This is a genomic window from Halomonas shantousis, assembly GCF_054654615.1.
The window spans coordinates 2,450,057-2,564,252 of sequence record NZ_BAAIER010000002.1; the positions used below are offsets into that span (position 1 = coordinate 2,450,057).

110 protein-coding genes, 4 tRNA genes and 1 other RNA gene (2 of these 115 cut by a window edge) are annotated in these 114,196 nt (G+C 62.0%); 52 read left to right on the forward strand and 63 right to left on the reverse strand.

Annotation, left to right across the window (positions count from 1 at the left end; genetic code table 11):
* Together ACYQ12_RS11780 and grxD are read right to left on the reverse strand one after the other, a co-directional pair.
* Positions 1-406, reverse strand: partial view of an HPF/RaiA family ribosome-associated protein gene (locus ACYQ12_RS11780; RefSeq protein ID WP_459871842.1) — the 5' portion only. It extends 218 nt beyond the left edge of the window; the window shows 406 of its 624 coding nt (coding positions 1-406); its start codon is at positions 404-406; its stop codon lies off the left edge, out of view.
* 198 nt (positions 407-604) lie between these two features.
* Positions 605-946 carry a Grx4 family monothiol glutaredoxin gene (grxD, locus tag ACYQ12_RS11785; RefSeq protein ID WP_459871845.1) on the reverse strand — a complete coding sequence of 114 codons (342 nt, stop codon included), beginning with the start codon at positions 944-946 and terminating at the stop codon, positions 605-607.
* A gap of 387 nt (positions 947-1,333) precedes the next feature.
* On the opposite strand from grxD, the gene argF reads away from it, so the two are divergent.
* A complete protein-coding gene (gene argF / locus ACYQ12_RS11790) occupies positions 1,334-2,251 on the forward strand; it encodes an ornithine carbamoyltransferase (protein WP_459871848.1) in 918 nt (305 codons plus the stop codon).
* A gap of 35 nt (positions 2,252-2,286) precedes the next feature.
* Positions 2,287-3,324 carry an ABC transporter ATP-binding protein gene (locus tag ACYQ12_RS11795; RefSeq protein WP_459871850.1) on the forward strand — a complete coding sequence of 346 codons (1,038 nt, stop codon included), beginning with the start codon at positions 2,287-2,289 and terminating at the stop codon, positions 3,322-3,324.
* Positions 3,325-3,584: 260 nt separating this feature from the next.
* On the opposite strand, the gene ACYQ12_RS11800 is transcribed toward ACYQ12_RS11795, so the two are convergent.
* Positions 3,585-3,660, reverse strand: a tRNA-Ala gene (locus ACYQ12_RS11800).
* Between the two features lie 243 nt (positions 3,661-3,903).
* Here ACYQ12_RS11800 and ACYQ12_RS11805 point away from each other — a divergent pair.
* From ACYQ12_RS11805 to nadB, 9 genes are all read left to right on the forward strand, one after another.
* Entirely contained in the window at positions 3,904-4,536 is a 633-nt protein-coding gene (locus tag ACYQ12_RS11805) for a LuxR C-terminal-related transcriptional regulator (protein ID WP_459871853.1), read from the forward strand.
* 70 nt (positions 4,537-4,606) lie between these two features.
* Complete coding sequence (uvrC, locus tag ACYQ12_RS11810) at positions 4,607-6,445, forward strand: excinuclease ABC subunit UvrC (protein ID WP_459874509.1); 1,839 nt, start codon at positions 4,607-4,609, stop codon at positions 6,443-6,445.
* A 67-nt stretch (positions 6,446-6,512) separates the two neighbouring features.
* Positions 6,513-7,061 (forward strand): CDP-diacylglycerol--glycerol-3-phosphate 3-phosphatidyltransferase, encoded by a 549-nt coding sequence (pgsA, locus tag ACYQ12_RS11815; protein ID WP_459871856.1) that lies wholly within the window; start codon positions 6,513-6,515, stop codon positions 7,059-7,061.
* A gap of 66 nt (positions 7,062-7,127) precedes the next feature.
* Positions 7,128-7,202: transfer RNA gene (locus ACYQ12_RS11820), tRNA-Gly, on the forward strand.
* 3 nt (positions 7,203-7,205) lie between these two features.
* A tRNA-Cys gene (locus tag ACYQ12_RS11825) sits at positions 7,206-7,279 on the forward strand.
* A gap of 36 nt (positions 7,280-7,315) precedes the next feature.
* Positions 7,316-7,403: transfer RNA gene (locus tag ACYQ12_RS11830), tRNA-Leu, on the forward strand.
* A gap of 833 nt (positions 7,404-8,236) precedes the next feature.
* Positions 8,237-8,623 carry a hypothetical protein gene (locus ACYQ12_RS11835; RefSeq protein WP_459871859.1) on the forward strand — a complete coding sequence of 129 codons (387 nt, stop codon included), beginning with the start codon at positions 8,237-8,239 and terminating at the stop codon, positions 8,621-8,623.
* Between the two features lie 350 nt (positions 8,624-8,973).
* Positions 8,974-10,131, forward strand: a complete 1,158-nt coding sequence (locus ACYQ12_RS11840; protein ID WP_459871861.1) for an FUSC family protein — start codon at positions 8,974-8,976, stop codon at positions 10,129-10,131.
* Positions 10,121-11,704, forward strand: coding sequence for an L-aspartate oxidase (gene nadB, locus ACYQ12_RS11845; protein WP_459871864.1), 1,584 nt, complete (start codon positions 10,121-10,123; stop codon positions 11,702-11,704). The genes ACYQ12_RS11840 and nadB overlap by 11 nt, the downstream gene beginning before the upstream one ends.
* On the opposite strand, the gene ACYQ12_RS11850 is transcribed toward nadB, so the two are convergent.
* Both ACYQ12_RS11850 and ACYQ12_RS11855 read right to left on the reverse strand, forming a co-directional pair.
* Positions 11,672-12,088 carry a hypothetical protein gene (locus tag ACYQ12_RS11850; protein ID WP_459871867.1) on the reverse strand — a complete coding sequence of 139 codons (417 nt, stop codon included), beginning with the start codon at positions 12,086-12,088 and terminating at the stop codon, positions 11,672-11,674. The two genes, nadB and ACYQ12_RS11850, sit on opposite strands and share 33 nt — an antisense overlap.
* On the reverse strand, positions 12,048-12,347 hold the full coding sequence (locus ACYQ12_RS11855; protein ID WP_459874510.1) for an FAD assembly factor SdhE: 300 nt from the start codon (positions 12,345-12,347) through the stop codon (positions 12,048-12,050). Before ACYQ12_RS11855 ends, ACYQ12_RS11850 begins: the two co-directional genes overlap by 41 nt.
* A gap of 197 nt (positions 12,348-12,544) precedes the next feature.
* On the opposite strand from ACYQ12_RS11855, the gene ACYQ12_RS11860 reads away from it, so the two are divergent.
* From ACYQ12_RS11860 to lapB, 3 genes are all read left to right on the forward strand, one after another.
* Positions 12,545-12,841, forward strand: coding sequence for an integration host factor subunit beta (locus ACYQ12_RS11860; RefSeq protein WP_459871870.1), 297 nt, complete (start codon positions 12,545-12,547; stop codon positions 12,839-12,841).
* Between the two features lie 243 nt (positions 12,842-13,084).
* A complete protein-coding gene (locus ACYQ12_RS11865; protein WP_459871873.1) occupies positions 13,085-13,390 on the forward strand; it encodes a LapA family protein in 306 nt (101 codons plus the stop codon).
* Positions 13,391-14,572 carry a lipopolysaccharide assembly protein LapB gene (gene lapB, locus ACYQ12_RS11870; RefSeq protein ID WP_459871876.1) on the forward strand — a complete coding sequence of 394 codons (1,182 nt, stop codon included), beginning with the start codon at positions 13,391-13,393 and terminating at the stop codon, positions 14,570-14,572.
* 29 nt (positions 14,573-14,601) lie between these two features.
* Here the strand turns inward: lapB and pyrF are convergent, their stop codons facing one another.
* Entirely contained in the window at positions 14,602-15,309 is a 708-nt protein-coding gene (pyrF, locus tag ACYQ12_RS11875) for an orotidine-5'-phosphate decarboxylase (RefSeq protein WP_459871878.1), read from the reverse strand.
* 228 nt (positions 15,310-15,537) lie between these two features.
* Between pyrF and ACYQ12_RS11880 the strand changes: the two genes are divergently transcribed.
* The 5 genes from ACYQ12_RS11880 to ACYQ12_RS11900 all read left to right on the forward strand — a co-directional run bounded on the left by ACYQ12_RS11880 (position 15,538) and on the right by ACYQ12_RS11900 (position 19,726).
* Positions 15,538-15,804, forward strand: coding sequence for a ComEA family DNA-binding protein (locus ACYQ12_RS11880; RefSeq protein ID WP_459871880.1), 267 nt, complete (start codon positions 15,538-15,540; stop codon positions 15,802-15,804).
* Positions 15,805-16,142: 338 nt separating this feature from the next.
* A complete protein-coding gene (locus ACYQ12_RS11885) occupies positions 16,143-16,661 on the forward strand; it encodes an FxsA family protein (protein ID WP_459871882.1) in 519 nt (172 codons plus the stop codon).
* 178 nt (positions 16,662-16,839) lie between these two features.
* A complete protein-coding gene (locus ACYQ12_RS11890) occupies positions 16,840-17,133 on the forward strand; it encodes a co-chaperone GroES (RefSeq protein ID WP_459871885.1) in 294 nt (97 codons plus the stop codon).
* A gap of 64 nt (positions 17,134-17,197) precedes the next feature.
* Positions 17,198-18,838, forward strand: a complete 1,641-nt coding sequence (gene groL / locus ACYQ12_RS11895; protein WP_459871888.1) for a chaperonin GroEL — start codon at positions 17,198-17,200, stop codon at positions 18,836-18,838.
* A gap of 150 nt (positions 18,839-18,988) precedes the next feature.
* A complete protein-coding gene (locus tag ACYQ12_RS11900) occupies positions 18,989-19,726 on the forward strand; it encodes an RNA methyltransferase (protein WP_459871890.1) in 738 nt (245 codons plus the stop codon).
* A 158-nt stretch (positions 19,727-19,884) separates the two neighbouring features.
* Here the strand turns inward: ACYQ12_RS11900 and rpsA are convergent, their stop codons facing one another.
* The 7 genes from rpsA to ACYQ12_RS11935 form a co-directional block, all read right to left on the reverse strand.
* On the reverse strand, positions 19,885-21,561 hold the full coding sequence (rpsA, locus tag ACYQ12_RS11905) for a 30S ribosomal protein S1 (protein ID WP_459871892.1): 1,677 nt from the start codon (positions 21,559-21,561) through the stop codon (positions 19,885-19,887).
* Positions 21,562-21,755: 194 nt separating this feature from the next.
* The gene (gene cmk, locus ACYQ12_RS11910; protein ID WP_459871894.1) at positions 21,756-22,460 is read right to left on the reverse strand and encodes a (d)CMP kinase; all 705 of its coding nucleotides are present in this window, start codon (positions 22,458-22,460) and stop codon (positions 21,756-21,758) included.
* Complete coding sequence (locus ACYQ12_RS11915; protein ID WP_459871897.1) at positions 22,457-24,703, reverse strand: bifunctional prephenate dehydrogenase/3-phosphoshikimate 1-carboxyvinyltransferase; 2,247 nt, start codon at positions 24,701-24,703, stop codon at positions 22,457-22,459. The genes cmk and ACYQ12_RS11915 overlap by 4 nt, the downstream gene beginning before the upstream one ends.
* 1 nt (position 24,704) lies before the next feature.
* On the reverse strand, positions 24,705-25,796 hold the full coding sequence (pheA, locus tag ACYQ12_RS11920; protein ID WP_459871900.1) for a prephenate dehydratase: 1,092 nt from the start codon (positions 25,794-25,796) through the stop codon (positions 24,705-24,707).
* Between the two features lie 15 nt (positions 25,797-25,811).
* Positions 25,812-26,894, reverse strand: coding sequence for a 3-phosphoserine/phosphohydroxythreonine transaminase (gene serC / locus ACYQ12_RS11925; protein ID WP_459871903.1), 1,083 nt, complete (start codon positions 26,892-26,894; stop codon positions 25,812-25,814).
* Between the two features lie 52 nt (positions 26,895-26,946).
* On the reverse strand, positions 26,947-29,712 hold the full coding sequence (gene gyrA / locus ACYQ12_RS11930) for a DNA gyrase subunit A (protein WP_459871906.1): 2,766 nt from the start codon (positions 29,710-29,712) through the stop codon (positions 26,947-26,949).
* A 157-nt stretch (positions 29,713-29,869) separates the two neighbouring features.
* Positions 29,870-30,319: an acyl-CoA thioesterase gene (locus ACYQ12_RS11935; protein ID WP_459871909.1), complete on the reverse strand. Its 450-nt coding sequence runs from the start codon at positions 30,317-30,319 to the stop codon at positions 29,870-29,872.
* Between the two features lie 214 nt (positions 30,320-30,533).
* Between ACYQ12_RS11935 and ACYQ12_RS11940 the strand changes: the two genes are divergently transcribed.
* From ACYQ12_RS11940 to ACYQ12_RS11955, 4 genes are all read left to right on the forward strand, one after another.
* Positions 30,534-31,463, forward strand: a complete 930-nt coding sequence (locus ACYQ12_RS11940) for a recombination-associated protein RdgC (RefSeq protein WP_459871911.1) — start codon at positions 30,534-30,536, stop codon at positions 31,461-31,463.
* Entirely contained in the window at positions 31,460-32,632 is a 1,173-nt protein-coding gene (locus tag ACYQ12_RS11945; protein ID WP_459871914.1) for a 1-acyl-sn-glycerol-3-phosphate acyltransferase, read from the forward strand. The genes ACYQ12_RS11940 and ACYQ12_RS11945 overlap by 4 nt, the downstream gene beginning before the upstream one ends.
* A 157-nt stretch (positions 32,633-32,789) precedes the next feature.
* Positions 32,790-34,010 (forward strand): cation diffusion facilitator family transporter, encoded by a 1,221-nt coding sequence (locus tag ACYQ12_RS11950; protein WP_459871917.1) that lies wholly within the window; start codon positions 32,790-32,792, stop codon positions 34,008-34,010.
* Positions 34,011-34,152: 142 nt separating this feature from the next.
* Positions 34,153-34,458, forward strand: coding sequence for a hypothetical protein (locus ACYQ12_RS11955; RefSeq protein WP_459871920.1), 306 nt, complete (start codon positions 34,153-34,155; stop codon positions 34,456-34,458).
* 42 nt (positions 34,459-34,500) lie between these two features.
* On the opposite strand, the gene ACYQ12_RS11960 is transcribed toward ACYQ12_RS11955, so the two are convergent.
* Positions 34,501-34,971, reverse strand: a complete 471-nt coding sequence (locus tag ACYQ12_RS11960; protein WP_459871923.1) for a pilin — start codon at positions 34,969-34,971, stop codon at positions 34,501-34,503.
* Positions 34,972-35,483: 512 nt separating this feature from the next.
* On the opposite strand from ACYQ12_RS11960, the gene pilB reads away from it, so the two are divergent.
* The 5 genes from pilB to yacG all read left to right on the forward strand — a co-directional run bounded on the left by pilB (position 35,484) and on the right by yacG (position 40,402).
* Entirely contained in the window at positions 35,484-37,247 is a 1,764-nt protein-coding gene (gene pilB, locus ACYQ12_RS11965; RefSeq protein ID WP_459871926.1) for a type IV-A pilus assembly ATPase PilB, read from the forward strand.
* 32 nt (positions 37,248-37,279) lie between these two features.
* Entirely contained in the window at positions 37,280-38,515 is a 1,236-nt protein-coding gene (locus ACYQ12_RS11970; protein WP_459871929.1) for a type II secretion system F family protein, read from the forward strand.
* A 142-nt stretch (positions 38,516-38,657) separates the two neighbouring features.
* Complete coding sequence (locus ACYQ12_RS11975; protein WP_488193313.1) at positions 38,658-39,533, forward strand: prepilin peptidase; 876 nt, start codon at positions 38,658-38,660, stop codon at positions 39,531-39,533.
* A complete protein-coding gene (coaE, locus tag ACYQ12_RS11980; RefSeq protein ID WP_459871932.1) occupies positions 39,530-40,156 on the forward strand; it encodes a dephospho-CoA kinase in 627 nt (208 codons plus the stop codon). The genes ACYQ12_RS11975 and coaE overlap by 4 nt, the downstream gene beginning before the upstream one ends.
* Positions 40,157-40,165: 9 nt before the next feature.
* On the forward strand, positions 40,166-40,402 hold the full coding sequence (yacG, locus tag ACYQ12_RS11985) for a DNA gyrase inhibitor YacG (protein WP_459871934.1): 237 nt from the start codon (positions 40,166-40,168) through the stop codon (positions 40,400-40,402).
* A 166-nt stretch (positions 40,403-40,568) separates the two neighbouring features.
* Here yacG and ACYQ12_RS11990 read toward each other — a convergent pair whose 3' ends face one another.
* Complete coding sequence (locus ACYQ12_RS11990) at positions 40,569-41,369, reverse strand: undecaprenyl-diphosphate phosphatase (RefSeq protein WP_459871937.1); 801 nt, start codon at positions 41,367-41,369, stop codon at positions 40,569-40,571.
* 439 nt (positions 41,370-41,808) lie between these two features.
* On the opposite strand from ACYQ12_RS11990, the gene ACYQ12_RS11995 reads away from it, so the two are divergent.
* A protein-coding gene (locus tag ACYQ12_RS11995; protein ID WP_459871939.1) for an IS3 family transposase occupies positions 41,809-43,169 on the forward strand; the annotation gives its coding sequence in 2 pieces (ribosomal slippage) (positions 41,809-42,265 and positions 42,265-43,169; 1,362 coding nt in all).
* Positions 43,170-43,237: 68 nt separating this feature from the next.
* On the opposite strand, the gene ACYQ12_RS12000 is transcribed toward ACYQ12_RS11995, so the two are convergent.
* From ACYQ12_RS12000 to ACYQ12_RS12015, 4 genes are all read right to left on the reverse strand, one after another.
* Entirely contained in the window at positions 43,238-44,182 is a 945-nt protein-coding gene (locus ACYQ12_RS12000) for a Nudix family hydrolase (RefSeq protein ID WP_459871941.1), read from the reverse strand.
* Between the two features lie 67 nt (positions 44,183-44,249).
* Positions 44,250-45,458, reverse strand: coding sequence for a bifunctional glutamate N-acetyltransferase/amino-acid acetyltransferase ArgJ (gene argJ, locus ACYQ12_RS12005; RefSeq protein ID WP_459871944.1), 1,209 nt, complete (start codon positions 45,456-45,458; stop codon positions 44,250-44,252).
* A 217-nt stretch (positions 45,459-45,675) separates the two neighbouring features.
* Positions 45,676-48,408 (reverse strand): preprotein translocase subunit SecA, encoded by a 2,733-nt coding sequence (gene secA / locus ACYQ12_RS12010; protein ID WP_459871947.1) that lies wholly within the window; start codon positions 48,406-48,408, stop codon positions 45,676-45,678.
* Positions 48,409-48,476: 68 nt separating this feature from the next.
* Positions 48,477-48,830 carry a hypothetical protein gene (locus ACYQ12_RS12015; protein WP_459871949.1) on the reverse strand — a complete coding sequence of 118 codons (354 nt, stop codon included), beginning with the start codon at positions 48,828-48,830 and terminating at the stop codon, positions 48,477-48,479.
* Between the two features lie 58 nt (positions 48,831-48,888).
* On the opposite strand from ACYQ12_RS12015, the gene ACYQ12_RS12020 reads away from it, so the two are divergent.
* Positions 48,889-49,359 carry a DUF721 domain-containing protein gene (locus ACYQ12_RS12020; RefSeq protein WP_459871951.1) on the forward strand — a complete coding sequence of 157 codons (471 nt, stop codon included), beginning with the start codon at positions 48,889-48,891 and terminating at the stop codon, positions 49,357-49,359.
* 135 nt (positions 49,360-49,494) lie between these two features.
* Here the strand turns inward: ACYQ12_RS12020 and lpxC are convergent, their stop codons facing one another.
* The 17 genes from lpxC to rsmI form a co-directional block, all read right to left on the reverse strand.
* A complete protein-coding gene (gene lpxC, locus ACYQ12_RS12025; protein WP_459871953.1) occupies positions 49,495-50,406 on the reverse strand; it encodes a UDP-3-O-acyl-N-acetylglucosamine deacetylase in 912 nt (303 codons plus the stop codon).
* Between the two features lie 128 nt (positions 50,407-50,534).
* A complete protein-coding gene (gene ftsZ / locus ACYQ12_RS12030) occupies positions 50,535-51,698 on the reverse strand; it encodes a cell division protein FtsZ (protein WP_459871955.1) in 1,164 nt (387 codons plus the stop codon).
* 39 nt (positions 51,699-51,737) lie between these two features.
* Entirely contained in the window at positions 51,738-53,015 is a 1,278-nt protein-coding gene (ftsA, locus tag ACYQ12_RS12035; protein ID WP_459871958.1) for a cell division protein FtsA, read from the reverse strand.
* A gap of 201 nt (positions 53,016-53,216) precedes the next feature.
* On the reverse strand, positions 53,217-53,942 hold the full coding sequence (locus ACYQ12_RS12040; protein ID WP_459871961.1) for a cell division protein FtsQ/DivIB: 726 nt from the start codon (positions 53,940-53,942) through the stop codon (positions 53,217-53,219).
* A gap of 7 nt (positions 53,943-53,949) precedes the next feature.
* Entirely contained in the window at positions 53,950-54,957 is a 1,008-nt protein-coding gene (locus tag ACYQ12_RS12045; RefSeq protein ID WP_459871964.1) for a D-alanine--D-alanine ligase, read from the reverse strand.
* Complete coding sequence (gene murC, locus ACYQ12_RS12050; protein WP_459874512.1) at positions 54,954-56,396, reverse strand: UDP-N-acetylmuramate--L-alanine ligase; 1,443 nt, start codon at positions 56,394-56,396, stop codon at positions 54,954-54,956. Before murC ends, ACYQ12_RS12045 begins: the two co-directional genes overlap by 4 nt.
* 4 nt (positions 56,397-56,400) lie before the next feature.
* Positions 56,401-57,459, reverse strand: coding sequence for an undecaprenyldiphospho-muramoylpentapeptide beta-N-acetylglucosaminyltransferase (gene murG, locus ACYQ12_RS12055; RefSeq protein WP_459874513.1), 1,059 nt, complete (start codon positions 57,457-57,459; stop codon positions 56,401-56,403).
* Positions 57,460-57,488: 29 nt separating this feature from the next.
* Positions 57,489-58,670, reverse strand: coding sequence for a putative lipid II flippase FtsW (ftsW, locus tag ACYQ12_RS12060; RefSeq protein ID WP_459871967.1), 1,182 nt, complete (start codon positions 58,668-58,670; stop codon positions 57,489-57,491).
* The gene (gene murD, locus ACYQ12_RS12065) at positions 58,664-60,049 is read right to left on the reverse strand and encodes a UDP-N-acetylmuramoyl-L-alanine--D-glutamate ligase (RefSeq protein ID WP_459871969.1); all 1,386 of its coding nucleotides are present in this window, start codon (positions 60,047-60,049) and stop codon (positions 58,664-58,666) included. Before murD ends, ftsW begins: the two co-directional genes overlap by 7 nt.
* 70 nt (positions 60,050-60,119) lie before the next feature.
* Complete coding sequence (gene mraY, locus ACYQ12_RS12070) at positions 60,120-61,202, reverse strand: phospho-N-acetylmuramoyl-pentapeptide-transferase (protein WP_459871972.1); 1,083 nt, start codon at positions 61,200-61,202, stop codon at positions 60,120-60,122.
* Positions 61,203-61,211: 9 nt separating this feature from the next.
* Positions 61,212-62,573: a UDP-N-acetylmuramoyl-tripeptide--D-alanyl-D-alanine ligase gene (locus ACYQ12_RS12075; protein WP_459871975.1), complete on the reverse strand. Its 1,362-nt coding sequence runs from the start codon at positions 62,571-62,573 to the stop codon at positions 61,212-61,214.
* Entirely contained in the window at positions 62,570-64,078 is a 1,509-nt protein-coding gene (locus tag ACYQ12_RS12080; RefSeq protein WP_459871978.1) for a UDP-N-acetylmuramoyl-L-alanyl-D-glutamate--2,6-diaminopimelate ligase, read from the reverse strand. Before ACYQ12_RS12080 ends, ACYQ12_RS12075 begins: the two co-directional genes overlap by 4 nt.
* Complete coding sequence (locus ACYQ12_RS12085; RefSeq protein WP_459871981.1) at positions 64,068-65,789, reverse strand: peptidoglycan D,D-transpeptidase FtsI family protein; 1,722 nt, start codon at positions 65,787-65,789, stop codon at positions 64,068-64,070. The genes ACYQ12_RS12080 and ACYQ12_RS12085 overlap by 11 nt, the downstream gene beginning before the upstream one ends.
* The gene (gene ftsL, locus ACYQ12_RS12090) at positions 65,786-66,115 is read right to left on the reverse strand and encodes a cell division protein FtsL (protein ID WP_459871984.1); all 330 of its coding nucleotides are present in this window, start codon (positions 66,113-66,115) and stop codon (positions 65,786-65,788) included. The genes ACYQ12_RS12085 and ftsL overlap by 4 nt, the downstream gene beginning before the upstream one ends.
* An 8-nt stretch (positions 66,116-66,123) precedes the next feature.
* Positions 66,124-67,080 carry a 16S rRNA (cytosine(1402)-N(4))-methyltransferase RsmH gene (gene rsmH / locus ACYQ12_RS12095; RefSeq protein WP_459871986.1) on the reverse strand — a complete coding sequence of 319 codons (957 nt, stop codon included), beginning with the start codon at positions 67,078-67,080 and terminating at the stop codon, positions 66,124-66,126.
* Positions 67,081-67,108: 28 nt separating this feature from the next.
* An RNA gene (rnpB, locus tag ACYQ12_RS12100) (RNase P RNA component class A) lies at positions 67,109-67,459 on the reverse strand.
* Positions 67,460-67,494: 35 nt separating this feature from the next.
* Complete coding sequence (gene rsmI / locus ACYQ12_RS12105; protein ID WP_459871989.1) at positions 67,495-68,352, reverse strand: 16S rRNA (cytidine(1402)-2'-O)-methyltransferase; 858 nt, start codon at positions 68,350-68,352, stop codon at positions 67,495-67,497.
* A gap of 163 nt (positions 68,353-68,515) precedes the next feature.
* On the opposite strand from rsmI, the gene ACYQ12_RS12110 reads away from it, so the two are divergent.
* Genes ACYQ12_RS12110 through ACYQ12_RS12125 form a run of 4 tightly spaced genes read left to right on the forward strand, consistent with a single transcriptional unit; the run spans position 68,516 to position 71,841 of the window.
* Positions 68,516-70,309, forward strand: a complete 1,794-nt coding sequence (locus ACYQ12_RS12110; protein WP_459871991.1) for a penicillin-binding protein activator — start codon at positions 68,516-68,518, stop codon at positions 70,307-70,309.
* Positions 70,293-70,664 carry a YraN family protein gene (locus ACYQ12_RS12115; protein WP_459871994.1) on the forward strand — a complete coding sequence of 124 codons (372 nt, stop codon included), beginning with the start codon at positions 70,293-70,295 and terminating at the stop codon, positions 70,662-70,664. The genes ACYQ12_RS12110 and ACYQ12_RS12115 overlap by 17 nt, the downstream gene beginning before the upstream one ends.
* Before the next feature lie 23 nt (positions 70,665-70,687).
* On the forward strand, positions 70,688-71,281 hold the full coding sequence (locus ACYQ12_RS12120) for a phosphoheptose isomerase (RefSeq protein WP_459871997.1): 594 nt from the start codon (positions 70,688-70,690) through the stop codon (positions 71,279-71,281).
* Between the two features lie 5 nt (positions 71,282-71,286).
* Positions 71,287-71,841, forward strand: a complete 555-nt coding sequence (locus ACYQ12_RS12125; RefSeq protein WP_459871999.1) for a BON domain-containing protein — start codon at positions 71,287-71,289, stop codon at positions 71,839-71,841.
* Here ACYQ12_RS12125 and ACYQ12_RS12130 read toward each other — a convergent pair whose 3' ends face one another.
* From ACYQ12_RS12130 to zapE, 8 genes are all read right to left on the reverse strand, one after another.
* Positions 71,842-72,336 (reverse strand): ClpXP protease specificity-enhancing factor, encoded by a 495-nt coding sequence (locus ACYQ12_RS12130; protein ID WP_459872002.1) that lies wholly within the window; start codon positions 72,334-72,336, stop codon positions 71,842-71,844.
* A gap of 47 nt (positions 72,337-72,383) precedes the next feature.
* Complete coding sequence (gene sspA, locus ACYQ12_RS12135) at positions 72,384-73,010, reverse strand: stringent starvation protein SspA (RefSeq protein ID WP_459872005.1); 627 nt, start codon at positions 73,008-73,010, stop codon at positions 72,384-72,386.
* A 173-nt stretch (positions 73,011-73,183) separates the two neighbouring features.
* Positions 73,184-73,954, reverse strand: a complete 771-nt coding sequence (locus ACYQ12_RS12140; RefSeq protein ID WP_459872008.1) for a cytochrome c1 — start codon at positions 73,952-73,954, stop codon at positions 73,184-73,186.
* Positions 73,954-75,213: a cytochrome b gene (locus ACYQ12_RS12145; RefSeq protein ID WP_459872011.1), complete on the reverse strand. Its 1,260-nt coding sequence runs from the start codon at positions 75,211-75,213 to the stop codon at positions 73,954-73,956. Before ACYQ12_RS12145 ends, ACYQ12_RS12140 begins: the two co-directional genes overlap by 1 nt.
* Entirely contained in the window at positions 75,213-75,809 is a 597-nt protein-coding gene (petA, locus tag ACYQ12_RS12150) for a ubiquinol-cytochrome c reductase iron-sulfur subunit (protein ID WP_459872013.1), read from the reverse strand. Before petA ends, ACYQ12_RS12145 begins: the two co-directional genes overlap by 1 nt.
* A gap of 212 nt (positions 75,810-76,021) precedes the next feature.
* Positions 76,022-76,411: a 30S ribosomal protein S9 gene (rpsI, locus tag ACYQ12_RS12155; protein WP_459872016.1), complete on the reverse strand. Its 390-nt coding sequence runs from the start codon at positions 76,409-76,411 to the stop codon at positions 76,022-76,024.
* A 13-nt stretch (positions 76,412-76,424) separates the two neighbouring features.
* A complete protein-coding gene (rplM, locus tag ACYQ12_RS12160; protein WP_459872019.1) occupies positions 76,425-76,853 on the reverse strand; it encodes a 50S ribosomal protein L13 in 429 nt (142 codons plus the stop codon).
* Between the two features lie 181 nt (positions 76,854-77,034).
* Positions 77,035-78,207, reverse strand: coding sequence for a cell division protein ZapE (gene zapE / locus ACYQ12_RS12165; RefSeq protein WP_459872022.1), 1,173 nt, complete (start codon positions 78,205-78,207; stop codon positions 77,035-77,037).
* A 205-nt stretch (positions 78,208-78,412) separates the two neighbouring features.
* Here zapE and ACYQ12_RS12170 point away from each other — a divergent pair, with 205 nt between their 5' ends.
* Positions 78,413-78,862, forward strand: a complete 450-nt coding sequence (locus ACYQ12_RS12170; RefSeq protein WP_459872025.1) for a Z-ring associated ZapG family protein — start codon at positions 78,413-78,415, stop codon at positions 78,860-78,862.
* Between the two features lie 76 nt (positions 78,863-78,938).
* Here the strand turns inward: ACYQ12_RS12170 and ACYQ12_RS12175 are convergent, their stop codons facing one another.
* Positions 78,939-79,697, reverse strand: coding sequence for a Nif3-like dinuclear metal center hexameric protein (locus ACYQ12_RS12175; protein ID WP_459872029.1), 759 nt, complete (start codon positions 79,695-79,697; stop codon positions 78,939-78,941).
* Positions 79,698-79,802: 105 nt separating this feature from the next.
* Between ACYQ12_RS12175 and ACYQ12_RS12180 the strand changes: the two genes are divergently transcribed.
* The gene (locus tag ACYQ12_RS12180) at positions 79,803-81,005 is read left to right on the forward strand and encodes a Do family serine endopeptidase (protein ID WP_459872032.1); all 1,203 of its coding nucleotides are present in this window, start codon (positions 79,803-79,805) and stop codon (positions 81,003-81,005) included.
* 105 nt (positions 81,006-81,110) lie between these two features.
* Here the strand turns inward: ACYQ12_RS12180 and hisD are convergent, their stop codons facing one another.
* The 9 genes from hisD to ACYQ12_RS12225 all read right to left on the reverse strand — a co-directional run bounded on the left by hisD (position 81,111) and on the right by ACYQ12_RS12225 (position 87,975).
* Entirely contained in the window at positions 81,111-82,430 is a 1,320-nt protein-coding gene (gene hisD, locus ACYQ12_RS12185) for a histidinol dehydrogenase (protein ID WP_459872035.1), read from the reverse strand.
* A gap of 25 nt (positions 82,431-82,455) precedes the next feature.
* Positions 82,456-83,112 (reverse strand): ATP phosphoribosyltransferase, encoded by a 657-nt coding sequence (gene hisG, locus ACYQ12_RS12190; protein ID WP_459872038.1) that lies wholly within the window; start codon positions 83,110-83,112, stop codon positions 82,456-82,458.
* 108 nt (positions 83,113-83,220) lie between these two features.
* Positions 83,221-84,483, reverse strand: a complete 1,263-nt coding sequence (gene murA, locus ACYQ12_RS12195) for a UDP-N-acetylglucosamine 1-carboxyvinyltransferase (RefSeq protein WP_459872041.1) — start codon at positions 84,481-84,483, stop codon at positions 83,221-83,223.
* 11 nt (positions 84,484-84,494) lie between these two features.
* The gene (locus ACYQ12_RS12200; protein ID WP_459872043.1) at positions 84,495-84,749 is read right to left on the reverse strand and encodes a BolA family protein; all 255 of its coding nucleotides are present in this window, start codon (positions 84,747-84,749) and stop codon (positions 84,495-84,497) included.
* A gap of 132 nt (positions 84,750-84,881) precedes the next feature.
* Positions 84,882-85,235 (reverse strand): STAS domain-containing protein, encoded by a 354-nt coding sequence (locus ACYQ12_RS12205; RefSeq protein ID WP_459872046.1) that lies wholly within the window; start codon positions 85,233-85,235, stop codon positions 84,882-84,884.
* On the reverse strand, positions 85,232-85,897 hold the full coding sequence (locus ACYQ12_RS12210) for an MlaC/ttg2D family ABC transporter substrate-binding protein (protein WP_459872049.1): 666 nt from the start codon (positions 85,895-85,897) through the stop codon (positions 85,232-85,234). The genes ACYQ12_RS12205 and ACYQ12_RS12210 overlap by 4 nt, the downstream gene beginning before the upstream one ends.
* Positions 85,898-85,919: 22 nt before the next feature.
* Entirely contained in the window at positions 85,920-86,384 is a 465-nt protein-coding gene (gene mlaD / locus ACYQ12_RS12215) for an outer membrane lipid asymmetry maintenance protein MlaD (protein ID WP_459872051.1), read from the reverse strand.
* The gene (mlaE, locus tag ACYQ12_RS12220; protein ID WP_459872053.1) at positions 86,381-87,163 is read right to left on the reverse strand and encodes a lipid asymmetry maintenance ABC transporter permease subunit MlaE; all 783 of its coding nucleotides are present in this window, start codon (positions 87,161-87,163) and stop codon (positions 86,381-86,383) included. The genes mlaD and mlaE overlap by 4 nt, the downstream gene beginning before the upstream one ends.
* Positions 87,160-87,975: an ABC transporter ATP-binding protein gene (locus ACYQ12_RS12225; protein ID WP_459872056.1), complete on the reverse strand. Its 816-nt coding sequence runs from the start codon at positions 87,973-87,975 to the stop codon at positions 87,160-87,162. Before ACYQ12_RS12225 ends, mlaE begins: the two co-directional genes overlap by 4 nt.
* Positions 87,976-88,108: 133 nt before the next feature.
* Here ACYQ12_RS12225 and ACYQ12_RS12230 point away from each other — a divergent pair, with 133 nt between their 5' ends.
* The 12 genes from ACYQ12_RS12230 to mgtE all read left to right on the forward strand — a co-directional run bounded on the left by ACYQ12_RS12230 (position 88,109) and on the right by mgtE (position 97,659).
* Positions 88,109-89,062, forward strand: coding sequence for a calcium/sodium antiporter (locus ACYQ12_RS12230; RefSeq protein WP_459872059.1), 954 nt, complete (start codon positions 88,109-88,111; stop codon positions 89,060-89,062).
* A gap of 31 nt (positions 89,063-89,093) precedes the next feature.
* Positions 89,094-90,074, forward strand: coding sequence for a KpsF/GutQ family sugar-phosphate isomerase (locus ACYQ12_RS12235; RefSeq protein WP_459872062.1), 981 nt, complete (start codon positions 89,094-89,096; stop codon positions 90,072-90,074).
* Positions 90,075-90,085: 11 nt separating this feature from the next.
* Positions 90,086-90,634 (forward strand): KdsC family phosphatase, encoded by a 549-nt coding sequence (locus ACYQ12_RS12240; protein ID WP_459872064.1) that lies wholly within the window; start codon positions 90,086-90,088, stop codon positions 90,632-90,634.
* Between the two features lie 2 nt (positions 90,635-90,636).
* The gene (gene lptC, locus ACYQ12_RS12245; RefSeq protein WP_459872066.1) at positions 90,637-91,224 is read left to right on the forward strand and encodes an LPS export ABC transporter periplasmic protein LptC; all 588 of its coding nucleotides are present in this window, start codon (positions 90,637-90,639) and stop codon (positions 91,222-91,224) included.
* Positions 91,221-91,736 (forward strand): lipopolysaccharide transport periplasmic protein LptA, encoded by a 516-nt coding sequence (gene lptA, locus ACYQ12_RS12250; protein ID WP_459872068.1) that lies wholly within the window; start codon positions 91,221-91,223, stop codon positions 91,734-91,736. The genes lptC and lptA overlap by 4 nt, the downstream gene beginning before the upstream one ends.
* 69 nt (positions 91,737-91,805) lie before the next feature.
* The gene (gene lptB, locus ACYQ12_RS12255; protein WP_459872071.1) at positions 91,806-92,531 is read left to right on the forward strand and encodes an LPS export ABC transporter ATP-binding protein; all 726 of its coding nucleotides are present in this window, start codon (positions 91,806-91,808) and stop codon (positions 92,529-92,531) included.
* A 154-nt stretch (positions 92,532-92,685) separates the two neighbouring features.
* A complete protein-coding gene (locus ACYQ12_RS12260; RefSeq protein ID WP_459872073.1) occupies positions 92,686-94,119 on the forward strand; it encodes an RNA polymerase factor sigma-54 in 1,434 nt (477 codons plus the stop codon).
* 83 nt (positions 94,120-94,202) lie between these two features.
* Positions 94,203-94,511 (forward strand): ribosome hibernation-promoting factor, HPF/YfiA family, encoded by a 309-nt coding sequence (hpf, locus tag ACYQ12_RS12265; RefSeq protein WP_459872076.1) that lies wholly within the window; start codon positions 94,203-94,205, stop codon positions 94,509-94,511.
* A gap of 9 nt (positions 94,512-94,520) precedes the next feature.
* A complete protein-coding gene (ptsN, locus tag ACYQ12_RS12270) occupies positions 94,521-94,994 on the forward strand; it encodes a PTS IIA-like nitrogen regulatory protein PtsN (protein WP_459872079.1) in 474 nt (157 codons plus the stop codon).
* Between the two features lie 8 nt (positions 94,995-95,002).
* Positions 95,003-95,899 carry an RNase adapter RapZ gene (gene rapZ / locus ACYQ12_RS12275; protein ID WP_459872082.1) on the forward strand — a complete coding sequence of 299 codons (897 nt, stop codon included), beginning with the start codon at positions 95,003-95,005 and terminating at the stop codon, positions 95,897-95,899.
* Positions 95,886-96,155 (forward strand): HPr family phosphocarrier protein, encoded by a 270-nt coding sequence (locus tag ACYQ12_RS12280; protein WP_459872085.1) that lies wholly within the window; start codon positions 95,886-95,888, stop codon positions 96,153-96,155. The genes rapZ and ACYQ12_RS12280 overlap by 14 nt, the downstream gene beginning before the upstream one ends.
* A gap of 148 nt (positions 96,156-96,303) precedes the next feature.
* Entirely contained in the window at positions 96,304-97,659 is a 1,356-nt protein-coding gene (mgtE, locus tag ACYQ12_RS12285; protein ID WP_459872087.1) for a magnesium transporter, read from the forward strand.
* Between the two features lie 82 nt (positions 97,660-97,741).
* On the opposite strand, the gene pmbA is transcribed toward mgtE, so the two are convergent.
* Complete coding sequence (gene pmbA, locus ACYQ12_RS12290) at positions 97,742-99,082, reverse strand: metalloprotease PmbA (protein WP_459872089.1); 1,341 nt, start codon at positions 99,080-99,082, stop codon at positions 97,742-97,744.
* 85 nt (positions 99,083-99,167) lie between these two features.
* Between pmbA and yjgA the strand changes: the two genes are divergently transcribed.
* On the forward strand, positions 99,168-99,674 hold the full coding sequence (yjgA, locus tag ACYQ12_RS12295) for a ribosome biogenesis factor YjgA (protein ID WP_459872092.1): 507 nt from the start codon (positions 99,168-99,170) through the stop codon (positions 99,672-99,674).
* A gap of 85 nt (positions 99,675-99,759) precedes the next feature.
* Here the strand turns inward: yjgA and tldD are convergent, their stop codons facing one another.
* The 7 genes from tldD to ACYQ12_RS12330 all read right to left on the reverse strand — a co-directional run bounded on the left by tldD (position 99,760) and on the right by ACYQ12_RS12330 (position 109,809).
* A complete protein-coding gene (gene tldD, locus ACYQ12_RS12300) occupies positions 99,760-101,214 on the reverse strand; it encodes a metalloprotease TldD (protein WP_459872094.1) in 1,455 nt (484 codons plus the stop codon).
* Entirely contained in the window at positions 101,211-105,092 is a 3,882-nt protein-coding gene (locus tag ACYQ12_RS12305) for a YhdP family phospholipid transporter (RefSeq protein ID WP_459872097.1), read from the reverse strand. The genes tldD and ACYQ12_RS12305 overlap by 4 nt, the downstream gene beginning before the upstream one ends.
* Positions 105,093-105,096: 4 nt before the next feature.
* Positions 105,097-106,560 carry a ribonuclease G gene (gene rng / locus ACYQ12_RS12310; RefSeq protein ID WP_459872100.1) on the reverse strand — a complete coding sequence of 488 codons (1,464 nt, stop codon included), beginning with the start codon at positions 106,558-106,560 and terminating at the stop codon, positions 105,097-105,099.
* A gap of 40 nt (positions 106,561-106,600) precedes the next feature.
* A complete protein-coding gene (locus ACYQ12_RS12315) occupies positions 106,601-107,203 on the reverse strand; it encodes a Maf family protein (protein WP_459872102.1) in 603 nt (200 codons plus the stop codon).
* A gap of 38 nt (positions 107,204-107,241) precedes the next feature.
* Positions 107,242-107,727 (reverse strand): rod shape-determining protein MreD, encoded by a 486-nt coding sequence (gene mreD, locus ACYQ12_RS12320; RefSeq protein ID WP_459872104.1) that lies wholly within the window; start codon positions 107,725-107,727, stop codon positions 107,242-107,244.
* Positions 107,727-108,707 carry a rod shape-determining protein MreC gene (mreC, locus tag ACYQ12_RS12325; RefSeq protein ID WP_459874514.1) on the reverse strand — a complete coding sequence of 327 codons (981 nt, stop codon included), beginning with the start codon at positions 108,705-108,707 and terminating at the stop codon, positions 107,727-107,729. The genes mreD and mreC overlap by 1 nt, the downstream gene beginning before the upstream one ends.
* A gap of 64 nt (positions 108,708-108,771) precedes the next feature.
* Entirely contained in the window at positions 108,772-109,809 is a 1,038-nt protein-coding gene (locus ACYQ12_RS12330; protein ID WP_459872107.1) for a rod shape-determining protein, read from the reverse strand.
* 230 nt (positions 109,810-110,039) lie between these two features.
* Between ACYQ12_RS12330 and gatC the strand changes: the two genes are divergently transcribed.
* The 3 genes from gatC (at position 110,040) to gatB (ending at position 113,319) form a co-directional block, all read left to right on the forward strand.
* The gene (gene gatC / locus ACYQ12_RS12335) at positions 110,040-110,327 is read left to right on the forward strand and encodes an Asp-tRNA(Asn)/Glu-tRNA(Gln) amidotransferase subunit GatC (protein ID WP_459872110.1); all 288 of its coding nucleotides are present in this window, start codon (positions 110,040-110,042) and stop codon (positions 110,325-110,327) included.
* An 80-nt stretch (positions 110,328-110,407) separates the two neighbouring features.
* Positions 110,408-111,868, forward strand: coding sequence for an Asp-tRNA(Asn)/Glu-tRNA(Gln) amidotransferase subunit GatA (gene gatA, locus ACYQ12_RS12340; RefSeq protein WP_459872112.1), 1,461 nt, complete (start codon positions 110,408-110,410; stop codon positions 111,866-111,868).
* Positions 111,868-113,319, forward strand: coding sequence for an Asp-tRNA(Asn)/Glu-tRNA(Gln) amidotransferase subunit GatB (gene gatB / locus ACYQ12_RS12345; RefSeq protein WP_459874515.1), 1,452 nt, complete (start codon positions 111,868-111,870; stop codon positions 113,317-113,319). The genes gatA and gatB overlap by 1 nt, the downstream gene beginning before the upstream one ends.
* Before the next feature lie 99 nt (positions 113,320-113,418).
* On the opposite strand, the gene ACYQ12_RS12350 is transcribed toward gatB, so the two are convergent.
* On the reverse strand, positions 113,419-114,196 hold the 3' end of the coding sequence (locus ACYQ12_RS12350) for a bifunctional protein-serine/threonine kinase/phosphatase (protein ID WP_459874516.1). 869 nt of this gene lie beyond the right edge of the window; only the last 778 of its 1,647 coding nucleotides appear in the window; its start codon lies beyond the right edge, outside the window — the gene reads right to left on this strand; its stop codon occupies positions 113,419-113,421.

Below are 114,196 nucleotides of genomic sequence, written 5' to 3' on the forward strand. Positions count from 1 at the left end.
AACCGTAATCGTCCTCGGGGAACATCCTGGCCACGATAGCCACGGGAGGGTTGGTGACATCGTTGTGGTGCTTGACGTCGCCGTTGCGCTTTGAAACTTGCTTCTTAAGCTGTTTCTCCATCGCTTCGAAGGCATGACGAATGATGGGGCGCAATTGCACCTGAGGATCCGTGACCCGCTCCGTCTTCTCGGCCACCAGTTCGCCCTTGGCAGGGATCGTCACCTCGACGAGCGTACGATAGGGGTTGCCGGTGCGGTTGTTGTTCTGGGTCTGCTCGATGACCACACGACAGCCGATGATGTCGTCACTGAAGTGCTCGAGCTTGTCTACACGGGTCTTGATGTAGTCGTCGATCCAGTCGGAACGAGAAACACCGTTGTAGTTGATCTCAAGTGGAATCTGCATGTTTATCCTCCCTGGTCATGCGCAAGTAATAGAACCAGAGAACTCATCATCCGGTTCTACTCCACAGCGTGGTAGCGACGGCAAGGGTTTTCAACGCAAAATCGCACATTTACCGGTCAGTAAACTGGCATTACCAATCGCAGCAAAAGGCCCGCAAGCGGAACTTGCGGGCCTTGGGGAAAGCGCAATTATCAGGCTTCAGGCATTGCCTTTCTCGGCGGTCTCCTGAGAGACGCTCTTGATCATGGGTTCGAGTTCGCCATTCTGATACATCTCGACCACGATATCGCATCCGCCGACCAGCTCGCCATTGACCCACAGCTGGGGGAAAGTGGGCCAGTTGCCATACTTGGGCAGCTCGGCACGGATATCCGGATTGTCGAGCACGTTCACAAAGGCGAAGCGCTCACCGCAGGCCATCAGGGCCTGGACCGTTTGTGCGGAGAACCCGCACTGCGGCAGCTGCGGTGTACCTTTCATGTAGATCAGGATCGGGTTTTCGCTGATCTGCTGCTTGATGGTTTCGATAGTGTTGCTCATGGAGACTCCTCGACGGGGGGATGAAGGGCATCCCCGCGTGGCTTCGCGTTTATGTCAGCGTAGACCCATTTTACCGATGCATGGCCTTGAATACATCCTCCCGCTCTCATGCATTGCATGCAAGGCGCAGCCTAGCTAGGATGATCGTTTTCGCACGGCCCGCGTCAAGCGGTACTAAAAGTGGGTCCGGGCGCCGCAGGTGCGTTTGTGCCGATGCTTGGATCGGTGCAGGCGCGCTTCCGGCGCCTTTTTCGTTCATGTACATGATATGTGCCTCAGCCTCACGGTAGCGGCATTCTTATCTGCGCAAGGCCCGAATTCGACATTACAACAGTACCGCCAGATTGAGCGCCATGTCGTTCAGTTTCACTTTCAAGGATCGTTGCCATGGCTACACGTCACTTTCTGACCCTGCTCGACCTGACTCCTGATGAGCTGTCTTATCTCATTCAGCGCGCGATCACGATCAAGAATCGCCTGAAGACCCATGGGCCTACCTATACGCCCTTCGCCAACCGCACCCTGGCGATGATCTTCGAAAAATCCTCGACTCGTACCCGCGTCTCGTTCGAAACCGCCATGGCCCAGTTCGGAGGACATGCCCTATTCCTGTCCTCTCGCGACACCCAGCTAGGCCGCGGCGAACCGATCGGCGACACTGCTCGAGTGCTTTCCGAAATGGTGGATGCGGTCATGATCCGCACCTTCTCCCATGCCGGTCTCGAAGAGTTTGCCCATGCCAGCAGCGTACCGGTGATCAATGCCCTGACGGACGACTATCATCCCTGCCAACTGCTGGCCGATATCATGACCTGGACAGAGCGTCGCGGCCCGGTCCGGGGCAAGACCGCCGTCTGGATCGGCGACGGCAATAACATGTGTCACTCCTGGATCAACGCCGCACGCCAGTTCGACTTCAACCTGCGCGTCTGCTGTCCGGAGGGTTACGATCCCGACCCGACCATCATGGAGGCGGCCGGCGATCGGGTAACGCTGCTGCGCGACCCGCAGGCGGCCGCACGAGGTGCCGACCTCGTGACGACCGATGTCTGGGCATCGATGGGGCAGGAAGAGGAACAGGCTGAACGAGCGAATGCCTTCCGGGGTTTCCAGGTCACCGAAGCCATGCTGGATGCTGCCTCCGACGAGGTGATCTTCCTGCACTGCCTGCCGGCCCATCGAGGAGAAGAGATCAGCGAGACGCTGCTCGACGATTCTCGAGCCTTCGTCTGGCAGGAAGCAGGCAACCGTCTCCATGCGCAGAAGGCGCTGCTCGAGTTCCTGCTGCTCGGTCGCACCGAATAAACCGAACGCTCTCGGAAGCGCCGGACACAGCCAAGATGTCACTGCACATCGAGAATCTGACTTGCCACTACGGCACGAACGTCGCGGTCAGGGAAGCGACCTTCAGCCTGGCCCAAGACAGTATCGGTTGCCTGTTGGGGCCTTCCGGAAGCGGTAAGACCACGCTCCTGCGCGCGGTGGCCGGCTTCGAGAAGGCCACGCGCGGCTCGATCCATCTCGCCGATCGACTCCTGTCGTCACCCGACACTCACATGGCGCCTGAAAGGCGCCATGTGGGGATGGTGTTTCAGCATCATGCGCTCTTTCCCCATCTGACCGTTGCCGATAACGTGGCATTCGGCCTGCCCCACCTTCCACGCCGGCAGCGGCAATCACGTACCGATGAACTTCTCGAATTGACGGGATTGAGCCGGCTTGCCCGGCGTTTTCCGCATCAGCTTTCGGGCGGCCAGCAGCAGCGTGTCGCTCTGGCTCGGGCACTTGCCCCCCGGCCACGTCTGCTGTTGCTCGATGAGCCCTTCTCCAGCCTGGATGCCGAGCTTCGCCGCCAGCTCAGCCAGGAGGTTCGTCATCTGCTGAAGCAGCTCGGGATCGCGACGCTCATGGTCACACATGACCAGCACGAGGCGTTCGCGACAAGTGACTGGATCGGTGTATTGAACAAGGGCTGCCTCGAGCAATGGGACACCCCATTGCAGCTCTACCAGAGCCCGATGACGCGCTTCGTGGCCCGCTTCATTGGCCAGGGGGACTTTCTGCCGGGCATCATGGATGCTCAAGGCGGTGTCGCCACTGAACTCGGTACCATTGCAACCACCCGTGCGCAGGGCTTCACACCAGGAACTGAAGTCGAAGTGCTGCTGCGACCCGAGAATATCGTATGGGACAGTCTCGGCTCCTTGCAGGGTACGATAGAGACATGCTGCTTCAACGGCGCCACGATACGCTATCGGATTCGCCTCCCCTCCTCCCGCCAGTTCGAAGTCATTATCGACAGTCGCCATCCGTTCATGCCGGGCGACAGACTGTCCTTACGCCTCGATATCTGTCAGCCCGTCATGTTCAAACGCTAGCCCCCGCTTCGTTCATCTCGCGAGTGGCTGCCGTCTCGCACGATAGGGAGCGAGTCCATCGGGCCATTCCAGAACTGCGGGACGTTCAAGTGAAAGGAAGTTTCAGAAACAGAAGAAGAACGGCAGACAGCATTCGCCGGGCACTGCCTTGTCCAGACGACACTCCCTGAAAGTCCGCGCAGCTACACATCACATGAAAATACACAACATGAAAAAGCCGCCTGAGCGATTGCTCAAGGCGGCTTTTTCTCGAATCCTTTTGGTGGAGCCTATCGGGATCGAACCGATGACCTCAACGCTGCCAGCGTTGCGCTCTCCCAGCTGAGCTAAGGCCCCATTCGCTTCAAGTATTGCGTGGCAAGCACTGCCTTGCCTTGAAGACGATGCGCATCTTAAGGATGCTCCGAGCGAATGTCAACCTTGTTTGCCGAACATGGGCATTCGATACCGCAGCCTTGATTGCGCCATGCTGCGTAGTCTCTGCAAAGCTTTTCTGGCCTCGGTAAATGCATTCGACATATTTTCCACATACAATTCGCAACAACTTTATAAGCAGAAGTTAATCTAAAGGGAGCCACCGTGATCACGATTCTAGTGGCAGACAGCCATTGCCTGCTGCGCACCAGCTTGGCACGGGCGCTCGATTCGCAGGAAGATATCGAAGTCACGGGAGAAGCCAGCCGCAGTGAAGATATTCCCCTAATGGCTTGCGAGCTTCGTCCGGATGTCGTGTTGATGGAGCTTCGCGCACCGAACATGGACGGCGTCGATATTCTACGCCGGATGCTGCTCTACGCGCCCCGCGTACGCCCCCTGATGCTGTTGGACGCGGTGGAGACCGCTCTTGTCCGGCGCTTGCTGAAAGCTGGCGCCACCGGTCTCATCAATCAGAAAACGGAAGTCAATGAAACAATTCGAGCCATTCGTACCGTCTCCGCCGGCCAGCGTTACATCAGCCTGGATCTCGCTCAGCAACTGGCGCTGTCAAAGCTCGGCTTCCAGGAGAATCCCTTCGACCAGCTGACGCCACGCGAACGGCAAGTCGCATTAATGGTGATCAACTGCCATAAGACCAGAAACATTGCGGACCGTCTGTTTGTCAGTACCAAAACCGTCAATACTTATCGTTATCGCATTTTCGACAAGCTGAACGTCACTTCAGACGTGGAGCTGACCCATCTCGGATTACGGCATGGACTGGTGGATATCTGATCGGCCAGCATCCTCCAGGTAACCGATCAGAGTATTTCGCCCCAGGCGACTTTGGTACAATGTCAAAATGATGAGCGAACAAGCGACAAATGACACGGTCTTCGATGCCCGGCACTTTCTGAAAAGCGTGTCCGAATCGTCAGGCGTCTACCGCATGCTAGACGAGGAACACAATGTTCTTTACGTCGGCAAGGCCAAACGGCTCAAGGCGCGGCTGGCCAGTTACTTTCGCGGGTCACTCAACGTCAAGACGCAGGCCCTTGTCGCCCGGATCCATGACATTCAGGTCACGATCACGCGCAGCGAAACGGAAGCGCTCCTGCTCGAGCAGACTCTGATCAAGCAGCTACGGCCACCCTATAACATTCTGCTGCGCGATGATAAGTCCTATCCCTTCGTGTTCGTCTCGGATCGCCATCCCTATCCTGCTCTCGAGTTCAAGCGTGTCAGGCACAAACGTGATGATGGCCGTTATCTGGGCCCCTACCCCAGTTCCCACGCCGTTCGCGAAAGTCTGTCGCTGATGCAGAAGGTCTTCCGCATTCGTAACTGCGAAGACAGCGTTTTCGCGCACCGCACCCGTCCCTGCCTGCAATATCAGATTCAGCGCTGCAGCGCGCCATGTGTCGATTACATCCTTCAAGACGATTATCGCCGTGATGTCGAGCACGCCATCATGTGCCTGGAAGGGCGCAGCGAACAGGTCACCGAACAACTGACCCAAACGATGGAAGCGGCGAGCCGAGCGCTCGAATTCGAGGAGGCGGCACGCCTGCGTGACCAGATTCAGCAGTTGCGCCGCTTGCAGGAGCGTCAGTTCGTCGATACCCAAGCCAACGATGCCGACATCTTTGCCCTCGCGGAGCGCCCCGGCGCCTTGTGCGTCAGCGTCCTGACGGTGCGACAGGGTCAGATGCTCGGGGCACGCAATCACTGCCCCGACAACGGTCTCGACTTACCTGCCGAGGAGCTCCTCGCCGAGTTCGTCAGCCAGTATTACCTGGGGCAGGATCGCGAGCCGCCCGGTGAAATCATCACCACACACGCTCTGACGGACAGCGATGTCCTGCAGGCCGCTCTCGCGGAACATGCCGGCAAGCGCATCCGTCTGACACACCAGGTGCGTGGGTATCGCGCACAATGGCAACGACTGGCACACACCAATGCCGAGCAGCATCTGGCGACGCAGCTTGCCAATCGAACCCAACTGTCACGCCGCTTCGAAGCGTTACGGGAAGCACTGGCATTGAAAGAGGCGCCGAAGCGGCTCGAGTGTTTCGATATCAGCCATAGCCATGGAGAGGCCACGGTGGCGTCATGCGTGGTATTCGATCAGGATGGCCCCGTGAAATCCGATTATCGTCGTTTCAATATCGAGGGAGTGGCGGCGGGCGATGACTATGCCGCCATGCGCCAGGCACTGACAAGACGTTTCAAGCGACTTCAGCAGGGCCAGGGCAAGCGCCCCGACATCCTTCTCGTCGATGGCGGCAAGGGCCAGTTGAACATGGCCCGTGATGTCTTTTCCGAACTGGATATCAGCGATATATGCCTGCTTGGCGTCGCCAAGGGCACAACCCGCAAACCCGGCCTGGAGACCTTGTTCGTCGAGACGGTGGATCGGACCTTGAATCTCGATAGCGGCTCGCCTGCGCTTCACTTGATCCAGCATATCCGTGACGAAGCCCACCGGTTTGCCATTACAGGGCATCGCCAGCGCCGCGACAAACAGCGGCGCACCTCGACGCTGCAGGATATTCCGGGTATCGGCCCCAAGCGTCGTCGTGAGCTGCTGCGGTTCTTCGGCGGATTGCAGGGGGTACGTCAGGCTACCCGGGACGAACTGGCACGGGTGCCGGGGATCAGCGAACGTATGGCCATCACTATTCATCAGGCCCTGCATGGATGAGTGGCACATGGTCATATAGCATATAGAATAGACTCTTCTTATACCGGCAAGGACTCGCGACGCTCCGATGAACATCCCCAATATTCTTACTTTGGCTCGAATCGCGTTCATCCCGTTGCTGGTGGTCGTTTTCTATTTGCCTTATGCGTGGAGCCTGTTGACAGCGGCCGGGCTGTTCGGTCTCGCCGCCCTCACCGATTGGCTGGATGGCTACCTCGCCAGACGGTTGAATCAGAGCACCCCTTTTGGCGCTTTCCTCGATCCTGTCGCCGACAAGCTCATGGTCGTCGTGGCTCTCGCCCTGCTCGTGGAACGTTATGAGGCCATCTGGCTGACCTTACCGGCACTGGTGATCATCGGGCGTGAAATCGTGATCTCGGCACTACGCGAATGGATGGCCGAGCTTGGCAAACGAGGCCGAGTAGCCGTGTCCTGGATAGGCAAGCTCAAGACCACGCTGCAGATGATCTCCTTACTGTTACTCCTGGGATTCGCTCCGGGAACGCCAATCGCCTATGTCGGCGTGGTCATGCTGTATGTGGCCGCCGTGCTCACTCTCTGGTCCATGGGACAGTACCTGCGCGCAGCCTGGCCAGAACTTTCCCGATCAATGTAGAGCATGGCCAGACCATAAAACGTTTGACATACACGGACTTATCCGTATACTACGTCCTCGTGTTGAGCGGGAATAGCTCAGTGGTAGAGCACAACCTTGCCAAGGTTGGGGTCGCGAGTTCGAATCTCGTTTCCCGCTCCAAAAGGCTGGATGGCAGAGTGGTTATGCAGCGGACTGCAACTCCGTGTACGCCGGTTCGATTCCGACTCCAGCCTCCATTTGTTCGTTAAGAGTTGTCCCCGCAGCCCTCTCCCGCCCGGATGGCGAAATTGGTAGACGCAAGGGACTTAAAATCCCTCGGAGGTTGACTCCGTGCCGGTTCGACCCCGGCTCCGGGCACCATAGCCTCTTTCTATCCCTTTCGCTTCAGATGCAACGCCTCGCTGTTCAAGATCGCTTCCTTGCGACATCTACCATTATGGATTCCTCCCCTTTCCCTTGCAGCTTTCATCGTGATGCGCACGTACATTCACTCACAAATATCTACCTTCCTTTAAACATTTAGCTGCCAACTGGTTAGGAATAACTACTACGCTGTTAGCTGTTTATCCTTACTGGTAATATCTTGGGGAAAGATATAAATGTCAGCTCAAAAGAAGGGCCTTCACCGATGTCGTGTTTGTGGTACCGAGGTGTACATTGAGACTCCTCCGCCCAAACGCCCCCCCTGCCCGATATGCCGTGTCAAGGACTATGAGCCTCTCAAGGTTCCTCGACAGGAGCAGGCGGCTAAAGCCTTGGGTCACATGCTGGACCTGCCGACATGATGGGCTCGCTTTCATGACTCTTGTATGCCAACTTCAAGCCAACCGACGCTGCATCGCTACTTGATTGCTGATTCACACCTTCCTGCTTCACTTTCGCAGTCTTCTTATTCCTTTCCCGGTCAGGCCACGGCAGTGCTACAGACATATGCCCCTCAAGAGAGGGCTTATACAGGAAATCAATACCTTACCGTGTGCCCTTGAGCTTCTCCAAAAGCTTAGTACCAAATTACCAGACCTCTCTTCTCAGTACCAAAATACTGAAAAACCAATAACAATCAACGTGTTACCTTGCAATTAAAACGTCAACCAGTCAGTAACAGGCTAACGGAATTGGCGTTGCCTCATCTCCCTGCAATATCATTTTCCAATAAATTCAACACCAAGATTGGACAATAAAGGCACACAATGATGAGAAGCGATATTTCAGGCAGGGCCATTTATCTTTACATTGATGGTGAACTGGTTCAGCGTCATAACGAACTCGATGAATTAATTGAATTCGATATCGATTGTTTAAATGAAGAAGAAGCATTGAAGAAAGCAGGTTACAGAATCATCGACACCCTTGACCAAGCCTATACGGTGTATGGTACTACCGAGCATTCGTCTGCCAGCCATACAATCAAAAATAGACTTGAAGGCATTCGCTATATTGTCGACGTCAATACGGACAATGACGCATGCTACTTTATACTGGTCAGAGACAATCTTCCTGACTACCTTGCCGTGCTGGCCATGCTGCAACCATTACTCGTTCATAAAAAAGGAGTTCAGGAAAGCACCTTGGCCTCGTGATTCCCCTATCTCGCGCAATCTTCCATTCAAGAAAGAAAAAGCCCAGCGCCGCGAGGCAGCTGGGCAAGTAGGGATATAGCGGATACAGTCTATTGCCTGGCGCCTCTCGGCAAAGCCGCAAAAAAGGCCTTTTTGACATGGCTTTTCAATATAGCGATGCCCTGCCACCAGTTGTCTTGGCCGACCTTGCCAAGCATATAGCGCAGTGGCATCATTCATTGACTTACTGCTGCAGGATACGCTGACACTGGTCGCTCCATTTGGAGGTTCATTCAACTTCCTCTTGATTTGTTTCTTTTCTGCACCCAGCCACGTCTTACGACTTCCATCGCATACAACATCGGTCTCCCGTGATCAAGCTTCGCTTCCGCGACCCCTACTATATTTATCACCATCGCCACCGCATGCATGTCGTGCGTTCTTCATTGGCCTTGGCCATTACCTATGGCGTCATACACGTTTTTGATATTCCTCATGGAAGCTGGGCCCTGATCAGCACTTTGATGGTAATGGGCAATCTGCCGCATATTGGCGGCGTGCTTGATAAGGGCGGGCAGCGCCTGCTGGGCACGGTATTGGGAGCCATATGGGGTTTGTTACTTATTCTGATTCCTGCACCTGCCCCAGGAATGGTCCCTATATGGACCTTGATCGGCATAGCGTTTGCCACGCACGCTACATTTGCCACACGGTACTCGTACAGTGCCTTGATTTTCGGCATTACGCTACTCATGGTCGTCGGCGATGGGGAGCATGATCTGAGCATAGCGTTATGGCGCGCCTTTGATGTACTCATTGGCACTTCGATCGGCATGCTGGTCACGGTATTGGTATTGCCACAGAAAGCCACCGACGTGATGCGCTTTTTACTGGCGGACAATCTCGACAAACTCGCGCGTCTTTATCACGTTCATACCAATGCCAAGACACGTGAAGACCTCGATACTCGTCAACTGCTTAAAGTCATGACGGCCCAACTGGTCAAACAACGCAGTATCGTCGATGCCATACATAGCGAAAGGCGCCTGCATCGAGATGAACTCGAAGAGATCCTCTCTCTCGAGCGCCGCATGTTGTCCACGATTGAACTCCTACTGGAAACCCACTGGACCACGCGTGCCGGGCATGATCTCATCATGGGCCTCGAAGGGTTGCGCGAGGAACAGCACCGCCTCGCTCGAGCATTGGGCACACTGGCTTTCCAGATCCGCACCGGACAGCCGATCGACGTGACAGTGGTTGCCTTCGATCTGCAGCGCCATGCCGACAAGGCCCGTAACGTCTATTCCGATAAGGGCCGTGCTCTGTACAGTCCAGCAGGTTACCTCTGGCTGAACCGCGAGTTGGCACGCCTGACCCATGAAATGGTCGATAATCTCGGCACTCTGAGACACCTTCCTAGCGCCCGGCTACGCCGACGCGCCAGTCATCACACGCTCATTAGTGACGACAGGCGAGTGACGCTTTCCGAAGCACCACGCCAGTCAAGGACCGGTAATGATCAATAGACACGAACATGATGTCCTGCTCATTGGCGGCGGTATCGCAGGCCTGACATTCGCTCTGATGCTGGCGGACCGGCGCCCCATCACCCTGCTAGAATCCTCGATGGCCCCGAGCGGAGCCAGCCCTTGGGCCCAAGGCGGGATCGCAGCGGTGCTTTCCGCGGAAGACAGTCTGGATTCCCACGTGCAGGATACGCTCACCGCCGGTGACGGTTTGTGCGATGAGGCAGCCGTACGCTTTACCGTGGAGCAGGGCCCGGCAGCCATACAGTGGCTGATCTCCCTGGGCGTTCCCTTCTCTCCCGATGAAGCCGCGGCTGCCACCTTCCCGTTCCATCTCACTCAGGAAGGTGGCCATGGACGGCGGCGTGTCATTCATGCCGCCGATGCCACCGGCAAGGCCGTGATAGATGTACTGTCATGGCACGCCCACCGTCACCCCCGCATTCGCCTCATCGAAGGCCAGAACGCCTTCGCATTGCTCAAGGATGAAGCAGGCCACTGCCGTGGGGCATTATGCCTCGGGATGAATGGCCAGGTGACGCAGCATGTGGCCAGCGAAACCGTCATCGCGACCGGCGGAGCCAGCGGGCTTTACCCCCACGCGACCAGTCCTTCGCCAGGTTTGGGCATCGGCATGTCCATGGCAGCCGAAATCGGTGCCAAACTCGCCAATCTGGAATTTCAACAGTTTCATCCCACCTGCCTGCACGATCCGCAGGGGCGACCCTTCTTGATCAGTGAAGCCGTACGCGGTGAAGGCGGACTGTTGAGGACCCCGTTGGGATATCGTTTCATGCCCGACTATGACCCACGTGCGGAACTGGCTCCCCGGGATATCGTGGCGCGCGCCATCGATGCGCAGATGAAGCAGTACGGTTTTGATCACGTCCTGCTGGACGTCACTCACCTGCCAGCGGCCAAGATCACGGCCCACTTCCCCACCATTCACGCTCACTGCCTGACTCGTGGCCTGGACATGACACGCCACCCCATACCGGTGGTACCGGCGGCGCACTATAGCTGCGGCGGAGTTGTCACCGCCCTGGATGCCAGCACTAATATTCCCCAGTTGTCCGCTATCGGCGAAGTGGCCAGCACCGGGCTGCATGGCGCCAATCGACTGGCCAGCAATTCATTGCTGGAGTGTGTAGTGTTTGGTAGATCCGCAGCCGCGAGGCTGGCCAGCACGCACTTTCGTCCGGAGGCCAAAGTGCTCATGCCGGCGCTGGGAGTTCGGCACGGCCCTAGCGAGCCGGAGATGCGAGCCATGCTGAAGACGATACGTCAAACGATGGCCGCCCGTGCGGGAATCGTGCGGGATGATGCCGGATTGCAGGAGGCCCGGCGGATTCTGCAGGCACAGCGCGAACGGCTAGACGTACTCTGGAACGAGCACCGCCCTTCTCCTGCGCTCGTCCAGACCCGGCATACGGCCAGGCTGGCCTGCCTGGTCGTCGACGCTGCGCTCGCGCGACGCCATTCGTGTGGACTGCACTATAATGTCGACTGCCCCCGAAGAGACGGCAAAGCCTCGTTCCCATCAGAGCAGGGACACTTCATCGCCGGCCCCTGACGGAGGCCAGACCAGAGTCTGACGCAATCTGCGCAACGCCTGCGGCGAACTACTGTCGGGCCAGAGCCAGCAGTATCGTCCCTCGATAACCAGACCGATCAGGGCCGGACCGAGGCGAACCACCTTCAGCGATACCGGGCGCCACTTTCCATCCGTTTCCTGCTCCCAATGACACCCCGTCCCACTGCAAACCTGACGCAGCCGCCACGGCGGCGTACGCCATATGCCCCTGATCGGGATCATAGCCGCCACACCGGCCAGCAACCATAACCACCAGGGCCCCAGCCAGGCCATCAGGCCCATGATGCCGACGATCGCCGTTCCTTGGAGGCCCGCCTCGATCCTAGAGGGTACGATACTGATCGTTGGAAGTGGTTTCGGCATATTCGACGATCATTTTCACGATGCGCCTGAGACCATCGTCTTCGGGCCACTCACGGCGCATCAGCCATACGAACAGATCCTGATCTTCATTGTCGATCAACGTGCGATAAAGCGCTTGATCCTGGCTCGAAAGCTCGCGATAGCGATGTTCCAGGAAGGGAACCAGTAGTAGATCCAGCTCCCACATCCCCCGCCGCGAATGCCAGTAGAGCCGATTGATGTTGACGTTTTCGGTCACGAACGCCTCGCAGTACTGCATGATGAATGGACGGCAAGTATACCCGAGCAGCTGCGGCAGCGACACGCCAAGCCGATGCGCCACAATGCCAGGCACTTGACCGCCCTGCTAATGCGTTGTTTTATCTAAACTTGAGCAGTATGCTGATGAAAACAACAACGCACGGGAACGGCGCTCAGTCATATGTGACGCGCGCAAGCCTCGCATGGAGAAAATAGATGACCAAGTCCGAACTGATCGAACAAATTGCGATGAGACAACCCGAACTGTCGATCAAGGAAGTCGAAGCGGCGGTTCGCATCATACTCGACGACATTACGGATGCCTTGGCGGATGGCGGGCGCGTTGAGATTCGTGGCTTCGGTAGCTTTTCCCTGCATTTTCGCGAGCCCCGTGTCGGACGCAATCCCAAGACGGGCGATCCGGTAGAACTGGACGGGAAATACGTACCGCATTTCAAACCGGGCAAGGAGCTTCGTGAGCAGGTCAACGCCAGTCGGGCCCTGGGCTACTGACAAGCCATCATCGTGACGTTGACTTCATGGCTCGCCGACGCTGACGCAACGATATAGATCGCATGCTCGCTTATAGGGCCGATTCGCTCTCAGGGTGGTAATATCAAGCCACACGGGCAACCGTCTGGCCAGAGTTCTTTTGCCAGTGCTACCGGAACGCCGGACGGATATCGCCTCACAAGTTTCGCAGCGTACGCAAGTGCGCGCTATATTCTTGATATCAAAGTAGGAAAGGAATCTGCCATGCGTTGGCTCAAAGGTGTCGTGCTAGCCATTATTCTCATTGTCGTTTTGTTGTTCGGTATCCTGTTTGCCGTCAACAACCAGCAATCTCTACCACTGAACCTCATATGGGTCGAACTGCCGTCGGCATCGCTCTCGCTGTGGCTGCTCATCGCCCTGGCCTGCGGCGTTCTGTTGGGTATGCTGGCCATGAGCGGCCTCTACCTGCGCCTGCGTGCGCTGCTGACCCGTGCCCAGCGCCATAATCAGCAGCAGCGCAAGGAACTCGACCGTCTGCGCATTCAGGAGTACAAGGAAGCCCCGTAAATGCTCGACCCTCTGCTGCTGGCCCTGCTGGTGGCAGCGATCGCCATCGGCTGGTGGTTAGGCCGTCGCGAACATTCACGTCAGCACAAGCCCCGGGAAGATCATGCCCTCTCCCGGGATTACTTCGTGGGTCTCAACCATCTGCTCAACGAGCAGCCGGATCGTGCCATCGAGACGTTCGTTCAGGCACTGGAAGTCAACAGCGACACCATTGAGACCCACATAGCGCTTGGCAACTTGTTTCGTTCACGCGGAGAAGCGGACCGCGCCGTCAAGATCCATCAGAATCTGCTGGCGCGCCCGACCCTGACAGCGCATCAGAGCGGTCTCGTTCAGCTTGAGCTGTCTCGGGATTTTCTCAATCTCGGCCTGCTCGATCGCGCCGAACGTCTGCTTCATGCAATGATCAAGGAGACCGGCGATAACGAGTTGTCACTGTCGGCCAAGCGCCTGCTCATCGATCTGCTCGAACGGGAGCGCGAATGGCAGGCCGCCCTCAAGGTCGCGCAACCTCAACTCGTTAGGCAGGATCCCAATATCCGGCGCGCGGCGGCTCACTGGCTATGCGAAATCGCTCAGCAGGACCGGCAAGGCGCCAGCCCCGCTCTCGCTCGCAGACACCTGCAGCAGGCATTGAACATCGATGCTCGCTGCGTCAGGGCCACCTGCCTGCTTGCCGAAATGGAGCAGGAAAATGGCCACTATAAAGCCGTCATCCGAACGCTGCGACGCGTCACGACTCAGGACCGGGATTTTCTGCCGATCATTCTCGACCCGATCCGCAACGCCTATCTCATGCTGGACGATGAAGGCGGCCTGAAGACCTTTCTACAGCAGCAGGTTCAGGAGGCCCCTTTTACCAGTGTCGTAATCATGCTGGCCGAGACGCTATATCAGCGCGAAGGCCCCGAAGTCGCCACGCTTTTTGTCAGCAACCAGCTTCAGCGTCACCCTAGCCTGCGTGGTCTCGACTATCTGATGGATCTTTATCTCACCGAAGTCAGTGCCGAAGAACGCAAGCGAATTCTGCTGCTCAAACAACATACTCACAAACTACTCGAGACTCGGCCTCGCTATCGCTGTCATCGCTGTGGATTCGGCGTGGCGCAACTCCATTGGCAGTGCCCAAGCTGTCGAAACTGGGGGACCAGCAAGCCGGTTACCGGCCTTGAAGGCGAATAGTCTCGACAAAGGGCATTCCAGCGTCTCGATCAACGCCCTTCTCTCAGCTCCTGCTCGATCGCCGACAGGACCGCCATGGGGTCCGAAGCCTGCGTGACAGGGCGCCCTATGACCAGATGCGTGCTCCCCGCCGACATGGCCTGCGCAGGCGACATGACCCTTCGCTGATCGCCGGCCTGGAAGTAAGCCGGCCGGATTCCCGGCGTCACCTTGAGAAATGCCTTGCCGCATAGCGTCTGCAACCGTTGCGACTCCTGCGCGGAACACACCACGCCGGACATGCCGCTCTCCTGAGCCAGACAGGCAAGACGTTCAACCTGAGCAAGCGGCTCGACATCCAGGCCAACGTCCCTAAGATCATCACGCTCAAGGCTGGTCAGTACCGTGACGGCTATCAGATGGGTCTTCAGGCCGCGCTGCGTCAGACGTTCACGAGCCGCCTCCATCATCCGTCGTCCCCCGCTCGCATGCACGTTGACCATCCATATGCCCCGATCCGCAGCAGCCTCGACGGCGCCGGCAACCGTGTTGGGAATGTCATGAAACTTGAGATCGAGAAACACCTCGAAGCCGCGCGCATGCAGATCGTCCACGACCCGAGGACCCACTCGGGTAAACAGCTCCTTGCCCACCTTGACCCGGCAACGGGCCGGATCGAGCCTGTCGGACATCTCGAGTGCGGCTGTCAGGCTCGAATAATCGAGAGCAATGATTAGGGGGGATTCAGGCGACGACATGACCTCTCCAGCAACGCAGGCAAAGGGGGCATTATACCGGAAGCGTACGCAAGCTTCCGAGGCACGTATCTGGCGCCACAATAACAAATAAAAACTAATTTAAAATTGTCGCATATATCTTACATAAACAGTCGTCATAGGCGGATGCCGCCGACGAAATTGCTCGCTACGGTGGGGTTGGCCTCCGGATGCCGCCTTTATCATCTGAATCATGAGCAGGGAATCAACATGAAAAACATACTGAACGCTTTTCTGTTCGCCCTCTTGCTGGGTACAGCAGCCACGGCGTACGCCGACGATACGCCCAGCGTAAACCTTAACAATGCCGATATAGAGACACTGGCCCAGCTGCCTGGCATCGGAGAAGTCAAGGCTCAGGCCATCGTCGCCGACCGTGAGTCCAATGGCCCCTACCAGAGCGCTGAAGATCTAACGCGTGTGGACGGCATCGGTCCGGCAACGGTTGAACAGCTCAAGGATCACGTCAGTTTCTGATCTGTGCGCCGGGCACGTTTTACAGCCTGAAGGCTCCTGACGAAGCCGGTCTCCGTCAGGAGCTGACATGCTCACTCAAGCCTACCCTCCTCCTCCCTGCCAGTCCCATGACGCTGACCTGGCCACTCTCCTCGTTACTCTCACTCTCGTTACTCTCACTCTCGTTACTCTCACTCTCGTTACTTTCCCCCTCTTTCCTCTCCCCGTTGTCACTTGGCCTCTCACCTTCTTACTATACATCGACCCGTAAGCCGCCCCGCCAAGGCAATTACCGGCCATATCTTGCAATCGTGAGGAATGCCACCATCTAGCAGACATACCGGCTTTCAGGAAGCGTTATGCCTTTATTGTTTCTCATCACGCTCTTTGCTCTATTGGATTTCGTCGTTCTATTCATGATCGGTGGACACATTGGCCTGCTGCCGACACTGCTGCTGGTATTGCTGACCGGTGGCATCGGCCTGCATCTGATACGGCGTGAAGGAGTTTCAACACTCCAGCGAGCCCAGCTACGTTTCGCCCAAGGGGAAATTCCCTCCGACGAGCTTTTGACCGGAGCAGCATTGATTTTTGGCGGCGCCCTGCTCATGGCGCCCGGATTTCTCTCCGATGCTCTGGGCCTGCTCTGCCTGTTTCCTCGCTCGCGACAGTGGCTGAGACAAGGAGTCACACGCGGCAATGCCCGGTTCCGCTTTTTCCAGCAGTCCTCCTATACCCGGACAGGCGGGGTACGTCAGGAGTGGCCGCAGCGCGAGGACGAGACTCCCCAGGCCACGCCGCGCCACGAGACTGAACAGGATCCGGACAAGACGCCCCTGGAGGGCGATTTCATTGCCAAGGACGAGCCGAGGCATTGAAAAAATTCATGGTCCACCCCTTGAAAGTGGCCTACCCGACCCAATCAAGGGCACAGCAGCAGTTACAGACACAGTTTCGGCCGCAAGGCCATGTAACCCAGAAGGCTTCGCCTTCGCCCTGAGCCATGCTCAACAGGGATATGCATCGACACATGCAAACATCAGGAGAACGTGAGCAATGAACATCCGTCCCTTGCACGATCGCGTCGTCGTCCGTCGCGTGGAAGAAGAACAGAAAACCGCTGGCGGCATCGTGCTTCCGGGCAATGCCCAGGAAAAACCGACCCGGGGTGAAATCCTTGCGGTAGGTAACGGCCGGATCCTCGAGAACGGTGAAGTTCGCCCGCTGGACGTCAAGGTCGGCGATACCGTGATCTTCAAGGAAGGTTTTGGCGTCGAGAAGCAGAAAATCGACGGTGAAGAAGTTCTGATCATGAGCGAATCGGACATTCTTGCCGTAGTGGAAGGCTGAGCCCCGCCTTTCGCACGGTGATTTGCGTTACGTTTCAAGCACACTGATTTAGGAAGATCGAAAAATGGCAGCGAAACAGGTCAAGTTTTCTGATGACGCTCGCAAGCGCATGGCTCGCGGTGTCAACGTTCTAGCCGATGCCGTCAAGGCAACCTTGGGCCCGAAAGGCCGCAACGTGGTGCTGGAGAAATCCTTCGGCTCGCCGACCGTAACCAAGGACGGCGTTTCCGTCGCCAAGGAGATCGAACTCAAGGACCGGTTCGAGAACATGGGTGCCCAGATGGTCAAGGAAGTGGCTTCCAAGACATCTGATGTCGCTGGTGACGGCACCACGACAGCAACCGTGCTGGCTCAGTCCATCGTCAACGAAGGTCTGAAGGGCGTAACCGCTGGCATGAACCCGATGGACCTCAAGCGCGGCATCGACAAAGCCGTCGTGGCGGCTGTCGAGGAGATTCGTCAGCTGTCCGTCCCCTGCACCGACTCCAAGGCCATCGCCCAGGTCGGCACCATTTCCGCCAACGGCGATTCTCGCATCGGTGAGATCATTGCCGAAGCGATGGAAAAAGTCGGCAAGGAAGGGGTTATCACCGTCGACGAAGGCCGTGGTTTCGAAGACGAGCTGGAAGTCGTCGAAGGCATGCAGTTCGATCGCGGCTATCTGTCTCCGTACTTCGTGACCAACCAGGACACCATGGCGGTGGAACTGGAAGATCCGTACCTGCTGCTGGTCGACAAGAAGATCTCCAACATCCGCGAACTGCTGCCGGTACTGGAAGCCGTTGCCAAGGCGGGCAAGCCGCTGGTGATCATCTCCGAGGACATCGAAGGCGAAGCGCTGGCGACTCTGGTCGTCAACACCATGCGCGGTATCGTCAAGGTTGCGGCTGCCAAGGCACCCGGCTTCGGTGACCGCCGCAAGGCCATGCTGCAGGACATCGCTATCCTGACGGGTGGTACGGTCATCTCCGAGGAAGTCGGTCTGACCCTCGAGCAGGCCAACCTGGACCATCTGGGTAACGCCAAGCGCGTCACCATGTCCAAGGAAAATACCACCATCATCGACGGTGCCGGCGCCGAAGGCGACATCGAAGCGCGCGTCAGCCAGATTCGCGCTCAGATCGAGGACACCTCCTCCGACTACGATCGCGAGAAGCTTCAGGAGCGCGTTGCCAAACTGGCAGGCGGTGTTGCCGTCATCCGCGTGGGTGCCGCGACCGAAGTCGAGATGAAGGAGAAGAAGGCGCGTGTCGAAGACGCCCTGCACTCCACTCGCGCCGCCGTTGAAGAAGGCGTCGTGCCTGGCGGTGGTACTGCTCTGGTCCGTGTTCTGAACAAGATCAAGGATCTCAAGGGCGACAACGAAGACCAGACCCACGGTATCGCTATCGCCCTGCGTGCCATGGAGTCTCCGCTGCGTCAGATCGTCACCAACGCTGGCGAAGAGGCTTCGGTCATCATCAATCGCGTGAAGGACGGTGAAGGCAACTTCGGCTACAACGCCCAGACCGGTGAATATGGCGACCTGTTCGAAATGGGTGTGCTGGATCCGGCCAAGGTGACCCGTAGCGCCCTGCAGTCTGCCGCTTCCGTAGCTGGCCTGATGATCACCACCGAGGCGATGATCGCCGAGGATCCGGAAGAGAAGCCGGCCGGTGGTGCGCCCGACATGGGCGGCATGGGTGGCATGGGCGGCATGATGTAAGCCACTCACTCTGTCTGTAATGCAGTGAATCACTGCAAAAGCCCCACTTCGGTGGGGCTTTTTCATGCGCAGAAGCTATATCCTCATGTGGTGTTCTGCTTCCGGTAACGCTAGGCTTCTGCCATTTATTTCTGCAATGATGCCACCTCTATGCTCGACAACATTCATATCGTCCTGGTACAGACCTATCACCCCGGCAACATTGGCGCCACGGCACGCGCCATGAAAACCATGGGATTACATCGCCTGACGCTGGTCAATCCGCGCAGCTTCCCTGACGAGGAAGCCACGCGACTGGCAGCGGGCGCCACCGACATTCTCGAGAATGTTCGCATTGTCGAATCGCTGCCAGAAGCGGTGGCGGACTGTACCCGGGTCGTCGGTGCCAGCGCCAGGCTACGCAGTCTCCCGCTTCCCCATTTTGACGAACCAGACGTCATGGCCCGGCAGCTCGTCGATGCAGCGCAGGAAAGCGCGGTGGCCGTCGTCTTCGGTCGTGAGCGCTTCGGCCTGACCAATGACGAAATACGTCACTGCACCCATCAGGTCAGCATCCCTGCCAACCCTGACTACGGGGTACTCAATCTCTCCCAAGCAGTGCAGGTGATCAGTTACGAGCTGTTTCGCGCCTGGCGCCAGCGACCGGACAGCGGCTTTCACTTCCAGCGCCCTGCCATCGGCAGTCCCCAGCCAACCCAGGCGCAGATGAGCCATTTTTACGAGCACCTGCATCGTGCCCTGCATAGTTCCGGCTTCCTGACCCAGCCTCACGCAAAAACCGAGGATCACTTGCGCGCGCTCTTCGCCCGGGCACAGCCGAGCCGCAAGGAGCTTTCCATACTGCGCGGCATCCTGGCCACTCTCGAAGACGGCCGGGACAAGGAATAAGCCCCCGAGCGATCTTCCCAGGATCGGTTAAAGAGCGCTTTCATATATATACCGGCCACAAAAAAACCGCTGCCAATGGCAGCGGTTTTTATTCTGGTGGCTAGGGTAGCTTCATAACGGGCATGAGCCCAATGCCACCCGGCCACCGACAGGCAGGATTATTCCTGTCCCATCTGCTGCTTGATCAGATCACCGATGGTGGTCGGACCGGCAGACTCGCTTTCCTGCTCGCGCAGCTTGGTCATGTTGCGGCGGGTATCGGCCTGGTCTTTCGCCTTGATCGACAGGTTGATGCCGCGGCTCTTGCGGTCAACGCTGATGATACGGGCTTCGACGCTGTCACCCACGCTCAGGACGTTGCGCGCGTCTTCGACACGGTCAGCACTGATTTCAGAAGCCTTCAGCACGGCGACGACGTCAGTGGCCAGCTCTACATGAGCTTCCTTGGCATCGATGTCGACAACACGCCCGGTCACGATGGAGCCCTTGTCATTCACGGCCAGGAACTCGGAAACCGGATCGGTCTCGAGCTGTTTGATACCCAGCGAAATGCGCTCGCGCTCCGGATCGATGGACAGGATGACGGCTTCCGCTTCGTCGCCCTTCTTGAACTGACGTACCGCTTCTTCGCCAGTCTCGCTCCAAGAGATGTCGGACAGGTGAACCAGACCGTCGATGCCACCGTCCAGACCGATGAAGATACCGAAATCGGTGATGGACTTGATGGTGCCGGAAACGCGGTCACCCTTGTTGTGCTGACTGTTGAAGTCTTCCCACGGGTTGGTGGTGCACTGCTTGATACCCAGGGAAATACGACGACGCTCTTCGTCGATGTCCAGCACCATGACGCCCACCTCGTCGCCGACCTGAACGACCTTGGACGGATGGATGTTCTTGTTGGTCCAGTCCATTTCGGAAACGTGAACCAGGCCTTCGACACCCTCTTCCAGCTCGGCGAAGCAGCCGTAGTCGGTAAGATTGGTGACACGGGCCGTGACCTTGGTGCCTTCCGGATAGCGCGCCTTGATGTTGACCCAGGGATCCTCGCCCAGCTGCTTGAGACCCAGAGAAACACGGTTGCGCTCGCGGTCGAACTTCAGCACCTTGACGTTGATCTCGTCGCCCACGGCCACGATTTCGCTCGGATGCTTGATGCGCTTCCAAGCCATATCGGTGATGTGCAGCAGACCGTCCACACCGCCAAGGTCGACGAAGGCGCCATAATCGGTGAGGTTCTTGACGATACCGGTGACCTGCTGTCCTTCCTGAAGCGTTGCCAGCAGCGCTTCACGCTCGGCACTGTTCTCGGCTTCGAGAACGGCACGACGGGAAACGACGACATTGTTGCGCTTCGGATCGAGCTTGATGACCTTGAAGTCCAGCTCTTTGTGCTCGAGGTGAGCCGTGTCACGCACCGGACGCACATCTACCAGAGAGCCCGGCAGGAAGGCGCGAATGGAGGCCACGTCGACCGTGAAGCCACCCTTGACCTTGCCGTTGATCACGCCCTTGACGATCTCGTCCTTCTCGAAGGCAGCTTCCAGCTCGATCCAGGCTTCGGCACGCTTGGCCTTCTCACGAGACAGACGCGTTTCACCGAAACCGTCTTCGACAGCTTCCAGAGCGACCTTGACTTCATCGCCAATACCGATGGTCAATTCGCCGTTATCATTACGAAACTGCGCTGCGGGAATCTGGCCTTCGGATTTCAGACCAGCGTTGACGGTGATCCAGTCACCATCGATGTCAACCACGGTCGCCATGACGATGGCACCGGGTTCCATATTGATGTCTTGGAGAGACTGTTCGAACAGTTCAGCAAAGCTTTCGCTCATGATATTCCTACGTGATCAACGTTGAGTGGCGGTCGCGCCGCCTTTCTCCGCACCACCAGCAAGCACGGGCCTAATACACATATCCCCGGGGATGTTGACGCTGGTTCGACCTGAGCAGGCTTTCAGAGGTTGCCCACCCATGCCATGACATCTGACCGGGGTCTCCGGAAAGGCATTGTCGTCATGCCCGGACGTCATGCCGCCGGATGATGTCCCCGACCGGCAAGAAGTCCCTCGATGCGATCCACCACGTCCGGTATCGCAAGACTCGTGGTGTCCAACTCAACGGCGTCTTCGGCCGGTTTGAGCGGGGCTACCGCACGCTGCATATCGCGCGCATCACGAGCTTGTATTTCTTTCAAAAGACTCGAAAGAATAGCAGAATGCCCTGCTTTCTGCAACTGAAGGAGCCGCCGCCGGGCCCGTTCCTCCGCGGAAGCGGTCAGGTAGATCTTCAGCGATGCCCGGGGAAACACCACCGTGCCCATGTCGCGCCCATCGGCAACCAGCCCCGGTGCCTGGCGGAAGTGGCGCTGCCGCGCCAACAATGCCTGACGCACCTGCGGCAATGCCGCCACCTGCGAGGCGCTGTCCCCTACCTGCTCGGTACGAATCGTCGCAGAGACATCCTGCCCTTCGAGCAGCACACGCGTCGCGCCCCCATCGGCCAGGAATACCACGTCGAGATCCCGAGCACGGGCTGCCAGCGCCGTCTCGTCATCCAGGCCCACGCCGTGATTCAGTGCCGCCAGCGCGGTCAGGCGGTACAGCGCGCCGGAATCGAGCAAGTGCCAGCCGAGCCGCTCGGCGATCAAGCGACTGATGGTCCCCTTGCCCGCCCCTCCGGGACCATCGATGGTCAGCACCGGCACGCAGTCATCGTCATGGGTCTGGCTCATTCCGCCTCCTGCTCTTCTACCTGCAAGCCTACCCGCCCGGCCAACTCGACAAAACCGGGGAAGGAGGTCGCCACATTAGCGCAGTCATCCACCATGATGGCTTCACGAGCCCGGAGTGCCGCTACGGTAAAGGCCATGGCGATGCGGTGATCGCCCAGACTGTCGACACGCCCGCCTCCGTAATGCGGCTCGCTGTCGCCACTCCCGATGATGTCGATGCCATCAGGGTAGACGGTGTTTTCCACCCCCAGCACGCTGAGGCCGTCGGCCATCGCCTGGATACGGTCGGACTCCTTGACGCGCAATTCCTCGGCCCCGCGCAGCCGGGTCGTGCCCTCGGCATTGGCGGCAGCGACGAACAGCGCGGGGAACTCGTCGATGGCCAACGGCACCTGATCGACGGGAATGTCGATTCCCTTGAGGGGGACATGACGGACACGAATATCGGCGACCGGCTCGCCGCCGACCTCCCGCTGGTTGGCAAGCTGGAGGTCGGCCCCCATCAGCCGCAGGATATTGATCACGCCGATACGCGTCGGATTGATGCCCACGTGCTCGAGCGTCAGGTCGGAGCCGGGCGTGATCGCTGCCGCGACCAGAAAGAACGTGGCCGAGGAGATATCGGAAGGCACGTCGATGGGACCGGCGCTCAGCCGACCGCCACCGGACAGCATGGCCACGTCCCCTTCACGACGTACCGGGTAGCCGAAGCCATTGAGCATCCGCTCGGTATGATCACGCGTCGGCGCCGGTTCACGCACACGCGTCTCGCCTTCGGCATACAGACCGGCAAGCAGCAGACAGGATTTCACCTGGGCGCTGGCCATCGGCATCTCGTAGTGGATGCCCTTGAGCCGCTGCCCACCCTTGATCCTCAGTGGTGGCCTGCCTCCCTCGGCGGTCTCGATCACCGCGCCCATCGTACGCAGCGGGTCGGCCACCCGCGCCATCGGACGCTTGGTCAAGGAGGCGTCGCCGGTCAGCTCCGTATCGAAGGCCTGGCCTGCCAGCAGGCCGGCGAACAGACGCATGGCGGTGCCGGAGTTGCCGACATACAGCGGTCCTGCCGGTGCCTTCAGGCCATGCAGCCCGACGCCATGGATCGTGACGCGGCCCTGATGCGGCCCCTCGATCGCCACGCCCATCTCGCGAAAGGCCTGCAGTGTCGCCAGGCTATCCTCCCCTTCGAGGAAGCCCTGAACTTCGGTCACGCCATCGGCGAGCGCACCCAGCATGATCGAGCGATGCGAGATCGACTTGTCTCCGGGGACCCGGATACGCCCCTGTACCTGCCCACCGGGACTGACGCGGTAGTGGATATTGCGTTGTTCCATCGCCTGATAACTCGTCTGGTTCAAAAGCGTATCGAAATAGTGTCGTGCATGACTGGCACGGTCGAAGATGCCCAGCATGGCATCGCCGTCGCCACCGGCCACGGCCTGGCGCAGCCGCGACAGACCGGACTCGAAGTCGTCCAGCGCCGCCAGCACGGCATCACGGTTGGCGGTGAAGATGTCGCGCCACATCACCGGATCGCTGCCGGCGATACGGGTAAAGTCGCGAAACCCGCCGGCGGCATAGCGAAAGATGTCCAGACGCTGATCCTGCCGGGCCAGCGTGTCGACCAGCGAGAAGGCCAGCAGATGCGGCAGATGGCTGGTGCGCGCCAGCACCTCGTCATGGCGCGTCACCTCCATTTCCAGCAGCTCCGCACCGCAAGCTGCCCATAACGCCCGCACACGGAATAGCGCTTGCGGATCGGTATCCTGCTGCGGGGTGAGAATGACCTTGTGCTGACGGTAGAGCTGCGCATTGGAGGCGGCCACCCCACTCTTCTCCGACCCGGCGATGGGATGCCCCAGCACGAAACGTGCGGGCAGCCTGCCGAAGGCGCGGACTGCGGCATCGCGTATCGCCGCCTTGGTGCTGCCCACATCGGTCAGCACCTGGTCCGCGAGATACGGCGCCAGCTCGCGCATTACCATCTCCATGGCCATCACCGGCACGGCCAGCACGATCAGCGAACTGTCCGCTACCAGCGCCTTGAGTTCGGTATCGCCGGCATCGATCACGCCCATCGCAATGCCCCGCGCGATCTCGTCGGAATCGCGATCGCAGGCGACGATCTCGCCGGCGAAGCCCGCCGCCTTGAGCGCGGCGGCCAGCGAGCCGCCGATCAAGCCCAGGCCGACGATCAGAATACGCGACTCGTCGGGCAGCACCGATGCCGGACGCCTCGCCATCCTAGAGCACACCCGCCGGATAGGAGCCGAGGATCTTCACCTCGGCGGCGCGCAGGCGCACCTCCTCGAGTACCGCCGCCACCTGCGGCTGGGCGACGTGGCCCTTGAAGTCGATGAAGAACACATAGTTCCACACCCCCGAGCGGGACGGACGCGTCTCGACACGGGTCAGATCGATCTTGTGGCGATGAAAAGGCTCGAGCAGATCGTGCAGCGCACCCGGCTGGTTGCGCATCGCCACGACGATGGAGGTCTTGTCCTCGCCGGACATCGGCACGTCCTGATTGCCGATGATCAAGAAGCGCGTGGAATTGTCGGGGCGGTCCTCGATCTTTTCGGCGATCCGCTCCAGCTCGTAGAGCTTGGCCGCCATGTCGCCGGCGATCGCCGCACTGTGCCATTCGCTCTTGACCAGCTTGGCGGCTTCGGCATTGGAGGATACCGGTACCCGCTCGGCATGCGGATAGTGGGCATCGAGCCACTTGCGGCACTGGGCGAAGGATTGAGCATGGGAATAGATGCGCGAGATCTTGTCCTGACGGGTGATGCCCGAAATCAGCAGATGGTGATGGATACGCAGCACCACCTCGCCGCAGATGCGCATGGAGGAGTCCATGAACGAATCCAGGGTATGGTTGATGACCCCTTCGGTAGAGTTCTCCACCGGCACCACGCCGTAATTCACGGCACCGGCCTCGACCTCGCGAAACACTTCGTCGATCGCCGCCATCGGCAGGCTGACCGCACTGGCACCGAAGTGCTTGAGCGCCGCCTGCTGGGTGAAGGTGCCCTCGGGGCCCAGATAGGCGACCTTCACCGGCTGTTCCAGCGCCAGGCAGGCCGACATGATCTCGCGAAACAGCCGGGCCATCTCCTCGGCATCCAGCGGCCCGCTGTTGAGTGCCATGATGCGCCGCAGCACCTGCGCCTCGCGCTCGGGACGATAGAAGGTAGCATCCGGGTCCGCCGCGGTCTTGATCTGGGCGACCCGCTGCGCGCAGCTGGCACGCTCGCTGATCAGTTTGAGGATTTCGCTGTCGAGATTGTCGATACGCTCGCGCAGGGAGTCGAGATCCGGCAGGTTGTCATTCATCTTCTGTCTCCTGACTCACGCACGGCGCTTTTCGAAGTCGGCCATGAAAGTCACCAAGGCATCCACCGAGGCTTCCGGCACCGCATTGTAAAGGCTGGCACGCATGCCGCCCACGCTACGGTGCCCCTTGAGATTAAGCAGACCGCTGGCCTCGGCCTCGGCCAGAAACGGCGCGTTGAGACGCTCGTCGGCGAGCACGAAGGGCACGTTCATGCGTGAACGGTTGGCCTCGACGATCGGATTGGAGTAGAAGTCACTGCCCTCGATGGCCGCATAGAGCTTGCGCGCCTTGCGGTCGTTGAGTGCATCCATCGCCGCCAGGCCACCGATATCGTTCCTCAGCCACTCGAAGACCAGCCCTGCCAGATACCAGGCATAGGTCGGCGGCGTGTTGTACATCGAGCCGTTCTCGGCCATCACCCGGTAATTGAACATGGTCGGCGTATCGGGCCGGGCACGCTCGAGCAGATCGTCGCGCACGATGACCAGCGTCAGGCCCGCCGGTCCAATGTTCTTCTGAGCCCCGGCATAGATGACGCCGAACTTCGACACGTCCAGCGGGCCGGAAAGGATCGACGATGACATGTCGCAGGCCAGCGGCACGGACACCTCGGGGATATAGTCGAAGGCCAGCCCGCCGATGGTTTCGTTATCGGTGTAGTGCAGATAGGCAGCGTCCGCGGAAAGCCGGATCTCCTCGGGACGCGGCACCGCGCTCAGCCCGTTGGCCTCGCTGGACGCCGCGATGTGCGCCCCGCCGAGATGCTTGGCTTCGGTGATCGCCTTCTTGCCCCAGATACCGGTATACAGATAGTTGGGCGTGCCGCCCTGGCCCAGCAGGTTGTAGGGCAACATGGCGAACTGGGTCGAGGCGCCGCCCTGCAGAAACAGCACTCTGTAGTTATCCGGCACGTTCAGCAGGTGGCGCAGATCGGCTTCGGCCTTCTCCGCGATGGAGACGAACTCATCGCTACGATGGCTCATTTCCATGACCGACAGACCTCGCCCCTGATAATCGAGCATCTCGTCGCGAGCGCGTTCGAGCACGGCAGTCGGCAATGCGGCGGGGCCGGCACAGAAATTGTGATAGCGTTTCATCGGCGTGGTATCTCTATGGAAAACGACCGCAGATGACTGCGGTCGTGGTGGATCATTCCTCTGCGTCCGGCGAATCGCCGGTCGGCGCGCCAGCCTCGTCGTCGACGGGCGTCTCGACGCCATGATTGGTCACGTCCCGGGCCTCGCCGGGCACGCCGACGTCCAGCGTCGCATCGTCGTCCGAGGCCTCATCGACCGGCGTGTCGTCACCCGGTTCGTCGACCCGTACGGTGGACACCAGATGCTCGCCTTCGGCGGTACGGATCAGCGTGACGCCCTGCGTATTGCGCGAGCTGATCGACACCTCGGCGACCCGGGTGCGTACCAGCGTGCCGCGGTCGGTGATCAGCATCATCTCGTCGCTGTCACGGACCTGCATGGCGGCGACCAGTGCGCCGTTGCGCTCGCTGGTCTGCATGGCGATGACCCCCTGCCCACCGCGTCCGCGCAGCGGGAACTCCTCGAGCCGCGTACGCTTGCCGTAGCCGTTCTCCGAGGCGGTGAGAATGTAGATCTGCTCGTCGTTACCCTGTGCCGCGGTCACTTCGACGTCAGCCTCGCTGTCGATGTCGGCATTCTCGTCGATCACCGTGGTCTGCGGGATGATCAGACTGATCACCTCGGCATCGCCGAGCAGGCGCATGCCGCGCACACCGCGGGCGGTGCGGCCCATGGGGCGTACGTTGCTCTCCTCGAAGCGGATCGCCTTGCCGTTGGAGGACAGCATCATGACATGATCGCCGCCGTTGGTGATCGACGCGCCTACCAGGCGGTCGCCCTCCTCCAGATCCAGCGCGATCAGCCCCACGCTGCGCGGCCGCGAGAACTGGTCCAGCGAGGTGCGCTTGACGGTCCCCTTGGCGGTGGCGAAGAAGATGAAGCTATCCTCGCGATACTCGCGTACCGGCAGGATGGCGCTGATCGACTCGCCCTCGTCCAGCGGAAGCAGGTTGACCAGCGGCTTGCCGCGCGAACCGCGGCTGGCGTTGGGCATCTCGTAGATCTTCAGCCAGTACACCTTGCCGCGGTTGGAGAACAGCAGCACGGTATCGTGGGTCGAGGCCACCAGCAGATGCTCGATGACATCCTCGTCCTTCATGCTCGTCGCCGACTTGCCGCGTCCGCCGCGCCGCTGGGACTGGTAATCCGACAGCGGCTGGGTCTTGGCATAGCCGCTGCGCGAGATGGTCACCACCATGTCCTCTTCGGTGATGAGATCCTCGATGGTCAGATCGAGCCGGCTGGTCTGGATCACGCTGCGGCGCTCGTCGCCGTACTGGTCGCGGATCGCGGTCAGCTCCTCGCGGATCACCTCGAGCAGCCGTTCCGGCGAGGCCAGGATCTCGGTCAGCTCGGCGATACGGTTGAGAATGCCCAGATATTCGTCGAGCAGCTTCTCGGTTTCCAGCCCGGTCAGGCGATGCAGACGCAGGTCGAGAATCGCCTGGGCCTGGGCCGGGGAAAGAAAGTACTCGCGCTGATCGTCGCTGAGGCCGAACCCCTCATCGAGATCGTCGGGCCTGCAGGACGTCGCGCCGGCACGCTCGAGCATGCCGGTGACCTGCCCCGGCTGCCAGGCCTGGGCAATCAGCTTCTCCTTGGCCTCGGCCGCGGAGGGCGATGCCTTGATCAGCTCGATGACCTGATCGATGTTGGAGATGGCGACGGCGAGACCTTCGAGGATATGGCCACGCTCGCGGGCCTTGCGCAGTTCGTACAGGGTGCGCCGCGTGACCACCTCGCGACGGTGGCGCACGAAGGCCTCGAGCATCTCCTTCAGGTTCAGCGTCTTCGGCTGGCCGTTGTCGAGCGCCACCATGTTGATGCCGAACACGTTCTCCAGTTGAGTCTGGGCGAACAGATTGTTGACCACCACCTCGCCGCTCTCGCCGCGCTTGACCTCGATGACCACGCGCAGGCCGTCCTTGTCGGACTCGTCGCGCAGCTCGGCGATGCCCTCGATGCGCTTCTCCTTGACCAGCTCGGCGATCTTCTCGATCAACCGCGCCTTGTTCACCTGATAGGGCAGCTCGGTGACGATGATGTGGTCACGGCCGGTCTTGTCGTCGTGCTCGATGGTATGGCGCGCCCGCACGTAGATGCGTCCGCGCCCGGTGCGATAGGCGTCGATGATCCCGGCACGGCCGTTGATGATGCCCGCCGTGGGGAAATCCGGCCCGGGAATGTACTCCATCAGGTCGTCGACGCTGAGCGTATAATCGTCGATCAGCGCCAGACAGCCGTCGACGACCTCGCGCATGTTGTGGGGCGGAATGTTGGTCGCCATGCCCACCGCGATTCCGGAGGATCCGTTGACCAGCAGATTGGGCACCCGGGTCGGCAGCACGTCCGGGATGCGCTCGGTGCCGTCGTAGTTATCGACCCAGTCGACCGTGTCCTTTTCCAGGTCCGCCAGCAGCTCGTGAGAGAGCCGCGACATGCGCACCTCGGTGTAACGCATCGCCGCGGCGCTGTCGCCGTCGATCGAGCCGAAGTTGCCCTGCCCGTCGACCAGCACGTAGCGCATGGAGAAATCCTGGGCCATGCGCACGATGGTGTCGTACACCGCACTGTCGCCGTGCGGGTGGTACTTACCGATCACGTCGCCAACGACACGAGCCGATTTCTTGTAGGGCTTGTTCCAGTCGTTGCTCAACTCATGCATCGCGTAGAGCACCCGCCGATGGACCGGCTTGAGCCCGTCGCGCACGTCCGGCAGTGCCCGGCCGATGATCACGCTCATGGCATAGTCGAGATACGACTGCTTGAGTTCGTCCTCGATGTTGACTGGCAGAATCTCTCTGGCGATCTCACCCATGGGTCGTCAAATCCTTAGCACCGCGCATCCCATCATGACGATGGTCATCACGGCATTTAATGAAGCGTCGAGAACGAAGCCGCACAGGGCGGCTTCGGATCACGTCATGATACCATTTTGAAGACCGATGCGGCAGACACAGAGTCCGCCTCTTGGATCATTCCGTCACGGCGCGCAACGGCTGGGGAGATGCTTCGATTACCAGTGGCCGGAGCTTGTCGAGCAGATCGTTTTCGATGGCCATGGCGCGGCCGGTACGGGTATCGACCAGCAGGAACGTGAAGTCGGCATCGGCGATGCGCTTGCCGGTGACGGCATGACGAATCTCCTGATGCATGACGGCACTGCGGTGCTTGAGCTGGGAGAGCGAGGTGAGAATCTCCAGGTCGTCGTTCATCACCGCCGCGCGGCGATAGTTGATGTTCAAGTTGGTGGCCACCACGGCCAGGCCCTCGTTGAACAGCGCGGCGAGATCGAACATATCCTCGAAATAGGCCCAGCGCCCCTCCTCGAGGAACTCCAGGTAACGGGCATTGTTGACGTGGGCGTAGCCGTCGAGATGAAAGCCGCGCACCCGGATGACGGAGCGACTGATGCGGTGATCCATACCTGCTTCCTTGTCGTATCGTTGTGCGTTATGGATGGCCATGCGAGAGGTTGCCTGCACGCCCGATTCTAGCGCCGCCGAGCTGCTAACAGAAGGCGCTAAAGTACCATTCCTCTCCTCATATATTGCCGACACCCGAGCGGGTAATGCCGGGACAGTGGCATGGCGTTGTCCGTTTCGCCATAATGTGCCTCCTTTCTGACGGGACGGGACCATGTGGTTCAAGCATTTACATCTTTATCGCCTGCACGACGACGCGACACTGGATCTCGACGTTCTGGAGGACGCTTTGGCCGAGAACGCTTTCCGGCCCGTCGGCCCCGCCGAGGCCAAGCGCCTCGGCTGGCATGCTCCCGCCGGACGCGGCAGCGAGCAGCGCGTGCATGAAATCCAGGGCCACCGGCTGCTCTCCGCACTGCGCCAGGAGCGTCTGCTGCCCGGCTCGGTGGTTCGCGAGGAAGTCGAGGAGCGCGCCGCCGAGCGCGAGACCGCCGAGGGTCGCCCGCTGCGCCGCCGCGAACGCCAGGCGCTCAAGGAGCAGGTGATCGAGGAGTTCCTGCCGCGCGCCTTCACTCGCACCCAGCGCGTCGATCTGTGGTGGGATACGCGCCGTCGTCTGATCGCGGTCAACGCCTCGAGCCGCAAGCGCGCCGAGGACATCCTCGACCTGCTGCGCCAGACCCTGGGCAGCCTCAAGGTCACACCGCTGGCCAGCAAGACCCTGCCGAGCCGCGCCATGACCGAATGGTTGCGCGACCCCGGCAAGCGCCCCCCCGCCCTGATGCTGGGCGATCAGGTGGAGCTCAAGGCGCCCGCCGGTGACGAGGGCGTGCTGCGCGCGCGCCAGGTCGACCTCGACAGCGACGAGATCCAGACTGTGCTCGAGGGCGGCCGCCAGGCCAGCCGACTGGCACTGGAGATCGAGGGCCAGCTCAGCCTGGTGCTGCACGACGATCTGGCGCTCAAGTCGCTGCGCTTCGCCGATGCCGTGCTCGACGAAGCCAGCCAGAGCGACGATGGCGACGATCCCGCGCTGCGCCTGGAAACCGATTTCGCTCTCATGACTCATGTTCTCGCGGAATTCATCGAACAACTCATCGACTGGCTGGGCGGCGAAGCCGACCCGGCCCTGCCGACGCCATGACACAACAACAGACCCAAGAGCCCGTTCAGGATCCTTTCGCCAATATCCGCCCCTACCACGACGACGAAGTCGCCGCGGTACTGGCTCGCCTCGTTCACGACGACGAGTTGCTCGATGCCATCACCCGCTTTCGCCTGCCACGGCTGGCGCGCTTCGCGCCGCCCCTGGCGCGCGCACTGGCCAGCTTCGGCCTGCAGCGTCAGGTGCGCGGTGTCGATAGCGTGCAGGGCTTTCAGCAGCGCATCGCCAAGTACATGGTGCGGATGATCAACACCACGACCGATGCCTTCGAGGTAGAGGGTCTGGACAAGCTCGACCCGCACCAGGCCTATCTGTTCATCGGCAACCACCGGGACATTGCGCTCGACCCGGCCTTCGTCAACTACGCGCTATATCAGCAGGGCCGCGACACCGTGCGCATCGCCATCGGCGACAATCTGCTGCAGAAGCCCTTCGTCACCGATCTGATGCGGCTCAACAAGAGCTTCATCGTGCCGCGATCGGCCAAGGGCAAGCGCGCCATGCTCGCCGCCTATCAGGCATTGTCGGGCTATATTCGCCACTCCATCGTCGAGGACAACCACTCGGTATGGCTGGCTCAGCGCGAGGGCCGCGCCAAGGACGGCATCGACCGTACCGACCCGGCGATCATCAAGATGCTGACCATGGCCCGGCGCCTGGCGGACAAGAGCACCGATTTCGGCCACGCCATTGCCGAGCTCAAGCTGGTGCCGGTATCGATCAGCTACGAGTACGACCCCTGCGATCTGTACAAGGCGCAGGAGCTGTATGCCATGCACGCCGAAGGCCGGTATCAGAAGGTCGAGTTCGAGGATATCCGCTCCATCGTGGCCGGCATCACCGGCGACAAGGGCCGCGTCAAGCTGGTGTTCGGCACCCCGCTGGGGGCCGAATGCGACACGCCCGATACCGCCGCTCGCGAGATCGACCGCCAGGTACTGGATCACTATCACCAGTTCCCCAGCCACCATCTGGCACTCGAGGCCAGCGGCCTGGCACCGGACCTCGTCGATCTCGGCCAGGTACGCGACAGCGACCGCGCCCGCTTCAACGCGCGCCTGGCCGAAGTTCCCGCGCATCTGCGCGAGTGGTGGCTGGTGCAATACGCCAATCCCGTACTCAACCGCGCCGGGCGCGTATCGGGATAATCCGATCCGCCGTCATGGCCGGGGTGGCTGCCACAGTCGCAACGGATCGCAGCGGCCCACGACAGAGAGGGCGGCGCCAGCCGCCCCTCTCCCCAGACATCGGGCGCCTCGTGCCCGTATAATCGCGGCAGTTCCCAGCCCCCTGACGAGTTTCGACATGGCGCACTCCTCCCGGCATTCCGACTCCACTGCACGGACCAGTGCCACGCAACAGGCCGCGGCCCTCGACACGCAGCAGACCCGAGAAGCGCATCGGGTCACGCTGATCGGGGCGGTGCTGGATACGCTGCTGGGTGTAGCCAAGGTCATGGTCGGCGTGTGGGTGGGCTCGAGCGCGCTGATCGCCGACGGCGTGCACTCGTTCTCCGATCTGGTCACCGATGGCTTCGTGCTGGCCGCCATGCATTACGGCCGTCAGGCCCCCGACAGCAACCACCCCTACGGCCACGGACGCATCGAGACACTGGCCACGCTGCTGCTGGGCAGCGTGCTGATCTTCGTCGCCGGCGCCATCGCCTGGGACAGCGTCTCGCGCCTGCTCGAGGGCACGCCGATCTCCCGGCCCGGCCCATGGGCCATTGCGCTGACGGTCGTCGCCCTGCTCGGCAAGGAGTGGATCTTTCGCTTCACGCTGCGGGTCGCCCAGCGGATCGGCTCGAAGCTGCTCGCGGCCAATGCCTGGCATTCGCGCAGCGACGCGCTCTCCACCGTGGTGGTGCTGATCGGCCTGCTCGGCGCCCAGTTCGGCCTGGGCTGGCTGGATACCGTCGCCGCGCTGACGGTGGGCGTGCTGGTTGGCAAGATCGGCTGGGAACTGCTGTGGGAGGCCAGCCAGGAACTCGTCGACACCGCCCTGCCAGAACAGCGCCAGCAGGCGATGCGCGACACCGTGCTCGGCGTGCCGGGCGTCGAGGGGCTGCACTGCCTGCGCACGCGCACCGTGGGCGGCAGCGTCATGCTCGACCTGCACCTGCTGGTCGCCCCGCGCCTGTCGGTCTCCGAGGCCCACGAGATCGGCAACGAAGTCTGCCGGCGGCTGCGCCTGAAGCATGACGACCTCAGCGACATCATCTTCCATATCGATCCCGAGGACGACTCGCAGCTCGGCGACGCCACCACTCTGCCCGCACTGCCACTGCGCGCCGACGTCGAAACCCAGCTGGAAGCGCGCTGGAACGTGCTTCCCGCCTGGCGCCGGCGCCTGGCGCTGGAACTGCACTACCTCGACAATCGCATCGACGCCTCGCTCTACATCCCCGAGGAGATCGATTACGCCCCGCTCAGCGACATCGCCCGGGAACTGCGCCAGCGCGCCCACGATCTCGACTGGCTGGGCGAGCTGCGCATCTGGAAGGGACCCGCTCGGCAACTGCACTGAGGACTGGTTCGTTTAGGCGCTGCACCCGGCATGATCGGTATCGAGGTGCGCTCGCGACAGCACGTCCGAGTAGGTAGCACAGGCACAGTTATGCTAACTTCCGCATCAAGACGCTTTCCGTGACATGTCAGGAGAAACCCTCATGAGCTCCGCCTCCGAAATGCAGAAAAGCCGCGCCATCAGCGAACTGCGCGGCTTCATCAAGAAACTGCTGCAGGACCCGCACATTCTCGAACAGTCACTCACCGTGGCGCGACGCTGCCTCGACGAGAGCGGCGAAGGCGGGAGAGCGGGCAACAGCCGGGAGATCATGGCGCGCATCGCCAACGAGATTTCGGATACCACCAGCGTGCATATTCCCGAATCGCCGGAAGAGCACTCCGACGCCGATCGGTTGTTTCTGGAGGTCTTGAAGGAAGTGGTGGATGAGGAGAAGGCGCTTTATTGATTTTAGAAATGAAAAGGCCGGCGTTGCCGGCCTTGAATCTAATTAATCGTTTGTACAAGCCTTAGGCAAATAATCATCAATAATGTCAGTCTTGCAAGACCAGCTTCCATTCTCATCTCTAACTAGTTGTATTTTTTTCCCTTTATTTGCTGCGCTAGCATTCGTCAAACTAAGATCAAGCGAGCCTTTTGTAGTAGCAGAACTGTCATCATCAGCATCAACCGCAAAGCCTGAAACACTGAAGGAACCGATCGGAATATCATCTGTCTCCAAGCCAATATAACCATTGCCAGCATTCATATCAGCGTTAGGATCAGTTGTTGGTTTTAAACCCCGCATCAGAAGATCCTCAGCATTTACTTGCATTCCCTTTAAAGAAGCTAATGCTGAGTTTGCCTCCGATCTCGCCACATAACTCTGATACTGCGGAATCGCGATGGCGGCGAGAATGCCGATAATCGCCACCACGATCATGAGTTCGATAAGAGTGAAACCGCTCTGTCTACGTGCCATGTTGCCTTCCCTTGAAATGCCTGCCGTGTCGTTCATTGCCTGCCGGCATTTGCCGGCCCACCTTGAGTGCCGAAAAACTACCACCTTCGCGCCGCACCAATTCGCCGGTTAGGCCCGTCGGAACCGCCCATTTCGAAGCGGCGGCGTGCGGTGTCTGTCCCGATCTTCCCGCGCCCTGTACACCATTCGCGCCCTGCCCGCGCCTTGCCCGTTTGACGCTGCGCCGCTCGTGCCGGCGTCGCGACTGATGTCGTGACGGCTGCCGCGCCGCCGCGGGCCCTACGAATCGTATCAATGCTACTCACAAAATTACACTAAATAACGCAACATGACGCTGCGATAATGCATTACAGTTTTGCGATGGCGTGGCGATAAGGAGTAGGCAGGAGCTCATGCTCACGCAGGGCACGCCTCATACGCTAAGATGATGCCGAGCCGCCGCCTCGGCCTGTCGAGTGCGGCAAACGTTTGAAAAATCGAAATGTCCTCAGCCGGCCAGGCCCAGGAGTCCCATGTCCGATTCGCTTACCGATTCCGTTGCTTCCTCTTCCAGCACCTCACCCTCCACCGCGCTGCGCGGGATGGCGGCGCGTCTGGTGGAAGAAGGCCTGCTGGATACGGCGACAGCGAAGCAGGCCCAGCGCGAGGCGCGCCAGGCGGAGATTTCCGTGCTCGAGCATGTCATCGCCAGCGGCCTGGCGCCGGCCCGCGAGGCGACTCTCGCTGCCGCTCATGAGTACGGCCTGCCGTTTCTCGACCTCGACGCCGTGCGCCTGGATGCATTGCCCGCCTCGGGAGAGATGTCGGAGAAACTGCTCAGGAAACTGGGTGTGCTGCCGCTGGCGATCAGTACCCACCGCCTGACGGTGGCCGTGCCCTATCCGTCGACTCTCAACCGTCTCGACGAACTGCAGTTCTCTACCGATCTCGGCGTGGAGGGCGTGCTGGCCAGCGTCGATCAGCTCGGGCCGATGCTCGAGCGCTACCTGGCCCACCATGAGGGCAACGGCCTGCTCGACGAGCTCGGCGACGTCAGCGAGGCGCTCGATGCGCTGGAGAACGCCGGCGACGAGGAGATCGAGCTCGACGACAAGGAGCTCGGCGCCGGCAGCCAGGACGCTCCGGTGGTGCGCTTCGTGCAGAAGATCCTGCTCGACGCCATCCGCCGCGGCGCCTCGGACATTCACTTCGAGCCCTACGAGTCGACCTACCGCGTGCGCCTGCGCATCGACGGCATGCTGGTCGAGGTGGCGCGTCCGCCCTTCAACCTGCGCTCGCGCATCGGGGCGCGCCTCAAGGTCATGGCGCGCCTGGACATTTCCGAGCGGCGCCTGCCGCAGGATGGCGCCCTCAAGCTGCGCCTGTCCCAGAGCCGCTCCATCGACTTCCGCGTCAACTCGCTGCCCACCGTCTACGGCGAGAAGATCGTGCTGCGCCTGCTCGACCCCGCCTCGGCGCGCCTGGGTATCGACGCGCTGGGGTTCTCGGCGGCGCAGAAGGCACTGTTTCTCAAGGCGCTGGGCGAGCCCCAGGGCATGATCCTGGTCACCGGCCCCACCGGCAGCGGCAAGACGGTGACGCTCTATACCGGGCTGAACATCCTCAATACGCCCGAGCGCAACATCTCCACCGCCGAGGACCCGGTTGAAATCAAGGTCGAAGGGGTCAATCAGGTCAACGTGCAACCCAAGGTGGGGCTGGACTTCGCCAGCGCCCTGCGCGCCTTCCTGCGCCAGGACCCGGACGTGGTGATGGTCGGCGAGATACGCGACCTGGAAACCGCCGAGATCGCCGTCAAGGCGTCGCAGACCGGCCACCTGGTCCTGTCGACGCTGCACACCAACTCGGCGGCGGAGACCCTCACGCGCCTGCGCAACATGGGCGTGGCACCGTTCAATATCGCCAGTTCGGTGTCGCTGATCATCGCCCAGCGCCTGGCGCGCAAGCTGTGTCCACAATGCAAGGCACCTGCCGACATTCCTCGCGAGGCACTGCTCAAGGAGGGCTTCGGCGAGTCGGAGCTGGCCGGCGCCACGCTGTTCACCGCCGTGGGCTGCAACCAGTGCACGCTGGGCTACAAGGGCCGGGTCGGCATCTACGAGGTGGTGCCGGTCAGCGAGGCGATGAGCCGGCTGATCATGACCGAGGGCGGCGCGCTGGAACTGGCAGAAGCGGCACGCCGCGAGGGGCACCCCGACCTGCGCCGCAGCGGTCTGCAAAAGGTGCTGCAGGGCATGACCAGCCTCGAGGAAGTCAACCGCATTACCATCGACTGAGCGACGGCTAGTCGGAATTCACAAGGAAGCACATGGCCACACGCACGACACGTCGCAAGCCTCCCAAGCGGGTCACGATCCATCGCTGGAACTGGAAGGGCAAGAACACCCGCGGTGAACTGGTCAGCGGACAGCTGGTCGCGTCCAGCAAGCTGGAGGTACGCCAGACGCTGGCGCGCCAGCAGATCGTCGTCAAGCGCATCCAGCGCAAGAGCGGGCTGTTCGGCATGGGCAAGATCAAGCCCCGCGACGTCACCCTGTTCGCCCGCCAGATGGCGACCATGATCCGCGCCGGCGTGCCGGTGCTGCAGGCGTTCGGCGTGGTCGCCGAGAGTCTCAAGAACCCGGCGATGCGCAACATGGTGGAGACGCTGATGAACGATGTCGCCGCCGGTTCGAGCTTCTCCGAGGCCCTCGCCCAGCATCCCGCGCACTTCGATCGGATGTTCGTCAACATGGTCGCCGCCGGCGAGCAGTCGGGTACGCTGGATCGCATGCTCGAGCGGGTCGCCTCCTACAAGGAGAAGATCGATTCGCTCAAGGCGCGGGTGCGCAAGGCGCTGTACTATCCCGCGGCGGTGATCCTGGTAGGTATCGGCGTGACCGCGCTGCTGCTGATCAAGGTCGTGCCCCAGTTCGAGAGCCTGTTTCGCGGTTTCGGCGCCGAGCTGCCGGCCTTCACCCGCCTGACCATCGCGCTCTCGGAGATGGCCCAGCAGTACTGGCTGTATGCCTTGGGCATCATGGTCGTCAGCGTCTTCGCGCTGCGCCTGGCCATCCGGCGCTCGCCGGCCTTCGCCTATCGCGCTCACCACTTGCTGTTGCGTCTGCCGGTGATCGGCGACATTCTCGACAAGTCCTCGGTGGCGCGTTTCTCGCGCACCCTGGCCACCACCTTCAATGCCGGGGTGCCGCTGGTGGAGTCGCTGGATACCGCCGCCGGCGCCACCGGCAATCGGGTCTATCAGAAGGCCATCACGCGCATCCGCGAGGATGTTTCCAGCGGCCAGCAGTTGCACTTCGCCATGCGCAACGCCGGTCAGTTTCCGGTCATGGCGATTCAGATGGTCAGCATCGGCGAGGAAGCCGGCTCGCTGGACGCGATGCTCAACAAGGTGGCGGACTTCTACGAGGAGGATGTCGACAACAAGGTCGACGCGCTGACGTCGCTGCTGGAGCCGTTCATCATCGTGGTGCTCGGCGTGCTGGTGGGCGGCCTGGTCATTTCGATGTACCTGCCGATCTTCGAGATGGGCTCCGCCATCTAAACGCTGGAATGTTCGCCCTCGGCGTCGCGATGTTGATCTGTCTCGGAATGCGGATTTCATTTCGTGTAAACTTCGCTCCCTCGACGGATTTCGCCCTGCCTCGTCCCTGTTCATGACCGTCGTGAACGGCTTTTGATTTTTCATGCAAGGTATTATGTTGCTATCCGACCTTTCTCCCTGGCTGTTCTGGCCGCTGATCTTCGTGCTGGGCCTGGTGCTGGGCAGTTTCCTGAATGTGGTCATCGTACGCCTGCCGGTGATGCTGATGCGCCAGTGGCGGGCCGAGGCTCTCGAGGCGCTGGAAATGCCCGCCGAGGCGTCGCCGCGCTTCAACCTGCTGCTGCCGGCCTCGCAGTGTCCCGCCTGCGCCACCCCGATCGCCTGGCACGACAACGTGCCGCTGCTGGGTTGGCTCAAGCGCCGTGGACGCTGTGCACGCTGCCTGACCCGCATCAGTCCGCAGTATCCGCTGGTGGAACTGGCCGGCGGCCTGTTGGCGGTCGCGGTCGTTGCCCTGCATGGCCCGACACTCGTTAGCCTGGCGCTCTATGGTGCCTGCCTGGCGCTGCTCGCCCTGGCGGTCATCGATTTCCGCCTGCAGCTGCTGCCCGACGTGCTGACGCTGCCACTGCTGTGGGCCGGGCTACTCTATCAATGGCTGTTCCAGCCGCTGATGCTCGAGAGCGCGGTGCTCGGCGCCGTATTCGGCTATCTGGCACTGTGGAGTTTCTACTGGGCGTTCAAGCTGGTCACCGGCAAGGAGGGCATGGGCTACGGTGACTTCAAGCTGCTGGCGGCACTCGGTGCCTGGCTGGGTTGGCAGTCGCTGCCGCTGCTGCTGATTCTCTCCGCCGGACTGGGAGCGCTGATCGGCATCGTGCTGCAGCTCGCCATCCCTCGCCTGCGCGGGGCACCGATGCCGTTCGGCCCGTATCTGGCCTTCGCCGGCTGGATCACGCTACTCTGCGGGGAGCCGCTGATCGCGGCGTATCAGAGTTGGCTGCTGGGAGGAATATGACAACGCTCATCATCGGTGTCACCGGCGGCATCGCCGCCGGCAAGTCCACCGTCGCCGAGGCTTTCGGCGAGCTGGGGATTCCCTGGGTGGACGCCGATCATGTCGCCCGCGAAGTGGTCGAGCCCGGCGAGCCTGCGCTTGCCGAGATCGTCGCCCGTCATGGCCACGAGTTGCTGGATGACCGGGGAGGCCTTGATCGGCGTCGACTGCGCGAGATCGTTTTCGGCGATCCCGCCGAACGATCCTGGCTGGAGTCGGTCACACATCCGCGCATCCGCGAACGTCTGCAGGCGCATCTCGACACCATTCGGGCCTCCCAGGCACCCTACGGCCTGCTCGTCTCGCCCTTGCTGTTCGAGTCCGGACAGGCCGCCTTGGTGGATCGCCGTCTGGTCATCGACGTTCCCGAAGCCCTGCAGATCGCGCGCACCGCCGCCCGCGACGGGGTGGACACCGCCCAGGCTCGCGCCATCGTGGCCGCGCAGATGACGCGCCAGGAGCGTCTGAACCGAGCCGACGACATCATCGACAATCAGGGCGACCCCCTGCGACTTCGCGAACAGGTCCTCGATCTCGATCGCTACTATCGCCAATTATCGACAACTCGCCGACAGGACGACTGACAACACGACATGACTGATACTTCCCGCGACTCCCAACGCCCGCTTGAGGTAGCCTGCCCGCAGTGCCGCACCAAGGTGGTATGGACACCCGACAATCCCTATCGCCCGTTCTGCTCCAAGCGCTGCCGTCTGCTCGATCTTGGCGCCTGGGCCGACGAATCCCATCGTATCGCCGGCGAGCCCGCCATGGACGAAGCCGATCTCGACACGCTCATCGACCGTCTGGAACGCGGCCGCCAAGAGTAAAGTGGCGTTCCCTCATGTCTTTCTCGAGGCATGCCATGCCATGAGTGGCCATTAAAGCTCTCTTGCCTTCACCTCCCGCCATCGGGACGGGAGGGTCGGCAGAGCGAACCGTAAGCTTTGGTCCTGTTCCGGTCTCACTGCCTTCAGTGTCCGAAAGCCTGGCGTGTCAGCTCAAGAAGACCAGATAGATCACCAGCGCCAGAGCAAGGCGATAGATCACGTAAGGCCACATGCCGAAGCGGTTAAGCAGTTTCAGGAAATAATGGATGGCCAGCAGCGCCGTGACGAAGGAGGTCACTCCGCCAATCAGAAAGGCGAGCCAGTCCACCGGTGCTCCGGATTCGGCCAGTTCGAGCAGCGTGGCTGCCGCTGCCAGCGCGGTGATGGGAATGGCCAGCAGGAAAGAAAACCGCGCAGCGGCCTCACGGCTCAACCCCAGCAACAAGCCAGCGGTAATGGTCGCCCCCGAACGCGAAGTGCCCGGAATCAGCGATAACGCCTGGGCACCGCCAATAATGAGAACATCCTTCCAGGTGATTGCCGACAGTGCGCGGCCGTGTCGCCCTTTGAGATCGGCAATGCCCAGCAGCAGGCCGAAAAACAGGGTGGTCACGAAGATGATCTGAATGGATCTCAGGGTCGTCTCGATCACGCCCAACAACGCAAGCCCGGCCAGCCCCGCCGGAACGGTTCCCACGACGACCGCCCAGGCCAGACGGCTCTGCCCGACAGAACGCCGCAGCCACACCGAGCGCATGCCATCCACGACCAGCAATGCGATATCACGCCGAAAATAGAGCACCACTGCCAGCAGCGTGCCGACATGTACCGCCAAATCGAAACCGACCCCCTGATCCACCCAGCCAGTGAATACCGGGACCAGAATAAGGTGAGCTGAACTGGAAATAGGCAGGAATTCGGTAATGCCCTGCACGATGCCCAACACGAGGAAATGGAGAAAATCCATTGTTGCTTCGTTCCGTCAATTGATGGAGTCGGCAGTTTCACCTTTTCCACCACCTCCTGCCACCATCGCCAAGCTTCCTGCCTCTCCACCTTGCCTGTTTAGCGCTATTCCTTAGCCAGCTGCTTACTCCGAGAGTAGAAATACCGCGCCATCATGCGCTTGCATTCATTAAAATCTCCGCAAGAAACAGGAAAAACTTAAGGCTCGGACAGGCATCCTTGAATGAGAAATTCGCTCGGATCGGTGCAGAACTTCCTGATAAATTCGGCGCCTCGCCATTTCTGCCACAATGAAAATCCGTCGCGTTCGAGAAGAGGCCAAAAGAAGCCCGCCATGAAGAGTCCTCGGTAAGGACCGCTTCCAGTCAATAAAAAACCGCGAGTCCCCCTGAACTGCACCCCGAAAGTTGGACAGCCAAGCCAACCTTCGGGGTGTTTTTATGAAGAAGCAGTACGACGAAAGGTTCAAGCTGCGGGTGGTGCAGCAGTGTTTACGTGAGGACACCAGCCTAAGGGAGTTGGCTCGCCAGCATGGCCTGGACGAGTCGAGCCTACGGCAATGGCGGGACAACTACCGGCAGCATGGCGCGCTGGGCCTGCGCAGGAAGTACCGTCACCGCAGTGCGGCATTCAAGCTGGCGGTACTTGAGAGGATGTGGCGGGATGGCTTGTCACGGCGCCAGGCTGCTGTCCTGTTCGATATCCGTGAGTGTGGTGCTATTGGCAGATGGGAACAGCAGTATCATAGTGGAGGATTGAGCGCGCTGGCGCCGAAGCGAAAGGGACGACGCCCGATGGCCAAGAAGCCTTCTTCATCGCCACCCCCGCCTGATCGCGAACGCTCCCACGAGGAGTTGCTCGAGGAACTGGCGTACCTGCGGGCGGAGAACGCCTACCTAAAAAAGCTCGATGCCTTGACCCGCGAGAAGCGGGCGGCGATGCGGGGCAAAAAGCCCAAGCCGTCCAAGGGTTAAGGAATGAGCATCCGCTGGTTCTGCTGCTACGTGCGGCAGAGCTGCCGCGCAGTACGTTTTACTTCCGGATCAAGGGGCAGGACGCTGTCGATCGGTACGCCTCCCTGAAGGCGCGTATCCAGGCAACCTATGAACGTCACCAAGGGCGCTATGGCTATCGTCGTATCACTGCTGTCCTCCGCCAGGCAGGCGAGACGATCAATCATAAGACTGTCCAGCGCTTGATGCAGCAACTGGGCTTGAAATCTCTGGTTCGGCCAAAGCGGTATCGCGCTTACCGAGGATCGGTAGGGCGTGTAGCTCCCAATGTACTCGACCGCCAGTTTCAGGCCCCCGGTCCCAACCAGAAGTGGGTCACTGATATCACGGAGTTCAACATCGACGGGCAGAAGCTGTATCTCTCCCCCATCATGGATCTCTACAACGGCGAAATCGTGGCCTATCAGACCGGTAGGCGTCCCGACCTCTCACTGGTGAAGCGCATGCTGCATCAGGCGTTTGGCCGCTTGAAGAACTCGGACCGGCCACTGCTGCACTCCGATCAGGGGTGGCATTACCAGCATCCCGCCTATCGTGCCCTGGTGGCAGGGCAGGCGCTGACGCAAAGCATGTCACGCAAGGGCAACTGCCTGGACAATGCCGCGATGGAGAGTTTCTTTGGCACCCTGAAAGCCGAGTACTTCCATCTGAGCCGGTTCGACACTGTCGAGCAGTTGCAGCAGGGCCTCGACCGGTACATCCATTATTACAACCACGAGCGAATCAAGATGAAACTAAAAGGCCTGAGCCCCGTGCAATACAGGACTCAGGCCTTGAGCGCCGACTGAATGAACCGTCCAACTATTGGGGGTCACTTCACAATGACGCGGGTTCGATCCTGCCCGAGGAACGGGTGCTACTTCCAGAAATCGCGAATCGAGGCGATTCCCTGTGCGCCGACAGCGCGGGCATGGTTGGCGTCGTGACGTGTCATTCCGCCCAGGGCGAACACCGGCATGCCGGCCATCTCCACCAGTTGCTGGAAATCATGCCACCCCAGGGGCGCGGCACCGGGATGGGTCGGCGTTACCCGCAGCGGTGACAGGGTGACGAAATCGCAGCCTATCAGGGCAGCCTGATCGAGTTGAGCACGATCGTGCGTCGAGGCGGACAGCCACTTGCGCGTCTCGATGGGGCGACGCTCGAGCTGCATCAGACGTTCGCTGGTGAGGTGAATACCATCGGCATCGATCCGCTCCAGCAGTTCCGGCTCCCCATTGAGCATCAGCTTGGCGTCATGCTCGCGACAGAGCGCCAGCGCCCGCTCGGCGAGGGCCACATAGGCCGTCTCGTCGAGCGACTTGGCACGCAGTTGCACCAATTGCACGCCATCCTCGGTCAGGGCACGCTCCAGACGCGAGAAAAATGCCGTATCGTCCTCCGCGTCACCGCTGATCAGGTACTCCTGAGGCAGTGCCACGGCACGCAGGATGGGCAGGTTGGCGGCGGGGAAGGCATAGTTGGCGAGATCCTCGACCTTGACCCAGCGTACCGCTTGCCCTTCACGCCCGAACGGCTCACCGGCGAATTCGTGGACCTGCCAGACATCCAGCAGAATGTGCTTGTCGGGATATTCGTGGTGCACGCGGATCAGCGGCTGGGCCCGTTGAATCTGGATACCCAGCTCCTCATGCAGCTCGCGTTTCAAGGCTTCGAAGCCCGTCTCGTAGGGGGCCAGCTTGCCCCCCGGAAACTCCCACAGCCCGCCCTGGTCGACGGTCGAGGGACGGCGTGCGATCAGAACCTGGCCATCGCTGCGGACGATGGCGGCTGCCGCGACGTGTACCCTTCTCTTCACCATGCTGCTTTTTCACCTTGCTATCTAATCTGGAAAGGGCCGAATCGACAGACGCGAGCGGGGCCGGGCCTCAGCTGCGGTAATCGGCATTGATCGAAACATAGTCATGGGAGAGATCGGACGTCCAGACCGTTGCCTGCGCGTCGCCCCGTCCCAGACGGATGCGGATCGTGATTTCGTCACGGGCCATGACGGCGCTGCCGGCCTCTTCCGTGTAGCTGGCGGCACGGCCGCCCTGCTCGACCAGGCGCACGTCGCCCAGATCGATCACGATCCGCGAGACGTCGAGCGCCTCGACCGGCGCACGCCCCACCGCGGCAAGAATACGCCCCCAGTTGGCATCGGAGGCGTAAAGCGCCGTCTTGACCAATGGCGAATGTGCCACGGTGAAGGCGACATCCAGCGCTTCATCACGGCTTGCAGCTTCTTCTACCTGCAATGTGACGAACTTGGTAGCGCCCTCGCCGTCACGAATGATGGCCTGGGCCAATTCTACCAGCACCTGTGACAGCGCCGCGAGAAAACGCGCCTCGTCCTCGCTACTGCGGATCCTTGCGCCCCGTCCGGTCGCGATCAGGGTACAGGCATCGTTGGTCGAGGTATCGGAATCCACGGTGATACAGTTGAAGGAGATATCCACCGCCTCGCGCAGCATGGCGTCGAGCCTTGACTGTTCGACATCCGCATCGGTCGCGACAAAGCCCAGCATCGTTGCCATGTTGGGCTTGATCATGCCCGAGCCCTTGCTGATGCCATTGATGGTCACGGTCTCGCCGGCGATCTCGCAGGTTACGCTGGCGCCCTTGGCGCGCGTGTCGGTGGTCAGGATACCCTCGGCCGCCTCACGCCAGCCCCGTGCATCGAGACTGTCCAGCGCCCCGGGCAGCGCCGCCCGGATACGCTCGACCGGCAGCGGCTCACCGATCACTCCCGTGGAATAGGGTAGCACCGTCTCGGCGGCAACATCGCCCAGCGCGCCCAGCGCTTCGCAGCAGGCCTCGGCATCACGCATGCCCTGCTCCCCGGTGCCCGCATTGGCATTGCCGGTATTGATCAGCAGGTAGCGCGGCGCCCCCTGGCTCAGATGGCGCCGTGCCACGTGCACCGGTGCGGCGCAGAAAGCGTTGCGAGTGAAGGTTGCCGCGGCGCGCGCACCCTCGGGGATCTCAATGACGACAACGTCACGCCGCCCGGGCTTCTTGATGCCCGCCATCGCGGTTCCCAGACGCACGCCATCGATGATTGGCATCTCCGGGAAAAACGCCTCTCCCACCGCCATATTCCATTCTCCTTGGGCGCACCGCGCCGCATTTGATGCGTCAGCATCGGTAAGGTCGATTCATCTCGTCAGGCCAAAGCAGGGCCGGATAAAGCACGGCCGGATAAAGCACGGCCGGATAAAGCAGGCCAGGACAACACGGAGCGAAGCCGCCTTGTAAAGCGTTCTTGATAGCCGACACGCTTCCCAGGGCGGCTTCAAACTCCTTACGCAACGTTTAGCTCAGCTTTCCGTGACACTGCTTGTACTTCTTCCCGGAGCCGCAGGGGCAAGGATCGTTGCGCCCGACCTTGGGCCCTTCGCGACGGACGGGCTGAGCGGCAGCGACGTCGCGGTTGCCTTCCTCGGCTCCGTCTTCCTCAGCCGTGGGCAGCGTGTCCTCATGCACCGACTGGCTGCTCGCCTGTTCCCGCGCCAAGGCCTCGCGACGCTGTCGCTCGAGGTCGTCGACCTCCTCCTGGCGGCGTACCTGAACGTGGCTGAGAATACGTATCACATCGTGCTTAATATTGCCGAGCAGCGCCTGGAAAAGCTCGAAAGCCTCGCGCTTGTACTCCTGCTTGGGATTCTTCTGGGCGTAGCCGCGCAGGTGAATGCCGCGGCGCAGATGATCCATGGCCTGGAGATGTTCCTTCCAGCGCGTATCGAGTACCTGCAGCATGACCTGCTTTTCGAAACGGCGCATCAATTCGGGACCGACCGCCTCGAACTTGGCGGCATAGAGATCGCGATGCTGTTCCTGCAGTCGATTGCGCAGGGTTTCCTCGTGGAAATGTTCGTCCTCTTCGGCCCACTGCGTCAACGGCACCTCGAGGTTGAACTCCTGCTTGAGATACTGCTCGAGTCCCGGCAGGTCCCACTGTTCCGGCAGGCTCTGCGGCGGCACGAAGTCGCTGATGGCCTGATCGAGCATCTCTTCGCGGATACCGGCGACATTGTCGGAGACATCATCGGCGGCCAGAATATCGTCGCGCTGTTCATAAATCACACGACGCTGGTCGTTGGCCACATCGTCGTATTCCAGCAATTGCTTGCGGATGTCGAAGTTACGGCCTTCGACCTTCTTCTGGGCACGCTCGACGGCGTTGGACACCATCTTGTGCTCGATGGCCTCGCCGCGCTCCAGGCCCAGCGCCTGCATCAGTCGCTGGACGCGCTCGGAGCCGAACAGCCGCATCAGGTTGTCTTCGAGCGACAGGAAGAAGCGCGTGGAACCGGGGTCGCCCTGACGTCCGGCGCGGCCGCGCAGCTGATTGTCGATACGCCGTGACTCATGGCGCTCGGAACCGACCACGTGCAGACCGCCGGCCTCGAGTACCGCATCGTGGTTCTTCTGCCACTCGGCCTTGATGGCCTCGACCTGTGCCTCGCTGGGGTTGTCGAGCTTGGCCACCTCCGCTTCCCAGTTGCCGCCCAGCATGATGTCGGTACCGCGCCCGGCCATGTTGGTGGCAATGGTTACCGCACCGGGCCGCCCCGCCTGCGCGATGATTTCGGCCTCGCTCTGGTGCTGTTTGGCGTTGAGTACGTTGTGCGGGATCTTGTGCTCACGCATCAGCCGCGCCAGGTATTCCGAGGTCTCGATCGAGGCGGTGCCCACCAGGATGGGGCGTCCGGCATCGCGCTGGACCTTGACGTCCTCGATGATCGCTTCGAACTTCTCCACGGCGGAGAGGTAGACGAGATCATTGAGATCCTTGCGCGCAAGCGGCCGATTGGTGGGGATCACCACCACGTCCAGACCATAGATCTGACGGAATTCGAAGGCCTCGGTATCCGCGGTGCCGGTCATGCCGGCGAGTTTCTCGTAGAGACGGAAATAGTTCTGAAAGGTGGTGGAGGCGAGCGTCTGGCTCTCTTTCTGAATGGCCACGCCCTCCTTGGCTTCCACCGCCTGGTGCAGCCCCTCGGACCAGCGACGTCCGGGCATGGAGCGTCCGGTGTGCTCGTCGACGATGACCACTTCGCCGTTATTGACGATATAGTCCACATCACGATGATAGAGGTGACGAGCACGCAGGGCGGAGTGGACATGCTGCAGCAGCCCGAGGTTCTGCGCCGCATACAGCGAATCCTCCTCCTTGAGCAGTCCCTCACGGCGCATCAGCTCCTCGACCTTGAGATGCCCCTCTTCGGTCAGCTCGACCTGCTTCTGCTTCTCGTCGAGAGTGAAGTCGCCGCTGGTGGGGTCCTCCTCGTCGGCACAGCGCGTGAGTTCGCCCGACAGGCGGTTCACCACCTTGTACAGACTGACGTTCTCCTCCACGGGACCGGAGATGATCAGCGGGGTACGCGCCTCGTCGATGAGGATGGAGTCGACCTCGTCGACGATGGCGTAATGCAGCGCGCGCTGGACCTTCTCCTCGAGCGAGAAGGCCATGTTGTCGCGCAGATAGTCGAAGCCGTACTCGTTGTTGGTGCCGTAGGTAATGTCGCACCGGTAGGCGTCACGCTTCTCCGGCGGCGTCTGCCCCGAATAGATGACCCCGACCGTCAGCCCCAGAAATTCATAGAGCGGGCGCATCCAGTCGGCATCACGCCGGGCGAGATAGTCGTTGACCGTGACCACGTGCACACCCTTGCCGGGCAGCGAATTGAGGTAGACGGCCAGGGTCGCGACCAGCGTCTTGCCTTCGCCGGTCTTCATCTCGGCGATGCGGCCCTTGTGCAGGCTCATGCCGCCGATCATCTGCACGTCGAAGTGACGCATGCCCATGACCCGCTTGCTCGCCTCGCGCACCGTGGCGAAAGCCTCCGGCAGCAGTTTGTCGATATCCTCGCCGCCTGCGAGACGCTCGCGAAATTCAGCCGTCTTGGCCTGCAGAGCCGCGTCATCCAAGGCTTCGAACTGCGGTTCGAGCTTGTTGATGTCATTGACGGCCTTGCCCATGCGCTTGACTTCGCGGTCGTTCTTGGAGCCGACCAGTTTGCGTACTATCGTGTTTAACATGTCATGTCCTGAAACGCTGAATGCGAGGCGTCGGGTACTGGAATCGTCCATACACCTCAGAGATTGGGTTATGCCACGCGGTGTTGTTCACCGCCGGGAGGCCCACGCCGGGACAGGACATCATGATCGGCACTGGGAGCGTGCCAGGGGGGAAGCCCGTTTGAGAGCTGCGTTTCGAAGCGGGGGACGCGCGCAGTGAAGGGCCGCCAGAAGCGCCGGTCGGCGACGCGACGGGACTCGGCGCGAATCGCTTCCGGGGCCAACAGACAGATACATGTCAGACGCTCCGCGACGCGCAGCGCCTCGGCTTGTACCAGCCCGGCAGGCAGCAGATAGCCCACCAACAGGCTGGCCAGCCACCAGTGGGTGCGATGACGATAACGCCGCCCCGTGCTGTACACGTCTCCGTTGCCGCTCGTCATGCTGATCCGCTCATGATAGATTGCGCAGACATTCCGCTTCCTTCGCGCGTGCAAGCCCATGAGTATAAAGGCTAAGCGTTTCCGAGCCCAGTCCATGTCCACCCTGTTGGGCAAGCCCGGCGAACTGGGCAGCCTGATGCGGGTGGCAGATCTTCTCGATCGCGCTCAGAGTCACTTACGAACCCATCTTCCCGAGGAAGTTCGCGAGCATGTCTTCGTCGGTGGGTACCGTGACGGGCGCTTGACACTGATTACCGATCGCGCCGTGTGGCTGACGTGGCTGCGCTACGAGCAGACGCGACTCCTGGCTCTGCTGCGTCAGCTTCCGGAGCTGGAGGCCGTTCTGGGCATCACACTCAAGGTTCGGCCCGTACGGCCAGTCAAGGCGCCCCTCCGGCAGCCACGCCAGCTCTCCTCGGAAGCCGCCGACCAGCTCGAAGCCTGCGCCGCCGATGTCGACGATCCGCGCCTCAAGCGCGCGTTGTCGCGCCTGGCGGCACACGGCCGCGTCTCTTCTTCGCAGCAGTGACCATCGCAGCAGTAACCACCGGCAGCGATCCCGCCCCCAAACAGCCCATGCACAGCAAAAAAACGCCGACCTCGACGGTCGGCGCAAAAAGCCTGACTTACATGATATCGCGCAGCGAACCGCGCAAGCCCTGATTCAGGGCATCGCGGGTGCCGCGTAGGAGATGGGCGCCAACTGCGTCTCATCCTCATAGGTGACGATTTCCCAGGCATCCGGCTGCTCGATGAGCGCGCGACAGAGCTGGTTGTTGAGGCCGTGGCCCGATTTGAAGCCACGAAACTCGCCGATCAGGCTGTAACCGAGCTGGTAGAGGTCACCGATGGCGTCCAGCACCTTGTGTTTGACGAATTCGTCTTCGTAGCGCAGACCATCCTGATTCACGATGCGGTAGTCATCGACCACGATAGCGTTGTCGAGACTGCCACCCAACGCCAGATTGTGGGAGCGCAGGAACTCAAGGTCACGCATGAAGCCAAACGTACGCGCCCGGGAGACTTCCTTGACGAAGGACGTCGTGGAAAAGTCCACGCTGGCGGTCTGCTTCTGCTGCTCGAAGACGGGATGGTCGAAATCGATGGCAAAGCTGACCTTGAATCCGTTATGCGGCAGGAAGCTGGCTTCCTTGTCGTTATCCTTTACCGATATCTCGCGCTTGATCCGAATGAACTTCTTGGGCGCGGCCTGCTCGGCGATGCCGGCAGACTGGATCAGGAAAACGAAGGGACCGGCGCTACCGTCCATGATCGGCACTTCCGCCGCACTGAGCTCGACGAAGACGTTGTCGATACCCAGCCCGGCAAAAGCGGACATGAGGTGCTCGACCGTCGCCACCTTCACGCCGTCGCGCGACAGTGCCGTACACAACGTCGTGTCCGTCACGCTCTCGGCATTGGCCGGGATCTGTACCTCGGGTTCGAGGTCGGTGCGCACAAAGACGATACCGGTATTGACGGGTGCTGGCCGCAGGGTCAGATAGACCTTCTCGCCGGAGTGAAGACCGACACCGGTAGCACGAATAGTGTTCTGTAGGGTTCTTTGTTTGATCATGGGCGTAGGCCAGGCTGTAAATTCATTATGAAACGCTGTTCACTATAACACCGAACGAGTGTTTCAACAAAAAATATCGCTCGGCCCACGATCCCTGTGCGCAATTATCCTAAAGGCTATTTTTGCGCCTAATCCGCCTGTCGACGCAGAAAGGCCGGAATGTCAAGATAATCATCGAGTTCCTGGGACTTGCGCCGATCCTGCTTGGCCTTGCTGGCAGCTTCCTGCTCAGCCTTGGCCGCCTGCTGACGCATCACGGTCGGCTGCTGCAGCTTGCGATAATCGGATTCGGGGCGTGCCACCTGCGCTTCCCGGGGCGCCGCCTTGTCCTTGCGACCATCGAGCCCTGCCGCCACCACGGTGACACGCAGCTCATCGGACATTTCCATGTCGATGGCGGTTCCCACCACGATGGTCGCCTCCTGAGAAGCGAACTCCTGCACCGTCGCCCCCACATCGTTGAACTCGCCGATGGAGAGATCGGGCCCGGCGGTAATGTTGACCAGGATACCGCGCGCACCATGCAGATCGATGTCTTCGAGCAGGGGGCTGCGAATCGCCTTCTCCGCCGCCTCGCGGGCACGATTCTCCCCGGTGGCCGCGCCAGTGCCCATCATCGCCATGCCCATCTCGGACATGACCGTGCGCACGTCGGCAAAGTCGACGTTGATGATGCCCGGGCTGGTGATCAGCTCGGCAATCCCCTGCACCGCTCCCAGCAGAACATCGTTAGCGGCACTGAACGCCGTCAGCAGGCTGGCGTTCTTGCCCAGCACGGAAAGCAGCTTCTCGTTGGGGATCGTGATCAGCGAGTCGACATGCTCTGACAGAGCGCGCATGCCCTCTTCCGCGGCGCGCATACGCTTGGGTCCCTCGAACGGGAAGGGACGTGTCACGACGGCTACGGTGAGGATGCCAAGCTCCTTCGCCACTTCGGCCACTACCGGTGCGCCACCGGTCCCGGTTCCGCCGCCCATGCCGGCAGTGATGAATACCATGTCGGCGCCCTGCAACAGCTCGGCGATCCGATCGCGGTCTTCCATTGCCGCCTGTCGGCCAACCTCGGGATTGGCACCGGCGCCCAGCCCCTTGGTGATTTCACTACCGAGTTGGAGAACGGTCTTGGCGGCGACACGCTTGAGCGCCTGCGCGTCCGTGTTGGCGCAGATGAACTCGACGCCCTCAATGCTGCTTTCCACCATGTGATTGACAGCATTGCCACCGCCACCGCCCACGCCGACGACTTTAATAACTGCGCTGCTGGAAGGTGCGTTATCTACCAGTTCGAACATAAGCCCCGTCTCCTGTGACCGCTCGATGCGGCCCCCTAATCAGAAATTTCCTTTGAACCAGCCTCTGATCCGTTCCAATGCCGAGATGTCATCCTTGATACCACGCCGGGAGTAGCTCTCTTCCCTCTCCCTACGGGGCTGGGTCGATACCGCACGCACATGCTTGGTATTCATCATTCCGTAGAGTAGCAAACCTACGCCAGTGGAATAAATCGGATTACGTACGACATCGGCGAGTCCCCGGACATTGTGGGGACAGGCAATGCGCACCGGCATATGAAAAATCTCTTCCGCCAGTTCGACGACACCCTCCATCCGCGACGTACCCCCGGTGAGCACTACACCGGCTGCCACCAGGTCTTCGTAACCGCTGCGCCGCAGCTCCTCCCGCACCAGTGTAAAGAGTTCCTCGTAACGCGGCTCGACGACTTCCGCCAGCGCCTGACGCGACAGATCGCGGGCCGGTCGCTCTCCCACACTGGGTACCTTGATCATTTCATCGCTACTGGCCAGCTGCGTCAGGGCGCAGGCGTACTTGACCTTGATGTCTTCCGCGTACTGCGTCGGTGTACGCAACGCCATCGCGATATCATTGGTCACCTGGTCGCCGGCAATCGGAATGACCGCGGTGTGCCGAATGGCTCCCTCGGTGAAGACAGCGATATCGGTAGTCCCGCCACCGATATCGACCATGCAGACGCCAAGTTCGCGCTCGTCTTCCGTCAGTACCGCATGGCTCGAGGCAAGCTGCTCAAGAATGATATCGTCAACCTCAAGCCCGCAGCGACGCACGCATTTTTCGATATTCTGTACTGCATTGAGTGCCGCCGTGACCAGGTGCACCCGCGCCTCGAGACGAACTCCCGACATGCCGAGCGGCTCGCGGATCCCCTCCTGGGTATCGATAGCGAATTCCTGAGGCAGGACATGCAGGATACGCTGACCTTCGGAGATCGCCCGGGCCCGGGCCGAATCGATGACGCGCTCGATATCGGAGGACGCCACTTCGCGCTCCTTGATCGCCACTACGCCATCGGAATTCATCGAACTGATATGACTGCCTGCGATGCCGACATAAACCGAATGAATATCGCAGCCCGCCATCAGTTCGGCCTCTTCGATGGCGCGTTGAATCGACTGCACGGTCGATTCGATATTGATGACCACCCCTTTCTTCATCCCGCGAGAAGGGTGAGAACCGATGCCGGCAATCTCGAGTCCACCATCGTCCGTAGGTTGGCCTACGATCGCCACGACCTTCGATGTCCCAATATCCAGCCCGACCACCATATTGGAAGCATTGGATTGTCCTGCCATAGGTCGGGGTCACTCCTCAATCACTGCTGGGTTAGGAAAGCGTTTTTTGCCAAATCGTATATTGAAGCGATTATATGAACTACACGCCCAATTGCACCAGCCTAACAAGAAAACATGAGCGAGAATATGGCGTTTTTCGTTGAAATGAAAACCTTGGGGCCACGATTGGCGGGCACTGGCGTCAGAAAAGGCCGACACCAATCATTGAACGGATGTGGAGGCCTCTGTCTCTCCATGCCAGGCGACAGCCACCCCATTGGGGTAGCGCAGATCAATGTAGCGGATCTGCGACGCCTGTTGTCCAAGCTGGCGCCGCCAGGCGACGGTAAAGCGAGCCAATCGGGCATTGCGGTCATTACGACCGAGCATCACCCAGACACCATCATTAACTTGAAAGCGCCATGCGCCACGCGCCTCCAGACGTAGCTGTGTCACTTTCAATCCCAGATCGTCCAGGCGATTCTGCAGCGTATCCAGATACGCCAGCACTTCGGCTCCACTACCTCTTGGGCCGGCCAGATCGGCCATAGGCTTGTCGAAATGGCTCACCGGACCGGCAAGGAAAGGTTCGCCACGCGGATTCAGCAACGATTCATCGTTCCAGCGCGCCACCGGAACCTGCTCGAAGAGTTCGAAACGCAGTGTACTGGGCCACTCGCGGGAGACGCGTACCTCGGAGAGCCACTCGATATCCCGGGCCCGGTTGCGCAGATCGGAAAGATTCACCGATAGCCAGCTTTCACCGCTGACCAGCGGAGCGAGGTGCTGCTGCAGGTAGGTGGCACTCACGTAGTGCAGCTCTCCGCTGATCGAGACACGCTCGATGGGACGGTCCAGCCACAACCACAGGGCGCGGCCTCCCGCCCCCAGTAGAACAGCGATCAGAATCAGCCCCAGCAGGGCGCTGCGCGGCCCGGAATCGGTCATCGGCCGCTCAGTCCCTGAAGGTCGTGTCGAGAATTCGCAACACCAGCTCGTCGAAGCCGATACCGGCATGGGCGGCGGCCTGGGGGACCAGGCTATGATCCGTCATGCCCGGTACGGTATTGACCTCAAGCAACCAGAACGCGCCCTGAGCGTCACGCATCACGTCCACCCGTCCCCAGCCCTCGCCACCTACCGCCTCGAAGGCCTCGAGACACAGCTGCCCCAATGCCGCCTCTTCGGCATCGTTCAGGCCGCAGGGCAGCAGATAACGTGTCTCATCGGAGTGATACTTGGCTTCGTAGTCGTAGAAGCCGCTGGGCACCTCCACACGAATCGCCGGCAGGATACTGTTGCCAAGAAGCGACACGGTATATTCCGGTCCGGCGATGAAGCGCTCGGCCATGACGGCCGCATCGAAGCGCGACGCTTCGCGATAAGCGCTCTCCAGCGCCTGCTGACTGTCGACGATGCTGATGCCCAGGGTCGAGCCTTCATGCACGGGCTTGACTACCATGGGCAGCCCCAGGGTCTCCACCACCTCGGACCACTCGGTTGTCTCGGTCAGCGTCAGGCTTTCAGGCGTGGGCAGCCCATAAGCCTGCCACATGCGCTTGGTACGCTGCTTGTCCATGCCCAGCGCCGAGGCCAGCACACCGCTTCCCGTGTAGGGAATGCGCAGCAACTCGAGGGCACCCTGCAGGGTACCGTCTTCGCCACCGCGACCATGCAGGGCAATGAAGACCCGATCCGGTTCCAGCGCTTCCAGTCCGGTCAGCCCCCCTGCGGCGAAATCGAAACCGCGTGCGTCCACGCCACTGCGTTGCAACGACTTGAGCACGGCGCTACCGCTGACCAGCGACACCTCGCGCTCAGCGGACTCCCCACCGAAAAGCACCACGACACGGCCATAGTCCCTGCGCGTCTGTGGGCGCAGAGAGGAGTCCCCGTGCGTCTGCGGGCGTGTTGAAGAGCCCTCGTGCGGCTGCACGGAAAGGCTTGCGGATTTTTCACTCATAACGCCACCTCATCCAACCTCAACCCGCTACCGGCCAATTTTTGAGCAATGCCCCCCACATCCCCGGCTCCCTGCGTGATCAGGATATCGCCGGGGCGCAGGACATTGCGCAGCAGTGCCGGCAGCTCCGCCTTGCTTTCGATAAACAGCGGATCCACCTGACCGCGCTGGCGCACCGAACCGGCCAACGTCCGTCCTTCGGCGCCCGGAATCGATGCTTCGCCCGCCGCATAGACATCCAGCAGCAGCAAGGCATCGACCCCCGACAACACCCGGACGAAATCCTCGTAGAGGTCGCGAGTCCGCGTATAGCGGTGGGGCTGATACATCATGACCAGACGCCGTTGCGGCCAGCCGGCCCTCACCGCACGAATGACCATTTCCACCTCGCGCGGATGGTGACCATAGTCGTCGACCAGCATGATCTCCCCTTCTCCACCGGGAGCGGGGAAGTGGCCATGTACCTGAAAGCGGCGGCCCACGCCGGCGAATCCCGCCAGCCCCTGGACGATGGCTTCATCCGTCAGGCCGGCATCGGTAGCCACGGCGATCGCCGCCAGGGCGTTCAGCGCATTGTGCTCACCGGGCATGCCCAGACGCACCTCGAGGTCCGCATGACCTTCGGGGCGCAGGGCAGTGAAGCGAATCTCGCCACTCGCCTGCACGAAATCGCGGATGCGATAATCGGCATCGGGACTGAAGCCGTAGGTGACGAACTGGCGCTGTATCTGCGGCAGCAGCGAGCGCACGTTATCGTCATCGATGCACAGGATCGCCATGCCATAGAACGGCAGGTTGTGCAGAAACTCGACGAAGGTTTCCTTGAGGCGTCCGAAATCGCCACCATAGGTGGCCATGTGATCGGCATCGATATTGGTAACGACCGCCATCATCGGCTGCAAGTGCAGAAAGGAAGCATCGGACTCGTCGGCTTCGGCGACCAGGTATTCTCCCTCTCCCAGTCGCGCATTGGTCCCGGCGCTGGTCAACTTGCCGCCGATCACGAAGGTGGGATCGAGCCCGCCCTCAGCGAGCAGCGTCGAAGTCAGGCTGGTAGTCGTGGTCTTGCCGTGCGTACCGGCGATCGCGATTCCGTGGCGAAAGCGCATCAGCTCCGCGAGCATCTCGGCGCGACGCACGACGGGAACGCGATGCTCCCGGGCCCAAGCGATCTCGGGATTGGCCGGGTCCACTGCCGTGGACACGACGATCACATCGGCGCCACCGGCATTCTCCGCCGCATGACCGATGGCGATGCGAATCCCGCAATCACGCAGATGAGCGGTGACGGACGACTCCTTGAGGTCGCTACCACTGACCTCGTAACCCTGGTTGCACAACACTTCGGCAATACCGCACATGCCGGCACCGCCGACGCCCACGAAATGGATGCGGCGAATGCGGCGCATGCCCAGTTTCGACGCCGCCGGGCGCGACATTTTGCTATCGGTCAAAAGCTATCTCCATGCATCCGGCCACCATCTGGTCGACCGCATCGAGCCGCGCACAGGCGCGGGCCGCGGCCGCCATGCTGGCGAGCGTATCGGGTTCGAGAAGTGTCGAGAGCGCCTCGGCAAGGGTGACGGGACTCATCTCCTGCTGCGGCATCAGACGTGCCGCGCCGGCCTGCACCAGTTGCCCGGCATTGACGGTCTGATGATCGTCCACCGCATGCGGAAACGGCACCAGCAGAGCGGGCTTGGCAGCGGCGGCCAGTTCGGCGATGGTCAGCGCTCCCGCCCGGCAGACCACCAGATCCGCCCAGGCATAGGCTTCGGCCATGTCGTCGATGAACGCCGTGACTTCGCCTTCCACGCCAGCTCGACGGTAGGCTTCCCGGGTCGGGTGGTCCTTGTCGCGCCCCGCCTGGTGACGAACCCTGGGACGCTCGGTTTCAGGCAGGCGCGCCAACGCTTCGGGCAAGACCTCGTTGAGCGACTGCGCCCCCAGCGAGCCGCCCATGATCAGTAGCCGTAGCGGGCGTGCCCGCATTTCGTCGGCAGGACGCGGCACCTCACCCAGAGCCGCGATCTCGCGACGCACGGGATTGCCGACGACCACTGCATCCCGCGCATCGAAGGCACCGGGAAACGCGGCATAGGCACGCCGCGCCAGACGCGCCAGCCACTGGTTGGTCATGCCGGCCACGGCATTCTGCTCATGTATGATCAGAGGGCGCCGCATCAACCAGGCCGCCAGCCCCCCGGGACCGCTGGCAAAGCCCCCCAGGCCGATCACCAGCTGCGGGTCGAAATCGGCAATGATCCGGCGCGCCTGCAGGACGGCACGTCCCAGACGAAACGGGGCCTTGAGCCAGCCGGCAACGCCGTTGCCGCGCAGGCCGGCAATATCGATGCGATGCAAGGGAATATCCGCCGCCGGTACCAGGCGGTTCTCGATACCTCGCGGACTGCCCAGCCACTGCACCTCCACTCCCCGCGCCGTCAGACCCCGTGCCAGCGACAGTGCAGGAATCACATGGCCACCGGTACCACCGGCCATGATCAAGGCTCGGTGCTGACTCAACTCGCTCACTCTTGCTCTCCCTGGGAACGCTTGGCCTTGGCCGAAGCTCGACGGTGCATCAATTGGCGGGTTTCCGCATCCACCCGCAGCAGCAGCGCGACCATGACGCCGCTGACCACCAGGCTGGAGCCGCCATAGCTCAGCAACGGCAGAGTCAGCCCCTTGGTCGGCAGCATCCCGGTACTGACGGCGATGTTGATGAAGGACTGCGCCCCGAATACCAGCGCAATACCGTAGCTGAGGTACGCGGCAAACGGCAAACCGGCGAGTTCGGCCTTGCGTCCGATTCGAAAGCCTCGAAACACCAGAATCGCGAACAGCACGACAACGCCGACGGCTCCGACCAGACCCAGCTCCTCGGCCAGCACGGCAAAGACGAAATCGGTGTGGGCCTCAGGCAGATAGAACAGTTTCTGCACGCTGTTGCCCAGCCCCAGACCTAGCCAGTGCCCGCGCCCGAAGGCGATCAGCGCCTGGGTGAGCTGGTAGCCGCTGGCAAACTGGTCCGCCCAGGGGTCGGCGAAGCTGGTGATTCGCTGCATGCGGTAGGGTTCGGAAATCGCCAGGAAGACGGCGCCGGTCACGACGACGACCAGCAGCAGTCCGAAGCGCCAGAGCGGCGCGCCCGACAATAGCAGCATGCCCATCATGCAGCCGGTCATGACCACCACGGCGCCATAGTCGGGCTCCAGGATCAGCAGCACGCCGAACACGGCCATGATCAGCAAAGGACGCAGAAACGCCCCCCAGGTCCGCCGGACTTCGGGCAGATAGCGCTCGAGATACCCGGCCACATAGACGATCAGACACAGCTTGGCGACCTCGGAAGCCTGCAGGTTGGCAAAACCCAGCGAGATCCAGCGCTTGCTGCCGTTCACCTCACGCCCCACCACCAGCACGGCGACCAGCAGACCAATCCCCAGCAGCAGCAGCGCAGGTCCCTTGTCGCGCCACCAGTCCAGCGGCACACGGAGCATGACCAGCGCGGCACACAAGGCGAGCATCACGAAGATGCCGTGACGGATACTGAAATAGAAGGGATTGCCGGTCAGCCCCGTGGCGATTTCGGTGGATGCGGACGTCACCATCACCCAGCCGGTCAGAATCAGCGTCAGGGCGGACAGTAACAGCCAGCCGTCGGTGGGCTGATGCCGAGTGGAAAGCCGCTCGCTCCAGGTGCTCAACATGCCGATACTCCCTGCGCGTTTTCCGGATTCTCGAGCCAACGACGAAACGCCTCGCCACGCGCCATGTAATGGGGAAACTGATCGAGGCTGGCACAGGCCGGCGACAGCAGCACGCAGTCCCCGGGCCGGGCGATCTGCCGCGCACGCACCATGGCGGAAGCCAGATCCGCCACCCGGGTCACGGCGACGTTATCGGCAAGCGCTTCGGCGATACGCGGGGCATCGGTGCCGAACAGCACGGCCTCCCGCGCATAGCGTGCAAGCTCAGGAGCCAGCGGAGCGAAATCCGCCCCCTTGCCCAGACCGCCGGCAAGCAGGATCAACCGGCCTTCCAGTGTCGGCCCCAGTCCGGCAATCGCGGCCAGCGTGGCGCCGACATTGGTCCCCTTGGAATCGTTGATCCAGCGCACCCCATCGCGTTCGGTGACCAGTTCACCGCGATGTGCAAGTCCCGGGAAACGCTCGAGCACGGCACGCATCGCCGCCAGCGGCAATCCCAGACGGGTTCCCATGGCCAGCGCCGCCAGTGCATTGGCCTGGTTGTGCCGCCCAGGCAGGCGGACCGCGACTGCCGGCATCAGTGCGTGCTCCCCATGCATTAGCCACGGCTTGCGGTCGGAGTGCTCGCGGATGCCCCACTCGCCGGCCCGGGGCGGCCGAGTCGTGAAATAGTCCACGTCCAGCCCCGTCTGATCGGGCCAGGTCATTCGATCCTCGGCGTTGACCACGGCGTGTCGGGCCCCGTTGAAGATGCGCTGCTTGGCACGCCGATAACCGGCCATGTCGCCATGGCGATCCAGGTGATCCTCCGACAGGTTGAGAAACGCGGCCGTCTCGGCACCCAGCCAGGGCGTGGTCTCGAGCTGGAAGGAGGAGAGTTCCAGCACGAACAGCTCGGCATCGGCGTGCTCGGTCAGCAGGTCCAACGCCGGCGTGCCCAGATTGCCGCCCACCGCCACACGCAGCCCCGCTTCGCGGGCCATCTCTCCCAGCAGCGTGGTGACGGTGGACTTGGCATTGGCGCCGGTGATTGCGGCGACCGGGGCCTGGCACTCACGCCGGAACAGCGCGATTTCGCCGACGATGCCGGGCTTCCCCGCACTTCCCTGACCGATGGGCAGCCCCTCCAGGCCAGGCGTGCGCGGATCGACTCCTGGACTCAGCACGACCTCACGGGCCTGACGCAGGTCGATTGCGGTGAGGGGCCCGCAGTGGACCTCAACCTTGGGATTCTCGGCGCAGAACGCCTCGAGGCCCGGCGGCTGAGCGCGAGTGTCGGCCATCATAAACGGCACGCCCCGGCGCGTCAGATGCCGGGCAATGGCCCGCCCCGAGACGCCCAACCCGACGACCAGCGTATGTCCGGACGGCACCACCATGTCACTCTCCCTCACGTCTAGCCCCTCACGTCTAGCTGTTCCGCATGCCGAACCTGATCGGCCCTGATGATCAGCGGATTTTCAGCGTGGCTAGCCCCATCAGGACCAGTACGACCGTGATGATCCAGAATCGCACAATCACCCGCGGCTCCGGCCAGCCCTTGAGTTCGAAGTGGTGATGCAGCGGCGCCATGCGAAAAATGCGTCGTCCGGTCAGCTTGTACGAGCCCACCTGAAGGATCACCGACACGGTTTCCATGACGAACACGCCCCCCATGATGAACAGGACGATCTCCTGGCGCACGATGACCGCCACCACCCCCAGTGCCGCGCCCAGTGCCAGCGCACCGACATCGCCCATGAACACCTGCGCGGGGTAGGTGTTGAACCACAGGAACCCCAGCCCGGCACCGGCGATGGTGCCGCAGAAGACCGCCAGCTCGCCGGCTCCCGGCACCATGGGAATGTGCAGGTAGTCGGCAAACACCACGTTGCCGCTGGCATAGGCGAATACCGCCAGCCCCAGGGCCACCATGACGGTGGGCATGATCGCCAGCCCGTCGAGACCGTCGGTCAGGTTGACGGCGTTGGAGCTGCCGACGATGACCAGATAGGCCAACACGACATAGAACAGCCCCAACTGCACGACGACCTCCTTGAACAGCGGCACGATCAGGCTGGTCTCGACCGGGCTGGCCGCCGTAAGGTAGAGGACGACAGCCGCCCCCACGCCAAACACCGACTGCCAGAAATACTTCCAGCGTGCCGGCAGTCCGCGCGGATTCTTCTCGACGACCTTACGATAATCATCGACCCACCCGATGGCGCCGAATCCCATGGTCACCGCCAGCACCACCCACACATAGTGGTTGGAAAGATCGCCCCAAAGCAGGGTGCTGATGCCGATCGCCATGAGAATCATGGCGCCCCCCATGGTCGGTGTGCCGGCCTTGGAGAGATGCGACTGGGGCCCATCGTCGCGCACGGCCTGGCCGATCTGGCGCTCGACCAGGCGGCGAATCATCAGCGGACCGAACCACAGGCACAGCAAGAGAGCCGTCAGCGTGCCGAGGATGATGCGCAGGGTCAGATAATTGAAGACATTGAAGGCGCTCTGGTACTGCGCCAGGAGTTCAGCCAAGAAAAGCAGCATGTATCGCGTTCACCTTGAAGTCTCTGCACGCAGCTCGGCCACCAGACGTTCCATGCCGGCACTGCGCGACCCCTTGACCAGCACGCTGGCGCCCGGGGGCAGAGAGTCACGGGCATAGCGCGTCAGCGCCGCCCAGTCATCGAAATGACACCCGCCTTCGCCGAAGGCTTCGGCCGCCGCTCGTGCCGGCGCACCGAAGGTGCCGAGAAAGTCGATCCCCAGTTCCCGCGCGGCACGTCCGACTTCGGCATGCAGCCGCTCGACATCCGCACCCAGTTCGCCCATGGCACCGAGAAAGCACCAGCGCGGCCCCGGCATGTCCGCAAGCAAGCACAGAGCTGCCCGCACGGCGCCGGGGTTGGCGTTATAAGTATCATCCAGTATGCAACTCTCGCGCAGCCCCTTGAGCCGCGAGAGACGTCCCTGCAAGGGCCGGCACGCCTCGAGCCCGCCGATCACCTCCGCCGCCGGAATGCCCAGCGCCAACGCGGCGGCCGCCGCCGCCAGTGCATTGAGCACATTATGACGCCCCAGCACGGCCAGACGCACCCGGCCGAGATCCTTGCCATCCACGATGAGCGAGAAAGCATAACGCCCCTCCGCCTCGCATGCCAGATGGCCACCATGCACCCTAGCCGCCTCATCAAGCCCGAAATCGAACACTTCTCGTCGTCCGGCCAGGGCGCGCCATACCGGATAGAAAGGATCGTCGCGATTGAGCACGGCGATGCCGTCATCGTTCAGCCCCGCGAGAATTTCCGCCTTGGCCTGGGCGATCTGCCCCATGCCGCCAAACTCGCCGACATGGGCGCCGGTGACGTTGGTAATCACCGCCACATGCGGACGCGCCAGCATGACCGTCCAGGCGATCTCGCCCAGGTGATTGGCCCCCAGCTCGATCACGGCCCGGCGATGCTCCTCGCGCAGACCCAGCAGTGTCAAGGGAGCGCCGATATCGTTGTTGAGGTTGCCATGCGTCGCCAACACCGGCGCGGCCTGGCGCAGGATCGAGGCGAGCATCTCCTTGACCGTGGTCTTGCCGCTGTTGCCGGTCACGGCAATCAGCTCTCCGCCCCAGCCCAGGCGCTGTGCCCGGGCCAACAATCCCAAGGCCAGCCGGGTATCGGGCACCACGAGCTGAGGCAGACTATCCTCGACCGGGCGCGACACCACCGCAGCGACCGCACCGGCCTCCCGCGCCTGGGCGAGAAAATCGTGTGCGTCGTAGCGCGCGCCGACCAAGGCAACGAATACGTCTCCCGGGCCGACACGGCGGGTATCGGTCACGATCCGCGCCACGTCGGTATCGGCGGGAGCCGGGATGCCAAGAACCTCCGCCAGCGTCGTCAGGTTGCCCAAAATGGAAGTCATGCTCCGTTCTCCCGGGCGGCGAACGCCCGTCTAACCACGTTTTCATCGGAAAACGGATGGCGCTCTCCGGCGATTTCCTGGTAGTCCTCGTGCCCCTTGCCGGCGACGAGGACAATATCGTCGGGCCCTGCCGCGTGAATGGCACGCTGCAGCGCAGCCTCACGGCCTTCCACATTCCAGGCTGCGGCACGCTCGCCTTCGTCCAGGCCGGCAAGTATCTGCTCACGAATCTTCGCAGGCGTTTCGCTGCGTGGATTGTCGTCGGTGATGACCAGTTGATCCGCCAATGTCTGGGCCGCCTGAGCCATCAGCGGACGCTTGCCGGTATCACGCTCTCCGCCGCAGCCGAACATGCACCACAAACGCCCGCCGTCCTGGCGCGGCAGATGCTCGCGCAGCGCTTCCAAGGCGTTGCGCAAGGCATCCGGCGTATGGGCGTAATCGATCACTACCGTGGGCGAATCGGGTCGGCTCAGCCGCTGCATACGCCCCGGCACCGGCGCCAGATGCGGCGCGGCGTCGAACAGAGCCTCCAGCGACTCGCCCAGCCCGTAGAGCACGGCCATGGCCAACAGTACATTGTCGAGATTGAAACGACCGAGCAGCGCCAGCGTCAGCTCACGCTCCCCCTCGGGGGTGGCGATCAGCGCCTGCTGCCCCGCGGCGTGAGGCCGCCAGTCGATGACGCGCAGCGTCGTCGCCTCCGCCTGTCCGCTCGCCAGCACGCGCACGCCGGGCTTGAGTCCCGCAAGCATCAGACGGGCCAGCGGATCGTCACCATTGACCACTGCCAGTGCCAGCTCCTCGCGCTGAAAGAGACGTGCCTTCGCCGCGGCATAGGCTGCCATGCTGGTATGATAATCGAGGTGATCGCGACTCAGATTGGTGAAGAGTGCCGCTCGAAAGCGACACCCTTCCACGCGCTGCTGGTCGAGGGCGTGCGAAGAGACTTCCATCGCCACGCGCCTCACGCCTTGCGTGGCCATGTCACCGAGCATGGCCTGCAACTCGAGCGCACCCGGCGTGGTCTGCTTGCCCGCGGCCAGCCGTCCGACACGACCATGGCCCAGAGTGCCCACCACGCCTGCCGCGGTCCCCAGCCGCTCGGAGAGCGCAGCGATGTAGTGCGTCACGGAGCTCTTGCCATTGGTGCCGGTCACGCCGATCAGCTCGAGCGACTGCGGCACGGCAAACAGGTGCTGTCCCAACGCTCCCAGCGAGTCACGAAGCCCCGGCAATGTCATGACACGCTCGCCATCCTCGGTGGGAGCGTCGAACTCGCCTTCGCAGAGCACGCCCGCCGCTCCCGAGGCGAGGGCGGCATCGATGTACTCGCGCCCATCGCGCTGCACGCCAGGCACGGCGATGAAGACGTCACCCGTCGTCACCTGCCGGCTATCGAGTCTCAGATACAGCGCCCTATCCTCGTGCAACCACTCCGGAGTGGCGGCGTTAGGCCACAGGGTTTCGATTGCGGCCCTGAGGCTTCGTGCATCACTCTTCATGGCGAACCTCCCTTGAATCCGGCGGTACGTCGAGCAGACGTAGCGCCTTGCCGACGACACGTCCGAAGACCGGCGCTGCGACCAGACCGCCGTAATATTCCTGCCCTTTGGGATTATCGACCATCACCACGGTCACGATGCGCGGATCCGAGGCAGGGGCGATGCCGGCGAACAGCGAACGATACGCCGTGGTCTGGTAGCCTTCGCTCGTCACCTTGCGTACCGTGCCGGTCTTGCCCGCGATGCGATACCCCGGCACCGCGGCCCGCGAGCCTCCGGCATTGGGCTGCACGATCTTTTCCATCATGCGCAGCAGATCATGGGCGATCTCGGGTGACATGACCTGCTCGCCGGTCGGCGTTGAAGAGAGCTTGAACAGGGAAGGCATCAGGCGCCGCCCATCGTTGGCGATGGCCGTGTAGGCACTGGCCAGCTGCAGCGGAGTGACCGCCAGGCCATAGCCATAGGACATCGAGGTGCGCTTGCTCTTCGACCAGTTATAGGGCGTGGGCAGGCTGCCGGTGGCCTCGCCGGGAAAACCGGTTCCCGGGGCCTGCCCCAGCCCCAGAGCATGGTATTGATTCCAGATCGTGTCCTCGGGCAGTTGCAGCGCCACACGCGACATACCGATGTTGGAGGAGTGCAGCAGGATACCGCCCATGTCCAGCTTGCCGTAGTTGCGGAAGTCGCGAATGGTGAAGCCGTCGACCCGCATGTAGCCCGGAGACGTGTCGATGACGGTATCGGGCGAGAACTTGTCGGTGGCCAGCGCCGCGGACATCGCCAGGGGCTTCATGACCGAGCCGGGCTCGATGCCATCGGTGATCGCCTGGTTACGCAGGCCGCGGATATCCAGCCCATTGCGGTTGTTGGGGTTGTAGGACGGCAGGTTGGCCATCGCCAGTACCTCGCCGGTGCGCGCATCCATCATCACCAGGCTACCGCCGTCGGCGTCGTGCTCGGCCACGGCGGCCTTGAGCTCGCGATACGCCATGTACTGCAGGCGCAGGTCGATGGCCAGCGTGAGATCCTTGCCCGGCCGAGCCTCCTTGATCAGATGAAGATCGCGGACCAGGCGCCCCTTGCGATCCTTGAGCACGCGCCGCTTGCCCGGCTGACCAGCGAGTTCGCCATTGTAGGCCAGCTCGAGCCCCTCCTGCCCGCGATCGTCCACATTGGTCACTCCGACCAGTTGGGCCGTCACCTCGCCGGAAGGGTAATAGCGCTTGTATTCGTTCTGGGAATAGACACCGGGCATTTGCAGCTCGAGCACCGGCTGGGCGGCCGCGGGCGTCAACTGGCGACGCAGGAACATGAACTCGTGGCTGGCGTAGCGCGCGATGCGAGCGTTGAGTTCGTCGGGGTCGATCTTCAGGGCGCGCGCCAGCACCATGCGCTGGATGGGATCGTCGGGCAGCTCCTGAGGATTGGCCCACAGCGTCACGACCGGCGTGGAGATGGCCAGGGGATCGCCGTTGCGGTCGGTGATCATGCCCCGGTGGGCACCGATGGTCTCGACACGCAGCGTACGCGCATCGCCCTGCCCCTGGAGGAAGGTGCGGTCGATGACATGCAGATCGACGATGCGCCCCACGAGCACGCCCAAGGCAGCCAGGATCACGATCAGCATGAAGACGTAACGGCCGCGCCCCAATGGCGCATCGGGTGCTGCCGACCTGGGCGTCGCGCGGCGGCGTGCCTCGGAGGTCATGGACGGATCACCTCGACGTCCATGACGTCCGGCACGTGCATTTCGAGGCGCTCTGCCGCCAGGCGCTCGATGCGCGCCGGCGCCGACCAGGTACTCTCCTCCAGCAGCAGCCTTCCCCACTCGGTCTGGAGCTGGTCCTGCTCATGCTCGAGCCCCTGGAAGCGGGCATACTGGACTCGCGTCAGGTGGGCACAAGTGGTGATCGCCACGGCACTGGCCAGTGACGCCACGATCAGCACGCATAAACCGATATGCCGCCAGCCCAGCCGCGCGGCGAAGGGCCAGTTGCCCATGCGTGATGAATAGCGTCCTGTTTGAGCAGCCATGACACTCCTCAGGCAAGCTTCTGCGCGACACGCATCACGGCACTGCGTGCCCGCGGGTTTTCATCGACTTCCGCAACCCCGGGGCGCTGCGCCTTGCCCACCGCCACCAGGCGCTTGTTGAGCTGATCCTCGCGAATCGGCATGCCACGTGGCAGATGAGTGTCTCCGCGCGCGTGATCGCGAATGAAGCGCTTGACGCGACGATCCTCAAGCGAATGAAAGCTGATCACCACCAGCCGCCCACCCGGCGCCAGCGCCTCGAGCGCTGCTGCAAGCGCAGCATCGAGCTGCTCGAGTTCGCCATTGAGGTGGATACGAATCGCCTGAAAGACGCGGGTCGCAGGGTGCTTGCCCTTTTCCCAGGCGGGGTGGGCGGCCTTGACCAGTTCGGCAAAGTCGACGGTACGCAGGATCGGCGCCTGCTGACGTCGTTCGATGATGGCACGGGCGATACGCTTGGCATAACGCTCCTCGCCATAGGTCTTGAAGACATCCGCCATCTCGTGCGCATCGGCACGCGCCAGCCATTCGGCAGCGCTCTCCCCCTGGCCAGGGTCCATGCGCATGTCCAGCGGGCCATCACGCAGAAAGCTGAACCCCCGCTCGGGATCGTCGAGTTGCGGCGACGAGACGCCGATATCCAGCAGCACGCCCGCCAGCCGCCCGTGCACGCCCCGCTCACGGGCCAGCTCGCCCAGTTCGGCGAAGGTACCGTGACTGATGGAGAAGCGCGGATCGGTGATGGCCCCCGCTTCCGCCAGCGCCATGGGATCCCGATCGATGGCCAGCAGACGCCCTTCGGGCGACAGCCGCTCGAGGATCGCCCGGGAATGACCGCCCCGACCGAAAGTACCGTCGAGATACTGTCCGTGTGGATCCTGAACCAGCGCCTCGACCGCGCCATCGAGCAGCACGCTGGCATGACGATAAGCGGGGGCACTCGAAGCGTTGGTGCGATGCGACATGAATCACTCGGACAAAGAAAGGAAATGGAATGGGAGTCGGCCGATAAGCCGGGTTCTGTCGTGGACAGTCATTCCTCTAGGAGCCGCGTCACCACGGCCCTCAAGCAACCTACCCGAACCCAGTGCGGGCCACACCGATGGGTTCCTATTTGGTCTTGCTCCAGGTGGGGTTTACCGTGCCACGGACTGTTACCAGCCGTGCGGTGCGCTCTTACCGCACCCTTTCACCCTTGCCGGCAGCTTGCGCTGCTTAGGCGGTCTACTCTCTGCTGCACTTTCCGTCGGCTCGCGCCGCCCAGGCGTTACCTGGCACCCTGCCCTATGGAGCCCGGACTTTCCTCCCCCGCATAACTGCGGCGGCGACTGTCTGGCCAACTCCCAAGCGCGCAAGAATACCAGCCGCCCGCCGCCCTCTCAAGCGTCACTCTTGAGCGACAGGGCACGCTGATACCAGGCATTCTTGCGTCCTCCGAGTACGCGGGCAGCCACGGCGGCGGCCGGCTTGACGCCGACGCCTTCGGCCAGCAGCGCGATCAGCAGTGCATCGGCCTGCACGGCCTGGGTTTCCTCCTGCTGGCGAGGCGGTGCACCGGCCACCATGACCACGAACTCGCCCCGCGCCTGGTCGGGATCGCTCTCCATGCGCGCCAGCAGGGTCGTGGCATCGCCTTCCAGGAAGGTTTCGAAGGTCTTGGTCAGTTCACGTCCCAACACCACCTTGCGTTCACCGAACACTTCGGCGATGTCGCCCAGGGTTTCCTGGATACGATGCGGGGATTCATAGAAGACCAGCGTCTCCTCCCGCTCGATCCGGGCTTCCAGCGCATGGCGACGCGTGCCACGCTTGGGGGGCAAGAACCCCTCGAAAGTGAACCGATCGGTCGGCAGTCCCGCCGCAGACAAGGCGGCCACCAGCGCGCAGGGGCCGGGAACCGGCACGATGCGCTGACCCGCTTCACGCAGTGCCCGCACGACGACGAAGCCGGGATCGGAAATCAACGGGGTTCCGGCATCGCTGACCAGCGCCACCGACTGCCCGCTTTCCAGATATTGTTTCAGACGCTCGACACGCGAGACTTCGTTATGTTCATGCAACGACAGCAGAGGACAATCGATGCCGAGGTGGCGCAACAGTCGTGAGGTATGACGGGTATCCTCGGCCGCGATGAGCGCGACCTCATTCAATATCCTAGCGGCACGCGGGCTGAGATCCTCAAGATTCCCAATCGGCGTGGCGACCACGTACAATACGCCTTCTGACAACTTGGTCATCGGTAACATCCGGATAATCGGTTTCTCGAAACCGCCGATACCAGCGGCTTCAACAGGTTTGACCTGACGGCAGAGCCCCTACCGGCCAATGAAAGGAGCGGCTCGGCTGCCCGTGAATCAGGCTCAGCGAACCAGGACTCGTCGAACAAAGGAAATGACAAATATGCAGAAATCGCTGCAACGCCTGACCGGGCTATTCATGGTTGCCCTGCTTCTGGGCGGCTGCGTCAGCCAGAGCGGATTTACCGAACGCTTCACCGGCCCCGGCGCTGACGAACTGCTTGCTCAGGCAGAGAATCAGAGCGGCCAACAGGCGGTCCAGAGCCGTCTCCAGGCGGCGGATATCCTAGCACGCCAGGGTGACGACGCGCAGGCTCTCGAGGTCGCCACTCGCATCGATGCTCAACTGCTGGAGGACGCCGACCGGGTGAAGTGGGCGCTGCTGCTGTCCGATGTCGGCCTTCGCCAGGAGGATGGCTGGAGCGTCATCCAGGCCACGCAGATTCTCGAAAGTGGTCTCGACACCCCCCCCCGCGATGCCCAGACCCTGCGTTATCGTCGCGGGCTGGCCTTGAACATGGTGGGTGAACCGCAAGCGTCTCTGAAGACGCTGATCGACCTGCAGCGCAATGCTGCACCCTTCGATCTCAGCGATGACATCTGGAAAGTGCTGTCGCGCTTCAACAGCGAACAGCTTGCCTCCCTCGAGCTGGGCGACGACCCGCTGGCGCAGGGCTGGATTGAACTGGCCCTGATTCACCGCCGCAACGGGGGGGATCTCAGTCGCCTGTTCCACGCCATCGACGAATGGCGCGGCCGTTACCCCAACCATCCGGCAGCACGCCGCCTGCCAGCCGACCTGGCGGCCCTGCGCGATCTGCGCGGAAAGGAGATCACGCGCGTCGCCGTGTTCCTGCCCGAATCGGGTCCGCTGGCCAATGTGGCAAGCGCCATTCGCAACGGTATCCAGGCACGCCACATGAACGCCCTGAACCAGGGCGAGCAGACGCCGCAGGTCACCTATTACGATACCAGCCAGGCCGACCTGGACTCACTTTACGCTCAAGCCATGCTCGATAGCGCCCAAGTCGTCATCGGCCCGCTGGACAAGACGCAGGTCACCGAGCTGGAAACGCGACCGGAAGTTCCGCTACCGACGCTGGCACTCAACTATGGAGAGAACCCGAACAATCAGGCCGGTCAGCTTTATCAATACGGCCTTTCCGCCGAGGACGAGGCACGCCAGATTGCCGCCCGGGCACGTATGGACGGCCATCACAACGCCGCCGTTCTGGTTCCCGACAATGACTGGGGATCACGTGTACAGGACGCCTTCCGCCAGGCCTGGGAAGGCCAGGGCGGACGTGTCGCCTCGACCATCAGCTACGATCCCAAGGCATCGGTCGCCAGTGCAGTGCGCCCGCTGCTGGGCGTGCGAGGCGACCGCGCCAGCCGCAATGACATCGACATGCTGTTCCTGCTCGCCCTGCCCAGCTATGCCCGACAGGTACCGCCCACGCTCGACTTCTTCTATGCCGGCAACCTGCCGATCTACGCCACGTCACATCTTTACGAAGGCCGCCCTCAACCTCGCGTGGATCACGACCTCGATGGCGTCCTCTTCGTCGAGATTCCCTGGCTGATTCCCGACGCCGCGGTGGGCGGCGAGGATGCCCTTCCTTTCGCCGCAACGTACCGTGAACTGCAGCAAGGCACCGAGCCCGGGGAGCTCAAGCTCAACGCCATGGGTGTCGACGCCTATGAGCTGGCCCGCCATTTGCCACTGTTCAAAACACTGCCCAACATGGATGTGTTCGGCGCCACCGGCGACCTCGAGGCGCGTGATGACGGCCGCATTCAGCGCACCCTGCCCTGGGCCCAGTTCCAGAACGGGATGCCACAACCGGTCCTCATCGAGTCTCAGAGGCTGGAACTCGACGATGCCACGCCACGCTAACCCGCGTGCCTGCGGTGAAGCCGTGGAACGCGCCACGGCCGACTGGCTGCAACGGCAACATGGCCTGGAGCTGGTCAACCGCAACCAGCATGCCCGGCACGGGGAGCTGGATCTCGTCATGCGCGACGGCCAGCAACTCGTCTTCATCGAGGTCCGCCATCGCGCCAGCACGCGTTATGGCCATCCGCTGGAAACCGTCACCGCCGCCAAACAGCGGCGGATCGTGTTGGCGGCACGTTTTTATCTTCAGCGCAACGGGCTATCATGCCCCTGCCGCTTCGATGTCGTCGGCGTCACCGGCACGCCACCCAATCTCGCGTTCGACTGGATACGTGCCGCCTTTGACGCCTTTTGACCGCCACCTGAACAAGGCTCGCCATGGACTTTCAATCACGCATTCTTGATCACTTCAATGCCAGCATTGATACCAAGACCTATGCCAGCGAAGTGCTACCGCCCTTCATCGAGGTCGCCAGCCAGATGATGGTGCAGTGCCTGGTCAATGAAGGCAAAATTCTCGCTTGCGGCAATGGCGGGAGTGCCGGTGACAGCCAGCACTTCTCCTCGGAACTGCTCAATCGCTTCGAGCGCGAGCGTCCCAGCCTCCCCGCCATGGCGTTGACCACCGACACTTCGACGCTGACGTCCATTGCCAATGACTACAGCTATAACGAAGTCTTTTCCAAGCAGATACGCGCACTGGGCCAGCCGGGCGATATCCTGCTGGCGATCTCGACCAGCGGCAACTCCGCCAATGTCGTCCAGGCCATCCAGGCGGCACATGATCGAGACATGAGCGTGGTGGCACTCACCGGCAGAGACGGAGGCAACATGGCCTCGCTGCTCGGCCAGGAAGATTGTGAAATCCGGGTTCCCGCCACCTCCACCGCCCGCATCCAGGAAGTGCACCTGCTGGTGATTCACTGCCTGTGCGACCTGATCGACCAACAGCTTTTCGGCAGCATCGAGTGATGACCATGAAGAAAGAATTACTTGTCTCGGCCACCCTGGGCATGCTCCTCGTCCTGGGCGGTTGCGCCAACCAGTCCGTGAACGAGGATTACGGTACACGCACTCTGGGCATGCAGGTCGAGGACGAAAGCATCGAAAGCAAGGTCTACAACAACCTTGTGCAGACCGACGCGCGTTTTCGCGACGCACGCATCAATGTCGACAGTTACAATGGACGGGTCCTGCTGACCGGCCAAGTGGCCAGTGAGGAGCTGAAGACGCGCGCCGGCGAGATTGCCGAGCAAGTGCGCATGGTACGGCAGGTCTACAATGAACTGGCCGTCTCCGCCAATGCCCCGGTCGGACAGCGCATGACCGATACCTGGATCACGACTCGGGTCAAGACCCAACTGGCCAGTGACGAGAATATCGACTCAGGGCGCATCAAGGTCGTGACAGAGAACAGCACCGTTTACCTGATGGGTATGGTCAGCCACCAGGAAGCCGAACGGGTAGTGAACGCCGCCTCACAAGTCGGCGGCATTCAACGTATCGTCAAAGTGTTCGAGTATCTCGATTGATCATTTGACGACGCGCAAAGAGGGGCGCCCCTTCTTGTCCGAAGTGCGCTCCCCTTCGGATGTCTCGCTCTGAGACTGGCCGGAGGGAGCCTCGCTACCCTCGGTCTGTCCCCCGCCCTCGACGCCTTCGAGATTGGGCCGTTCGCTGTCGTCTGCGTCGGTTTCCGCCCCGTAGCTCGGCATGACCGGCTCGTGACCGAATACCATTCCTACGCCGTTCTCTCGCGCATAAAGCGCAATCAGCGCCTCCATGGGTACCACAACCGTCATCGGCTGACCGCCGAAGCGGGCGCCGAACATCACGGCACTGTTCTCGATCGTCAGGTCGCGCACCGCACTGGGCGCGATATTGAGCACGATCTGGCCATTCTGCACAAAGCGCCGAGGCACCTGGACCCCTTCGCGTTCTGCATCCACCACGATATAAGGGGTATGTTCATTATCCAGCAGCCACTCATACAGAGCCCGTGCCAGATAGGGACGACTGGAAAGCATGTCGTGTCCTCCTTGTCCACTGGGATGGAACCCAGATTCATCTCGACTCAGGAACGCATTTCCCGCTCGGCTTCCAATAGCGAGGCCTTGAAGGATTCACGGCTGAAGAGACGCTCCATATAACCCATCAACGGCTTGACCTGCTTCTCCGGCAGCTCGATACCCAACGCGGGCAAACGCCAGAGAATCGGTGCGATACAGCAATCCACAAGAGAGAACTCCTCGCTCATGAAATACGGCATGTCCTCGAAGATGGGCGAAATGCCCGCCAGGCTCTCCCGCAGCTCCTTGCGCGCCTTGTCGACATCCTTCTTGGCCCCCTGCTGGATCGTTTCGATCATCGGCGACCACTCCCGCTCGATACGATGCATCCACAAGCGACTCTGGGCGCGAGCAACCGGATAGACCGGCAACAGCGGCGGATGCGGGAAACGCTCGTCGAGGTACTCCATCATCACCTTGGATTCATAGAGCACCAGATCCCGATCCAACAGCGTCGGCACACTATTGTAGGGATTGAGATCAGCAAGTTCCTCCGGGCGATTTGACTCCGATACCTCCATGATATCCACGGCGACGCCTTTCTCTGCCAGCACGATACGCACGCGATGGCTGTAATGATCATCGCTGCCGGAGTAGAAGGTCATTGATGACCGCTTGGCCACTACACCCATGAAAACTTTCCTCGCATTGGTTCAAGCCATGATGATAACACGACACACTTGGCGTATTGCGCCCTGTCGCACGAGTGATCCATGTAAGACAGGGTTATTGGCTGGCACATCATTCAACGCAGAAGGGCGCGCGACCGTCGGCCGCACGCCCCATGCTTCACCGGATCACGACTTTAGTGAATGTCGCGCCAGTATTCGCGCTTGAGCAAATAGGAGATCACGCCGAAAATCACCAGGAAGATCAATACTTTCGGCCCCAGAGATTCGGCCTTGAGCCGGGAAGGCTCACCGACGTACGCCAGGAAGTTGGTCAGGTCGTACACGGTCTGCTCGAACTCTTCCGGCTCCAACTGTCCCGGCTGTGTCACCTGCAGAACATCACAGGATTTGTAAAGTCCGGAAAGCGGATCCAGCTCAGCGCCAGGCAGCGCCTTTTCGGTACTCGCACAGACGACTTCCTGCACACCTTGCAGCGGCTCCAGCACGTTGGGCATCCCCACATCGGGGAACACGGCATTGTTGACGCCCCAGGGACGCTCCGGATCGCGATAGAAGCTCTGCAGATAGGTATAGATCCAATCCGTGCCGCGAAGACGCGCTTCCAGTGTCAGGTCCGGTGGCGGTGCACCGAACCAGTTGGCGGCATCCTCGCCGTGCATGGCATTGCGCATCTGATCATTGAAAGCCAGATCCTCGGAGAAGATCAGATTTTCCGTGACCAGTTCCTGCGGAATGTCGAGGTCTTCCGCGGCACGTGCAAAGCGCTGGTACTGCAGTGAGTGACATCCCATGCAGTAATTGACGAAAGTCTTCATTCCTCGCTGAAGCGAAGCCTGGTCGTGCAAGTCGGGTGTCATGCTCTCCAGATGCGCATGCCCCCCTTCCGCCGCCAGCGCAGCAAAGGGCACCAGCGCAAACAGCAGAGCGAACAATTGCTTTTTCATTAGCCAGTCACCCTTTTCGGAGCGATTTTGGTTTTCTCGAACCTGGTGTAGAACGGCATCAGTACGAAAAAGGCGAAGTACACCAGGGTGGCGATCTGTGCAATCAGCGTTCGCGTCCCGGTCGCCGGCAACGTGCCTAACACTCCCAGCACCACGAAACTGATCGCGAACAGCAGCAGCATCAGCTTCGATATCCAGCCCTTGTAGCGCATGGAGTTGACAGGAGAGCGATCCAGCCACGGCAGCACGAACAGGATCGCGATGGCTGCGCCCATCACCACTACGCCCCAGAACTTGGAATCGAGGCCGAGGAAATCGAAGGTTACCGCGCGCAACATGGCGTAGAAGGGCGTGAAGTACCATACCGGCGCGATGTGCTCAGGCGTCTTCAGCGGATTGGATGGCTCGAAGTTCGGCTGCTCGATGAAGTAGCCGCCCCCCTCGGGGAAATAGAAGATCACCACGCAGAACACGAACAGGAAGACGGCAACCCCCACCAGATCCTTGACCGTGTAATAGGGATGGAACGGAATGCCATCGAGCGGCTTGCCCGCCTCATCCTTCATGGTCTTGATGTCGATACCATCGGGATTGTTGGATCCCACTTCATGCAGCGCAATGAGATGGAGCACCACCAGTCCGAGAATCACGATCGGCAATGCCACGACATGCAGCGCGAAGAAGCGGTTCAGGGTAATTCCGGAAATCAGGAAGTCGCCACGCACCCATTGGGAAATATCGTCTCCGATGACGGGAATCGCGGAGAACAGCGAGATGATGACCTGGGCACCCCAGTAGGACATCTGCCCCCAAGGCAACAGGTAGCCCATGAAGGCCTCGGCCATCAGCGCCAGATAGATACACATGCCGAAGATCCACACCAGCTCACGCGGCGCCTTGTAGGAACCGTAAAGCATGGCCCGGAACATGTGCAGATAGACCACGACGAAGAACGCCGACGCGCCTGTCGAGTGCATGTAGCGGATCAGCCACCCGTACTCCACATCACGCATGATGTACTCGACAGAGGCGAAGGCCCCTTCGGCACTGGGGTTGAAGCTCATGGTAAGCCACACCCCGGTCAGAAGCTGGTTGACCAGTACCAGCATGGCCAGTGAGCCAAAGAAATACCAGACGTTGAAATTCTTGGGGGCGTAGTACTCGGCCAGATGTTCCTTCCACATCTGGGTCGCGGGAAATCGATCATCGACCCAGCGCATGAACCCCGTTTCCGCCTTAGCGCGATTCGGATTACCCATCAGGCCGCCTCCTCATCTTCACCGACAACAATGACGCTTTCGCTATCGTATCTGTAAGGCGGGACTTCCAGATTCAGCGGAGCGGGAACCCCAGTGAATACACGGCCGGCCAAATCGTAGAGAGAACCGTGGCAGGGGCAGAAATAGCCACCTGGCCAGTCGCCGCCCAGGTCGGCGGCCCCGGGCTCGGGACGGTATGTCGGCACACAGCCGAGATGCGTACAGATGCCGATCAGAACACCCACCTCAGGCTTGATCGAGCGTAGCGGGCCATTGATATAGGCTGGCTGCTGCGCCGCCTGGGAATCGGGATCACGCAACCGATCGGGATCGATACTCTGGATCTGCTCGATCATCTCCGGGCTACGCTTGAGCACCCAGATGGGACGTCCACGCCACTCGACGGTGACCTGCTGCCCCTCGTCCAGTTTGGAAATATCCGCTCTCACCGGAGCGCCAGCGGCCAAAGCCTTGGCACTTGGCTGCCAGGAAGCCACAAAGGGGACCGCTGCCCCGACAGCACCCACCGCCCCGACGACGGTAGTGGCACCAACGAGGAAACGGCGTCGCCCTTTGTTTACGCCGTTATTTGCCATTTTTTTACGTTTCTCCAGTCAACTTACCGAATGCACAAGCCGCCGTACGCCCGGATACAAAGTGCCGTTTATGGTAAAAAAAGGCGTATTACAAGACAAGACGAAGGGGCCCGAACCTGCCATCTCAAGCTTGACACAAGTCATTGAACGCCCAAAAAAAAGCGCCCAGACCCCGTAGGGTCTGGGCGCTGCTGCCGCATCTCTGGAACGTATTAACGCTTGGAGAACTGCGGACGACGACGAGCCTTGCGCAAGCCCACTTTCTTACGCTCGACTTCGCGAGCATCACGCGTGACGTAACCGGCAGCGCGCAGCGGCTTGCGGAGGTCTTCGTTATAATCCATCAGCGCCCGGGTGATACCGTGACGGATGGCGCCGGCCTGAGCAGAACCACCACCGCCCTTGACGGTCACGTAGACATCGAACTGACCGGTAGTTTCCGTCAGTTCCAACGGCTGACGCACGACCATCTGCGCGGTGACGCGACCGAAGTACTCGCTCAGTTCGCGGCTGTTGATTGAGATCTTGCCGGTGCCCGGCTTCAGGAACACACGAGCGGTAGACGTCTTGCGGCGTCCGGTACCGTAATACTGTTGTGCCATGGTGAGAAACCCCTCAGATGTTCAATTCTTGCGGCTGTTGCGCGGCGTGCGGATGTTCGGCACCGGCATAAACCTTGAGCTTGGAATACATGGCGCGACCCAGCGGTCCCTTCGGCAGCATGCCCTTGACGGCAGATTCGATGACGCGCTGCGGTGCGTGATCGATCATCTTCTCGAAGGACATTGAGCGCAGTCCGCCCGGATAACCGGTGTGACGGTAGTAATTCTTGGCCTGTGCCTTGTTGCCGGTCACGTGCACTTTCTCGGCGTTGACAACCACGATGTAGTCGCCCGTATCGACATGCGGCGTATATTCCGGCTTATGCTTGCCACGCAGGCGGCGAGCGATCTCGGTAGCCAGACGACCGAGCGTCTTGTCAGTCGCGTCGACGACATACCAGTCGCGCTGGACGGACTGCGGCTTAGCACTGAACGTCTTCATGAGTTAATCACCAATAGAATCGATTGGGCCCCTGTACCTTGCGGTCTCGGGCCAGTCCCTATTTTTCTTGGTTGCCTCATCAAAAGACAAGGCAACGGTCGAGCGAGGGCGCATTATACATACCCCCTGCGGCAACGTTAAGAGGTAATTCGCCCCCTTCAATCCTTTCCGATACCGCAGTTCAAGGCTTGTGCGGCAGCGCCAGGTACTCCTTGGACTGCATCTCCTGCAGGCGGGACAGGGTGCGCTGGAATTCGAATGTCAGATTGCCCTGCGTATACAACGCTTCCGCCGGCACCTCGGCCGACATCAGCAGCTTGACGCCGCGGTCGTAGAATTCGTCGACGAGATTGAGAAAGCGCCGCGCCTGATCCTCCTTCTGCACGCCCATTTGCGGCACGTTGGACAGCACGACCGTATGGAACTCGCGGGCCAGCTCGATGTAATCGTTCTGACTACGCGGCCCGTCACACAACTCGCGGAACTCGAACCACACCACATCCTCGTACAGCCGACGCGCGCGCAGCACCCGATGGTTGACGGAAATCTCGGCATCCTCCTCTCCCCGGTTGCCCGCGATGGCACAAAAGCTCTTCTCCAGCTGCACCTCCGCGGTATCGTCGAGGGGATGGTGAAATATCTGGGCATGCTCGAGCGCCCTCAACCGGTAATCGATGCCGGAGTCGACGTTGACCACCTCGCAGTGGCGCTTGAGCAGGTCGATGGCCGGCAGGAACCGCGCCCGCTGAAGGCCATCCTTGTAGAGGTCATCCGGCACGATGTTGGAGGTTGTCACCAGGACGACGCCCTGCGCGAACAATGCCTCGAGAAGGTTGGCCAGGATCATCGCATCGGTAATGTCCTTGACGAAGAATTCATCGAAGCAGATCACCCTCGCCTCTGCGGCAAACTTGGCCGCGATCAGCGTCAACGGGTTCTTCTCCCCCTTGTAATGCGTCAGCTCGTTGTGCACACGCTGCATGAAGCGATGGAAGTGAGTACGCATCTTGTCGGAGAAAGGCAGGGACTCGTAGAACGTATCGACCAGGTAGGTCTTGCCCCGTCCCACCCCACCCCAAAAGTAGAGTCCCGTGACGGCGGGCGGCTCCTCGAAGGGCTCCGGCGCCTTCTTCTTGCCAAACAGCCCTGCCACTTTCGATTTGAGACCGCTCCCCTGCGCGGTGCTGGGCGTCGGTTTCGGCGAGCTCAGCAGATCGTCATAAAGACGCTGCAGATGCTTGACGGCTTCCTCCTGTGCCGGATCATACTGGAAATCTTCCCGCTGCAGGTCCTGCCGATATTTTTCCAACGGCGTCGGGGCTCTGGATGTGCTGGGTGGCATGGTGGCACTCATGGAAACTGGATGATCCTCGGGCTGCAATCACAAGTAGGCATATTATACGCATCGCGCATCGTCATGGCATTGCACTGCTTTATCTCCCTCTGTGCCGCCATGTTTGACCCAACACGCAGCGGAACCGATATAATGGCCCTACGCCAGGTCGCATGCAGGAGCGTTCCATGCTTCCATGCTCGGCCATGACCACAAGGAGAGCGCAGTGAACGAGAGCAACATCGACTGGATCCTGGCCATTGCCTGCTTTCTGGCAGGTATCGGTATCGGTGCACTCGGCTACCACCTGCTGAATGCCAACGTGGCACGCAACCAAAAGGTTCGCCAACGCCTGGCCGAAACCGAGCTTGAGCTCAGCCAGGTCAAGGATGCGTTGAACGACCACTTTGCCAAGGCGGCGGATCTGGTCGCCAACATCCAGCGTCAGAGTCAGGAGCTGGAACAGCAGTTGACCCTGGGAGCCGATCGCCTTTGTGACGACTTGCAGCTCAAGCGCCGCTTGCATCAGCAGAGCCAGGCCGACAGCGACAACAATGAGACCCCGCCGCCCGAGGTACCGCGCGACTATGCGGACGGTAGCCAGGGCACGCTGTCCGAAGATTATGGCCTACGACGCCAGCTCGAGACCGAGCCGAACATCCCGCCCCGTTATTGATCCCTTCATACCACCCCTAGCGACGCCCTCATGAAACCGCAGGAAGAGGCCCAGCAGGCCTCTTCGCGCTTGGCCGTCAGGCGGGGTTATCGATATCGACGAAACGGTGCTCGATTCCGAAGCGCTCCGCCAGCCACTCGCCCAGCGCTCGGATACCGTAGCGCTCGGTGGCATGATGGCCTGCCGCCACGTAGGTCACGCCCAGCTCCCGTGCCATGTGCGTGGTACGTTCGGATATCTCTCCCGAGACGAAGGCGTCGGCCCCCGCCTGCCAGGCAGTCATCAGCATGTCCTGCGCCCCGCCAGTACACCACGCCACACGGCGAATCACCCGGTCATGCCCTTCGATTATCAACGGCTCCCGCTGCAAGCGCTCGTGAATGCGCCGCCCCAGACCGGCACTGTCCATCTCGGCATCCGGCGTTCCCCACCACACCAACCCCTGACCCAGTTCACCATCGGCGCACCCCTCGGCAACAAAACCCAGCACCTGTCCCAGGCAGGCGTTATTGCCCAGGTCGGCATGCACATCCAGAGGCAGATGGTAGGCGAACAGATTGAGATCATGGGCAAGCAGCGTCGCCAGGCGGCGGCGCTTCATGCCGGTCACCTCGACCGGTTCGTTTTTCCAGAAGTAGCCATGATGGACAAGCACCGCATCGGCCTGCCAGGCCACGGCCTCATCCAGCAGCGCCTGACAGGCCGTGACACCGGTCAGGATACGCCCGATGCGCTCACGCCCCTCGACCTGCAGTCCGTTGAGCGTGTAATCCTTGATACGCGACGGCTGTAGCTGCGTATCGATGGCGTCCAGCAGGACGTGGCGTGCGATCATTGGCTTCCCCAGGCGTGAAGTTACAGAGGATGTTACACTCGGCGCCATTGTAGCGGCTGCGTCGACAGCCATCGACCCGCCTGCCATCGACAAGGAAAATCCTCCATGCGTCGTTCCTGGGTGCCGTTTATCTGGCCCGTCATCTGTGGTGTGCTACTGGCCATCGTGCTGCTCGAGCTGTTTCCGGGCCTGCTGGGAAACCGTACTTCCCAGCCGACCATGGAGCCCTCCTCACCTCCCGCCTCGGCCAGGCCCACCAGCGCCCCGCGCCAGGCTCCGGAGATTGTCGAGGCACGCCCCCTGGCCCGGGAACAGGGGCCGGCCAGCTACTCGTCGGCCGTCGAGAAGGCAGCACCCGCGGTGGTCAACATCTATTCATCGCGCATGATCGAACGCGAGCAACACCCGCTGATGTCGGACCCGTTCTTCAACCAGTTCTTCGGCGATGACGTGCCGCGCCGACAGCGCATGCTGTCGAGCCTGGGTTCCGGCGTCATCGTCAGTCCCGAGGGCTATGTCCTGACCAACCATCACGTCATTCGCGGCGCCGACGAGATCCAGGTCGCCTTGAGAGATGGCCGGGAAACCCTCGCCAAGCTGGTAGGAAGCGACCCGGAGAGCGATCTGGCCGTTCTCAAGATCGATCTTCCGAACCCACCGGTTATCGCGTTGAGCGACTCGGAACAGGCCGCCGTAGGCGATGTGGCGCTGGCCATCGGCAATCCCTTCGGCTTTGGTCAGACAGTCACCATGGGCATCATCAGTGCACTGGGCCGCAATCATCTCGGCTTGAACGCCTACGAGGATTTCATCCAGACCGATGCCGCCATCAACCCCGGCAATTCGGGAGGCGCCTTGATCAACAGCGAAGGCGCGCTGGTCGGTATCAACACCGCCATCTTCTCGCGCTCGGGCGGTTCCCAGGGCATCGGCTTCGCCATCCCTGCCAACCTGGCCCGCGAGATACTCGATGCCATCGTGACGCAGGGCCGCGTCATTCGCGGCTGGCTGGGCATCCAGGCACAGGAGATGACGCCCGACCTGGCCGCTTCGTTCGGACTCAACGCCCTGCGGGGCGTCGTCGTCACCAGCGTTCTGCATGACGGCCCGGCGGCGCAGGCCGGCTTGCAGACCGGCGACGTTCTGCTCGAAATCGACAATCAACCGATTGTCGATGCGCGCGCCGCGATGGCCGACATCGCCGAGATCAAGCCAGGCACCTCATTGCCACTGAAAGTGATGCGCGACGGAAAAACGCAGGAGTTTACCGTCGCGGTCGGTGAGCGCCCCGCGCTCTCCACGCCCTGAGCCGACCGGCAATATCTATTCTTTAGCCGACCTCTGACAGAACGACCGGACCCCGCAGAATAGCGGGGGCCGGTCATTACCAGGCGGCACGATTTGCGACCAAGCTCAGGCCTCGTCGATGATGCGATTCTCGGCCGAGCGCGCATGCGCTGTCAGCGACTCGCCCCGGGCCAGTACCGAAGCCGTCTTGCCCAGGCGCGACGCGCCTTCGGGCGAGCAGTGGATCAGCGATGAACGCTTCTGGAAATCATAGACTCCCAGCGGCGATGAGAAGCGCGCCGTGCCAGAGGTTGGCAGCACATGGTTGGGGCCCGCGCAGTAGTCGCCCAGCGCTTCGGCCGTATAGCGTCCCATGAAGATCGCCCCGGCATGTCGCACCCTCTCGGCCATCGCCTCGGGATCCGCCACGGACAGCTCAAGATGTTCCGGCGCGATGCGATTGACGATTTCCAGCGCCTCGTCACGATCACGACAGAGAACCAGCGCGCCACGGCGCTCGAGCGAGGCGCGGATGATCGCCTCACGCTCCAGCGTCGGCAACAGCCGCGCGATGGCGGCCTCGACGGCTGCCCGATGATCGGCGTCCCAGGTGATGAAAATCGCCTGGGCATCCTCGTCGTGCTCGGCCTGGGAAAACAGGTCCATGGCCAGCCACTCGGGATCGGTCTCGCCATCGGACACCACGAGAATCTCGGAAGGACCGGCGATCATGTCGATGCCCACCTGCCCGAAGACTGCCCGCTTGGCGGTAGCCACATAGATATTGCCGGGTCCCACGATCTTGTCGACCCGGGGCACGCTCTGGGTACCGTAGGCCAGCGCAGCCACGGCCTGAGCCCCCCCCACGGTAAAGACATGCTCCACTCCGGCCAGATAGGCAGCTGCCAGGACCAGCTCGTTGAGCACGCCGTCCGGTGTCGGAACCACCATGACGATGTCCTTCACACCGGCTACATGGGCCGGAATGGCATTCATCAGGACCGACGACGGATAGGCCGCCTTGCCGCCTGGAACATAAATGCCGGCCCTGTCCAGCGGGGTGACCTTCTGCCCGAGCACATTGCCATCCGCCTCGGTGTATTGCCACGACTCGGGCTTCTGGCGCTGATGATAGTCGCGGATACGCTCGGCAGCTTGTGATAGCGCCTCGCGCTGGCTCTCCGCCAGCCCTTCATAGGCCTGACGCAGACGCTCGGCGCTCAATGTCAGCTCGGCCATGCTCGACACGGCGAGTCGATCGAAACGGTTGGAATACTCGATCAGTGCTTCGTCACCACGGTGTCTGACGGCCTCGAGAATCTCATGGACACGCTGCTGAACGTCGGCATCGGAAACCCCTTCCCAGGCCAGCAACGCATCAAGCCGGGCATCGAAATCTGCATCGAGCGTGGAAAGACGGGCAATATCGAGAAAGCGTTCTGTCATGGCATTCACCTGCGCTATAGGGTCGTCATGGCTTATCGTATGCCGAGCGGCGCGCCTGGACGGCGTCGCTCAGGCGCGCAATCAGCGGCTTGAGGCGTTCGTGCTTCATGGTCATTGATGCCTTGTTGACCACCAGCCGGGTACTGATGTCGGCGATCAGCTCGCGCGGCTCCATACCGTTGGCGCGCAGGGTATTGCCCGTGTCGACGATATCGACGATTTCATCGGCCAGATTCATCAGGGGAGCCAGTTCCATGGCACCGTAGAGCTTGATGACTTCCGCCTGGATACCCTGCTCGGCATAGTAACGGCGCGCAACATTGACGAATTTCGTCGCCACGCGGCGGCGCGCCCGTGCCGGCTGGGCACCGCAGATACCCGCCGTCATCAGCCGGCAGCAGGAAATCTCCAGATCGAGGGGCTCATAGAGGCCTTCGGCACCATGTTCGAGCAGCACGTCCTTGCCCGCCACACCGAGATCGGCGGCCCCCAGCTGCACATAAGTGGGCACGTCGGTGGCACGGATCACCACCAGCTTGACGTCAGGCAGGTTGGTATCGAACAGCAGCTTGCGGCTCTTGCCGAAATCGTCGGCCGGCGTGATGCCCGCAGAAGCCAGAAGCGGCAGGGTTTCCTGCAGAATGCGGCCCTTGGACAGGGCAAGAATCAGTTGCTTACTCATGGGTCGTGATCGCAGCTCAACGGCATATTTGGTGACTTGTGGCCGGTCATGGATGATCCGCATCCAGAGCAGGCGGCTGCGCTGACGACACCCGCCTCTCGTATGCGCCTAGCCCGGAATGCGACGGATCCTGGCCCCCAGCGACTGTAGCTTTTCTTCGATGCACTCATATCCACGGTCGATGTGGTAGATGCGGTCGACCAGGGTCTCGCCCTTGGCCATCATGGCCGCCACGACCAGACTCGCCGAGGCTCGCAGATCGGTCGCCATGACCGGCGCGCCGGACAGGCACGAAACGCCGGTAACGACGGCGGTATTGCCTTCGAGTGCAATCTTCGCGCCCATGCGATTGAGCTCCTGCACGTGCATAAAGCGGTTCTCGAAGATGGTCTCCACTACCGTACCCGTGCCCTCGGCGACGGCATTCAGCGCCACGAACTGCGCCTGCATGTCGGTCGGAAAAGCCGGATACGGTGCCGTACGGACATTGACCGCCCGAGGGCGACGACCGCGCATGTCCAGCTCGATCCAGCCGTCCCCGCTGGTAATGGTCGCCCCAGCCTCTTCCAGCTTGGCCAGCACCGCCTCGAGAATGTCGGCACGGGTCTTGCGCACCCGAACCCGTCCTCCCGTCGCGGCGGCGGCTACCAGGAAGGTCCCGGTCTCGATGCGATCGGGCATGACATCGTAATGACAGCCATGCAGTCGTTCGACGCCTTCGATCGTGATGGTATCGCTACCATGACCGCGGATATTGGCGCCCATGGCGATCAGACACTCGGCCAGGTCGACCACTTCCGGCTCGCGCGCCGCGTTCTCGAGAATCGTGGTGCCTTCCGCCAGAGTCGCTGCCATCAGCAGGTTTTCGGTGCCGGTGACGGTGACGGTATCGAAGAAGATATGCGCCCCTTTCAGACGGCCATCGACACGCGCCCGGATATAGCCATTCTCGACACGGATCTCGGCGCCCATCGCCTCGAGCCCGCGGATATGCAGATCGACGGGGCGGGAACCGATGGCGCACCCTCCGGGTAGCGAGACATCCGCCGAGCCGAAGTGGGCCAGTAGCGGCCCCAATACCAGAATCGAGGCGCGCATCTTCTTGACCAGCTCATACGGCGCGTGACAATCCCGCACCTGGGAGCCGTCCAACTGAATGCTCATTTTCTCGCCCATTACGGGCTCGACACCCATCCGCCCGAGCAGTTCCAGGGTGGTGGTGATGTCCTGCAGGTGCGGCAGATTCCCGATGGTGACCGGTCCGTCCGCCAATAGAGTGGCGGCCAGGATCGGCAGGGCGGAGTTCTTGGCACCGCTCGCCCAGACCTCGCCTTCCAGCGGCCCGTTGCCGGTGATGATCAACTTGTCCATGGATGTCCGCTTCAGGCTCCGGCGTTTTCGGGAGCCTGCTCCCACTGCTGGGGAGTGTAGGTCTTGATGCTCACGGCATGCAGCTCCCCGCTGGCAATCTCCTCGGAGAGCGCACCATAGATAAGCTGCTGGCGCTTGACGGGCGTCAGGCCGGCGAAGACGTCCCCAACGGCGATCACCTGGAAATTGCAGCCTTCCCCCTGGATATGGAACTGGCAATCATCGATACGAGACTCGAGCAGCGTCTTGACATCATTGGGTTGCATGGGTCGCGATGACTCCTGTAAACGATGCGCACTTGGCGCACGATGGAGGGGCATGAAAAATGGATGCCCATAGTAAAGGAAAACGGGCATCCATGGCGATGCCCGTCTTGACGGTCGGCACGACTGATCGGCTCAGGAAGGCTCGCAATCCGCCGGGCGTCTGATACCCGGCAACAGGCAGTCGAGTTCGGCAATGGATGTCAAGCGTGCCAGAGGCGCCGACAGCAGAACCGACTCGATGACCAGATCGCGTGCCTTGGCGGTGCGTATCCACTCGAGCAACACGCTCAATACAGCGCTGCTGGGACGCACCACGCCCCGCAGATCGAGCGAGACCGGTGTCTCCGAGGGCTGTTTCTGCAGCCATTCCCGACCCGCGGCCGCCAGGTGGGCGGCGCTCTCGAAATCCGCCTCGCCGCTGACCGTCAGGCGGTGCTCGTCGCAGACCTCAAGGCGCGCATCGTCGCGATCGAGCAGAATGCTCATTGCTCTCCGCCCTGCTCCAGCTCCTCCACGGCCACTTCCGGCGCCCAGTTGGAAATCACCGCGTCGAGATCACGATTGTGATCCCGCATCGCCTGATCGAACTGGTTGCGGAACGTCAGTCCCAGGTTGATGCCGTTGACGATGACATTGATCACGCGCCACTCGCCATCCTCCTGCTGACGCAGGGTGTAACTGACCGGATAGACCTCGCCATTCGTGGACACAACCTCCATGGTGACGCTGGCCTGATCCTCGTAGCGATTGCCCTGTTCCTTGTCGAGCACCCGCAACGAATCATAATCGAACGTTACCAGCCCCTTGGCATAGGTATCCACCAGCGTCTGGCGAAACGTCTTGACGAAGCGCGAGCGCTGCTCGGGCGTGGCGTTGCGGAAATAGCGTCCCATGACACTGGCGCCGATATAACGAAAGTCAGCCACGTCATCGAGGCTGTCATTGACCAGCGACTTGAGTTCATCCTCGTGGCTGGCGAAGTAGTCCTTGCGCCCTTCCAGCTTGCCCATCAGGGCATCGACGTTTTCGCGGATCAGCTGCTCGGGAGACTGCTGAGCCTGAACCGTCAGCGAAGAGAACGCCACCAGGCAGGCCACCAGAGCCAGTACCGCACGACGCCATACCATCATCGGTGAAAAACGCATCATAGAGTCTCCTTGTAAGGACGGATCAATCCCTGACCATGTTGGACACGAATTGCTGGATGAGTTCTTCCAGCACGAGCGCTTTCTGCGTGTCGCGAATGGTATCGCCATCCGCCAGCGTTTCCGGATCGCCGCCGACACTCAGCCCGACATACTGCTCGCCCAGCAGTCCCGCTGTCAGAATCGCCGCCGTCGTGTCGCGGGAAAGCTTGTCTTCCAGCTCCGCGTCGAGCTCCATGGTGACGCGCGCATCGAACCACTCCTGATCGAGATCCACCGCAGTCACCCGCCCGACGGTCACACCGGCCATGGTCACGCGGGAGCGAGGCTTCAGGCCGCCGATGTTCGAGAAGTTGGCATGCAGGGTGAAAGTATCATCGGGCAGTCCCAACCCCAGCCCACTGACGCGCAGACCGAGAAACACCATGCCGAGGATACCCGCCAGCACGAAAACGCCGACGCCGAACTCCATCATCTTGCTGCGCTTCATCCAAGTTCTCCAAACATCACCGCGGTCAGCACGAAATCCAGTCCGAGCACCGCCAGAGAGGCATAGACCACGGTACGTGTCGTGGCACGGGATATGCCCTCCGAAGTGGGAATAAGATCGTATCCCTGGAATACCGCAATCCAGGTCACCACCAGGCCGAACACCAGGCTCTTGATCATGCCGTTCATAACGTCGTCGAAGAATTCGACGCTGTCCTGCATATTGCTCCAGTAGGACCCCTCGAAGACGCCCAGCCACTGCACGCCCACCAGGTAACCGCCCCAGATCCCCACGACACTAAAGCCCACGGTCAGCAGAGGCAGGGAGACGAAGCCCGCCCACAAGCGCGGCGCGATGACGCGGCGCAGCGGATCGACGCCGATCATCTCCATGCTGGTCAGCTGTTCGGTGGCCTTCATCAGGCCGATCTCTGCCGTCAGTGCCGAGCCGGCACGCCCGGCGAACAGCAGCGCGGCGACGACGGGCGCCAGTTCGCGCAACAGCGATAGCGCCACCATCTGTCCCAGCGCATCCTCGGCACCGAAACCCACCAGAATGGTATATCCCTGCAGCGCCAGCACCATCCCGATAAACAGTCCCGACACCAGCACGATCGCCAGCGACATGACCCCCACGAAATGCATCTGGCGCAGCCAGAGATGGATGCCCTCCCGGGAAGGAACCGAGACAGCCGACTGACCCAGGAACATCGCGGCTCGTCCCAGTGCGTAGAAGACTTCCAGAGTGCCGCGCCCCAACGCGGCGACACGCCGTATCATGTGCGTCTGCTCCCCGTCGACAGGATATCGCTGTAGAAGTCGGGCGCCGGATAGTGAAACGGTACCGGACCATCCGGCTCGCCATGGACGAACTGCCTGACCCGCGCATCCTCGTCGACATTGAGCGTCTTGGGAGTCCCGTGGGCCATCACCTGGCCGTCGGCAATGATGTAGACGTAGTCGGCGATCGTCAGGGTCTCCTTGATATCGTGCGACACCACGATGGCGGTCAGCCCCAGCGCCTGATTGACCCGCTTGATGAGCTGTACCAGCACCCCCATGGAGATGGGATCCTGCCCCACGAACGGCTCATCGTAGAGAATCAGTTCCGGATCGAGCGCCACCGCCCGCGCCAGAGCCACGCGACGTGCCATGCCGCCCGATAGCTCAGCGGGCATCAGGTCGCGTGCGCCTCGCAGCCCCACCGATTGCAGCTTCATCAGGACGATGTCGCGAATCATGGCTTCCGACAGGTCGGTATGCACCCGAATGGGAAAGGCAACGTTCTCGAACACGCTCAGGTCGGAGAACAGCGCTCCACTCTGAAACAGCATGCCCATACGGCGACGCAGACGAAACAGCGCCCGCCGCGATAATCGATGCACATCCTGGCCATCGATACGCACATGGCCCGCATCGGGTGTCAGCTGGCCACCGATCAGCTTGAGCAGCGTCGTCTTGCCTGTCCCGCTGGGGCCCATGATTGCCGTGATCTTGCCCTGGGGGATGCGCAGATCGATGCCACGGAATATTTCGTTCTCTCCGCGCACGAATCGCAGCCCCTCGACCTCGACCAGTACCGGGTCGCTCATACGGCTCCTGTGCTTAACCCAAATAAATTATCGAACATCGTATCCTAACCCCTCTCTTCCCGCCAGCATTCGCCTTGCATCGCAGATGATGAGTGCGTTTAATGGGCAGCCCATTGTCGACGCACGGATTCCCATGCTGCTGCCCCTCATCGCCGTGGTTATCGGGCTGATCGGCCTGGTCTGGAGCGCCGACCGTTTCGTCGAAGGTGCAGCCGCGACGGCATATCGTGCCGGCATGAGCAAGCTGCTGGTGGGATTGACGATCGTCTCCATCGGCACGTCAGCGCCCGAGATACTGGTTTCGTTCATGGCCTCGTTGACGGGCAAGCCCGATCTTGCAACCGGTAATGCCCTGGGCTCCAACATCGCCAATCTGGGGCTGGTGCTGGGCATTACGGCGCTGGTCGCCCCCGTTCCCATCCATGCATCACTGGTACGCCGCGAACTGCCATTGCTGATGGTTGCCACGCTACTGGCCGGCGCGGTACTGATCGACGGCATGTTGGGAATCAAGGAAGGCGTTCTGCTGCTTGCGCTGCTGGCGATAAGCCTATGGGCGTGGATACGCACCGACGCCCCCGGCCACGAGCAGGATCAAGTGCCCAACATGACGCTGGGTCGGGGCCTGACGTGGCTGGTTGTCGGTCTGGTACTGCTATCAGCCAGCTCGCGCCTACTGGTCTGGGGCGCTTCCCACATCGCCGCCGCCTTCGGCATCAGCGACCTGGTCATCGGGCTGACCGTAGTCGCCATCGGCACCAGCCTTCCCGAACTGGCTGCCAGCGTGGCCAGCGCACTCAAGCGCCAGCATGACATTGCGATTGGCAACATCATTGGCTCGAACCTGTTCAACATGCTGATCGTACTGCCCATTCCTGCCCTGCTGTCACCCGGGCCCACGGATCCGCAGGCTCCCACACGCGACTATCCGGTCATGCTGGGGCTGACACTGCTGCTGGGCGCGGCACTCGTCATTCGCCGACACGCGACGCTGGGCCGCCCCACCGGGGCGCTTTTGCTGGCAACCTACCTGACTTACATGACAATTCTCGTGCTGGGTGCCGTGCCGGGAAGCCCTACCACTTGAGTCATTTCTCGCAGGGAGCAACAATCATCGCATGACGACACCTACCGAGCACGACTTCCGCGCCAGCGCACGGCGTACCCTGACACTTGAACAGCAGGCGATCGCCGCGTTGATCGCCAAGCTGTCCGAGGATTTCGATCGCGCCTGTCATCTGGCTCTGGCCTGCCAGGGACGAGTCGTGGTCACCGGCATGGGCAAGTCCGGTCACGTGGCGCGAAAGATTGCCGCCACGCTGGCCAGCACCGGAACTCCCGCCTTCTTCGTCCACCCGGGTGAGGCCAGCCACGGCGATCTGGGCATGATCACGCCCAAGGACGTGGTACTGGCGCTGTCCAACTCCGGCGAGACCAGCGAAGTCATTGCCCTGCTCCCGCTACTCAAGCGCATGGGCGCCCCGCTGATCAGCATGACCGGACGCCCCGCCTCGACGCTGGCCCGACATGCCGACGCCCATCTCGACGCTGGCGTCGAGCGCGAAGCCTGTCCGCTGGATCTGGCCCCGACCTCTTCGACCACCGCGGCGCTGGCACTGGGTGACGCACTCGCAGTGGCGCTGCTCGAGGCCCGAGGCTTCACCGCCGAGGATTTCGCCCTCTCCCACCCCGGCGGCAGCCTGGGCCGGCGCCTGCTGCTCAAGGTCGAGGATCTCATGCACACCGGCGAGCGGCTACCGAGCGTGACGCTGGGCAGCCCTCTGCGCGACGCTCTGCTGGAGATCACCCGCAAGGGGCTGGGATTCACCTGCGTGGTGGACCCGCAGGGACATCTTGCCGGGGTCTACACTGACGGCGATCTGCGTCGTACGCTGGATCAGCATGCCGATCTGCGTACGCTGACGGTGGATGACGTCATGACCCGCGGCGGCAAAACGATCCGTCCGGGTGTCCTCGCCGCCGAAGCGGTACGTATAATGGAAGACAGTCGCATCACTGCCCTCGCGGTCCTGGATGAGCAGGAGCGCCCCATCGGCGCCCTGCACATGCACGACCTGCTGGCTCACGGCGTCATATAAGGAGATAACTCATGGCCCAGGACACGCGTTTATTGGAAAAGGCCCGCCAGATTCGCCTGTTGGCACTGGACGTGGATGGCGTAATGACGGACGGCTCCCTGCATTTCCAGGCGGACGGCCAGGAGATCAAGAGCTTCAATATTCTCGACGGACAGGGCATCAAGCTGCTGCTCCAGAGCGGCATGCAGGTGGCCCTGATTACCGGGCGCGAGTCGCCCATGGTCAGCCGTCGCGCCGACGAACTGGGCATCGAGCATGTCATGCAGCGTCATTCCGATAAACTCAGCGCACTGACCGAGCTACGCCACAAGCTCGGCCTGGAAATGCCCCAGATCGCCTATTGCGGTGACGACCTGCCCGATCTCGCCGCCATCTGTCGTGTCGGGCTCGGCATCAGTGTTCCCAATGCGCCCCACTACATTCGTCAGAATGCCGCCTGGGTGACCGAACGCCACGGCGGCCAGGGTGCGGTGCGCGAGATCTGCGATCTCCTGCTCGAGGCTCAGGGGCATTGGGCATCGGTACTCGACACCTACCTCCACGGCCAGCGCAGAGGCTGATCGTGAGGACGCGGTTCTTTTCCCGCTATCTGCCCCGCATCTGGCTGGTCGTGATACTGGTCGTTCTGGGTGGCATCCTGGCCCTGTTCGAACAGCGTGACGTCATGCAGCCCGGCCCGGTGCCCAGCGACGCAGCAGGTGAGCCCGACTATTTCCTCGAGGGGGTCACCCTGACCCGCTTCGATACCCAGGGCCGTCCTTATCAGCATCTCGAGACACCGAGGCTCGTGCATACCCCGGTCGACGACGTGATTCGCACCGTAACGCCTGAAGCGCGTCTGCTGGATGCCGAATCGCGCGAGTGGATCGCCAGCGCCACTCAGGGGCGGCTTGGCCCCAACGGTCGACTGCTGACGCTCGAAGGCGAGGCACAGCTGCAGCAACCGGGAGAAGGCTGGCGGCTCGACACGCAGGTGCTGCACTACGATAGCGTCGAAGCGCATGCCTGGAGCGATACCGAAGCCGTCCTGCGCCAGCAGGATCAGCGCGTGCGCGGCGAGCGCTTCGACGCCTGGATCAACGAAGAGCGCATGCGCCTGACCGGCGATGTTCGCGGCCATCACCCCCCGCTTGCCAAGGATTCCTCATGATGCAACTTATCACCGCTGCTCTGTCTCTCGTGCTGCTGACGGCCCTTCCCGCGCCGGCTATCGCCCTCGAAGGTGACGCCAGTGCGCCCATTGAGATCGCCGCGGATCGCCTGGAATTGAGCGAGCGCCAGGGTACGGCCGTCTACAGTGGCAATGTCGATATGCAGCAGGGCAGCATGAAACTGCGTGCAGAGCGTGTCGAGATCCAGCGCAACGACAGCGGCCAGGTGACTCGGGTGACCGCCACCGGAGGCGCCGATCGCGCCTATCTCGAGCAGAAGCCGGCCCCTGAGGACCCCGTCGTCAAGGGCTGGGGGAAGACCATCATCTATCATGCCGGCGAACGCCGCGTGGAACTCATCGATCAGGCCGAGCTGCACCAGGGCGGTGACACCTTCAACGGCGCCTACGTGGAGTATTTTCTCGATCGCCGTCAGGTGCAGGCCCGCTCCCAGACTCAGGGCAGCGAGCGCCAACGTGTCCGCATGACCCTGACACCACAGCAGCAGTAACCCCAACGGTCTACCGAGCCGCCCTTGGGCGGCTCGGCAAAATCACGCGCACGACAAGGATGCCTCTTCATGAAGACCCTGAGCGCCACCAACCTGGCCAAGAGCTACAAGGGACGACGGGTCGTTCACGACATCAGTCTGGCGATTCGCCAAGGCAGCATCGTAGGGCTGCTCGGCCCCAACGGGGCCGGCAAGACCACCTCGTTCTACATGATCGTCGGCCTGGTACGCGCCGATGCGGGCAGCGTGCAGATCGACGAGCAGGATCTCTCACGCGCCGCCATGCACAAGCGCGCCCGGGCCGGGATCGGCTACCTGCCTCAGGAAGCCTCGATATTCCGCAAGCTATCGGTGGCCGATAACATCATGGCGATACTCGAGACCCGCTCCGAGCTCGGCAAGACCGATCGCAAGGCACGCCTCGAAGAGCTGCTCGAAGAGTTTCACATCGGCCACATCCGCAACAATGCCGGCATGAGCCTCTCCGGTGGCGAACGCCGTCGGGTCGAAATCGCCCGCGCGCTGGCCACCGAGCCTGCCTTCATACTGCTCGATGAACCTTTCGCAGGAGTCGACCCCATCTCGGTGGGCGAAATCAAGGGCATCATCCGCCAGCTGCGTGACCGCGACATCGGCGTACTGATCACCGATCACAACGTGCGCGAAACCCTCGACATCTGCGATAACGCCTATATCGTCGGTGACGGACGCATCATCGCCGAGGGTCGTACCGAAGCGATCCTGGCCAACCAGCGGGTGCGCGACGTCTATTTGGGCCACGAATTCCGCCTTTAACGGCGTTCCGAACACTACCGGAAGCTTCCGCTTGCCAGTCAATGACATACCACCATACAATCCTGCGTGGCATGATTGTTGCTTACCGCTTGCATGTCATGCTCCACGCAGATAACGTATGTTATTTATCAACGGCAAGTGACCCCACATCACCATGGCCATGAAACCTACGCTGCAGCTTCGTGTCGGCACCCAGCTGACCATGACTCCCCAGCTCCAGCAGGCGATTCAGCTTCTCCAGCTCTCTACTCTGGATCTGCGTCAGGAAATCCAGCAGGCGCTCGAGGCTAACCCCATGCTGGAACTCGACGAGGCCTTTGGCGAGCAGGAAGTCAGCGAGGCTCCGGAAGACGAGTGGGCCAGCGACATTCCCGATGAGCTGGCTCTGGACAGTGAATGGTCGGACACATTCCAGGATGCGGCCCCGGCCGCCAGCGGGCCGGCGGGCAGCGGTGAAGACGGGCCCGATTTCGATCGCAATGCCGCCGGTACGAGCCTGCGGGACCATCTGAACTGGCAGCTGGCCATGGCCGACTTCTCGCCACGGGACCGCGCGATCGCCGAGAGTCTGATCGACGCCGTAGGCAGCGATGGCTATCTCAGCGTGCCGCTGGACGAGCTGACCGAAGGGCTGCATGAGCAGGGTCTCGACGCGCTCAAGCTCGACGATACCGAACAGGTCCTGATGCGGATACAGCAGTTCGACCCTACCGGTGTCTGCGCACGGGATCTTCGCGAATGCCTGTTGCTGCAGCTTGGCAACCTGCCCGAGAACACGCCGCTGCTGCCCCAGACCAAGCGCCTAGTACGCCAGTTCCTCGACGTGCTGGCCGGCAATGACCGCAAACAGCTCAAGCGACGGCTACGCCTGGAAGATGCCGAACTCGACGCGGTCATCGCCATGATCCGCGCGCTCGATCCCCGGCCGGGTCAGGCCTTCGACGACAGCAGCAGCGCTTACGTGATCCCCGATCTCGTGGCTCGCCATGGTCGGGATGGCTGGCGCATCGAACTCAATCCCGAGGCGCTGCCCCGGGTTCGCATCCAGCCCGATTACGCCGCCCTGATCCGCCGTGCCGACAAGAGCGACGACAACATTTTCATGAAGCAGCATCTGCAGGAAGCCCGCTGGCTGCTCAAGAGCCTGTCCAGTCGTAACGACACCCTCCTTCGCGTGGGTCGCGAGATCATGACCCGCCAGTTCGATTTCCTGACTCACGGCGAAGAGGCCATGAAGCCCCTGGTACTGGCCGACATTGCCCAGGCCGTGGACATGCATGAGTCGACCATCTCGCGGGTCACCACGCAGAAGTTCATCCACACCCCTCGCGGCGTCTTCGAACTCAAGTACTTCTTTTCCAGCCATGTGGGCGGCTCGGATGGGGAGGGCGACGCCTACTCCAGCACCGCGATTCGCGCCCGCCTGAAGAAATTGATCGGCGATGAGCCGCCACGCAAGCCGCTTTCCGACAGCAAGCTCGTCGACCTGCTGGCCAAGGACGGCATCAAGGTGGCACGCCGCACGATCGCCAAGTATCGCGAGGCGATGGGCATCCCCTCATCCAGCGAACGCAAGCGTCTCGCCTGACGTGGCCCAACCCAAGCGAAGGGGTATGCAGCAGCATAAAAAGGATTACAATCAAATGGCACCCGTTGGAAAAGGAGCGTGCCATGCAAGTCAACATCACCGGCCATCATGTTGAAGTCAGTGACGCCCTGCGTGACTATATGAATGAAAAACTCGCGCGCCTGGCGCGTCACTATGACGGCATCACCCTCGCCCAGGTAACGCTCTCCATCGAGAAGGAACGACAACAAGCCGCCTGCACGCTTCATGTCGCCGGCGCAGACCTGCATGCCGAAGCTCAGGATAATGACATGTACGCGGCCATCGATGCGCTGGCCGACAAGCTCGATCGCCAACTGGTCAAACACAAGGAAAAAGCTCAGGCACGTGCCCAAGGCACCAGTGCCCGCTAACTCCCTATCATGAGATTGGAAAATATCCTACCCCCCGAGCGCACGCTGTTCGGTGTCACCGGGGGGAGTAAAAAGCGGGTGCTGGAATTCTTCAGCACCTTCATCGCCCAGAATACCCCCAGTCTCGACAGTCAGGAGGTCTTCAGCCGATTGATCGGTCGCGAGCGACTGGGCAGTACCGGAATCGGCAACGGCGTCGCCATCCCTCATGCACGCAACCCGCACTGCAAGACACCGATTGCCGGCTTCCTTCGCCTGCAGACTCCCATCGATTTCGATGCCATCGATGGCGAGCCCGTGGACTTGATCTTCGTCCTGCTGGTGCCGGAGGAAGCCGACGATACGCATCTTGCGCTGCTCGCCCAGGTCGCCGGGGTCATGAACGACGCCACGACCCGCACGAAGCTGCGCCAGGCGGGAAGTCAACGTGAGCTCCACGACATCCTCATCGATGCGATACGTCACTCCGATACCGGCCGTTAGGAAATCCCATGCAGCTCGTCATTATCAGTGGCCGCTCCGGCTCAGGAAAATCCGTCGCCCTGCAGGCTCTCGAGGATCTCGGCTACTATGCGATCGACAACCTGCCCGCCAATCTGCTGGTGGCGTTGATCGGCGAGCTGCAATCCGCGCCACCGGCACGCAGCAACATTGCCGTAAGTATCGATGCACGCAACTTGCCCGAGTCGCTGGAGCGTTTTCCCGGCTTGCTCGAAGGTATCCGCGAACGCGGCATCCATAGCCAGGTCGTCTATCTGACCTCCGATTCCAAGATCCTGCTGGAACGCTACTCGGCTACCCGACGGCGCCATCCGTTGACCCGGGATAGCGAGATGAGCCTGGCCGAAGCCATCGAGCATGAGCAGCACTACCTGACGCCGATCCGTCATCTGGCGGATCTCATCATCGATACTTCCAACCTTTCCGTGCACGACCTGCGGGGCCGTATCGCCGAGCAGGTGGCACGTCACACCGGACGCTCGCTGACGCTGACCTTCGAATCGTTCGGCTACAAGAAAGGTGTGCCCCTCGATGCCGACATGGTGTTCGATGTCCGCTGCCTGCCCAACCCCTACTGGGACCCACGACTGAGGCCTTTCAACGGGCGTGATGAGGAAATCATCCGCTTTCTCGAAGGGTACCCCGACGTCGCCGCCATGGGCGATGACATTCGAGACTGGCTGGAACGCTGGCTGCCGGCCTATCTGGACAGCAATCGCAGCTACCTTACCGTGGCCGTAGGCTGCACCGGGGGACAGCATCGCTCCGTCTATCTGGTCGAGCGACTGGCCCGGCACTTTGCCGGCCACCTGTCTGGCGTTCGGCTACGCCATCGTGAACTGGGCATTCAGAGCACGCCACAGGATTCCTCCAGTGCCCCGTCGTGAGCTGACATTGATCAACCAGCGCGGGCTGCACGCTCGCGCGGCAACCAAGCTGGTGCAGTGCTGCCAGCCCTACCAGGCACGCGTGAGCGTGACGCACGGTACGCGAGTCGCCGATGCGGCCAATATCATGTCGTTGCTGATGCTGGCCGCACCTTGCGGCACGATCCTCGAGATTCATGCCGAAGGCGAAGACGCCGACGCCGCCATTGACGCACTGGAAGCACTGTTCGCATCCCGCTTCGAAGAAGACGCCTGATTCCCCGACTGACATCGGCAGCGTCGGCCTGGCCGAACATCGTTTCTTTTCCCCTCGCCTGTCTCGCCGACGATGATAGAATCGGCGCAGCGAAAGCGTACTGCAAGCGCACCCCATCCCAGCGAGAGTCGACAGAAGGTGTCTCTGCATGAGCACGAACCCCGATAAGCTTCAGCCCCGACTGGCCAGGCTCAATGAGGCACTGGAGAGCGGTGCACTGGATCAGGCTCGGCGCATGCTCAATCGGGGGCTGGCACCCGTGGATGTGGCACATCTGCTGGAGTCGACGCCTCCGCGCGAACGCAACCTGCTCTGGGAGCTGATCGACCCCGACCTGCAGGGCGAAGTGCTGCAGTATCTCAACGAGGACATCCAGACCGAGTTTCTTAACCGAATGGACGCGGAACAACTGCTTTCCGCAACCGAAGGGCTCGATGTCGATGATCTGGCCGACCTGTTACAGCGTCTCCCCAATACCGTGATTCTCGAGGTTCTCCAGTCGATGGAGACTCAGGAACGCCAGCGTATCGAGACGGTGCTGTCCTATCCCGAGGACACCGCGGGCGGCCTGATGAACACGGATACCATCACCATCCGCCCCGATATCACCCTCGATGTGGTGCTGCGTTACCTGCGCCGCCATGAGCGTCTTCCCGACTCGACCGACACCCTATTGGTCGTGACCCGTCGGGACGAGCTGATCGGTACTCTGCCGATCAACCTTCTGCTGGTATCGGATCCCTCGATGTCGGTACGTGAAGTCATGGAGACCGATGCGGTGGCCATCCAGGCGACGGCGGCGGAAACCGAGGTGGCCACGCTGTTCGAGAAGTTCGATCTCATCTCCGCGCCAGTGATCAGCACCGATGGCAGGCTGCTCGGACGCATCACCATCGATGACGTCGTCGACGTCATTCGTGGCAACGCCGAGCATCGCGTGATGAGCATGGCCGGCCTCGACGAGGAGGAAGACACCTTCGCTCCCGCGCTGCGCACCAGTCGGCGGCGCGCCGTATGGCTGGGCATCAACCTGATCACCGCCTTCATGGCCTCGGCCGTCATCGGCCTGTTCGAGACGACCATCCAGCAGGTGACGGCACTGGCCGTTCTCATGCCGATCGTCGCCAGCATGGGAGGAATCGCCGGCTCCCAGGCCCTGACCGTGCTGATCAGGGGGATCGCCCTGGGGCACGTTTCGGGCAGCAACATCCGCTGGCTGCTCAATCGCGAGCTCATCACGGGGATGCTCAACGGCGCTCTCTGGGCCCTGGTCGTGGCCGGCATCGCGATCGTCTGGTTTAAGGATCTGACGCTGGGCTGGATCATCGGCACGGCGGTGATCATCAATCTGCTCACCGCAGCGCTGGCCGGCACTCTGCTGCCCGTCATGCTCAAGAAAGCCAAGATCGACCCGGCCCTCTCGGGCAGCGTCATCCTGACCACCATCACCGATGTCATCGGCTTCATGGCGTTTCTTGGCCTGGCCACGCTGTTCTATCTCTGATTTGCCGGGCCCGACTCACGAAACCTCTCATGCAACGCCCCGCTGAAGCGGGGCGTTGCATGGTTTGCCAAGCGATCTCCCATCATTCTCCGGCGACGGTCATCTCCCCGATCAGCCAGCTTCCGGTATGTATGCTGCCGCGGGTGTCGACATCGTTGCCCACGCCCGCCAGGTTGGCGAACATGTCGCGCAGATTGCCAGCGATGGTGAACTCTTCCACCGGGTGCTGAATCCTGCCGTTCTCGACCCAGAATCCTGCCGCACCGCGCGAGTAGTCGCCACTGACGGTATTGACGCCCTGCCCCATCAGCTCGGTGACCAGCACACCACGCCCCATACGGGCAAGCAGTTCGTCATGCGACGCCAACGGGGCCTCCAGACGCACGTTGCGCGCCCCGCCGGCATTTCCCGTGGTGGTCATGCCCAGCCGCCGGGCACTGTAGGCCGACAGCATGTAGCTGGCCAGTCGGCCACTCTCGATGAAGCGGTTGTCGCGCGTGGCCACGCCATCATTATCGAAGGCCGCGCTGGCCATCGCACCCACCTCGCGCGGCCTCTCCTCCAGGCTGAACCACTCGGGAAAGACCATCTCGTCCAACTGGTCGCAGAGGAAGGAGGCCTGACGATAGAGCGATCCGCCAGCGATGGCGCTGAGGAAATGACCGATCAGCCCGCTGGCCAGTTCGGGCGCGAATAGTACCGGCAGACGGCCCGTCGCCGGACGCTTGGCCCCCAGGCGCCTGAGCGTTCTTTCGGCAGCGCTTCGCCCGATCTCCTCCGCACGACGCAGTTTGCTCGGGTCGCGCTCACTGGAATAGTCGTAGTCGCGCTGCATGCCCTTGTCGTCGCCGGCAATCAACATGCACGACAGCGAATGACGGCTACCCCGCTGGCTGCCCAGAAAGCCGTGACTGTTGCCATAGACGCGCACGCCCTCACCGCTCGACAGACTTGCCCCGTCGGAGTTGGTGATACCGGCCACGTCACGCCCGGCCGCTTCGCATGCCAGCGCCCGCTCGATGGCATCCTCCGTGCTCAGGCTCCAGGGATAATGCACCTTGAGGTCGGGAAAGTCGGTCGCCATCAATTCCGCCTCAGCCAGCCCCGATGCCGGGTCCTCGCCGGTATAGCGCGCAATGTCCAGGGCCTTTTCCACCGCGGCCCGGATCGACATTTCGGAGGCATCCGAAGAGGAGGCGCTGCCCTTGCGCTTGCCGACGTACACCGTCACGGCGATGCCCTGATCGCGCGACAGCTCGACGGTCTCCACCTCTCCGAGGCGGACGCTGACACCAATGCCCTGATCGACGCTTGCACCCACCTCACAGGCGTCGGCGCCCAGCTGCTTGGCCAGCTCAAGGGCCTGCGTGACGCGGGATTCCAGACGCGCCTGCTGCTCGAAAGCATCGAAAGCCTGGCTCATGGTGTGCTCCTGTATTCTTGCCCTGATGGGAAAGGGGGGCGGGCTGATATACTGTCCCGCTCTCCCCAACGATAATGGTAGTGGAATGTCATTCGATCACCCCGCCGACCCGGACGGGCGGCCGAGCAAAACCCAGCGCAAGCAGGAAATGCACGCTCTGCAGGCGCTGGGCGAAAGAATTATCGCGCTGAACGACGCCGAGCGCGCCCACCTGCCGCTGTCGGACGACATGCTGGCTGCCGTGGAGGAAACGTCACGGATCCGCTCCCACGAAGGGCGCCGTCGCCACATGCAATATGTCGGCAAGGTGATGCGCGGCGAGGATCTGGAAGGCATCCGCAACGCCTTCGAGGCCTTCGACCAGGAAAAGGCACGCCGCGACCAGAGCTTCCACCGGCTCGAGAAGTGGCGTGACCGGCTCATTGCCGAAGAATCCGAAACCGTCGAAGCCTTCATTGCCGAATATCCCGATGTCGACCGCCAGGCCCTGCGCCAGTTGATTCGCAATGCCAAGCGTGAGAATGAACTCGACAAGCCCCCGACCAACGCCCGCAAGCTGTTTCGACTCCTGCGCGACACGGCAGGGCTGTAGTTCGCTGCAGGCTGTAATCCGTCGGCTTGCCGGCGTCCAGCAGATGCCATGATGGCATGGCGGGGTGCCGGCAAGCCGGATGTGCTCAGGACTGCGTGCCGCCGACGGTCAGCTCGTCCAGCTTCAGCGTCGGCTGACCGACCCCTACCGGCACGCCCTGCCCCTCCTTGCCGCACACCCCGATTCCGGTATCCAGCTCGAGATCGTGGCCGATCATCGAAACGCGCCCCATGGCTTCGGGACCGTTGCCGATCAGGGTGGCCCCTTTCACCGGAGCGGTAATCCGCCCGTCCTCGATCAGATAGGCCTCGCTGGCCGAGAACACGAACTTGCCGGAGGTGATATCAACCTGCCCGCCACCGAAGCTGACCGCGTAAATGCCCCGCTTGACGCTCTTGATGATCTCCTCGGGGTCGTGCTCACCCGCCAGCATGTAGGTGTTGGTCATGCGCGGCATCGGCAGATGCGCATAGGATTCACGACGGGCGTTGCCGGTAGGCGCCATGCCCATCAGTCGGGCGTTCAGCTTGTCCTGCATGTAGCCGGTCAGGATGCCATCCTCGATCAGCGGGGTATAAGCTCCCGGCGTCCCTTCATCATCGACGGTCATCGAACCGCGCCGATCGGGCAGCGTGGCATCATCGACCACCGTGACGCCGCGTGCCGCCACCCGCTGGCCCATGCGTCCGGCAAAGGCCGAGCTGCCCTTGCGGTTGAAATCCCCCTCCAGGCCATGCCCCACCGCCTCGTGCAGCAGGATGCCCGGCCAACCGCTACCCAGCACGACCGGCAGCTGCCCAGCCGGCGCATCGACGGCCTCGAGGTTAACCAGGGCCTGACGCACCGCCTCCTTGGCATAGCGCTCGGCAACCGCCTCGTCGCGCAGGCGCGACATGGCATAGCGCCCGCCGCCGCCGGCACTGCCGCGTTCGCGTCGACCGTTGCGCACGGCGATGACGCTGACATTGAAACGTACCAGCGGGCGGATGTCGGCGGCCAGCGTCCCGTCACTGGCGCGCACCAGCACCACCTCGTATTCACCGGTCAGCGATGCACTGACCTGGGAGACGGCGGGATCGGCGGCGCGGGCGGCACGATCCGCCTCCTTGAGCATGGCAATCTTGTCCTCGGCGGACAGTCCGGTCAGCGGGTCCGTGCCCGCGTAGCGTGACACGGCCAGGGGCGAGCTGACTTCCTGGATTCGCTGGCGGGCGCCACTTCTGGCGATTCCCGAGGCGGTACGTCCGGTTTCCGCCAGTGCCTCGGGGGTGATCTGGTTGGAGTAGGCGAAGCCGGTCTTCTCCTCAGCCAGGGCGCGTACGCCGACACCGCCATCGATGTTGTAGCTGGCATCCTTGACCTCGCCGTCCTCCAGCACCCAGCTCTCGTGCCAACTGCGCTGGAAATAGAGATCGGCATAGTCGATGCCGGGCCCCATGGCATGTTCCAGGGCCGCATCCAGCGATGCGATGTCGAGGCCGCCGGGGACAAGGAGGGTGGAAGTCGCCTCGTTGAGGGCATTGTCACGCTGTGGCGTCATTGGACACTTTCCTGGGTGATCTGCGGCGACGACCAGGGGCCGTGCACGCGATAGTGAATCTGAGTGGCCTGGTCAAGCCAACGACCGAAGACCTTGTGGGCGACGAACAATCCGGCACCGATCTGTGGCGCCCCGACCAGCAGAGCCGCCAACGGCAGGTTCTGGCTGACCGGGACGGTAATGCCCAGCCGCAGGTCGAGAAGCTGTCTGAGCAGGTCCACTTCGCCTTGCAAGGAGAAATGGGTCGCGACACCATCGATTTCAACGGCATCCTGCGTTTCCAGCCGGCCATCGTAGAGCGTCGCACGGCCATCGACACTGTTGAATGCAGTGCCCTGCCGGGTCACGTCGCTGAAATCCAGGGCCAGCCGCCGCAAGATATTGTCGAAGTTGAGCAGCCCGAGCAGCTTGGCGGATGCCGAGTCGACATTGCGAAACCGTCCGTTTCTCAGCTCCACGCCCAGACTGCCGCGCGAACGCTCCAGAGCAAACTGCCAGGGAGCGCCCGGCCAAGCCAGTTGGGCATCCAGGCTGGCCTGCTTGCTGGTCAGGATCGGGGGCTGGCCCAACGCTTCCAGCGTGCGTTCGACATTCGTTCCTGTCATGTCGAGTCGGGCCCGGGTCAGACTGGCAGCCTCTCCCGACGCCTCCCAGGTCAGTTCCCCGCTGGCCGTCATGTCATCTATGACCAGCGTTAGCGGTGCTACGTTCAATCGCGCGTCGGAGGCTTCCCAACGGGCATCCAGAGGTCCAAAGGTAGCCTCGTTGTATTCGAGCGTCGCCACGCGCAGCCGACCGGCCGGCAGCATTCCGAGAGACGCAGGAAATGGGGCGGATGTGGGCGCCACGGCAATCTGCTCGGTCAGGGTGATAGGCGCGGTATCTTCCCGAGTGGTCGCAGCCGCCTCTTCCGCTGGCAATAACGCATCCAGATTCAGGCGTGTCAGCTCCACGTCGATGGGCGTATCCGCCTGCCCGGACCACTCTGCGCGGCCTTCGCCGAGGGAGCCGGCAATCGACAAGACCCAGTCCTCGCCACGCGGCTGGGCGTTGACTTCCATACTGCCCAGACAGCGCTCGACGTAAAGACACGGCGTCGACACGCTGACGCCCTGCAGCATGCCGGGCCTTGAGGTCAACTCATCAGCCAGCTCGTCGCGCTGGCTCGGCAGGGCGGTGACATCGATGCCGGAGAGCGCGTCTGCCCACTGCTGCGGATTGATGCTCGCCGGCTGCCAGGCCACTCGCCACCCCGTTCCCTCCGGCCAGCGGGGAGATTGCGGCTGTTGCTCCAGCCATACCTGCCCCTGCTGAAGCTCCCCGACATGGCGCCAGCGCGCCGTGGCCCAGTCATCGAGAGCCACCTGACCGCTGCCTGCCGCGATATCCGCATTGATGATGAGTGCCACCTCGTCGCTCGCTTGTTTGCCGAAGGGGGGCGGGAGATGGATCGCCAGCCCCTGCAGATGACTGGTGAGCTTGAGCGTGGCGTTATTGGATGTGTCGAAGGCCACATCGGCCCGATAGGGAAAATAGCCCGACAGCAGGGATTCCGCGCCGGCAAGCCCCGCCCAGTCAAGTAGCCCGCGGGCCAGGGCGCGACCTTCGATGCGGATACCGCTGCCTCCGACGTCGAATTCCGCCTGAAGCGGTCCCTCGAACGCTCTGGCGCCGAGCGTCCCCGTCAGGATGTCCTGCTCATCTTGATGGTGATAGTGCAGTTCGCCATTGATACCGTCCAGGGCCAGCTCGGGCTCCTGAAACGCCAGATGCCCCTCGGCGATACGGCCTGTTGCATCGACCTCCACCGCTTCGGGCGTCTCGATGGGCAGAGCGATGTGCAACTCGGCATCCACCTGGCCTTGGCTCTCCCACTCGGCAAAGGTTTGGCTCAGTTCCTCCAGAGGAGCCGCCGCCAGGAAATCGAACAGGGCTCCGCTGTTGCCCGCCACCTCGCCGGTGACCGTCAACTGCTCGTCCTGCATCGTCACGAGCCCGTTGCGGGCCTGAAGCCCCATGGCACTCGCCTGCTCGATCTGCGCTCGTAGCGTCTCGTTCTCCAGCATCAGATGGCCGGCAACGTCCTCGAGCACCGGCCACTCGGGGGCATACTGCAAGCGGCCCTTGACGATATCCAAGGCAAGCGACAGACGATCGTCGGGATTGGCGAACATCTCACCCTCGGGAGCCTCGCGCCGGGTCAGGGTCTGCGACAGGGAGAGCCGTCCCTCGGTGACGAGCCCGCCCATATCGCCCGACAGCCACTCCTGCAGTTCGGGCTCCAGCACTCGGGTGGGTAGCCAGTCGATGAGTGGCGTCTGGCGGGCATCGACATTGGCGAACGTTAATTCGAGGTCGAGATGGCCAGGCCCCGCCTCCTGTAGCGCCACGTCGAACTGACCTTTGGCGTCCGCCCCGTGCCAGCCTGCCCGCAGCTTCCGGCCTTCGAGGTCGGCTCCACCATCCACGAGATGCCATGCCACTTCACCCCGGCCGTAGTCGAGATCGAGCGGCGCGGCAAATACCTCGGGAAAGGCCAGCTGCATGCCATCCTCTCCCCGAAACTTCGCCGTCCCGTCACGCCCTTCGAACTCCACCCAGGCATCCAGCGGCCCGCCTCCCGGCACGCCGTCCCAGGCCGTGGCCTGCGCGCCGAGCAGGGCAACCCGGCCCTGCCAGACACCCTGCCGACGTCCCAGCTCGGCACCTTCGATACGGCCCTGGGGAGAGAGCTGAGTCAGCGCCCGATCGAGCTGGGCAGGCAGGGGTAGCATCAATCGCCAGGGATCCAGGGATTGCAACTCGAAGGCAGTGCTTCGCACCCACCACTGCCCGGTATCCCAATGTGCGGTCAGCTGCGCCGGCCAGTGCGACTCGGTATCTTCCTCACGGCGCAACGACAGGCCGTTGACCCAAGCGTCCCAGCTATCGTCCTCGGCTCGCATGGCCTGAGCACGCAGTCCCAGATCGCGCAGCTTGATGTCGGTATCGCGAACCGCATCCGCCAGGGTCAGCTCGGGCACGTCCAGGCGCAGGCGGACATCCTGTGCCTGGCCATCCTGCCAGCGAGCCCACAGCGTGGCCTCACCCTCCACGTGCTGAAGCGAGAAACGCTCCTGAGCCGTCAACACCCGCCCCAGCGCCAGCAGGCTGCCGGCATTCATGTCCACCTGCAGCGCGGCATTGAAACGCCCCCGTCCCTGCTCACCCGGCAGGACTTCCAATACCGTGCTCAGCGCGGTGTCCGGCTGGCCTTCGACCTGCAACACGCCTTCAAGATGGGCCCGCCCGGAACCGCCCGTGAGCAGCAGGCGTGGCGCCACCAACGTCACCGTTTCATCCAGCCCATGCATCAGCACCCGCACCTGCTCGATCTGAACCCGCTGACGCAGCAGTGCCTCGACCCAGAAGTCGATCTGCTCCACGTCGACAGGAAGATCCAGAGGATCGGAATCCGGCATGTCCGCCTCACCCGGCCAGTTCCAGGAATGATCCGCCGCCTGGTAGAGGTGCAACGTGACGCGCTCGGCATGAGCATCGGCAATCACCGGATAACCGGCGCCCAGCGACGCCAGGGTGTCGAGGCGTACCTGCGCCTCCTCGATATCGAGCAGGGGCCGATCGTTCCCTTCGACCTGCGAGGTCATGTGCAGATGACGCATGCCCAGCGCGGGGTCCAGTCTTTCGAAGCGTCCCTCGAGGGACTCGAGCTGAACATCGGCAGCGAACTGGCGGGACAGCAGCGTCTCGATCTCGTCCCGATAATCCCCGATCAGCCCCATCGCCAGACGCAGCAGCAGCAATACGACGGCAATACCGACCAGCCCCAGGGCCAGCAGTGTCAGTGCCCAGCGCTGCAGGAGGCGAAAGGCACTCATGGCATCACATCAGCACGATGTCGTACTGCTCCTGCGAGTAACGTCCCTCGACCTGAAAACGGATAGTCTTGCCGATAAAGGCTTCGAGATCCGCCACGGCGGCCGACTCTTCGTCGAGAAGGCGATCGACGATCGGCTGTGAGGCCAGCACCATGTAGGTATCGGGACTGTAGGCGCGCTCCTCGCGCATTATCTCGCGGAATATCTCGTAGCACACCGTCTCCGGGGTCTTGAGCGACCCGCGTCCGTGGCAGGTCGGGCAGGGTTCGCATAGTGTCTGCTCCAGACTTTCGCGGGTACGCTTGCGAGTCAACTGTACCAGCCCCAGCTCCGTCACCCCGGTAAGCTTATTCTTGGCATGGTCACGCTCCAGTGACTTCTCGAGCACACGCAGCACCTGACGCTGATGCTCGGGTTCTTCCATATCGATGAAATCGATGATGATGATGCCGCCGAGGTTGCGCAACCGTAGCTGCCGCGCGATCGCCGTGGCCGCCTCGAGATTGGTCTTGAAGATGGTTTCCTCGAGATTGCGGTGCCCGACGTATCCCCCGGTGTTGACGTCGATGGTGGTCATCGCTTCCGTCTGGTCGATGACCAGATAGCCCCCCGACTTGAGCTGGACCTTGCGCCCCAGGGCCTTCTGGATCTCATCCTCGACGCTGTAGAGATCGAAGATGGGACGCTCGCCCGGATAGTACTCGATGCGCTCCTCGATACCGGGCATGAATTCGCTGGCGAACTCCTTGAGTCTGACGAAGTTCTCCCGCGAGTCGATACGCACCTTCTCGATCTCGTCGCGCATGACATCGCGCAGCGTACGGATGAACAGCGGCAGGTCGTCATAGATGGGGCTGGGCACCGGCGCGGTGATCTTGCGCTCGCTGACCTTGCGCCACAGACGCAGCAGGAAATGCATGTCGGCGCAGAGCTCCTCCTTGCCGGCCCCCTCTGCCGCCGTGCGAATGATGAAGCCCCCCGGCACCTCACCGTCCTGCTCGGCATGGCACTCCTCGACAAGGGCCCGCAGCCGCTCGCGCTCACGCTCGTCCTCGATGCGCTGCGAGACACCGGTATGGGGGGAATCGGGCATGTAGACGAGATAGCGGGACGGTACCGAAAGGTGCGTGGTCAGGCGCGCGCCCTTGGTGCCGATCGGGTCCTTGGTGACCTGAACGATCAGCGACTGTCCTTCATGGAGAAGGTGATTGATCGAGACATGCTCGTCGGGCGGCGTATTCGGCGGCAGCACCTCATGCACATGAATGAAGGCGGCACGCTCCAGGCCGATATCGACGAAGGCGGCCTGCATGCCCGGCAGGACCCGCACCACCTTGCCCTTGTAGATATTACCGACGATTCCCCGACGCCAGCTACGCTCGATGAAGGCTTCCTGCAGCACGCCATTCTCGACGACGGCAACCCGGGTCTCCATCGGCGTCAGATTGATCAGAACCTCACCGCTCATGCAGGAATCCTTATGCTGGCTGTCATGTGCTATCCCAGGATTATGACATAGCTCGCCGCCCCGCCCACAGCGGCACTCCCTGAGCCTCGAGCAGCCTCGCCGTCTCGAACAGCGGCAAGCCGACCACCGCAGAGTGACTGCCTTCGACATGCGCAACGAATATCGAGGCCAATCCCTGAATCGCGTAAGCTCCCGCCTTGTCGGCGGGCTCTCCCGTGGCCCAGTAGGCCTCGATCTCCTCACTCGACAATTCACGCATCGTGACCCGCGTCGTCACGCAGGTATCGAGGAGTCCCCGAGGTCCATGTACCGCAACCGCGGTCAACACCTCGTGCGTGTGGCCCGAGAGCCGCATGAGCATGTCACGGGCGTGCGCCGCGTCACGCGGCTTGCCCAGGATACGCCCGGCATGCACCACGGCGGTGTCCGATCCCAGCACGGGTAGCCGGGAATGCCGGGCTCCCGCCGAGGCCTTGGCGCGTGCCAGCCGCACGACATAATCGCCGGGAGGCTCGTCGGGGCGAGGCGTTTCATCGATGTCGGCGGGCGCCACTTCGACAGCGACGCCGATCGACGCCAGCAACTCGCGACGTCGTGGTGACGCCGAGGCCAGGCATAATACGGGATGCGGAGATTCATCCATGACGAGCTCCTGAAACGACGCGAAGAGTTGACGTGAATTCAGGCGATATCGAGACGTCGACGCAGCGCCTGCAGCATCGTGAACAGCCATGGCCACAATACCGACCCGATCAGCGCCGGCAGAAGGAAGGCCAGATGGATCGACACCGGCCCGAAGATCGTGCGCAACCACTGCTCGATCAACTGCACGATCCCCAGCAGCACGAAGATCATCACCGCCTGCTGCCAGATGCTGTAGGCACGCAGGCGTTGATAGAGCAGTAGACACATGTAGGCCAGCAGCGACAACGTCAGGGCATTCTGCCCTAGCGGAGCTCCTTCGATCAGGTCCAGCAGGATGCCCAGAATGAACCCGTGGAACACCCCGACCCGCTGCGGCGTGGCGACGCACCAGTAGGCCAGCATCAGTCCCAGCCAGTCCGGGCGCCACATCAGCCAGGCATCCGGCAGGGGCATGACCTGCAGGCAGAGCCCCAGCAGCAGGGTCAACCAGATCGTCGCCACACCGGACAAGCGCTTCGCCATCAACCCGCCTCCTCAGTGCTGGCCGCCGGGGCCTGCTCGTCGTTTCCTGACGCATCACTGCCCTGGGCATCACTGCTCTGGGCATCACTTTCCGGCACATCATCGGCGCCGGGCGTCCGAGAGGCGTCAGCCTCGTCCTGATCATCGGGAAAGGAAGGCACGGGAGGGGGAAACAGCAGCAGGAAATGGCGCGAGCGTTCGGGCTGGGCCAACGGCGCGGCTTCCACCCGGGCGAAAGGCTCGTGGGGCTGCTGCGTCACATTGACCACCTTGGCCACCGGATACCCCTGCGGGAAGCGCTCGCCCAGGCCGGACGTGACCAGCAGGTCGCCCTCGCGGATATCCGCTGTGGCAGGGACGTGGAGCACGTTCAGCGTATCGAACTTGCCCGTGCCCTGGACGATGAAGCGCAGCCCGTTGCGATTGATCTGTACCGGCACGGCGTGGCTGGCATCCGCCACCATCAGCACCCGACTGGTGTAGGCGGATACCGCCGTGATCTGCCCGATCAGACCCGAGGCATCCATTACCGGCTGGCCGATATAAGCACCGTCGCGGTAGCCCCGGTCAATGACCATCTGCTGTGTGAAAGGATCGGAATCCAGCGCCAGGAGTTCGGCAGTGATATAGGGCACGTCGCCGCGCTCGGCGGCATGCAACAGCTCGCGCAGGCGCACGTTTTCCGCCGTCAGGCTGGCCATGCGCTGGGCCCGGTGAGACAGGGTCAACAGCTGCTCGCGCAGACGCTGATTCTCCTCGACCAACTGACGCTGGTCCGAAAGCACCAGCGCCCCCCAGGACAGCATCTCGCTGGGCTGGCTGACCGCCCATTGCACCGGCGCCACGACCGTCGTCAGTTGGGAACGCAACTCTTCCATGATGGGAAAGCGATGTTCGGCAAACATCAACGCAAAGGCCATGACCGCACACAGCAGCATGCGGTAACTGGGCACAGGGCCGTGCGTGAACAGAGGTTTGATAGGCCTTCCCCCCGCAGGCCGACGACCACCGGTACGCTCGCGTCACCCGTGGTCGCGGTCAGATTCAGTCGCTGGACAGCAGCTCGAAGGTATGCTGATCGATCATTTCCAGCGCCTTGCCGCCACCTCGTGCCACACAGGTCAGCGGATCCTCGGCGACGATGACCGGCAGGCCGGTTTCCTCGGCGATCAGCTTGTCGATATCGCGCAGCAGCGCGCCACCGCCCGTCAGCACCAGGCCACGCTCGGCGATATCGGAGGCCAGCTCCGGCGGGGACTGCTCGAGCGCGCTCTTGACCGCCGCGACGATGGAGGACAGCGGGTCCTGCAGCGCATCGAGGATCTCGTGAGAATTGAGCGTGAAGCTGCGCGGTACGCCTTCGGCCAGGTTGCGGCCGCGAACGTCGATTTCACGCAGTTCGCCACCGGGGTAGGCGCAGCCGATCTCCTCCTTGATGCGCTCGGCCGTGGCCTCGCCGATCAGGCTGCCGTAATGGCGGCGCACGTAGGCGGTGATCGACTCGTCGAAACGATCCCCCCCGACGCGGATCGACTCGGAATAGACCACGCCGTTCAGGGAGATGATGGCGATCTCCGAGGTACCGCCCCCGATGTCCACCACCATCGAGCCCTGCGCTTCCTCGACCGGCAATCCGGCCCCGATGGCGGCCGCCATCGGCTCCTCGATCAGGAACACCTCGCGGGCGCCCGCGCCTTCGGCGGACTCCTTGATCGCGCGACGTTCGACCTGAGTCGACATGCAGGGCACACACACCAGCACCCGAGGGCTCGGTGTCAGGAAGGTGCTCTGGTGAACCTTGCGAATGAAGTGCTGCAGCATCTGCTCGGTCACGGTGAAGTCGGCGATGACGCCGTCTTTCATAGGGCGAATGGCCGTAATGTTGCCCGGGGTACGTCCGAGCATGCGCTTGGCGTCGACGCCAACCGCCGCGACACTGCGCATGTTGCCCGATTGGCGGATAGCGACCACTGACGGCTCGTCGAGTACGATACCGCGACCGCGCACATAAATCAGTGTGTTGGCGGTTCCCAGGTCGATCGACAGATCGCTCGAGAACAGCCCCCGTAAACGTTTAAACATGGAAGTCTTTCACCTAGTCCAGACCGGAACCCTGTGCGGACGCAAACGGTATCATTGCGGGGGGAAGGCAGCAAGCGAGAGAGCCTGTCAGTAAAGGCGAGATATGATAACTTTCTGTGTCTATTTCAACAGAAAGCTTTGCCAGCCCGTTTTATTCTGCCGGCCAGGCGGCACACCACTCGCGGTATTTATGCAGAACATTTCCATGCAGAACAAGGGACAACCGATCTATGGCGCTTGAACATGCAGACGTGCTACGGGCAGCGCACCTCGCCCGCATAGGCCTTGGCGATGACGAAGCTGCCGGATACGTGGATGACCTGACGCGTATCCTGGAGATGGTCGATCGTCTGCAGGCCGTCGACACCCAGGGCGTCGAGCCTCTCGCGCATCCGCTCGACATGACACAACGGCTACGGGCCGACGAAGTGACGGAAGCCGATCGTCGCGAGCACTACCAGGCTCATGCCCCGGCCGTCGCCGACGGGCTGTACCTGGTGCCGCGCGTCGTCGAGTAATTCGATATCCGTCAACTCATACTGAGGCCCTCCCCCAAGGGAGCCGCATTAGGCAATACGACTCAGGAGCGACATCCTCCATGCATGACAAGACTCTCACGGAACTCGCCGCGGGGCTTGCCGCCGGTGATTTTACCAGCCGTGAGCTGACCGAGGCGCTGCTGTCACGCATCGAGCGTCTCGATGGCGAACTCAACAGTTTCATCACCGTGACCGCAGAGCAGGCGCTCAAGGCCGCCGATGCGGCTGACGCCGTACGCGGTGCGGGCCGTGCCGGCCCTCTGACCGGTCTGCCGCTGGCGTTGAAGGATATCTTCTGCACCCAGGGTGTGCGGACCAGCTGCGGCTCGAAAATGCTCGACAGCTTCGTCTCGCCCTACGATGCCACGGTGGTTGAAAAACTTGCCGCGGCGGGTACCGTTACCCTGGGCAAGACCAACATGGACGAGTTCGCCATGGGCTCCTCCAACGAGAACAGCCACTACGGCCCGGTGAAGAATCCGTGGGATCTGTCCGCCGTTCCCGGCGGTTCCTCGGGCGGTAGCGCCGCCGCCGTGGCCGCGGGCCTCGTACCGGCGGCCCTGGGCACCGACACTGGCGGCTCGATCCGTCAACCGGCGGCTTTCTGCGGCATCACCGGACTCAAGCCGACCTATGGCCGCGTTTCGCGCTACGGCATGGTGGCCTACGCTTCCAGCCTCGACCAGGGCGGTCCCATGGCGCGCAGCGCGCAGGACTGCGCGCTGTTGCTGGGCGCCATCGCCGGGCACGACCTGCGTGACTCCACTAGCGTGGCACGTGTGGTTCCGGACTATCTGAGCGAACTCGACACCCCGTTGTCGGGCCTCAAGATCGGCCTGCCCAAGGAGTATTTCGGCGACGGCCTGGAATCGGGCGTGGAAAGCGCCATCCGCGAGGCCATCAAGGTCTACGAATCGCTGGGTGCCACGATCTGCGAGGTCAGCCTGCCGCATACTCACCTGGCGATTCCGGCCTACTATGTCATCGCGCCAGCGGAAGCGTCCTCCAATCTGTCACGCTACGACGGCGTGCGTTTCGGTTACCGCTGCGACAATCCCGCCGATCTCGAGGATCTCTACAAGCGCACCCGTGCAGAAGGCTTCGGCGAGGAAGTCAAGCGGCGCATTCTGATCGGCACCCATACCCTTTCCGAAGGGTTCTACGATGCCTACTATCGCAAGGCTCAACAGGTCCGTCGCCTGATCCGCCAGGACTTCCTCGATGCCTTCGAGGAGTGCGACGTGCTGATGGGGCCGGCCGCGCCCACGCCGGCCTTCGATCTGGGAGCCAACAAGGACCCGGTACAGATGTACCTGCAGGATATCTATACCATTGCCATCAACCTGGCCGGCATTCCCGGCATCAGCGTGCCCGCCGGCTTCGTCGGCAAACGCCCTGTCGGCCTGCAGATTCTCGGGCCGCACTTCGCCGAGAGCCGCCTGCTCAACGCTGCCCATCAATTCCAGCAGGTTACCGACTGGCACCGCCAGCAGCCGGCGTTCGCCAAGGAGACAGCATGATGCAATGGGAAACCGTGATCGGGCTCGAGGTTCACGTCCAGCTCGCGACCCAGTCGAAGATCTTTTCCGGCGCTTCCACCGCCTTCGGTGCCGAGCCCAACACCCAGGCCTGCGCCGTCGATCTGGGGCTGCCCGGCGTGCTACCGGTGCTCAACGAGGGCGCCGTGGCGATGGCGGTGAAGTTCGGACTGGCCATTGATGCCGCAATTCCCGAAACCAGTCTCTTCGAGCGCAAGAACTACTTCTATCCCGACCTGCCCAAGGGCTATCAGACCAGCCAGATGGCGCAGCCCATCATTGGGCCGGGCAACGTCGAGATCACGCTCGATGACGGCACCCTCAAGACCGTGCGCATCCATCACGCGCATCTTGAGGAGGATGCCGGCAAGTCCCTGCACGAAGACTATCACGGCATGACCGGTATCGATCTCAACCGTGCCGGCACGCCTTTGCTGGAAATCGTCTCCGAACCGGACATGCGCTCCGCCAAGGAGGCCGTGGCCTATATCCGTGCCTTGCACGCCATCGTCACCTATCTGGGCATCAGTGATGGCAATATGGCCGAGGGCTCGATGCGCTGCGACGTCAACGTCTCGGTCCGCCCCCAGGGGCAGGAAACGCTGGGCACTCGTGCCGAGATCAAGAACGTCAACTCCTTCCGTTTCGTCGAGAAGGCGATCGCCTTCGAGGTCGAGCGTCAGATCGAGCTGATCGAGGATGGCGGTCAAGTGCTGCAGGAGACGCGCCTGTACGACCCGGAGCTCGATGAGACGCGCAGCATGCGCACCAAGGAGGAAGCCAACGATTACCGTTACTTCCCCTGCCCCGACCTGCTGCCGGTGATGCTCGACCAGGCGTATATCGATCATCAGCGCGACAGCCTGCCGGAGCTGCCTACCGAGAAGCGTCGGCGTTTCGAGGAGGAACTGGGACTGTCGGCCTATGATGCCAGCGTACTGTCCGCCACACGCCCCATGGCCGAGTATTTCGAGGCCGTCAAGGACGTATGCGGCGATGCCAAGCTGGCGGCCAACTGGGTCCAGGGCGAACTCGCCGCTCACCTGAACCGCGAGAATCTCGACATCACCGACAGCCCCGTCACGGCGCAACAGCTCGGTGAGCTCGTCGCCCGGATCATCGATGACACCATCAATGGCAAGGCGGCCAAGCAGGTCTTTGCGGCGCTATGGGCAGGCGAAGGCGACTCCGCCGATGCCATCATCGAAGCTCGCGGACTCAAGCAGGTGACCGACACCGGCGCCATCGAGGCGATGATCGATCAGGTGATTGCCGACAGCCCGGTCCAGGTCGCACAGTACCGCGAAGCGGATCCGGAAAAGCGCGGCAAGATGATCGGCTATTTCGTCGGCCAGATCATGAAAGCCTCGCGTGGCACTGCCAACCCCCAGCAGGTCAATGCCCTGCTCAAGCAGAAGCTCGACGCTCTGTAAGCCGCTTCCCGGGCACCTTGGGGTGTCCGGGAAGTCCGGTTGCCTGGCGTCTGGAGCGCAGGGCAGGATCGCTGCCCACCTCTCGGCTGTACGCTTTCGCTATTTCAGCAGCCACGACAGCACCAGCAACAGCAGCAGAATGCCGGCGATGCCCTGCCAGAAATTCGCCGGTTCCCTGAGCGCGGTGCGTGGCGACTCTTCCTCGCCACGCGTCCTGTAGGGCCGCAATGCATAGACGAATTCCGACAGCCGCCGGAAACGCAGTGCACGCTGAGGATCCAGCGCCCGACGTAGCGCATCGTCGAGCTCCGGGCTGATCTCGGGATTGTAGAAACGCGCCTGGCGATAGGTCATGCGCTCGAGGTCGGTGTGGCTGCGCAGCTGGTCCGGTGTCAATTCATAGGGCAGATGATCGGTCAGCAGCCAGTAGATGGTGGAGGCCAGCGAATATTGATCGCTGCGCCGGCTCACGTTGGTGTCCAGGGCATACTCGGGGGCATTGTGCACGGTCAACCCCACCTGGCGGGCCAACTCGCGGGCCGCCGCATGGCCGTCTCCCTCGCGCAGATGGCAGGTGCTGAAATCGATCAGCACCAATTGGCCATGCCGGTCGATCAACATGTTGTTGGGATGAATGCCCTGGTGAAGAATGTCACGCCGATGCAACGCCTGCACGGCCTTGCACAGCTGCCTGGCGATATCCAGCCGTTGCTCGAGGCTCGCCTGCGGATGGCGCCGCAGCCAGTCGGTCAGCGACTCCCCCTCGATATAAGCCATCAAGTAGTACTGATGGCGGCGCGGCCGGGAAGGTTCGACCACACGCGCCACGAAGGGCGAATTGACCCGCCCCACCACCCACTGCTGCAACGCGAAGTGC

Coding starts and splice junctions, on each gene's coding strand:
- grxD (WP_459871845.1), bottom strand. CDS start 946: ATGAGCAACACTATCGAAACCATCAAGCAGCAGATCAGCGAAAACCCG.
- argF (WP_459871848.1), top strand. CDS start 1,334: ATGGCTACACGTCACTTTCTGACCCTGCTCGACCTGACTCCTGATGAG.
- ACYQ12_RS11795 (WP_459871850.1), top strand. CDS start 2,287: ATGTCACTGCACATCGAGAATCTGACTTGCCACTACGGCACGAACGTC.
- uvrC (WP_459874509.1), top strand. CDS start 4,607: ATGAGCGAACAAGCGACAAATGACACGGTCTTCGATGCCCGGCACTTT.
- pgsA (WP_459871856.1), top strand. CDS start 6,513: ATGAACATCCCCAATATTCTTACTTTGGCTCGAATCGCGTTCATCCCG.
- ACYQ12_RS11835 (WP_459871859.1), top strand. CDS start 8,237: ATGAGAAGCGATATTTCAGGCAGGGCCATTTATCTTTACATTGATGGT.
- nadB (WP_459871864.1), top strand. CDS start 10,121: ATGATCAATAGACACGAACATGATGTCCTGCTCATTGGCGGCGGTATC.
- ACYQ12_RS11850 (WP_459871867.1), bottom strand. CDS start 12,088: ATGCCGAAACCACTTCCAACGATCAGTATCGTACCCTCTAGGATCGAG.
- ACYQ12_RS11855 (WP_459874510.1), bottom strand. CDS start 12,347: ATGCAGTACTGCGAGGCGTTCGTGACCGAAAACGTCAACATCAATCGG.
- ACYQ12_RS11860 (WP_459871870.1), top strand. CDS start 12,545: ATGACCAAGTCCGAACTGATCGAACAAATTGCGATGAGACAACCCGAA.
- ACYQ12_RS11865 (WP_459871873.1), top strand. CDS start 13,085: ATGCGTTGGCTCAAAGGTGTCGTGCTAGCCATTATTCTCATTGTCGTT.
- lapB (WP_459871876.1), top strand. CDS start 13,391: ATGCTCGACCCTCTGCTGCTGGCCCTGCTGGTGGCAGCGATCGCCATC.
- pyrF (WP_459871878.1), bottom strand. CDS start 15,309: ATGTCGTCGCCTGAATCCCCCCTAATCATTGCTCTCGATTATTCGAGC.
- ACYQ12_RS11880 (WP_459871880.1), top strand. CDS start 15,538: ATGAAAAACATACTGAACGCTTTTCTGTTCGCCCTCTTGCTGGGTACA.
- ACYQ12_RS11885 (WP_459871882.1), top strand. CDS start 16,143: ATGCCTTTATTGTTTCTCATCACGCTCTTTGCTCTATTGGATTTCGTC.
- ACYQ12_RS11890 (WP_459871885.1), top strand. CDS start 16,840: ATGAACATCCGTCCCTTGCACGATCGCGTCGTCGTCCGTCGCGTGGAA.
- groL (WP_459871888.1), top strand. CDS start 17,198: ATGGCAGCGAAACAGGTCAAGTTTTCTGATGACGCTCGCAAGCGCATG.
- ACYQ12_RS11900 (WP_459871890.1), top strand. CDS start 18,989: ATGCTCGACAACATTCATATCGTCCTGGTACAGACCTATCACCCCGGC.
- rpsA (WP_459871892.1), bottom strand. CDS start 21,561: ATGAGCGAAAGCTTTGCTGAACTGTTCGAACAGTCTCTCCAAGACATC.
- cmk (WP_459871894.1), bottom strand. CDS start 22,460: ATGAGCCAGACCCATGACGATGACTGCGTGCCGGTGCTGACCATCGAT.
- ACYQ12_RS11915 (WP_459871897.1), bottom strand. CDS start 24,703: ATGGCGAGGCGTCCGGCATCGGTGCTGCCCGACGAGTCGCGTATTCTG.
- pheA (WP_459871900.1), bottom strand. CDS start 25,796: ATGAATGACAACCTGCCGGATCTCGACTCCCTGCGCGAGCGTATCGAC.
- serC (WP_459871903.1), bottom strand. CDS start 26,894: ATGAAACGCTATCACAATTTCTGTGCCGGCCCCGCCGCATTGCCGACT.
- gyrA (WP_459871906.1), bottom strand. CDS start 29,712: ATGGGTGAGATCGCCAGAGAGATTCTGCCAGTCAACATCGAGGACGAA.
- ACYQ12_RS11935 (WP_459871909.1), bottom strand. CDS start 30,319: ATGGATCACCGCATCAGTCGCTCCGTCATCCGGGTGCGCGGCTTTCAT.
- ACYQ12_RS11940 (WP_459871911.1), top strand. CDS start 30,534: ATGTGGTTCAAGCATTTACATCTTTATCGCCTGCACGACGACGCGACA.
- ACYQ12_RS11945 (WP_459871914.1), top strand. CDS start 31,460: ATGACACAACAACAGACCCAAGAGCCCGTTCAGGATCCTTTCGCCAAT.
- ACYQ12_RS11950 (WP_459871917.1), top strand. CDS start 32,790: ATGGCGCACTCCTCCCGGCATTCCGACTCCACTGCACGGACCAGTGCC.
- ACYQ12_RS11955 (WP_459871920.1), top strand. CDS start 34,153: ATGAGCTCCGCCTCCGAAATGCAGAAAAGCCGCGCCATCAGCGAACTG.
- ACYQ12_RS11960 (WP_459871923.1), bottom strand. CDS start 34,971: ATGGCACGTAGACAGAGCGGTTTCACTCTTATCGAACTCATGATCGTG.
- pilB (WP_459871926.1), top strand. CDS start 35,484: ATGTCCGATTCGCTTACCGATTCCGTTGCTTCCTCTTCCAGCACCTCA.
- ACYQ12_RS11970 (WP_459871929.1), top strand. CDS start 37,280: ATGGCCACACGCACGACACGTCGCAAGCCTCCCAAGCGGGTCACGATC.
- ACYQ12_RS11975 (WP_488193313.1), top strand. CDS start 38,658: ATGCAAGGTATTATGTTGCTATCCGACCTTTCTCCCTGGCTGTTCTGG.
- coaE (WP_459871932.1), top strand. CDS start 39,530: ATGACAACGCTCATCATCGGTGTCACCGGCGGCATCGCCGCCGGCAAG.
- yacG (WP_459871934.1), top strand. CDS start 40,166: ATGACTGATACTTCCCGCGACTCCCAACGCCCGCTTGAGGTAGCCTGC.
- ACYQ12_RS11990 (WP_459871937.1), bottom strand. CDS start 41,369: ATGGATTTTCTCCATTTCCTCGTGTTGGGCATCGTGCAGGGCATTACC.
- ACYQ12_RS12000 (WP_459871941.1), bottom strand. CDS start 44,182: ATGGTGAAGAGAAGGGTACACGTCGCGGCAGCCGCCATCGTCCGCAGC.
- argJ (WP_459871944.1), bottom strand. CDS start 45,458: ATGGCGGTGGGAGAGGCGTTTTTCCCGGAGATGCCAATCATCGATGGC.
- secA (WP_459871947.1), bottom strand. CDS start 48,408: ATGTTAAACACGATAGTACGCAAACTGGTCGGCTCCAAGAACGACCGC.
- ACYQ12_RS12015 (WP_459871949.1), bottom strand. CDS start 48,830: ATGACGAGCGGCAACGGAGACGTGTACAGCACGGGGCGGCGTTATCGT.
- ACYQ12_RS12020 (WP_459871951.1), top strand. CDS start 48,889: ATGAGTATAAAGGCTAAGCGTTTCCGAGCCCAGTCCATGTCCACCCTG.
- lpxC (WP_459871953.1), bottom strand. CDS start 50,406: ATGATCAAACAAAGAACCCTACAGAACACTATTCGTGCTACCGGTGTC.
- ftsZ (WP_459871955.1), bottom strand. CDS start 51,698: ATGTTCGAACTGGTAGATAACGCACCTTCCAGCAGCGCAGTTATTAAA.
- ftsA (WP_459871958.1), bottom strand. CDS start 53,015: ATGGCAGGACAATCCAATGCTTCCAATATGGTGGTCGGGCTGGATATT.
- ACYQ12_RS12040 (WP_459871961.1), bottom strand. CDS start 53,942: ATGACCGATTCCGGGCCGCGCAGCGCCCTGCTGGGGCTGATTCTGATC.
- ACYQ12_RS12045 (WP_459871964.1), bottom strand. CDS start 54,957: ATGAGTGAAAAATCCGCAAGCCTTTCCGTGCAGCCGCACGAGGGCTCT.
- murC (WP_459874512.1), bottom strand. CDS start 56,396: ATGTCGCGCCCGGCGGCGTCGAAACTGGGCATGCGCCGCATTCGCCGC.
- murG (WP_459874513.1), bottom strand. CDS start 57,459: ATGGCCGGTGGTACCGGTGGCCATGTGATTCCTGCACTGTCGCTGGCA.
- ftsW (WP_459871967.1), bottom strand. CDS start 58,670: ATGTTGAGCACCTGGAGCGAGCGGCTTTCCACTCGGCATCAGCCCACC.
- murD (WP_459871969.1), bottom strand. CDS start 60,049: ATGGTGGTGCCGTCCGGACATACGCTGGTCGTCGGGTTGGGCGTCTCG.
- mraY (WP_459871972.1), bottom strand. CDS start 61,202: ATGCTGCTTTTCTTGGCTGAACTCCTGGCGCAGTACCAGAGCGCCTTC.
- ACYQ12_RS12075 (WP_459871975.1), bottom strand. CDS start 62,573: ATGACTTCCATTTTGGGCAACCTGACGACGCTGGCGGAGGTTCTTGGC.
- ACYQ12_RS12080 (WP_459871978.1), bottom strand. CDS start 64,078: ATGAAGAGTGATGCACGAAGCCTCAGGGCCGCAATCGAAACCCTGTGG.
- ACYQ12_RS12085 (WP_459871981.1), bottom strand. CDS start 65,789: ATGACCTCCGAGGCACGCCGCCGCGCGACGCCCAGGTCGGCAGCACCC.
- ftsL (WP_459871984.1), bottom strand. CDS start 66,115: ATGGCTGCTCAAACAGGACGCTATTCATCACGCATGGGCAACTGGCCC.
- rsmH (WP_459871986.1), bottom strand. CDS start 67,080: ATGTCGCATCGCACCAACGCTTCGAGTGCCCCCGCTTATCGTCATGCC.
- rsmI (WP_459871989.1), bottom strand. CDS start 68,352: ATGACCAAGTTGTCAGAAGGCGTATTGTACGTGGTCGCCACGCCGATT.
- ACYQ12_RS12110 (WP_459871991.1), top strand. CDS start 68,516: ATGCAGAAATCGCTGCAACGCCTGACCGGGCTATTCATGGTTGCCCTG.
- ACYQ12_RS12115 (WP_459871994.1), top strand. CDS start 70,293: ATGCCACGCCACGCTAACCCGCGTGCCTGCGGTGAAGCCGTGGAACGC.
- ACYQ12_RS12120 (WP_459871997.1), top strand. CDS start 70,688: ATGGACTTTCAATCACGCATTCTTGATCACTTCAATGCCAGCATTGAT.
- ACYQ12_RS12125 (WP_459871999.1), top strand. CDS start 71,287: ATGAAGAAAGAATTACTTGTCTCGGCCACCCTGGGCATGCTCCTCGTC.
- ACYQ12_RS12130 (WP_459872002.1), bottom strand. CDS start 72,336: ATGCTTTCCAGTCGTCCCTATCTGGCACGGGCTCTGTATGAGTGGCTG.
- sspA (WP_459872005.1), bottom strand. CDS start 73,010: ATGGGTGTAGTGGCCAAGCGGTCATCAATGACCTTCTACTCCGGCAGC.
- ACYQ12_RS12140 (WP_459872008.1), bottom strand. CDS start 73,954: ATGAAAAAGCAATTGTTCGCTCTGCTGTTTGCGCTGGTGCCCTTTGCT.
- ACYQ12_RS12145 (WP_459872011.1), bottom strand. CDS start 75,213: ATGGGTAATCCGAATCGCGCTAAGGCGGAAACGGGGTTCATGCGCTGG.
- petA (WP_459872013.1), bottom strand. CDS start 75,809: ATGGCAAATAACGGCGTAAACAAAGGGCGACGCCGTTTCCTCGTTGGT.
- rpsI (WP_459872016.1), bottom strand. CDS start 76,411: ATGGCACAACAGTATTACGGTACCGGACGCCGCAAGACGTCTACCGCT.
- rplM (WP_459872019.1), bottom strand. CDS start 76,853: ATGAAGACGTTCAGTGCTAAGCCGCAGTCCGTCCAGCGCGACTGGTAT.
- zapE (WP_459872022.1), bottom strand. CDS start 78,207: ATGAGTGCCACCATGCCACCCAGCACATCCAGAGCCCCGACGCCGTTG.
- ACYQ12_RS12175 (WP_459872029.1), bottom strand. CDS start 79,697: ATGATCGCACGCCACGTCCTGCTGGACGCCATCGATACGCAGCTACAG.
- ACYQ12_RS12180 (WP_459872032.1), top strand. CDS start 79,803: ATGCGTCGTTCCTGGGTGCCGTTTATCTGGCCCGTCATCTGTGGTGTG.
- hisD (WP_459872035.1), bottom strand. CDS start 82,430: ATGACAGAACGCTTTCTCGATATTGCCCGTCTTTCCACGCTCGATGCA.
- hisG (WP_459872038.1), bottom strand. CDS start 83,112: ATGAGTAAGCAACTGATTCTTGCCCTGTCCAAGGGCCGCATTCTGCAG.
- murA (WP_459872041.1), bottom strand. CDS start 84,483: ATGGACAAGTTGATCATCACCGGCAACGGGCCGCTGGAAGGCGAGGTC.
- ACYQ12_RS12200 (WP_459872043.1), bottom strand. CDS start 84,749: ATGCAACCCAATGATGTCAAGACGCTGCTCGAGTCTCGTATCGATGAT.
- ACYQ12_RS12205 (WP_459872046.1), bottom strand. CDS start 85,235: ATGAGCATTCTGCTCGATCGCGACGATGCGCGCCTTGAGGTCTGCGAC.
- ACYQ12_RS12210 (WP_459872049.1), bottom strand. CDS start 85,897: ATGATGCGTTTTTCACCGATGATGGTATGGCGTCGTGCGGTACTGGCT.
- mlaD (WP_459872051.1), bottom strand. CDS start 86,384: ATGAAGCGCAGCAAGATGATGGAGTTCGGCGTCGGCGTTTTCGTGCTG.
- mlaE (WP_459872053.1), bottom strand. CDS start 87,163: ATGATACGGCGTGTCGCCGCGTTGGGGCGCGGCACTCTGGAAGTCTTC.
- ACYQ12_RS12225 (WP_459872056.1), bottom strand. CDS start 87,975: ATGAGCGACCCGGTACTGGTCGAGGTCGAGGGGCTGCGATTCGTGCGC.
- ACYQ12_RS12230 (WP_459872059.1), top strand. CDS start 88,109: ATGCTGCTGCCCCTCATCGCCGTGGTTATCGGGCTGATCGGCCTGGTC.
- ACYQ12_RS12235 (WP_459872062.1), top strand. CDS start 89,094: ATGACGACACCTACCGAGCACGACTTCCGCGCCAGCGCACGGCGTACC.
- ACYQ12_RS12240 (WP_459872064.1), top strand. CDS start 90,086: ATGGCCCAGGACACGCGTTTATTGGAAAAGGCCCGCCAGATTCGCCTG.
- lptA (WP_459872068.1), top strand. CDS start 91,221: ATGATGCAACTTATCACCGCTGCTCTGTCTCTCGTGCTGCTGACGGCC.
- lptB (WP_459872071.1), top strand. CDS start 91,806: ATGAAGACCCTGAGCGCCACCAACCTGGCCAAGAGCTACAAGGGACGA.
- ACYQ12_RS12260 (WP_459872073.1), top strand. CDS start 92,686: ATGGCCATGAAACCTACGCTGCAGCTTCGTGTCGGCACCCAGCTGACC.
- hpf (WP_459872076.1), top strand. CDS start 94,203: ATGCAAGTCAACATCACCGGCCATCATGTTGAAGTCAGTGACGCCCTG.
- ptsN (WP_459872079.1), top strand. CDS start 94,521: ATGAGATTGGAAAATATCCTACCCCCCGAGCGCACGCTGTTCGGTGTC.
- rapZ (WP_459872082.1), top strand. CDS start 95,003: ATGCAGCTCGTCATTATCAGTGGCCGCTCCGGCTCAGGAAAATCCGTC.
- mgtE (WP_459872087.1), top strand. CDS start 96,304: ATGAGCACGAACCCCGATAAGCTTCAGCCCCGACTGGCCAGGCTCAAT.
- pmbA (WP_459872089.1), bottom strand. CDS start 99,082: ATGAGCCAGGCTTTCGATGCTTTCGAGCAGCAGGCGCGTCTGGAATCC.
- yjgA (WP_459872092.1), top strand. CDS start 99,168: ATGTCATTCGATCACCCCGCCGACCCGGACGGGCGGCCGAGCAAAACC.
- tldD (WP_459872094.1), bottom strand. CDS start 101,214: ATGACGCCACAGCGTGACAATGCCCTCAACGAGGCGACTTCCACCCTC.
- ACYQ12_RS12305 (WP_459872097.1), bottom strand. CDS start 105,092: ATGAGTGCCTTTCGCCTCCTGCAGCGCTGGGCACTGACACTGCTGGCC.
- rng (WP_459872100.1), bottom strand. CDS start 106,560: ATGAGCGGTGAGGTTCTGATCAATCTGACGCCGATGGAGACCCGGGTT.
- ACYQ12_RS12315 (WP_459872102.1), bottom strand. CDS start 107,203: ATGGATGAATCTCCGCATCCCGTATTATGCCTGGCCTCGGCGTCACCA.
- mreD (WP_459872104.1), bottom strand. CDS start 107,727: ATGGCGAAGCGCTTGTCCGGTGTGGCGACGATCTGGTTGACCCTGCTG.
- ACYQ12_RS12330 (WP_459872107.1), bottom strand. CDS start 109,809: ATGTTTAAACGTTTACGGGGGCTGTTCTCGAGCGATCTGTCGATCGAC.
- gatC (WP_459872110.1), top strand. CDS start 110,040: ATGGCGCTTGAACATGCAGACGTGCTACGGGCAGCGCACCTCGCCCGC.
- gatA (WP_459872112.1), top strand. CDS start 110,408: ATGCATGACAAGACTCTCACGGAACTCGCCGCGGGGCTTGCCGCCGGT.
- gatB (WP_459874515.1), top strand. CDS start 111,868: ATGCAATGGGAAACCGTGATCGGGCTCGAGGTTCACGTCCAGCTCGCG.